Here is a 114,920-nt window from a genome sequence, read left to right as displayed (position 1 = left end):
AAAGGCCGTGGCGCAAAAATGCGTTGTGTGATTGCTACTCAGACCTTTGCTGACTTTGCAGCTCGAACAGGCAGTGAAGCTAAGGCTCGCCAGGTGTTAGGTAACATCAACAACTTGATAGCCCTTCGGGTGATGGACGCCGAAACGCAGCAGTATATTACTGACAATCTGCCTAAGACTCGGTTGCAGTACATCATGCAAACTCAAGGTATGTCGTCCAACTCGGACAGCCCCGCGTTGTTTACCGGCAATCATGGCGAACGCTTGATGGAGGAAGAAGGCGATATGTTTCCACCGCAGTTATTGGGCCAGCTCCCCAACCTAGAGTACATCGCCAAGCTTTCAGGTGGCCGCGTGATCAAAGGCCGCATTCCTATTTTAACCAGCTCTACACAGGTAGCATAAGGAATCTGTATGCATCATTCAGTCTGTCTGAAAATGACAACACTTACCAGTAAAGAAATGCTCGCTCAGTGGCAGCAACATAACCCCCAGTACAAGGAAACCTTAAGACTGCTTGAAACCGACTGGCCTCATGCTTTGGCCTCGGTGTATTGCTTGGCGGACTACTTAACGGATGCGTTCACGTTAGATGGCCATTCCATCTTTGATTTGTGTCTGTGTAATGGCTTGGGCAGTTATGAAGAAGTCAGTTGTGATGATGACAGTGTACGCCTTTGGCATTTCATTGAGGCACTGACCTGGACTGCCGCCAGTGCTTTAACGGGGATTCGCCTGCGTGATCCTGACCATTTCGAGTGGGCCGCCGTAGATGGTGTGTATTTCTACTCCTGGATTCGTAATCGTCCAAATCGGATGGCGTATTTGGCTGAAGGACGCATCGACGTGCGTTATGAAAGTGGTCACACGACGACAAAGCGGCTTCAACAAGTGATTAAAGCCCGGATTATGACGCCGACCGTTGCAGCCATGCTGGCCCGAGTAGAAGAGGATGTTTGGCATGAGCAAGCATAAGTCGGTTTGGCTACTGTGTCTGGCACTGATGCTGGAGATTATTGCCATTGGCGTGTTAGTACCCGGTGATTGGACTGGCCGGGTCATTAGTAAAGAGAAGCAGATGATCCAAAATCAATTGGGCGCTCAAACAAGCTATTGGATTGGTCAAACTAGCCATCGCTGGTATCAGTCATGGATTGTGGATACACAGATGGAGCAATCGGTGCGTGATTTTCTAATCCCCACTGAAGAGCAGCGACTGCGCTCTAAAGGGATGGAGAACATGGGAGGCTTTTGGTTTGTCTGGGTGGAAGACCGTATTCAGGCATTTTTTGATGTGTTGTACCAGGTGTTCACTCGATTTGCTTTGCTGATGGTCTGGTTGCCCTTTGCGTTTATTCTCATGTTACCGGCTTTGTGGGATGGCTTGATGACCTGGAAGATTAAGAAAACAACCTTTGATTTTTCGAGCCCAATCATTCACCGCTACAGCATGATCATCTTGGGCTCAGGCGTCATCTTGCTGTTTATGGGATTGTTCGCCCCGCTGGCTATTCCACCGGTGGTGTTACCGTCGCTGATCATCGGTTTAGCATTGATGGCGGGGTTGGCGTTAAGCCACTTGCAGAAGAAGATATGAGGCCTGTCAGGCCTCATCTTGTAGAGCTAAAACCTCACGCCTACGGTATTGCCGTTCTCGTCTTCAGCAGGCAAATGGTAAGTATCAATAAGGTGGCCTTGAAGCCAAATATATTGCGGCATCCAAAAAGAGTACTGTCGTATAAGAGCCAATACTTCTTTTAACGGTTTGTTTGCATGAGGCTCGGCAAGACGGAAGTACATGAATGAGCAATAATCTCGAAAATACTCCTGAAGCTCTGAATCCGATAGCGTTTCTTTTAGCGGCCTGTTTTGTTCGTCGTCCTCATCAGGGGAATTGGCATAAATTTCAAATAGCTGCTTTTCAGTGAGCATCTCCAAGAAGTGGTCTTCAATTAAAATTCCATCACTGGTATCGACATCCATACCATCTTTGACATCAAAAGCCATGACACATCCAGAAGATAACGCCACTTCTGATGGTTTCAGTAAGTCATTAGCTTGTACAACCTGATGCCAATGATTAAAACCAACAGAGATTGCAATTTCATCGAGTGCTTGAGTGTGTGGAATAGATTTTTCACGTTTAAGCTTTCGTGCTTTTTGCTTTAAACGTTCAACCGTGGCAGAGGAAATGATTTTAGTAATTTGCATTGAGTTTCTCCTATTAGCGAATACGGTGCCCACTGCCGAGGTCGCAGAAAAAACCTAAGCAAAAAATAAATTTGATATGCATGTCGTCCCGTCCGGGTTTGCTAAAGTGGGCAGCTGGTCTCGACACGACCAATATCCCCATCATATCAACCGCATCAAAAAGATCAATTGTTAGTATTGTCTGAGTAGAACCCTCAAAACCTTCAAGAATTCGGCATCTAGCTGACCACTGAACCTGCTAATCCCAAGGCATCCTTCACTTCTCAATTCAAACAACGAGGAGTGACTATGGAACCTGTGAGTATTCCGTCCTATATCGATGATCCGCCGCACTTCCTGCTTTGGAGTGCCGATGAGATGGCTCCCATTCTGTTGGGGCTAGTGATCGGCATTTTTACCGGTAATGCCTTGGTTTTATGCCTGTTGGGGTTGGTGACAACCAAGCTCTATCGGCGTTTTCGTGATGGTCGCCCAGATGGTTTTATTCTTCACGCCATCTACTGGGCTGGGCTGTTGCCAACCAAAGCCAAGACGATCCCTAACCCATTTATCAGGAGCTATCTGCCGTGAAGTTCGACGTGTTTTTAAAATCATGGCAAGGCACGCAATTAGAGAACCGATGGCAGCGGTTCCTGATTGCGGTGCTGGTGCTATCTAATTTGCTGCTTGCGATAGCGGCATTTTCTCGCAATACCGTGGTAGCTATTCAACCACCAACCTTGTCTGAAACGGCTGAAGTGTCACGAAACCAAGCCACTCAACCTTACCTTGAATCCTGGGGACTCTACCTGGCTGAGCTTATGGGCAACGTGACGCCGGGTAATGTGTCTTTCATCCGGGTTGCCATTGAGCCGCTACTTTCTCCAGCGGTGTACCAGCAAGTGGTCGATGCACTGGAGATTCAGGCAAGACAGATCCGTGAAGACCGAGTCACGCTCAAATTCCAACCCAGACAAGTGGAGTATGAGTATGAAACCGGCCATGTCTTTGTGACCGGTTATTCCTTGGTCTCTGGGCCATCTGGAGATGAACAGCGCCAAACTCGCACCTATGAGTTTGACATCGATATTGAGCAATACCGTCCAAAGCTCAGTTGGATGGATACGTATGAGGGGCAAGCTAGAACGAAGGGAGTTCGTGAAAAGTTGACCCAAGAGCAAAACCGGAGGGTGAATGATGCGAACCAAAATTAGTCGATGGATAACACCAAGCTTAATCGCAATGAGCTTGAGTGGCGTCCTGTTATCTCAAGCGTCGTATGCAGACGTGGAATTGCCGATTGTGCCAGCCAGTGTGATGAAGCAGTCTGCTACTGCAAATCCACCGGTTCAAAGCAATTCGGTTGCAGCGGATACGCCAACAACGCTACTGATGACACCGGGGGTTAATGAACTGATCCCTGTAGCACTTGGTCATCTGAATCGAATTGTGACGCCGTTTGAATCGCCTCAGGTGAGAACAACCAGTGATGCTCAGACGCAAATCAAGGGGAATGTTGTATATGTGGCCACGGACAAAGAATCACCGGTTTCACTTTACATCACTCCGCCTGGTCTGGAAGCACCCGCGTTATCTGTCACCTTAGTACCTCGTCGTATTCCACCGCGTGAAATCACCTTAGCTATTGATGGTCAGCAGTGGCCTATTAAGGGCGTCGTGAACCGCAAAGCCGCCACTTGGGAAACAGCTCAACCTTACGTCGATAACCTACGTGACTTACTCAGACGCCTTGCACTAAATGAGTTACCACAAGGCTATGACATCCGTTTAGCTGGCCAAACTGACACAAGCCCGAAATGTTTTCAGCCGGGCTTAAAGTTTGGTTTTAAGCAGGGGCAAATTGTGTCGGGACATTACTTCACCGTATATGTAGGACTGGTTGAAAGCTTTGCCGATGAGCCGATAGAAGCCAGTGAATTAGCCTGCCATACACCAGATATAGTGGCAAGCGCCTACTGGCCTCGCAATATCTTGTTACCGGGTGAAAAGACTGAGTTGTATGTGGTTGTTCGCAATCATCGTGAAGAAGCGGTGGAAAGTCAGCGACCTTCGCTTCTTGTGGGAGGTAAATAACGATGAAAGCACAATGGGAACAAATGAGCCCGAACATGAAGCGGGGTCTATCGGTTGCTGGTATTGCTGGTGGTCTCATCCTTATGGTGATGGTGTTTTCACCTAATCCTGACGATGGCTCAAGTAGTCGGAACCGACAGGAAACGATCCGGCACATTCTTACGGATACCAATACTCGTGATGTTGGGGTCGATAGTTTGGCTGCGAACGTAAAACTACTCAGTGAGCGCAATGAACAGTTACGTCGTGAAGTTGAGCGCTTGCGTCGTGACGTCGATTCAGGACGGCTAAGCCCAGGTTCGCCTTCTATACCAAGTGAGGTCAACGCGGAGTTGGCTCGCCTTCGAGCGGAACTTGATGATGTTCGCGCTGGAGGTGATGCAGCAGTTGAAGGCACAAATAGCCGTTTCGAAGTGCCTTTATCTGCCATGGAATTGCCTAAAGACGAAAAGCCACTGCCGTCTAACCCAGACGACTATTTTGCCAATGCGCCGCTGCCTGATCCGCTCTATCAGCAGCCAGTCAATGGTCAAGGTACACGAGCACGAGATGTTCCATTGCCGCCAATCACGATTCGTATGATTGAGCCTGAAGTGGTTGCTGAACCAGAGGTTGTTGTGCAAGAAGCGCCTCCTTTGTATCTACCGGCGGGCAGCATCATCTCGGGTACTTTGATCACGGGTTTGGATGCTCCTACTCACGAGTCCGCAAGACGAGAACCTTTTCCTGCATTGCTGAGGATTCAAAAGGAAGCCATTTTACCTAACCGATTTAGAGCGGATATCAAAGAGTGTTTCTTGATCGCCGCAGGTTACGGTGATTTGAGCTCTGAGCGTGCCTATTTGCGAGGCGAGACCATTTCATGTGTGAGAGAAGATGGTGGCGTCATTGAAACGCGACTGGATTCTTATGCCGTGGGTGAAGACGGCAAAGCCGGTATTCGTGGCCGATTAGTGTCGAAACAAGGCCAACTGGTGGCCAAATCAATGATGGCCGGATTCCTTCAGGGCTTGGCAGGCGCATTTAATGTAAATCCTGTTCCGACGATTCAGACGGGTAATGCTGGTGATACTCAGCTGTACCAGCAAGTCATGAGCCAAGAAGCATTACAAGGTGCTGCGATTAAAGGCACCGGTAAAGCATTGGATCGCGTGGCCAAGTTCTATTTGGACATGGCTGAAAATATGTTCCCAGTCATAGAGGTAGACGCTGCAAGGAAAATTGAAGTCATAGTCACTCGTGGGGCCTCGTTGTCGTTGGCCACTTCGCAAGGGGGAGGTGCAAGAAGATGAAAAAATCCTGCATGTTGCTAACCGATCGAAGTCCGTTTCAGACAATAAGATGTGTATCCAGAGGAGAGTTAACCATGACGACATCAATGCAGAACAACCCAAAGCACCAGTCAAAACAGTGGTCTAAAGCTGGATTACTTTTATTGGCAGTCGGCTCAACCTTATTGTCTGGCTGTAGTTCATTGGGTCTTGGGAGTAGTGAATATGGATGCCCAGGTATGCCTGACGGTGTGCGCTGTTTATCCGCTCGTGAAGTCTATGAGCTTACCAGTAATGGCGCTGCACCCAAGACGATTGATGCTGTGGCGACTCGAATGGGTGCTCCCTCTGGGTATTCACAATCTGATTTAGAGACAGGACTGCTGAGCCATCCAGCATTACCCGAGACGCAGCAATCTGCACCTATTCGCATTCCTTCAAGGGTAATGCGGATTTGGATTGCGCCTTGGGAGGATGACCGTGGGGATCTGAATTTATCCAGCTACGTGTTTACCGAAATTGAACCGCGCCGGTGGGATATTGGGGTGTCAGCACCTCGAACGGTTTCGCCAGTGCTACGTCCACTTCAGACTCAAAGCGATTCAGCCTCAGCGGGAGCTGATGGTAAGCGCGATAACTTGAGTATCTACGGAGAAACTAACGAATGACAAATGCAGTTCGCACCATTCAAACTCAGCGCCTAATGACCATTGGTGCGCTTGGTTTAATGGCGTTAATGATTTCGGAGCCCTCATTTGCGGGCACCGGTGGTGATGCTTTCACTGATGTGTGGGATACCCTAAAAGATTGGACCCAAGGTACTTTGGGACGGATCGTAGCAGGAGCCATGGTTCTGGTGGGTATTGTGGGCGGTATCGCTCGCCAAAGCTTGATGGCTTTTGCCTTGGGCATTGGTGGCGGTATGGGTCTCTACAATACGCCAACAGTCGTTGAAAGTGTTATGTCTGCAACTTTACCTGTCGTTGCCAGCACTCAAGAAGTCATTGGCACAACAGTTCCAGCAATCAGCGCCGTCTTACTGGGCACCTGAATGTGAACCACAGTAGGCAGTTCACTTAAGGCAATCAAACTTAGGTCTACACAACATCGGGTTATTGGTGATGTTGTGTAGACCTTTTCATTTCAGCGACGCCACATTAACGAACTTGGTTTACATTATTTGGTATATTAATACCTAAGGTGTTAAAATTCCTATCGTAATAAACTATATGGTTTATACTGTTCGTGATATTCATACTTTGGGTGTTAAAATGTCATCTAAAATAAACTGGCTTGTTGCTCATACTTCTCCTGGTGCGCTAGTACTTCAGCAATGGCTGACTGAAAACGGTGTGAGCTACTCCCTGGCTCAAAAGTACGCGCAGAATGGTTGGCTGAAGAAGCTTAGTTCTGGTGTGTACTATCGTCCAAATGCGCAGGGCGATATAAAGCCAACTTGGGTTGATGCCATTCAAGCATTGGATGTGCAATTGGGCGTTTCAGTTCATTTGGCTGGATTGAGCAGCTTAACTCACCAGGGACTGAGTCACTATTTACAGCTGAACAAAGAGCAAGTTTGGATTTGCGTTAAAAACAAGTCGTCCTTACCGAAATGGTTTCGTGAATTCCCTTATCAGAATTGGTTTTACTGTGGAAACCATAAGCTTGAAGTGAATCCCGAGAAAGATTTGAAAAGGATCACGGTCAAAGAGAAAGAACTCACTGTCAGCTGTGCAGAACTTGCTGCCTATGAAGTGGTAGACGCGATTGGAAAGCTGATTTCATTTGAGCATGTTGCAGAATTATTTCAGGGTTTAGTCAATCTTAGTCCTAGAAAAGTACAAGATATTCTTGAACGAAGCAGCTCTGTTCAGGCAAACCGAATATTTCTATTTCTGGGTCGATACTACGATCACCAGTGGGTCAATCGCGTAGATGAAACAAGAATTAAATTGGGTGCAGGAAAGCGGCAGGTTGTCGAAAAAGGACGTTTTGATGAGCGATATCAAATCACAGTGCCAGAGATATTAAGCGTCAAAAAAGGTGAACAACATAATGGATAAAGATAGCCCATATTACAAACAGGTTTCCTTGCTCATAAGAATGCTTCCTGTGGTAGCAACAGAGACGGTTTTTGCACTTAAAGGTGGCACCGCCATTAATTTATTTGTGAGAGATTTTCCTCGGTTATCTGTAGATATTGATCTTGCTTATCTTCCACTTGAACCAAGAGATGAGGCTTTGATTAATGTCAGGGCTGCATTGCAGCGCATTACAGACAGAATCAATACTCAACCAGATATCAGAGCGGCATTTCAGGATAATAAAGCTGATGAACTGAGAATAGTTGTATCAAGTCCGGTTGCGACGATCAAAATTGAAGTGTCGCCCGTCGCCAGAGGTACATTGCATAGTGCAGAAATAATGCCAGTTCAAGAGTCTGTTGAAGACGAGTTTGGTTATGCTGAGATTCAGGTAGTCAGTCTTCCCGATCTGTATGGTGGAAAATTGTGTGCTGCAATGGATCGCCAACATCCTCGCGACTTATTTGATGTGCGTATGTTACTTGGCAGTGAAGGGATTTCGAGAGAGATTTTGGTGGGTTTTTTAACCTATACATTAAGTCACCCTCGGCCTATTAATGAAGTCATGTCGCCAAACTGGCAGCCTCTAAATGAGAAATTTCAGGCAGAATTTGACGGAATGACTTTTGAAAAAGTTGAATGCGAAGACTTAGCCTCTGTTAGGCCCATGATGTTAATTGAACTGCAAAAACATTTCACAGAAAGGGATCATGCTTTCCTTATGTCATTCAAAAGAGGGCAACCTGACTGGGCATTGTTTGACTATCCTAATGCAGCAGACTTGCCAGCGATTCGTTGGAAGTTGCAGAACATTAACAAATTGGCAAAGAATCAAGCAAAACATCTAGAGCAATTAGATAAATTGAAGCAAGTGCTTGATGATTGGCTTGTTAACGCAAACGCCGAGTAATTCGTTTATAACAAACCTCAACGAGCTATAAGCCCCCTAGTTAGATTGCGATTTCTTCAATCTATCTAACCGAGTCCACATAGGACAACTGCATAGACTGGAGCCTCGATTTACATTAACGAGGACTCCTCATGCGAAAACTATCTCCAATTATTCTGGCGCTTGCGCTGTCTCCATTGGTTCAAGCTGAACCTGTGTCTGAAGTGTCGCCCGTTGGCAAAATTGACGGCATGGTTTCTTTGCCGGTCACGGGTATGAAAGCGGTCGAAAGCAATGGCCGTATTGTTTTCATGTCAGACAGTGGCCGGTTCGTCATTGATGGCACGCTCTATGATGCCTGGTCCAAAAAGCCGCTTACCAGCCTTGAAGAAATTCGAGAAGCGGGAAACACGCTGGACTTAAGTCGTCTTGGCTTAAAAATGGATGATTTGAACCCACTGACTTTAGGCGAAGGCAAAAAGAAAGTGGTGGTCTTTGTTGACCCACGATGCCCGCACTGCCATGAGCTTTTGAAACAAGCTTTACCGCTAACCAAAGAATACACCTTCCAAATACTCCCTGTGCCAGTGCTTGGTCCTGATTCAGAGCGTCAGGTTCGCCAGCTTGGCTGTGCGCGTGACAAGAAAGCGGCCACCGATGCATTGCTGAATGGCCGGATTGGTAACCTAGAACAGGATGATGCCTGCAACTTAGAACCAATGCAGCGTACCTTGGTGACGGCTCAAATCCTGGGCATTCAAGGTGTGCCTTTCATCGTCGCCAATGATGGTCGCATCAGCCGAGGCCGTCCTTATGATCTTTCTGCTTGGTTGGAGGGGCGTTAATGAAAGCCTCTCTGTATTCAGGGCAACGCGCTTCTGAGCTATTGCCAGTATTGGCCTATTCAGACGATGAGCAACTGTTTTTCATGGAAGACCAGAGTGTTGGCTTTGGTTTTCTATGTGACCCATTGCCGGGTGGTGATGAGTCTGTTGCAGACAGGGTTAATGTTCTTCTCAACAACGACTGGCCAAAAGACACTTTGCTGCAATTTGGCCTGTACGCCTCGCCTGATATTCAAACCGACCTTCAGCGCATGATGGGCTTACGGCATCGTCAATCCGATCCATTGCTTAGGGCGTCGATACGCAAACGTGCGGATTTTCTCGATGGGGGCACGGTTCAACCGATAGAAGAATCGACCCAGACTCAGGTACGCAACTTTCAACTGATCGTCACCTGCAAATTGCCTTTGGAAAGTCCTATACCGACGGAGCGTGAGTTGAGTCGAGCATCCGCGCTTCGGGCTTCTTTCTCTCAAGCGCTGGCAACGGTTGGTTTTCGCGTTACTGAGATGACTGACCGAAACTGGCTCGCGGCATTAAGTGCGCAGCTTAACTGGGGAAAAGATGCTTCCTGGCGCAATCCATCACCAATCCGCAGTGAGGCTGATAAACCACTTCGAGAGCAAGTGTTGGATTATGACCGAGCTATCAAGGTGGATAGCCAAGGTCTAATGTTGGGTGATTACCGAGTTAAAACCTTATCGTTTAAGCGCTTGCCTGAGCGGATCTGGTTTGGTCATGCCGCAAGTTTTGCGGGCGATATGATGACGGGCAGTCGCGGTTTACGCGGCAGCTTTTTGCTAAATGTCACCATTCACTTTCCCTCAGCTGAGGCGATGCGATCTCGTTTAGAGACGAAGCGTCAATGGGCGGTCAATCAGGCCTATGGCCCGATGCTCAAGTTTGTGCCGGTGCTTGCAGCCAAGAAAAAGGGGTTTGATGTTCTTTTTGAAGCTTTGCAAGAAGGTGATCGTCCTATTCGGGCAAATATGACCTTAACGCTGTTTTCCCCGACGGAAGAGGCGTCCATCAGCTCTGTTTCAAATGCTCGAACCTATTTCAAAGAGCTCGGATTTGAGCTGATGGAAGACAAGTACTTCTGTTTGCCCATTTTCCTGAATGCCTTGCCATTTGGTGCTGACCGCCAGGCGATGAACGACTTGTTTCGATTCAAGACCATGGCGACACGGCATGTCATCCCTCTGTTGCCTTTGTTTGCGGATTGGAAAGGCACGGGCACGCCAGTGATTAACTTTGTTTCCCGTAATGGCCAGATCATGAGTGTGTCCCTTTATGACTCGGGCAGTAATTACAACTGTTGCATCGCGGCGCAATCGGGATCGGGCAAGTCTTTCCTGGTGAACGAAATCATCTCCTCCTACCTATCAGAAGGCGGGCAATGCTGGGTGATTGATGTTGGCCGCTCTTATGAAAAGCTGTGTGAAGTCTATGACGGTGAGTTCTTACAGTTCGGGCGGGACAGTGGCATTTGCTTGAATCCGTTTGAAATCGTTGAGGACTATGACGAAGAAGCGGATGTGTTGGTTGGGTTATTGGCCGCAATGGCCGCACCTACGCAGTCATTAACCGATTTTCAGATGGCCAACCTAAAGCGTCAGACCCGTGAACTGTGGGAGAAAAAAGGTCGTGCCATGTTGGTTGATGATGTGGCAGAGGCCTTAAAAAATCATGAAGACCGTCGTGTGCAAGACGTGGGTGAGCAGCTCTATCCGTTTACGACACAGGGCGAATATGGCCGCTTCTTTAATGGCCACAACAATATTCGCTTCAAAAACCGATTCACCGTTCTGGAGTTAGAAGAGCTCAAGGGGCGTAAGCATCTACAACAAGTGGTGTTGCTTCAGCTTATCTACCAAATCCAACAAGAGATGTACTTAGGTGAGCGGGATCGTCGCAAGATTGTGTTCATTGACGAAGCCTGGGATCTGCTGACTCAAGGTGATGTCGGTAAGTTCATCGAGACGGGTTACCGTCGATTTCGAAAATATGGCGGCAGCGCTGTAACGGTAACGCAGTCGGTCAACGATTTGTATGACAGCCCTACAGGTAAAGCCATCGCTGAAAACTCGGCCAATATGTACCTGCTTGGTCAAAAAGCCGAAACCATCAACGCGCTCAAAAAAGAAGGCCGTTTGCCATTAGGTGAAGGCGGCTACGAATACCTAAAAACGGTTCATACCGTCACGGGTGTCTATTCCGAAATTTTCTTTATTACCGAGATGGGCACCGGGATTGGCCGCCTCATCGTCGATCCGTTTCACAAGCTGTTGTACTCGTCCCGTGCAGAAGATGTAAACGCGATTAAGCAGTTAACGCGCAAAGGCCTTTCTGTTGCTGATGCCATCTCTCAGTTGTTGAAGGAGCGAGGCTATGAATAAGTCCACGCTTTGGCCATTTATGGCCTCTATTACTTTGTCTATTGCAGGCAGCGGTTTAATGACCAGCTGGCTTTTAATGAAAACACTCGAACCCATCCACAGCCAGTTGGCGTTAAGTACGCCCATTGCAGTCGTGGATTTTGGGGAGGCGGTGTTGTCACTGGGCCCCAATGCCAGCGAACAAGACATCGAATCCAGGTTGCTTCAGACCAATCAGCAAATTGAAAAATTAAAAGCAGCCGGTTTTATCGTGCTGGATGCCCAAGCGGTGGTGGGTGCTGATGATTCCGTATTTGTGCCAGTAGGCTCAAAGGAGGTGTCTCATGCAGATACTCCGTAAAAGAATGCCTTGGCGGCCATACCTCATCCGGTTGACTGTTCTTGCGTTAATCATGGCCTTGGTAGGCACCTACGCCATGATGCGCTACCGAATAGGTATTGATACCCAGCAAGAGCGCTGCCTGCCTGATACCACGGTGTATCTGATTGACCTATGGAATAAAGAGCCCGTTAAGGATGGTTTGTATGCCTTCCACTCAAAAGGACTCGCTCCGTTATATAACGACGGTACTCGGATGCTGAAACGCCTAACAGGGATGCCTGGGGATGAAGTCAATGTGACGCCTGAGCATGTGCTGGTGAACGGTGCTGAAGTTTCTACCGGCATGGCATTAGCCCAGCGTCTTGGTGCGGCGGAATCACAATTTAGCCGCTCATTGACGCTGCAAGAAAACGAATATTGGTTTTCCGGCGAGGCTGCTACGAGTTTCGACTCCCGCTATTGGAATGCCGTTAAGCGCGAGCAGATTGTTGGTCGCGCTTGGCCGCTTTGGTAGGAGGTGGAAGATGAGAAGACTATGCCTCTTATTTTTGTTGGTTGCGCCATTGGCTTTTAGTCAAGTGTCCTGGGCACAAGAGCCTTATCCGTTGTCTGACGAGGACAAAAAGATCGTCGAAATGAGCCGCAGCATTTTACAAAGTGCTGTGGATGGTTCATCTGAATTTATCGAGCCTTTTTCACCGATTGAACAACCTAAGTCGCTCAAACACAACGATGAATGGTTGATATTTGCGTCGTCCTCACTGGGGGATTCCTCACTGATGCAGCTATTTAAAGAGGCCAGTGCTACCGGCGCTATTGTGTTGTTTCGGGGAATTCCTGAAGGAAAGACCTTGGGGGCGGCTATCCGTGATTGGCATACCCTGATGGCGGGACTTGATCCTGTTCCTCAGGTTCGAATCGATCCGAAAGCCTTTGTGCACTGGCGGGTGACTAGCGTGCCTGCCATTTTCCGCATAAAAGATGACAAGGTGACTGCAAGTGCACTAGGGGTTTACAGCAAGGACTGGTTGCAGCGTCAAATTGAAACAGGCAATACCGGTTCATTGGGTCAACGCGGTCCTATTCATTCGATTTTAGAACCGGATTTGATGCAAGTAGCGATGCACCGTTTACAGTCGATTGACTTGGGCGCGTTAAAGAAAAAAGCCATTGAGCGTTTCTGGTCTCGCCAAACATTTACTGAGTTACCCAAAGCCACGCAGTATCGGATAAGAATGGTTGATCCAACCATCGTCATGCAGCGGCCACTATTGGATGCCAATGGCCGAACATTGATCCCAGCAGGAACGCGTATTAACCCGCTAAATGCCTTGCCGTTCACTCAGCAGCTTGTGGTGTTTAATGCGTCGAACGCTGAAGAAGTGGACGCAGTAGCGCATTGGCTTGAGACGCAAGATAGGACACTGCGCCGCATTACGCTTATCACCACGCAGCTCGACCGTGCCCAAGGCTGGAATCGCCTCAATGCGCTCGAAAAGACATTGGATAGTCCGCTTTACCTTCTCAATGCCTCGCTAAAGCAGCGCTTTGATCTGCAAGTCACCCCATCGTTTGTTCAAGCAAAGGGGCTCGCGTTTGAAATAGAAGAAATTCCAGCAAAGGAGCTTGTTCATGAAAAAGCTCAATAATACGTATCGTCTGTTGCGGACTCTCGTTGTCATGTTTGTCCTTGGCGCATCTATTCCTGCAAAAGCCGAACTGACCTGCCCAGACGCGGGTTTATTGTCGGGTAAGTTGCTGACGGATGTTTGCTGGTCATGCATTTTTCCTATCCGAGTTGCGGGTCTTCCTCTTGGCTCTGGTAGTGTCCCAAGCGGCGCATCAAACAAGTCATTTTGCTTATGTGAAGATAACTTAGGCGTGCCAAGGCCAGGTATTGTTACCAGCATGTGGGAGCCAGCGCGTTTAATTGAACTGGTCAGAACGCCAGGTTGTTCGCCTTCCCTGGGAGGGATTCGTTTACCGTTAGGTGATAGGAGACTGCAAGGTGGTCATGGCGAAGGTGAATACGACACCGGTGATCTCGCTTTCTACCATTACCATTATTACGCCTTTCCGCTTTTGGTCATGCTCGATTTGTTCATGGATGGCAATTGCAATGCCGATGGTTACATGGACTTTGACTTGATGTATTTGTCGGAATTGGACCCAACATGGCTGAACGATGAACTGGCTTTTTTTACTCAGCCTGAAGCGGCTGCCGTTGCCAATCCATTGGCTATATCTGCTTGTACCGCTGACGCTGCCTCATCAACGCTTGGTAAACCCATCGACCAGTTGTTTTGGTGTGCTGGCAGTTGGGGGCATCTCTATCCGTTATCTGGCCATACCTTAGCCTTTGGCTCATTAGCAGAAAACACCAGCCATTTAGCGGCACGTGCAATCGCAGCTCAACACCGGCGTGGTCTTGCAAGGCGAACAATGGGAAATAGTGCGCTATGCCGACCTGTTATCGAACCCATGCTGCCGAAATCCCAATACAAGATGAGTATGTTCTTCCCTGTACCAGAAACTGAAAGTGCGCATGTCATCGGTGAAAGTACCATGAAATGGGGAGAGTGGCGAACGATCCCCGGTGCCGGAGAAGATGCGCTCTACATTTTGTGGCGCTGGCAAGACTGCTGTAACTCGGGAGGTTAACTATGAAACCAACATTTTTTACCCGAGTGTTAGCGGGTATTTTATCTATCACTATGGCGTGCTTGCCCTTACATGGTGTGGCCGCTGATGTGCAGCGCCAATCCGGCCTAAGCGGACAACAAGAAGGTAAGCAATTGCTGCAAAACTGGACGATGCCCGCACTCAATGGCAATACATTGTCGGTGCCGCATGGCAGTGGTAATGAGTCCATTAACTTGCAAGAGCTTTTCCCTGGTATGGATCAGGGCTCATTGGATGTCTTAACGGGCGTTTATGGCTCTGATGCCAGCATGAATCAATTGGGGACGCAGCGCCAAGAGAGCATGGCATCCGAAAGTGGCGCTACGGGTGAGGCATTTCGTTCGCTACAACAAATCAAAGACAGGTCTCGGCCAGATATGGTCAATGATCCCCTTTGGGCATTAACTGATGCGGTTCAAACTGACCCTAATCTATTGACGCAAAGCTTCCCAGGTTGTGAGTCTCAAGGTGAAGGAAGCCCAAACTACCAGCAATGTGACAGACTCAATACAGCGGTTAACAGCTGCACTATTACTCACGATTACACGGCAGGCATTATTGAGCATGTTTCAGGACCAATGAACCTTCGCTCTTGTGGTGAGGGATGTCTTGAAGTTTGGATTGGACGAATTGGCGACAACTACTGGAGTGGCCGTTGTAAAGTGTTTGAACAGGCCATCACACTCAAAGTCGTGAACCCCGATGCGATTACCTCAGCCGTTCTTGAGTACGCCAAATGGGATGACTACATGCAAGTTTGGCTTGGCGATCAGAAAGTCTGGTCTGGGCCGAACAATAACTTTCCACCAGAAACGGCTGGCCGCTGCGAGCTCAGTACCAGTTGGGAGCGCAATCCAAATACCGATCTCACTGCTAAGCTAAAAGCGGTAGAACCAGGTTTAGAAGTGCCGGTAAAAATTCGCGTATCGGTCACTGGTAGTGGTGAGGGGTATGCACGCATCAAGGTGCGCTTTGATCCAACCAAGGTGGTGATGAATGATAGTTGGTCGCCACAATCCTGTATCGAACAAGCAGCGGATATCCCGACGAAGTTTTCAGACTACAGCATTCAATGCACGGATCAGCCGTCTTCAACCAACGGATGTACGGTGGTCAATGGTGTTTCAGTTTGTGAATCCTACTTTGCCCCAAGCCCTGTGGCGGGCATATCGCCTTTGTGTCGGCGTATACAAGTCAGTGTGGATGACGAAAGCTATAAGGGGATTGAAAATCAGGCCTGCCAAGTGCTTGAAGCGAATCCTTCCTGTGGATTCATGTCGTCAGAATGTGCCGAAACCAATGATAAAGGTGAATGCATTCGTTTTACCGATACCTATGACTGTGGATTGCAAACCAGCGATCCAAAGTGTGTGGTATCCAACCTTATGCCAAGTAGTTTTGAGGCCTGTGAGCCTACTCAGACTATTACGCCATTTACTGAAACCAAGCATGTACCGGATTACCAGGTGTGCGAAAAGATCAGCACGCTTACTCAGTGTCAGTTAGAGCGACGTGTATCCGCCGAAACACATCAACAAAGCTTGTACATTGAGCGCGGTTGCTTTAGCTCTGAAACGCTCAGCTTTGTTCCACAGCACAGCAGTACTATGCAAACTGGAAACGCGACACTGAGGATTTTTGATAATCAAAATACTGAGATAAAAATCACCGAGTCGCCGTCAAAGGCAAATGGTTGGAAAACGACACTCTCACTGACGGGCAATAAAGAAGCGGTCACAGAGACGAAACCGTCCATTAAGTACCCTGAAATGACCTGTCCAAAAGGAACCTTGGTTGGCTCATTGTGCAAGGTCGTTAATGGGTCGATTATTTCGTGGCATGAACCTCAGGAAGTCACTCGTTCCAGATGCGAATCCGGCTGGTACAAAGTCGATTTCGACACTTGCAGCCGAGAAGTTCAGAAGTGTTTGGTTCCTGCGAAACTGAGCGCTTCATTGACCTTCTCTGGCAAGTACTTAGAGCAAGACATTGTTCATCAATCAAGTGATCCGGGCATAGAGCAATGCTTGATGCAAACGGATCAGTTTACTGCGGTGCAGTGGCAGTGTTTGGATACGGGCACAAAACGAATCGACGGGTTAACGGTTGGTAGTGGCGAGTTGGCTAATCTTGGAAGCCTTTATCCTGCGGTTGTTTCGTCTCCTGCTCATTTAACCAGTCGCGGCAGTTCTGATGGACTGGGACTCTCATGCTGGAGGGCAAGAGCGACCTACAATGCTTCGACTGCTCATCCTGAGTTCAACATGGGCAGCTCAGATAGCTGGGTAGATGCCAATGGTAATACTCAAACTATCGTCAATAACGGACAAAACACGACCACCAATACGTGTGCCGCGCTAGAGCAAAATCTGGCTTGCCAATATGTCAGAACCGAATGCACTGAAGGCGGGGCTGGTCATGAAGGCTTCTGCTATATCCAAAGTTTGGTGTATGACTGCGGACAAAGCGTAGAAGTGCAAAATGCACGAATGGAAACTCAATACAACTGTGAGGGGCCAGTTCGCTGTATGGGCACAGATTGTTTAGAGCCAGAGTCAATCAAGCAGGCTAACTTTGCAGAAGCCGCTGCGATGCTTAATGCGGCGCAGTTTATGACCAATGATATGTCATGTACGGGAGCTGATGGCCAAGATAACGTCGAGTGTACGGTTTTTAAAGGTAATGCTGGCCAGTGCAAAAAAGCCGTTGGCGGCATAGTGGATTGCTGTGAAAAGCCAAGCGGCGTGTCGTTATCGGACTACATCACGATGATAGTGGCGGTTAACAAGCTTGATACGGCAGTCATGGCCATGAATCCGTCTTCGGCAATCTATGGTTCTTGGAATACGCTCAGGGAGCCAATCACGAGCACTTGGAGTGCGGTCAAAGAGCCTTTTGTGTCAGCATGGGACTCTCTCATGGGAGCTGGGCCATCAACGGCTGCTGGCGCGGGAGCGGAGCAAGCTGCGACTGGCTTCATGCAGGTGTTGACCAATAAGACGGCTGAATGGGTAGGTACGACCTTTGGTTCGGGGGCGCAATCGGCACTGTTTAGTAACGTTGGTGGCGCGGTTGGAGCCGATGGTGTCGTTTCGGGTGGTAACTTTGCACTGGGAGGCGCAGCGGGCGCAGTTCTGAGTACGGTTATGACGGCCTACATGATTTATTCAGTCACCATGATCCTCATTCAGCTTATCTGGAAATGTGAGCAGAGTGAGTTTGAGATGAACGCCAAGCGGGTATTGAAGAGTTGCCATTACGTGGGCTCTTACTGCAAGTCCAAGTTCTTAGGTGCCTGTGTTGAAAAACGGCAGTCATATTGCTGCTTTACTTCGCCACTTTCACGGATCATTCAAGAACAAGTACGTCCGCAATTAGGCCTTGGCTGGGGCAGTGCGAAGTCACCAAACTGTGAAGGTTTGACCGCGAGTCAGTTAAACCAGGTAGATTGGAGCCAAGTCAATTTGGATGAATGGATAGGTATCTTGTCGATCACGGGCAACCTACCCGAAATACCGTCACTGGATCTGGAACGACTCACAGGCTCAGGAAGTACGCTAAACGTTGATGGGAACCGTCAAAGTGCCGCAGATAGAGCCATTGAACGGCTAAACGGAATGGATGCACAGAAACTGCGTCAGGAGGCGACGGAAGAAATTTCGGGGAATAATTGAGCTCGTCCTTCTAAAATAGCAGCGACAATAATGTTCCATTTTGGTTACTTTAATGCGATTTTACGCTTTAAAGTAACCATTTTTGCACTTTGTGATCACAGATCGAACAATTTCAGCTAACGCGCTTTTGCCCTTTTTTGTGTTAGCTACGGGGCAAAGTTAAGCCATTGATTAAGATTTTGACTCACTCAATCCTATCACTTTGTCATTCGTTCAATGAGCGCTGGTTTTAGATAGTAGATTAAGTACAGCAACACCACATACGATTAATCCAATTCCAATCCACCCCCATGTATCCATTTTCTGTCCATATACAAGCCAAGCAATGCCAGTAACAATGGCCACGCCCAAGCCCGCCCATACAGCATAAGCGATGCCAACTGGTATAGATTTAAGGGATAACGATAGAAAATAGAAAGAAATACCATAACCTAAGCAAACAACGAATGAAGGAATCAACTTTGTAAAACCATCGGTTGATTTCAATGTAGTGGTTGCAATCACTTCACCAAGTATTGCTATTGTCAAGAATAACCAGTGTTTCACAAATATACTCCTAGTAGGTTTAGCTGAGGGCTAAGTATATGGAGTTTATTGATTAAATATCAGTCTTGTTAAAAAACAGAATTTCTGAGCAATGATTGCTTTATCAACGTTTCAATGCGCTCTCGGCTGACTCAAAAATGTCCAAAACTGTTTTACAAAGTTCACAACTGCAATTTAGAAGAGCCCCTTCGAGAGGGGCTGGTTGATGGGAGCCTAGTTGGCTAGTTGGCGGGGTTATCTGTTTCCTCTTCAGTGATATCGTCATCGGTTGAAGGCACCGCTTGCTCAACTTCTGCTTCTTTACCCTTAGCTTGGGCTGATTTTCGTGCTCGAATTTCGATATCAATTATGCGTCGAGCCAGTTTGATGATGCGCTGTTGCCATGCGTAGTTGCCATCAACACGTTGCTTGTTGCTAAGCACGCTAGACAACCAGAGTGTGTCCATTGAGAGCATCAACGCATCGAGTTTGCGAACTAATCCGACAAACTGGCCAACCTGAGGCGAGCTGATTTTGGCGTTGAAGGTAATCGGGTCGGTGTAGTCAGGTACTTCATCGATACCGTTGGACTCCATCAGTTTGTCCAAACGAGCTTGTTCGTTGTCTACCGCTTTAGCGCAATCCTCGATCAATTGGCTAATGATCTGTTCCACTTCATCAATTTCGTTCTCATCGCCAATGATGCGCAGGATGACATCGATTCCGTAAAGCGCACTGACCGTCCGTCTAAAAACACGGTCAACGACACGTTGCGCCTGTAAGCTGTTAATTGTGAATGATTGTTCAAAGATGGGTTTTGAGTAATTGGGTTTTGCTTGGGCCATAAGTTTGCTCCTGATATGACAAAAATCAGTCCCTAGCCTAATCCTCTGTGCGGTAATGGCCTTTCAGCTAGGTGGAAGAATTGAGCATCTTTCTGACTATCCTGTCTGGATAAGACGGTTACACTGACTTTCAAATATTGCTGATCTGTTTCAGTGATATCTGCGCCTGAGAGCATGAGCTCAAAGGAAGCCCGCCGCTGAGTATTCTCAGTGGTACTAAGAGGTAGCTAGCCTCCCTAAACAAATAGCCTGCATGTTTTTACATGCTCAACCATGCGTTCCTTACGGTTCGCCTTTTCACCACCCAACTGGGGGAGTTTTCCCCAGTTGGGGGTGACTCCTTCACAACCAAATTAAGGAGTCACCAATGGAATATATCTTCGGATTTATTATCCAAATCGCAGGCATTATGTTGCTTGCAAAACTGAGCTGGTCGCTTTTGCGATTGCTTGCTCGTCAAAGCGTGCGCCCGTTTCGATTTGTACTTACTCAAATCAAGCGATTGCTCACACCAACACCAAAACGTCGTCCAATGGCAGTGCCTAAAGCTCCTGGTATGCCCCGTTTGACATCTGCGTTTTACAAAGAGCCACATCAGTACGACATGGCTTTACTCGACATACCAACCTATCTGCGCCGTCAGTCATCTTTGCCCAGCCGGGCAGAAACGACTGTGTGCACAGAGTTCAACTAAGACGAGGAGAACATTATGAAAAACCAAGTAACACTCATAGGCTACGTTGGCTCTGAGCCAGAGACACGAGCCTATCCATCAGGTGATTTAGTGACCAGCATTTCACTGGCCACTTCTGAGAAATGGCGCGACCGTCAATCCAATGAGCTCAAAGAGCATACGGAATGGCATCGGGTCGTTTTTCGAGACCGTGGTGGATTTAAGTTAGGGCTAAGAGCAAAAGATTTAATCCAAAAAGGAGCGAAGCTTTTTGTTCAAGGTCCTCAGCGCACGCGCTCATGGGAGAAAGATGGGATTAAGCATCGATTGACCGAAGTGGACGCGGACGAGTTTCTGCTTCTTGATAGTGTGAACAAAGCATCTGAGCCATCAGCGACGGATGATGCGGGCTCCCAAACTAATTGGGCACAAACTTATCCTGAACCATATTTTTAACCGAGCAAAAACGCTTTAACCCAGCCGGGAGTACTTTCCCGTCAGGGTCAGACTCCCACTTTGATTGTCGGAGTCCACAATGGAAAAACCAAAGCTAATCCAACGCTTTGCTGAGCGCTTTAGTGTCGATCCAAACAAACTGTTCGATACCCTAAAAGCAACAGCATTCAAGCAACGTGACGGTAGTGCACCGACCAATGAGCAGATGATGGCGCTCTTGGTGGTTGCAGATCAGTACGGCTTGAACCCTTTCACCAAAGAGATTTTTGCGTTCCCTGATAAGCAAGCTGGAATTATTCCAGTGGTAGGTGTCGATGGATGGTCTCGCATCATCAATCAACACGACCAGTTTGATGGCATGGAGTTTAAGACTTCAGAAAACAAAGTCTCACTGGATGGCGCGAAAGAATGCCCTGAATGGATGGAATGCATCATCTATCGGCGCGACCGTTCGCACCCAGTCAAAATCACTGAGTATCTGGATGAAGTCTATCGACCGCCTTTTGAAGGTAACGGCAAAAATGGCCCTTACCGTGTAGATGGTCCATGGCAGACGCACACTAAGCGAATGCTAAGACATAAATCCATGATCCAGTGTTCCCGCATTGCGTTTGGCTTTGTGGGAATTTTCGATCAAGACGAAGCGGAGCGAATTATCGAAGGCCAAGCAACACACGTTGTTGAGCCATCAGTGATTCCACCCGAGCAAGTTGATGATCGAACCCGAGGGCTTGTTTACAAGCTTATCGAGCGGGCGGAAGCTTCAAACGCTTGGAATAGTGCATTGGAATATGCCAATGAACATTTTCAGGGTGTTGAACTGACGTTTGCGAAACAAGAAATATTTAATGCACAACAACAAGCAGCCAAAGCGCTCACACAGCCTTTAGCTTCTTAGCGCCACGCATTCATTTTACTAACCCTGGCGGGATTATTCTCCCGTCAGGGGGAAGGTCTCGTCTTTTTTTTGGAGATCTTCCATGACTAAATCAGCCTCACTTTTTCGCTTGGTATTGGTTGTTGCCCTTGTCGTAGGTTCGATTCAAGCCGGTAAAGCGGCAATTGATTCGGTTCAAGCAAGTGTTGTTCAGCACCAAACAGCGTTAGCACAAGCTGCAAAGTAACCACTTAACCCTGAAGGGGAGTTCTCTCCTTCGGGGGAGTCTCCCCCTCAAAGGAGACAATATGAAGGTTATCGACCTATCACAACGTACTCCTGCATGGCACCAGTGGCGCATTGCAGGGGTTACGGCATCTGAAGCCCCAATTATTATGGGGCGTTCACCCTACAAAACACCTTGGCGATTATGGGCAGAAAAAACCGGATTCGTATTACCGGAAGACCTGTCGAATAATCCAAATGTGCTTCGCGGTATACGGTTGGAGCCTCAAGCAAGGCGAGCATTTGAGAATGCGCATAATGACTTTCTTCTGCCGTTATGTGCAGAAGCCGATCATAACGCAATCTTTCGAGCCAGCTTTGATGGCATCAACGATGCGGGCGAACCCGTTGAACTGAAATGTCCTTGCCAGTCAGTTTTTGAGGATGTGCAAGCTCACCGAGAACAAAGCGAGGCGTACCAGTTGTATTGGGTACAAGTACAGCATCAAATACTGGTCGCCAATAGTACGCGTGGTTGGTTGGTATTCTATTTTGAGGATCAACTGATTGAGTTTGAAATACAACGAGACGCGGCGTTCTTAACTGAGTTGCAAGAAACAGCGCTTCAGTTTTGGGAGTTAGTACAGACCAAAAAAGAACCGTCAAAATGCCCAGAGCAAGATTGTTTTGTTCCTAAGGGTGAAGCCCAATACCGTTGGACATCGCTGTCTCGACAGTATTGCTCAGCACATGCTGAAGTTGTCCGACTGGAAAATCACATTAAATCTTTGAAAGAGGAAATGCGAGACGCTCAGTCAAAATTGGTCGCCATGATGGGTAACTACGCTCATGCGGATTATGCAGGGGTCAAACTCAGCCGCTACATGATGGCGGGTACGGTGGACTATAAGCAATTGGCCGCCGATAAATTAGGCGAGCTGGACGAACAGGTTTTAGCCGCTTACCGAAAAGCGCCACAAGAGCGGTTGCGCATCAGCACCAATAAGCCAGATCAGCCCGTTGAAACACCAATCAAAATCAGCCTTGAGCAAGAGAACTTGGTTCTGCCAGGTGACTCGCCGAGCTCATTTTATTTTTAACGTTCACTTGGAGCCGATTTCGGCTCCTTTCTCATGCACTTACATCGAGTGCATCAGAAAGCAGTTTCACTCGTAGCCAATGCTGGATACGAATGATAGAGCGAGCTGAACTCTTACATACACAGCCATACCACAATCAACACACCACCCGACGGGGACTTCATTCCCTGTTGGGGCATGGGGCCTCGTCAAAACTGATGAGGTTTACCATGACTGAACAATCCCCATTTTTGGTTCAAGTGAATCAAGCGTTTAATGTCCCGGCTCCTGATGCTTTCGTTCTGGAAGGATTTAGTGCCGACACTACCCATCCAAACATTCCCGTTCGCAAGGACGAGTATGTTTTTAGAAAAGAAGACTTACGTGACGTATTGGCGTTTTTGTCTAACCCAGACGGTGACGGTTTGTATATTACAGGCCCCACTGGATGCGGTAAGACCTCGCTAATTTGCCAAGTTGCTTCTCGATTGAATTGGCCTGTTCAGCAAATTACTGCGCACGGTCGATTGGAGTTGTCCGATCTTATCGGTCACCACACGCTGGTTAATGGCAACATGACCTTTGTGTATGGACCGCTGGCACTGGCTGTAAAGCATGGCCATTTGCTGATCATTAATGAAATGGATCTTGCTGAGCCCGCTGAACTGGCTGGGCTCAATGACATTTTGGAAGGTGCCCCGTTGGTCATCGCACAAAATGGCGGTGAGATCATCATGCCACATAACAAGTTTCGTTTTATCGCAACCGGCAACAGTGCGGGCAGCGGTGACCAGACGGGCTTGTATCAAGGTGTGCTTCAACAGAATTTGGCTTTTCTTGATCGCTTTAGAATCATCGAAGCGGCCTATGCAGAGCCTTCTGTAGAGGAAGCCATTCTGGAGAACGTTGCGCCGGGCTTACCAGAAGTCTTCCGCCAAAAAATGGTGAAAGTGGCTGGTGACATTCGCCGTCTTTTTATTGGGGGCGCGGATGGCGGTGCTGAGCTTAGTATCACCATGTCCACTCGGACCTTGGTGCGCTGGGCAAAGCTAACACTTGCTTTTAAAGGCGCTCCTAACGCAGTGGAGTATGCACTGGTTCGGTCTTTGACGGCTCGTGCTGAGTTGGAGCAACGTGAAGCCATTCACCGTATTGCCGCTGATGTCTTCGGTGACCACTGGGAGGATTGATGATGGAAAAGTGCTTTGCTCTTTACCGTTACAGTCATTCTGATGGGACAGCCAAAGAATGGGCCATTTACGTTGGATCAGATAACCAGGAGGTTGAAGTTCGGTTTGGAAAAGCTGGTCAATTGTCGCAGCAGCGATTGATTGACTCGACTGATCCTAACGCAGAAGCAGACCGACGAATCAATGAGAAAATCAACAAGGGTTATCGATTTGTTGGACACGTCGGCATTGATCATCAAGGGCGGCCATTTGAACTCTCAAATGCGCTTGATAGTGTCGCGTGCGCCAATAACGTCAGTTGGGAGTTTCGTACTCGCAAGGACGTCAATGGCCAAATCTCGCTGGCGCAAAAAGCGTTGTTCGATATGGCAAAGCTGCTTGAGGCTTATGGCTTGGCTGTTATTGATGATAACCAGGTCAGGATTGGAGAATGGTCATTAGGGTTTTGCAAAAGCGCATTACCTAGTACCAATCAAATCAGCATGGTGTCAGGTGAAGGCGCTGGCATTGTTAACACTGATGATGGCCCGTGGCCATTGTTGCTGTTACTGGCCTTTAAGCGTCAATTACCACCACTGTGTTCGCTCACAGTAGCGAGTCCTGAAGGGATAGAAGTATCCGACCAACTGAAGTTGGAAAAAGATGTATTGCGGTTGCTAGGCAGTGATTTAGAGCGGGTTCGCCCGATTGCTGAAGCACTGGACTTAATGCCTGCGAAAATCGATCTCAACCAATCGTCGCCTGATTCGCAAAATTACTATTTTTGATAGTGATGTTGCCATTAGCGCGTCAACTACTACCACCCAAACGGGGGCCATTGCTCCTGTTGGGAGTGGTGCGTCCCCATCTCGCATGAGGATGCACTATGAGTATTCAAACCCTCGACAAACTCTTGATTTGTCACATCGACTGTTCCATCTGGAGCGGTAGAAAAAAACTAAGGCCTGAAGATTTCAGACTAGCCAATGGCAGCCAACTTCCACCGAAGGATGTTGCCAGCTTAGGGAGTAAAAAAATTTGCGACCCTGAGGCATTGGCGAACTTTGAAAGGCTTAAGAAAGAAGCGCAACGCTTGTGTGAGCAAGTCGGTGTGCGGTTTTTAGGTGGCTATGCCGTCCCTGAAGACCGAATTGATCAGATTGTTCCAGAGCTTGACCGGATCGGCCAGGAGTTTGCGCAGTGCAAGCAGTTGTTCTTGGACAACTATGATCAGGTGACGTTTGACTGGGTTGCAAAACACCCGGAATTTGCAGATGCAATCCGGCGTGCGCTGTCACCCATCGAAGACGTGGAACAACGGCTTCAGTTCGATTATGCCATCTATCGAATGCAACCGGCTGAACAAGCTGGTGGCTTAGATGACAAGGTCAATGGCATGGGACACACCCTCTTTAGGGAGGTGGCTCGTGATGCTAATGAACTGTTTGAGCGTTCCGTTGCAGGAAAGAATCAAATCAGTCAGCGTGCCCTTAATCCTCTGAAGCGGTTAAGAGACAAGTTGGATGGTTTGTCATTCTTGGATCATCGAGTTCAGCCGATGGTTGAAGCGATGGACAATTTATTTGTTCGTCTGCCGAAGACTGGCCCTGTGACAGACAATCTCTATCACGAACTGATGGCGACCATTTTAATTTTGTCTGATCCAGACAAGATGAGAATGCACGGTGAAGGTCAATTGGATATCAGACAACTGATGCCCAAACCTGAACCTAAACCCGCACAGCCAGTATCTGCTCAGGCAGATAACTTACGTGCAATACCACAACCAACCGTCAGACCAAACCTTGGTTCGACTGTACCAAACTCATTTTATTTCTAACGTCCTTGAGGGCATGTTGCCCTGAAGGGCGCATGTCCTCTGAACTATGTAAGAGGAAATTATGCAATCAACCATCCATAACCCCAGCCAACTGAACCAGTTTGAAGCACATTTTCGTGGTGTGACTGATGCTGTTGAAAGTGAATCGATACCAGAAGTGGCGTGTTGTCGAACTTTAGTACAACGGTCGTACTCAACACATAGTGTCGTGATCCCCAAGAACCCTGTGCTGATCGCAGATGCGGACGCACATGGAGCTTGGGTAACGGCCATGGTATTTGTTCCAAACATGGTATTGCAGCAAACCGCTTATGAGCGGGCCTGGCTGCAATATCAACACGAGGTGTCTACTCAGTTACAAGACCAGTACGGTCTGACATTGGATGACATCCTGAGTTTAGACCAGCTTAAAACGTCATTTGAGCAGCACGAGAGTCCAGCTCAATTGGTGGCTTGGTTAGGTCAAAAATACGACCTGGATAAGCTAAAAGCACAGGTTTAAACACTCACATTCCCAGCGGGGAAACGCTCCCGCTGAGGGAGTATTCCCCCTAATGATTAGGAGACTCCCATGAATCATCCATTAAAAAACGCACTGCCAATCGTAGCCGCAGCTTATGGCGAAAAGTTTGGTGTGAAGGTGCTTATTCAAGGACAAGATGCGTTTACCGATGGTGAGCGGATTGTGATCCCAACAGCAAACCCAGACGACCCACACTATCAACAGATAGCTTGGGGTTATCTGGCTCATGAAGCGGCGCATATTCGCCATACTAATTTTGACATGGTGCAGAAGGCGTCGTCCAAACCGATCCGTAAGGCACTTCTCAATATCATTGAGGACGTTCGCATTGAAAACGAATTGGCAAAGGATTATCCCGGAACCCGGCGCAGTATTTCGCAAGTGATTGAGTACATGGTGGACACACAGCAAATGTGTGTACCTGAACAGCTTGAGCCTGCATCTAACTTGCAAGCATGGTTGTTGTTCCGCTTGAGATGCCATTTTCTGGGCCAGAAAGCGCTGACGCCTTTGTATCAAGCAGTCGATGAAAGAGTGAGACAACTCTTTCCTGCCGCAGCGATGAGCCGGTTAAGCGCCATGCTGACAGCAGTGCCTAGCCTGGCATCTACAGGTGAAGTGCTAAAACTTGTCGATGCCATCGTTGCCATGTTGGAAGAAGAATCTCGTCCACCACAGGATGAGTCGGATGCTGATAGCGGTAATGACACTGGGCAAGATGCGAGTAATGACAGCAATAACAGTAGTGATAGTCAAACCCCAGAAACAGATTCGTCTGCAACGGGGGATTTTGCTGAAACGGGTGATTCAGATAACTCTGATCAAGCTGACAATTTGCGACAAGCCTTAGAGGCCAGTGCCGCTCAGTTTGAACCCGATACCTTTGCACAAGTGGCAGAAGTGTTGTCGGAACAAGCTGAAGGACATCAGGGCGTCACTCCACTCAGTTTGCCCCAAGCAGAGCAAGCTATGTTGGGTGATGAAGCCATCTTGACCTTATCGGCGTCTGAGTCGGCTCAAATTCGAGCCCGACTTAGAGGTATGGTTCAGTCCAGTCAGGACAATCGGAATCATGCCAAACGGCACGGTCTTCGAGTTGCAACCCATCGTCTTGCCGCTTCCCAAGCAGGTGAGTCGAGATTGTTTATTCAAAGACAGCCGCGCATTGCGCCCAATGCTGCTGTGCACTTGCTTGTCGATATATCGGGCTCAATGGGTAAACCCATTGGCGAAGGTAATCGCAAGTACTTTCATGTTGCCAATGAAGCTGCTTTGGCTTTGGCTATGGCATTGGAAGGTATACCGGGTGTTGTACCTGCGGTCAGTTATTTTCCTGGTATTCATAAGGAAGTATCTATCGCGTTATTGCCCAAGCAATCGGTTCGACATCGGGCCGCCTGTTTTGACCAAAAACCACGAGGTTGTACGCCTATGGCACAAGCTATGTGGTTTGCGGCAAACAGTTTGTTGGCACAAAAACAGAAGCGAAAGCTAATGATAGTGCTAACCGATGGTGACCCAGATGACTGGGCTGCTACGCATGACATTGTTGACCGTTGCAGACGAAGTGGCTTTGAGCTGCTGGGGATCGGGATTCAAACACGCAGTGTTGAGAAATTCTTTCCTCAAAGCATCGTGATTAACGACGTCAAAGATCTGAAGCGTGAGTTATTCGAAGTAACACAACAACTGTTAGTTCAGTAACCACATCAACTTTACCACCCTGCGGGGACGATTCCGTCCCCGTCAGGGCATGGGTTCGTCTCCGTTTTTTTTTGGAGACTCCTATGAAAAACAGAAAGTTCTTAGCTGGCGAAGAAGCCGGTACTTACATCGTTCCTGAGCAGGTGACTGAAGCGGATATATTAGATATGGCGCTCAAGCTTGCTCGTGGTCGATTGAGTAAAGGTCGTAAAATTGAACAGCCATCGTCGGCGTTCTCATACCTGCAAACACTGATGCACGAGTATGAGCACGAAGTCTTTGGCGTGCTGTTTCTTGATACAAAGCATCGCGTTATTCGATTTGAAGAGCTGTTCAAAGGCACTTTAGATGCGGCGAGCGTGTATCCAAGGGAAGTAACAAAGCGTGCGCTAGAGCTTAATGCGGCAGCAGTGATACTGGTTCATAACCATCCATCGGGTGATCCTGAGCCCAGTGAAGCTGATAAACGCATAACTCATCGACTTCGTGACGCCTTGTCACTTGTTGATATTCGAACGCTTGACCATGTCGTGGTCGCATCCGAGGGCTGCGTTTCGCTTGCCGAACGCGGTTATCTTTGATGAATGGGCGCATTGCCCATTCTCCTACATCACAAAAGCAGTCCCATCAGCACACATCAGCACAGCTCGAATTTCTATTTGAGTTTGATGATGCCCCTGTCACTTGGTCTGACACAGAAATCTGGCAGTTACGCGAAGGCATTCTTTTGGATGCGATCCGTGTGTTGCTGGACGGTCGTGTCAGTACTCGGTTGCGCAAGGATGTGTTGTCGTGGATTCAAAATGACGAAATAGCGCCATTTTGCTTTCGTGTTTGCGCGATGGCTGCGGTTGTCGATCCTGATGTGCTTCGTGATTCCATCATGTGGCTATTAAGACGACATGGTATCCAGCTTGACTAACGTTCCTGCATTAACCAAACGGCTAATGCAGGTCTTAAGCTGACTTTTACCACCTGTGGTAGGAGTCGGCATTTTACTTAAGGAGGTTATATGGCGTTACCTTTACAAATTGACACAGTAAGGCCATATCTCAATGGCCAATGGCTTCAAGTCTTGGCGGCATTGGTGCCAGAACTTGATGCCGCTATTGCTCGAAAAGGACGTCATGTGGCTTGTCCTGTTCATGGCGGTCGTGATGGCTTTAGGCTATTCAAAGATGCTGAATATACCGGAGGTGGCGTTTGTAACACCTGCGGTATCTTTCATGATGGCTTTGAACTGTTGTCTTGGATTAATGGATGGAACTTTGCTCAGTCTATTGAAGCAATCGGCCAAGTTCTGGGTATTCAACCCGGACAAGTACCAACTCGGGTAAGACCGAGTAACGCTGTTAACTGGAAGACTAGAAAGCAGGACGAGAATAAAGCGATTATCCATCGCTTGAATCAAACCTGGGGAGAAACCTTATCCCTTGCAGATACTCGTGCGCAACCGGTTTGGAACTACTTGCATCGTCGTGGCATTGTTACGCGGCTTCGTCCTGAATGGGATTCGGTGCTGAGGTTTCATCCAAACTTGCCTTACCATGATGAAGATGGTCTGTTTATCGATAGTTACCCAGCTCTGCTAGGTAAAATCGTTACTCAGCAAGGGCGTTCGGCTACGTTCCATCGGATCTACCTAAGTGAAGATGGATTCAAAGCACCGGTCGAAAAGCCTAAAAAGATGATGCCGATACCAAGTGACAGAACAATCACTGGTGGTGCCATTCCGATAGGTGAGCCTGGTGATGTACTAGGTGTTTCTGAAGGCATCGAAACAGCTTTAGCGGTTACCAGAGCTACGGGACAGACATGTTGGTCGGTTGTGAATGCAACGCTACTGGCTAGGTTTGAACCACCAAGTAATGTGAAAATGCTGTACATCTGGGCAGACCACGATATCTCTGAGACTGGCCTGAATGCAGCGAATGAACTCAAGAAAAAAGCCTGGCAGAAAGGCATTCTGACACAAGTGTTGATCCCCCCGATACCAACGTCACTTGGCGTGAAAAGTTGGGATTGGAATGATGTGCTGAATGTTTACGGTGCCATGGGCTTTCCGAAAGTTCATATCTGATCCAAGGGGCTTCGGCCCCTTTTTTTGCGCCTTGCATATTTGAAAAAACATGGAGAATGAAAAATAGATAACCAATAGGAGAAACAAACATGATGGTATTAACCCTGTTAACAAAGCAGATTGATGGTGAGTTTACGGTTTACTGGAAGACCGGTCTTCGAAGAGGAGGCGAACTAAGGGTCGATTTAGGTGAGCAATACGACAAGCTAGCTGAGCAGCAAAGGCCAATTGCAGCTGAGCTCTATGCAATTCACCACCTACTGTCAGTGAAAGAGGTTATGGGCAGTAACCGAAGCGGCAATGGCCTTCAAATCCGGGTCAGTAAAGGAGCCATCAAAAAGTTACAGAAACAACGCTCAACTCAGCATTCACTTTACAGCCTGACTAGGTTTTTGCTCACTCGATACCAGGAAGCACAGATCTCGGTAGAGAAGCGGGACGATTGGCTCTCACATTCCTTCGAAGAATACAGCGTCGATAATGCTACAGTGAGAGAAATCGATGAGGTCATCAACGTTCCGAACATTGGACCTGTCGTGGTGACTCGTCACGCACTGGAACGGTTTGTGGAAAGGCTTTCAGACGGTGTACCTAAGCATCCTTGGAAGGCTTTGTGTTCAAAGCTGCTATGCTCGGCGCTAACTAAAGCCCAGCTACCAGAAAGTGTCGCTATCCAAAAAGCAAAAAAATATGTACAAGAGGCCGAGTTATGGCAGCATGTGGGGAGCAAAATGTACTTTGTTATGGTTCCAGCTGGTTCAATTAAAACGTTGGTTACGGTTTTTGCAGAAAAGTAAGTTAATGTAGTATTCGGAATTTCTGAATATTACTTATGAGCAATTTTCATCCGTTTGGTTTTAACTTTTTTTACCACCAAATGGGTTACTGATCGAAGTCCCAACAAAGATCATCGAGTATATTTGAACAGGAAAATTAATGGGGGGGTAAAAGGCAATACCTGACCAACTAATTCATGCGCATTCATTAACAAAGGAGTTATGAATTGAAACCTTCTACTGATCAACAGCGCCAAAGATTTGTGAAAGAGCTACTTAAAGATCTAACTGAAGAAAATTTAGCTATTTTCGCTGGCGCGGGATTATCTGCTCCGGCTGGTTTTGTTAGTTGGTCCGAATTGCTCCGCCCAGTTGCTGAAGAACTTGAACTTGAAATCGAAAAAGAAAATGATTTAGTCGCTTTGGCCCAGTACCACTGTAATTCAAACTTAGCTAATCGTGGAAAACTGAATCAGTTACTAATTAATGAGCTGTCTGATAACGCAAACATCACTGAGAACCATCAGATTCTCGCAAGGCTTCCAATATCAACATATTGGACAACAAATTACGACAAGCTCATAGAAAATTCATTGACAGAAGCCGGAAAAATCCCTGATACAAAATATCGAATTAAACAGTTGAGCTTTACTAAACGAGGCCGAGACGCCGTAGTTTATAAAATGCATGGAGACATTGAACATCCCGACGAAGCTGTGCTAACAAAAGATGATTACGAGTCATATCACGTCAAAATGCAGCCATTCATAAATGCACTCAGCGGTGACCTTGTATCAAAAACATTTTTGTTCTTAGGTTTTAGTTTTACTGATCCAAATTTAGATTACATTTTAAGTCGTGTGCGTGTTTCTTATTCAACGGATCAACGTCAGCATTATTGCATTCAAAAAATTGTTGAACGGAAGGAAGGCGAACCTGAAGCTGATACAGAATATAGAAAAAGAAAACAAGAGCTATTTATACAGGACCTACTTAGGTTCGGAATAAAAACAATATTGGTAACTAGCTATGCAGAAATAACGGATATTCTACGACAGTTAGAGTGGGCCTTTAGGAGAAATACTATTTTCATTTCTGGATCAGCGTATGAATATGGTAGGTGGGAGTCATCCGATGCGGAGAAGTTTATTTATTCTTTAGCAAAAGAAATTTCAAGCTTAGGATTTAGAATTGTATCTGGTTTCGGTTTAGGTGTTGGTAGCTCTGTTATTACCGGAGTGTTAGAACATATTTACATGAGCGGGCGTCGTTTGGATTCTGACCAACTAATACTTAGACCATTCCCTCAGACTGAAGTCGGAGCTAGGCCAATTATGCAAGTTTGGCATGACTACCGAACAGACATGATTTCATATTCTGGCATAGCAATTTTTCTATTTGGTAATAAGTTTAAAGATGGAGAGGTAGTTATTGCCGATGGATTAATCAAGGAATTCGAAATAGCAAAATCAAATGGGGTTCTATTAATCCCAGTAGGAGCAACTGAATACGCTAGTAGACAAATTTATTGCCAGCTATTGAATGAAGGATATTTTGATGGCGGTGCTTTTAATGAAAATGAAATAAAATTCATAAATCAAATTTGTGATGGAAATTCTGACTTAGCCGCAATTCAGCGTGGAATAATTGACTTACTAAAATCATTGAAATAAGGATGCTAAACATGCCAAAACGTAACTGCTTTTACAGCTTTCACTACCTACCTGACAACTGGCGCGCTGGAACAGTACGAAATATCGGAACAATCGATGGAAATAAGCCTACATCAGATAATAATTGGGAAACCGTCAAAAAAGGTGGGGATGCTGCTATTAAGAAATGGATTGCAGCTGAAATGTCTGGAAAGTCTTGCGTCGTAGTTCTTGTCGGCAGCGATACCGCTGATAGAAAGTGGATTAATCATGAGATCATTAAAGGTTGGGATGATGGCAAAGGAGTTGTAGGGATTTATATCCATGGTCTAAAAGATAGTGGTGGCAACACCTCATCGAAAGGTGACAATCCGTTTGATTATATTGGCTATGGCAATACAGGGAAAAAACTTTCGTCGATCGTGAAGTGCTACAATCCTACCGGGTCAACTAGCCAAGAGAAATATGATTGGATCAGCAAACACTTAGCTAATGCAGTAGAAGAGGCAATTGAAATTAGGAAAAATAACTGATTTGGCTTTTTCTTTATAGCGCTTTACTTAGCGTTTGTCGGACAAATTTGCCTCCGCGATCCAAATTTGCTGTGTATCGCGGCCTTTATCCCATTGAAATATTTAGCAGAAATCAATTTGATACTGCGACGTTCTAACAACACCATTGTCCGAAAACGTGTTTGAGCGAACATCCGCTAATCGCTCACAGCTAAAAATCATATATTTGACTCATCAACGTTGTTGTTTTTACTGGTCACAACAGCTAGTCAGAAACACTCACAATTCCTTCATCTATCTGGCCAATCGGACTTACGGGGATCTTTAGCATGTTAGCTCTATGAAATTTTCTGGAGCTGACAATGAGAACGCCTTTTTTACCTTGGTTCATCCTATGGGTGACCATCCCAATCATTATTTTCTTTCTTTTCATCTTGCCCGCCCATGCCAGTGATGGGCCATTCTATCAGCGTGGTCAGGAAGGCTGGTTTTGGTATCAGGTCATTCCTGAGCCAGCGGAGGATGAAGAGCTTATAAAGCCGGAATTTGGTGCGGCAGAGTCGAGTCAGAGCGGGCTAAAGCCTTTCAGTGCTGCCTGGTTTCGTGAGCACATGCAGTCGTTCATGGACAAGGCAATTGATGAGCCGACGAATGAGAACGTCAGAGCCTATCTGTATCTCCAGCGCGTCATGATGGATAAGGGCTCACTATTTGCTGATGTTAGTCAGCAGGTGGTCATGGGCGATCCTGTTTTGGATGAAATCAGTCGCAGACCCTTGGCGACCTATGCTGCCAATCGGATGGATCGAGAAGCTGGCTCTCAACGAGATATTGCTTTAGGTGAAGTAGCAAAACGGGCTGGCTTGTTCTTCTTCTATCGTTCGGATTGCCCTTACTGCCATGCTCAAGCGCCTATCATCGAATCCATGGCTTTGAACTACGGTTTCGAGGTGTTTGCTATTGCTGTCGATGGCTTGCCTTTACCCGGTGGAGAGTTTCCCAATTACAAAGTCGATTCAGGGCAAGCACAATCGTTGTCCGTTACGACTGTTCCAGCGGTCTTCTTAGTAGACCCGCCTAATGTCATCACTCCGATTGGCCAGGGCGCAATGAGCCTTGATGAGCTCAATAATCGAATCATTCTTGCAGCCCATCAAGCCGGTTGGATTGACGATCAAACTTACTATGCCACCAGACCTGTTCAACCCGGCGTGTCACTCGCGATGTCAGCTCAAGAGCTTAACGAAAAGATATTACAGGACCCTGAGTTCCTTGTTCGCTATCTGCGTGCACAAGGAGGGTTGAAACGATGAAAAAAGTATTTCAAGTTTCGCTAATCGCCTGTGCGATTGGTTTTTCGTCTATGAGCCAAGCAAGTTTGCAACAGGAGATGAACCAGTTGTTTGGTTCAATGACCAACAGCACTGCGCCTGGTGTATTCGAGAGTCAACGACGTGGCGTTATATCTGGAGGAAGTGTTGTTGTTCGTAACAGGATCATGAATGAGAACCTCGTCTCTATGGTGCCACCGTCATTCCAAGCCGGTTGTGGCGGCATTGATATGTTCGCTGGAAGTTTGTCATTTGTTAATGCTGATCAGTTCGTTCAATTGCTTCGCTCTGTAGCGGCAAATGCCAAGGGGTACGCATTCCAATTAGCGCTTAGTGCTATGTGTGAGAAATGTTCCCAGCACATGGAGACTCTGCAAAAGAAAATCCAGCAGTTGAACGAGTATTTTGGCAATTCCTGTCAAATGGCTCAGGGAGTCGTGAACGATACCTTGGCTGCTTTTGGTAAAAAGGGGCAAACAGAAGCCAGCATGTTGAGCTCACTTAAAGGGGCTGGAGACGTTTTTACCAGTTGGAGTGAGTCCAATGGTAAGAACCCTTATGAGAACGCTTCAAGTGTCGCGGCATCTGATGTGAACAAAACGATTAAAGGCAACTTGGTTTGGCGAGCACTGAAACGTCACTCGGCATCAAGCTGGTTTGCATCGGGGGATGACCGTTTTCTTGAAGCGGTTATGTCAGTGACTGGCTCGATCATCGTTGGTGATTTAGCGAATGCCGCTGATGGCCAAGGTAAAGCCCCAAAACTGACCAGACTGAATGGCAATAAAGTGACTATTGAGCATCTAATTCATGGCGGTAACGTCGCTATGTACCGATGTGACACATTGATACAAGACGGCTGTCTGAATCCGACAATCACTAACGTGACCCTGACCGGGTTATCAACTCAGGTCGAAAATTTACTTCTTGGTACAGGTTCTAGTAACGGCATTATTTTTAAGTTTGCTCGAAATACAGGAGCTGCTAGCACCACCGAAAAGGCTTTTATGACCTCGGCTCCTGCGAGCATTGGGGGCATGATTCGAACACTTTCTGCATTAAATGAAGGGGCTGCTAGGTCGTTTGCTTCAAGAGCTGCGCCATTTATTGCTGTTGAGATGGCCCGAGCATTGGTTGAAGACATGCTCAATGCAGCTAGAAGTACCTCTGGTGTGGAAGATCATGCCTATGCGAAGTTATTAACGGAAGACCTTGAACGTGCACGTCGCCAAATCAATGAGGAGTACGCTGCGTTGCAGCGAAGATACGGCTCAGAGCAAGAATTGCTGGCGCATTTTAACCAAGTGATTCAGACCATTCGCAAACAGCGTTATTACACAGTTAAATCTACAGCGCTGGGGGAATAGAGAATGTGGGAAATCTATTCCATCGGGGATTCGGCATTTTTAGAGCAGGTCTTGAACGCTGTCGCGATGATCACTGGTACAGGCGATTTTACTTCAATGGTTCGCATTGGCTTGCTCATTGGGGTATTGATGGTCTCTGTTCAGGCCTTAATGCAAGGTGGTCGTGGGATTAACTTTCAACACGTTTTAGTCTCATGGCTAGTCTTTGCAACCATGTTTGGACCCAGTACCCGAGTGAGCATTGAGGATGCGTACACGGGGCAAGTTCGAGTGGTTGATAATGTGCCCATCGGTGTTGCTGCCGCAGGTAGTACGATTTCAACTGTTGGCTTTCAAATCACGCGATTGTTTGAAACGGCGTTCTCAACTCCCGCCATGACGGAATACGGCTTTGCATCCAGTTTACAGTCACTGATTAAAGTGAGAAAACAGGTGATGGATCGCTCTGGGTTGGGTGATGCAAATCGTGTCGGCGGTTCGGACATAGAGCAATCGTGGTTTAACTACATCAAAGAGTGCACCTTGATTGGTATCGACATTGGCCAAAAGAACCTCGATCAGGTGCTGAGTGATCCTAACCCGATGACTGCGCTTAGGTTTGATTCGCGCATTTATGGCACGCGCATCATGCTCAGTGGTAGCAGTAGCGATCTGGACTGCACCGATGCCTATAGCCAGCTGAAACTCATGACAGAATCAACCTTCATTCCAAGGCTTAAACAGGTTCTGTCAGCCTCATTGGGGACTTCGTCTGCAACGGACACTGATGACGTTATCCGAAATGCACTGAATAACCTTGGTTTGGCTTCAGTAAACACCCAAGAGTACATGACCGCGTCGGTGCTTTTGCCTATTTATGAGCAAAGCGTGACGGGCAAGTATATGGATGATCAAGCTTTCACCGCAGCCGTCATGGTTAACCAAGCGATTGAGCAGCGCAATACACAATGGGCGGCGGAGCAGACCCTGTTCCAAAGTATCGTTCGTCCGATGATGACGTTTTTTGAGGGTTTCATTTACGCCATCACCCCATTGATGGCCTTTGTGATTGCCCTTGGCCAAATCGGGATGCGAATGGCCGGGAAGTACTTGTTAATCCTGCTTTGGATTCAACTTTGGATGCCTGTCATGGCCATCATTAACCTATATATCCATTTAACCGTTGCTGGGAAAATGTCGGCTCTTGATGCCTTTGCAGGTACAGAAGTGCCATCTTTTGCTGGGATGATGCAGATGGATTCAGTGCTGCAAACCTGGATAGCTACTGGCGGCATGTTGGCGTCGAGTGTTCCGGCGATTTCGCTCATGCTCGTGTATGGCTCAGCAATAACCGCTACCCACTTGGCTGGACGTCTTCAAAACGGTGATGCCATTGATGAAAAGATGGCAAGTCCAGATGTCGCGAAAAATGCCCCGGTGATGCAATCACAGTCAATGTTCCAAAATTCAGCCCTCACAGGTTCTGCAATGACCGGTGCGTCAAACTTACTAAGCAGTTTCTCTGTCGGAAATGCGGTGGGTTCAATGGTCGGTTCTGCAAAAGAATCCATGACTCAGGCAACTCAAGCCTTTAGCCGTCAAGTTGGCAATACCATGAGTCGAACTTTTGGTGAAAAGCTAAGTTACGACAACCTTTCTTCGGTTGGACGTCAGATCGGTTCTTCTAATTCCGCATCTAGCGCCGTTGTTAATCAGGTTACTGATGACCTGCAAACACGGTATGGTTTCGGAGACGATAAAAAAGACGCTGTACGTGGCTTGGTATCGGGCGTGTTATCGGGAGGCCTTAGGGTCGGTGGAGATGGAACCATTACAAATACCGGTGATAAAGAAGTAGCAGATAAAGGGTTCTTGGGAAGATTACTTGGTACAGGAGGGAATGACTCCCCACAAGGCAACCTACCAGGAGTGGATAAGCCTGAATCATCAAGAGTGCCAAAAATATCACGGTTACGAGCAGGCTTGGATTTAGGTGGTAACTTTAGTGGCCAAGTTGAGTCATCAGAGGGCAGTTCTCGGTCAACGACCGCAAATACGCTCACTGGGGAGATGCAAAGCTTGGCATCAAGTGATTCACGACGTGCTGAGTATCGCGATGCAATGGTTAAGGACCTTTCAGATTCAAGACGCTCTGGCGTTGAGATGTCGTTGTCTAATCAAGACTATCAGTCACTTCAGAGTTCAGCACAAGACGTTATCACGGCATCAAACCGCTTTAGTGAGCTTGATCAGGCCAGCTACAGTCTATCAGGACAAAGGAACACGGATGGTGCGACGTTAACTCGATTAGCAGCGGATAATCCTGAAGTCATGGATTATTTAGGTCGCTATATGAACCAGCATGTTGAAGCAGGTAACCGATTACGTGAAAACCTTCCAATGTATCAGCGCTTGCTACCTGATGATAATCAGGCGTATGTGGCCGCAGCTATGGAGTCTTTAACCTATAGCAACTCCTCGACGTCCGCTGAACGAGACAATGACTATCAAGCAGCAATGACTGTTATGGCCATGGCTACCGGAGCCGATTTACGATCTATTCAGCCACGCTCTAATGAAGGCTTGTCATCAACTGCACCTACTTTTGGTGGCACTCAAAGCCAAGTGGAATCGGGTGTATTGGGCGGCTACGAGGATGCTGCAACTGTTCAAACTCAGTTCAACGCAGCTCAATCAGCTTACCAAACTAATTTGTCTGGTGTTGATGGACAACTAAATGCGCATCAACAACAAGCCCAACAGGCCGTAGTTTCTGACACAAGTACCTATCAATCTGGACTAAACCGTGAAGCTGGCTCTCAGTGGCGATCTCGCATTATGGCTGATGATAGCGGAGTTTCTGGTGCTGAAATGTTCTTCAACAGCGCCAGTGCTATTGGTGACTTCAGTGGCAAGCATACTGATGCAGCACTGCATACCTTGAATCACTTTGGCGAAGACTATGAGAGTTACAAGGAGCAAGCACTTGAAGACCCTAGCTCACGAGGTTTCTTGCACAATGCAACGGTGGCCAGTAAATCAACCTGGGATGGCTTAAAAGCAGCCGTTGACGCCGGAACCTCTTTGGAAAACCCATTGACGGCGTTTAATGATGCATACAGTGGATCGAGTTCGCAGTATGCCTCCGAAGTAAACTGGGGTACTAAGTCTGAAGCCATGTTGGCTGGGGCATTCGGTGCGGCAGTTAACAATCGATATGGTGAGTTCTTAGAACAGTATGCCGATGATTTTAAACAGGAAGCATACAGCGAAGGGCAGAGAATGGGATTGACCCCGATTCAAAGTCAAGTGTTCGCTCAAGCTTTCAATGAAGGTTTGGCGGGGCGCGTTTTCAACTCTGAAGACTCATCGAGTTGGTCGCCTGAAATGCTTGGTCTAAGGGAGCAAATGCTAAATGAGTATCGTCAAAAAGATGAGAGCGGTGCTTACATCCCCGACAGTGTGTCCGAAGAAGATAAAGCATTTGTGGATAAGCAGATTGCAGTGATCTCAAATGCATCCCTTGCTGGAGATTATGCTCAGAACAACTTGATCGATATTAGGGCCTATAACCAGGCTTCAGGAAGGAACTAAAAACAGAAGGTAGCCAGCTTGTGATGGGCTGGCTATTTTTTTGGCCTTTTGGGGAGGATAGATGAGCGACCGTCTGCAAATTCGTTTACCCAGTACCAATATTTTTTTTCGCTCAGGCTTAGTTCTCGACCGGTATCTTTCAGTTGTCTTTGAAATAAATGGATTAGTCCGCTTAAGCCTAAGAAAGCTAAACCGACACATAAAATTGCCCAACTCGCTTGCCAATATGCGATTGCTAAACACATAGTGGTGATGGTTATAAGGCCGATAGGACTAGCAGTTGCTTTGAATCCCAAGTAGCTGAAAAAAACGATGGTGCAAATCAGAAATGGCAAAGCCGCTAACTTGGCAGATGCCGTAAATATTTCTGATGGAAAAAAATGAGCCGCTGCCAAAGTCGCCAGAAAAAGCCCCAGTGATATAAACCAGCAGCGTGCTGGTAAAGATTTAAGTAAGTTTGTCATCTTCTTAGTACTCTCAAAGTGCACAGACGGTGCACAATCAAATCATGCATCAGCATGTTAGTTCTCAAAAAGTGCTCTAGTGGTTTGCTCGGCCATAATCTCACACACAGGGCATTTAAGCTGAATGCGCTGTTGTGATACCGTCAAATACAGACTGCCGCATCGACACCGGTGTAAGGATGCAAGCTGTGATCTTAAATCACGAGCTAGAACCCAACCTTCATTGATGGTCAGTTTTTTCCAGGGGATCTCAGCTGGAAGATCTGCTTCTTCTCTTGCAACCAAATACGCATCGTAAGCCTTCATCAAAGCATCGATATTTAATTGCTTGTAGACATTATCACCACCAATATTGACATAAAGCGCCATAAGCAGGGAGCCTTCAACTAATGCTCTTCTGCTTTTGACGATGGCATCAGATTCTGGCAATTGACCAGGACAAGGTGACTTGCCAGTCACTTCTTTATGGAGCCTTCTGATAATGTGGATTGGCAAACCTGTATCGAGCGCGATAATGGTTGTTCGAAATCCGTATTTAATAAGCAGCGAGGCTCGGGTAAATAGCTCACTTTTGGACAGGTTATCAATCATGCATCCCCCTTGTTGTTTAGGGTTGATAATAAATAAGCGATTCTTGGGATACCTGTGCCTTTGCTCTTCACCATCTCAATCAGTTGGCTTTGGTTACCCCTTGGTTGAAACAGCATGAATGATGAGGTCGCCACTCGTTGCAGGTCATCAACACCAGCATTAATCAAAGCATCAACCACGTCGCGTGTAAGTCCAAAGCGCAAGACGGCCTCTTGCGGATCAATTCGCGCTAATTCTCGTGCTGCGTGTAGGTACGCCAAATTTAATTGATAGAAGTCTTGTTGATTGGTTGTCATTGACGGACCTCCAGTTCATGTAAAATATTGCGATAGATAGAAAGCACTCTTTGCCCATACCAGCGTGCACGCTCTTCGTTCCAACTGTGATAGCGGCCTATGCCAAGCTCTAAATCATTTGGTGAAGACTTGATTGCTTCGGCCAAAATACTTGAGCCGACCGTAAGGTTGGTGATGGGGTCTAGCAGTTCCGCTGCTGAGCTCACCCGATGCCCATGCCAATGCAAATTGATTTGCATAAGGCCAATATCGAGCTGATATTTTTCAGTCTCTTGCAGTGCTTGGTTTAACAGTTTCTCTGCTTCTGTCTTAGATTTGGCGTAGGTTGCGTTTGAACCATTTCGAATTGCGTATGGCCATGGACTGGTCATGTTGAGACCACGATGTGAGGCCGACTCAGCCAAGGCAACGGCGTAGAGCATGACTGGATCAATACCAACGCTTTGTGCTGCTTTTTCCCACTGATAGCCCGGAAACGCATAGACTGAAGTGCTTGCGGACATGGCTATCACTAGGGCAATGGTTTTTGATTTAATCGTTTTCATTTTTGTCCTCTAATTGATTTCCGAGAAGCGCCTGAATGGCTTTCGGGCTTATTCTTTTCAAAGGCACTGCGCTAAAGTCGGTGATGCCTCTTGTATAAACTTGTGCTGCTTTTGACCAGTCGCCCACGGCAACCGGCGCTTGCATATCAAATCCTTTTTGCTGGTTCTGATGGTCTGCAATACCTTGTAATAGCCTTGGGTATTCACCCACTTCGTCCCGCAACAAGTAAGCCTGGTAGCGTGTTAAAAACTCTTTTTGTTTAAAGGGGTATTCCCTGTCATCTACCTTGCAGAGTTCAACCCATCCCCCCATGTCTGAAATAACGCGGTGAATAAGCGCATCGTCAAACATCACGGATGTCCAAGCGCCAACCTGACGAACAGCCTTGTCAACTTTGTTCCAAGCAACCATGGCTCTTGAACCCGAGTTGCCATCGATATGCTTGATGACGTCAGCGGGCTTTGGAAAAAATTGCCCAGTATCCGGTGATTGAATATGCCGAGTCAGACCGATTCGCACTTCTTCAATGCTATAAGCACGAAGGGCTTCAAATGCGATGGATAGCAATTGTGGTGATACGCTTTTGCCATACATGGCCCAAGCAGCTCCCCAAACTTCAGCAAACTCGCGTTTATCAACCTCCTGCACTTGAACGAACCTCCCGAATACCTGGTCCGGCCCAGCTTTCAGCAATGCGGCGATTGCTTTCTTCAATGTTCAACTGGTGATTGCTGCCCTTTAGGCTCGTCGATGATTGCTGTACTTCATCAATGCGAACGTACTCGTCTTCCCATTGCCGGTTTAAAAGCCAGTTATGTGGCATAGGGGTCTTAGTCCGATCTTGATACTGCAATCGGTTGTCTCGTTGCTCTTTCCAGCGTGTTAGCACTTCCAAGGCGAGTTCATGGTCTTCATTGAGGCCCATGCGTAGCCATTCTTCTTTGGCTTTCGCTTTTTTTTCTTTGCGTATTTGTACATCCCAGAAGTCTTCAAACTGTATGTGGTCAACAGTTTTAACTGTTGGTTTATTGCTTCTCTCAGAGTCATCCGACCGTTGAGAGTCCCTTACCGGGTTGCCATCAGGCATAAACAATGATGAAAATTCTTCTGGTAGCCGAGCTTGAAAAGCGGCAAGAGATTTCAAAAGCGATGCCATACCAATGAAGTCGGCAGGTACATCTTTAAGCAACCGAAAGGCTGCTTTACCTTGGTTCGGGTTTTCGATTGGGTTGTGCTTCAGAAAGCTCCGAATCAAAGTCCAACCGGATTCCTCGCAACGAATGAGGAACTGATCTTGTTCTAACTCCTTTAGAGCCTTGGCAACCTGTTGCTCATCCCAGTTCAAGTCAGAAGCAACGTAACCAATCGGCAGTCGAAAGCAGCCAAGCAAATTACAATGTGGGCATGTAAGCAAATACAGTCCTAGCAACTTCGCTGAGTCACTCCAGGACAAAACGTTTTGCTTTAGCCAAAAGCGGGTATAGACCTTGCCATAGTCACGCATGGAGGAACTCGCTTTTGTGTTTAAGTAAAATGCTGACCATTATTTGCCCTTAATCCTACTGGTTACTGGCTTTCAGCTCGCTTGGGCATTCGGGATAAATGTCCGGTCTTAACTGAGATCGGGTTACCTGTCCTTGCGTAGCTTGTTCGATGGGTAAAACGAATTCAGCGGGAACACGCCCTGATTTATTCAACCAAAACCAGACGTTTTGCTGTTTTGAGTTGATGGCTCGTGCTAATGCTGATTGCCCGCCGACCAAGTCAATGGCACGGCGGAGATGTTTTTGTGTCGTGTTGAACACTTCCATACCGTCTCCTGTTACAATAATAACTGTTACAAGATTGAATGTTACAGTTTAAACTGTAGATTAGTCAACAGTTAAAATTGTTGAAAGGCTACAGTTTTATTTGTAGAATACGGGCTTATGAAAACTTTATCCGAACGACTAAACCATGCCTTGCAGCTTACTGGGGTGACTCAGTCTGAGTTGGCTCGTCGCATTGGTATCAAACAGCAGTCGATCAGCCAGATTTGCTCTGGTAAATCGGCTAGGTCTCGTTACACCATGCAGATCGCGGAGGCGCTTCGCGTGAATGCTCATTGGCTCGCCACAGGTGATGGCGAGATTGGCTTGGGGGTCGGTAATGTAGAAGTCGGGCCTGACATTAAGGGAAGAATTCCTCTCATTAACTGGGTTCAGGCCGGTGATTGGACTGAAATAGCGGAGGGATTTGCCCATGAAGATGCTGAGGAGTGGCGTGAAGTCACTGGGAAAGCACATGAGGGTTGTTTCGCACTTCGCGTAAAAGGCGACAGTATGGAAAATCCAAGCGGAAAAAAATCCATACCTGAGGGGGCAGTGATCGTTGTTGATCCTGAGTTACCTTATTCTTCAGGTTCATTGGTTGTTGCGCGTTTGGATGATTCGAAAGAAGCAACCTTTAAGCAGTTAGTTATTGATGGTGAACAGAAGTACCTAAAACCTTTGAACCCGCAATACCCTGCAATACCGATCAACGGCAACTGCACCATCATCGGTGTAGTACGACAAGCTATCATCGATTTCTGGTAGCGAAGGAATTTGTGGTTTAGCCACAGTTGTTCATGAGCTGAAGAAGCAACGATTGCAAACAGCTACAACTGAGCATTGGCGCACGCTGAGAGTAAATGGTAACCGATTAGATAACCATTGATTGTTTATAAAGTCAAGATCAGCGAAAATAGCGGCCAATTACGATTAACACGACGGATTTGACAAGCGAAGAACTGAAAATAGAGTACTTCCAAAAGTGTGTACAAATCCGTGTACAAACTAAAAGAATTTATACATGGCAAACCAAGATTTTCTTAATGAAATCAATAAGCGAAGGACCTTTGCTATCATCTCGCACCCCGATGCCGGTAAAACGACGATCACTGAAAAAGTGTTGTTGTTCGGACACTTGATCCAAAAAGCCGGTACTGTTAAGGGTAAAAAATCGGGCCAGTTTGCTACTTCAGACTGGATGGAGATGGAAAAAGAGCGCGGTATTTCCGTGACAACTTCCGTCATGCAGTTTCCTTATCATGATTGTTTGGTCAACCTGCTAGACACGCCGGGTCACGAAGATTTCTCCGAAGATACCTATCGTACCTTAACCGCCGTCGATTCCTGTCTAATGGTCATTGATGGTGCTAAAGGGGTTGAAGATCGCACCATCAAACTGATGGAAGTGACACGCCTGCGTGATACGCCGATCGTCACTTTTATGAACAAAATGGATCGGGATATTCGCGATCCGATTGATTTATTGGATGAAGTTGAAAGCGTTTTAAAGATTGCTTGTGCACCTATCACTTGGCCGATTGCCTCAGGTAAAGAATTTAAAGGCGTGTATCACATCTTACGTGACGAGGTCATTTTCTATAAATCGGGCCTCGGGCACACTATTCAAGATGTTGACGTGATCAAAGGCCTCAACAATCCTGAACTGGATAAACGGCTTGGCTATTATGCACAGCAATTGCGCGATGAAATGGAGTTGGTGCAAGGCGCGAGTAACGAGTTTGATCAAGACTTGTTTTTGAAAGGCGAACTGACGCCGGTGTTCTTTGGTACGGCTCTAGGTAACTTCGGTGTGGATCATATGCTGGATGGCTTGACCGAGTGGGCGCCTACGCCGCAACCCCGAGCGACAGACACGCGTACAGTGCAAGCTACGGAAACCGGCTTTAGCGGCTTCGTCTTTAAAATTCAAGCTAACATGGATCCGAAGCATCGAGACCGTGTTGCGTTTATGCGTATCGTGTCAGGTAAGTATGAAAAAGGCATGAAAGTGCGTCATGTACGCATTGGTAAAGACGTTTTGATCCCGCAAGCGTTAACCTTTTTAGCCGGTGATCGCGAGCATTTAGAAGAAGCTTACCCAGGCGATATAATCGGTTTGCATAACCATGGCACCATCAAAATTGGTGACACTTTCACCACCGGTGAAAATATGCAATTTAGCGGTATTCCGAATTTTGCACCGGAGTTATTCCGTCGTATTCGCTTACGTGACCCACTGAAACAAAAGCAGTTGTTGAAAGGCTTAGTTCAGTTAGCGGAAGAGGGCGCTGTGCAAGTGTTTCGTCCGCTGGATAACAATGACCTGATTGTGGGTGCTGTCGGGGTGCTGCAGTTTGATGTGGTCGTGCATCGCTTAAAATCAGAGTACAACGTTGACGCGCTGTACGAGAGTGTGAATGTGAGTACCGCGCGCTGGGTTTACTGTGATGATGCTAAAACACTGCAAGAGTTCCAGAATAAAGCCAGTAATAACTTGGCCTTAGATGGCGGCGATAACCTGACTTATATCGCACCCACGATGGTTAACTTAAACCTCGCTATTGAACGTTATCCGAAAATTAAATTCCTTAAAACCCGCGAGCATTAACAGGTTGCCGTATGAATATTAAACACCTTTTAACTGAGAAAACCCTTGCCGCCTTTCAACAGCTTGGCTTAACCGATAACGTTAATGCGGCTGTTACGCAAAGCACGCGGCCAGAATTTGGTGATTATCAGATCAATGGCGCTATGGCGGCAGCCAAGTTATTAAAAACCAATCCGCGGCAGCTGGCGCAACAGTTACTAGAGCTGCTCGATCTTGCCGACATGGCCGAAAGCGTTGAAATAGCAGGGCCTGGTTTTATCAATGTGAAGTTGGATAAAAACTGGCTAGCATCGCAATTAACGATGGCAGCAACCGACAGCCGTTTGGGTGTTGCGGTGAATCCTACACCGCAAACGGTGGTGGTGGATTATTCTGCGCCTAACTTAGCCAAAGAAATGCACGTTGGCCATTTACGTTCAACCATTATTGGTGATGCGGTTGTGCGAACCCTTGAATTCTGGGGGGACACCGTGATCCGACAGAACCATATGGGCGATTGGGGCACGCAATTTGGTATGCTGATAGCGCATTTAGAAGACAAAATCGCCGCCGGTGTCGATTTAGAAACGGTCGCCTTAGCCGATCTTGAAGATTTCTATCGGGAAGCGAAAAAGCGTTTTGATGATGAAAGCGGTTTTGCGGATAAATCACGTGATTACGTGGTAAAACTACAAAGCGGTGATGCGCATTGCCAAAAACTGTGGCAGATGTTTATTGATACCTCGATTAAACACAGCAACGACGTTTATCAGAAACTGAATGTCACCCTGACGAATGCCGATATCAAACCTGAAAGCGCCTACAACGCCATGTTACAACCGATTGTTGCTGAGTTAGTCGCAAAAGATATCGCGGTTGAAAGCCAAGGTGCTTTGGTGGTGTTTTTGCAAGAATTAGCCGATAAAGAGGGTACCCCTTCACCTTTTATCATTCAAAAAACCGGTGGGGGTTTCTTATATTCGACCACCGATTTAGCCGCGTGTCAGTATCGCAGCCACGAATTAGCCGCCGATCGCATTATTATCTTCACGGATGCACGGCAAGCTCTGCACTTTAAACAAGTCGAATTAGTGGCACGCAAGGCCGGTTATTTAGCTGAGCGCACAGCCTACGATCACTGCCCGTTCGGCACCATGATGGGTGAAGATGGTAAACCCTTTAAAACGCGTACTGGCGGCACAGTAAAGCTGGCTGAACTCCTGGAAGAAGCGGTAGTTCGCGCCAATGCGGTATTGCAAGATAAAGTGACCGATTTATCAGCAACTGAGATGGCTGAGATCGCCCGTAAGGTTGGCATTGGGGCGGTAAAATATGCGGATTTATCGAAAAACCGTACCAGTGACTATATTTTTAGCTGGGATGCAATGCTCAGCTTTGAAGGCGCTACCGCACCTTACTTACAATATGCCTATACTCGGGTACGCAGTATTTTACGCAAAGCTGAGGTTGCGGCTGATTTTCATGCTGAAATTGTGATTGGCGCCGATCAGGAAAAATTGTTAGCTGTTAAATTATTGCGTTTTGAAGAAACCTTACAGCAAGTGATGAAGGAAGCTCAGCCGAATTTACTGTGTAATTACTTGTATGAACTGGCCAGTTTATACATGACGTTCTATGAAGCCTGTCCTATTCTAAAAGAAGGTGTTGAACCAGCAACGCGTGACAGCCGTTTAATGCTGAGTATTTTTAGCGCCAAGTTATTACACAAAGGCTTGGACCTTCTGGGTATTGAAGTAATGGAACGGATGTAACATGAAAATCGACGCGATTCGCCGTAGCTACACCAAAGATAAATTGGATCTCGACCAGCTCGATGCCGATCCCATTGTGCAATTTGAACAATGGTTAAAAGATGCGGTGGCGGCAGAATTGCCCGATCCGACCGCCATGTGTGTAGCGAGCGTCGACGCTGAGGGCCAGCCGTCACAGCGGCTGGTATTGTTAAAAGATCTGAACCCGAGCGGCTTTACCTTTTACACTAACCTTGGCAGCCGTAAGGCTACCGAGTTAGCAGCTAATCCGAAAGTTTGCTTACATTTTCCGTGGCATCCTCTCGAGCGCCAAGTGATCGTTTATGGCACGGCAGAACGCGTGCCTACCAGTCAGGTAATGAAGTATTTCTTATCACGACCCAAAGAAAGTCAGTTGGCCGCTTGGGCATCTGAGCAAAGTCGGCCGGTGTCAACGCGTTTGGCACTGATGCAGAAATTTGCGGAAATCAAAGAGAAATTTTCGCATGGTGATGTGTCGTTACCCGATTTTTGGGGCGGCTTTTTAGTCCGTCCTTATCAAATTGAATTTTGGCAAGGCGGTGAGCATCGCTTACATGATCGCTTTATGTATCGGCAAACGGATCTTGGCTGGCAAATTGAGCGGCTGTGCCCTTAACGCGGCAGTAAAAAAGGACTCGCGCGAGTGAATAATCCCCAAATAACAACTCGCTCGATGCATTACCCGCTATTCGACACCCATTGTCATCTTGACTTACCCGAGCTCTGGCATGCATGGCCAGAGCATTGGCGCCTAGCACAGCAAGCTGGGGTGCAAGCCTTGTTAATTCCAGCAGTGGCCAAAGAAAATTGGCCGCATTTACTGAAGCTGTGTCAAACCAACCCGCAATTTTATCTTGCTTTGGGTATCCATCCTTGGTGGGCCATTAAACATCACTTAGCGGATATTGATTTGTTGGCGTTGCAGTTGCAACAGCCAGAGGTATCGGTGCAGGCCATCGGTGAAATTGGCCTTGATTTCGCGTTAGATGCGGACAGTTTTGTCATACAGCAGCAATTGTTTGCAGCACAATTAGCGTTAGCCAAACGGCATAAATTACCGGTGATCTTGCACCATCGTAAAAGTCAGCCAGCGTTATTAGCGGAAATTAAACGTCAGCAGTTTAGTGAAGGCGGCATTTTGCATGCGTTTTCAGGAAGTCAGCAACAAGCGCACGCTTTTATCGATGTGGGGTTCAAATTAGGTATCGGTGGCACTATTACCTATAGCCGAGCGGAAAAAACACGGAATGCGGTCAGTAAATTACCGCTGTCGGCTTTAGTTTTAGAGACCGATGCACCCGCTATGCCGCTAAGCGGTTTTCAAGGGCAGGTCAATACGCCAGCGCAGTTAGCACAGGTGTTTGACGCTTTATGTCAATTAAGAGATGAATCCCCACCGCAGCTCGCTGCGGCGTTGTGGCAAAATAGTCGTCAGGTCTTGCGACTGAGTTAACCGGCGAAAAGGTTTAGGTAATGAGTATTAGGCTTGGGGAGTAGGTGGTTTGCGATAGCGCTGACTTAACTGACTAACGTTGCGTTTCAGTAACATGCCCACCGCGCCAGTAAGTAGCAGCAGACCTAAGATTTGTTGCATTAACTGCTGCCAAGAATGATAGCCCGGAAACAACTTTTCATCCTGCAATAAACTTAATTTGATATAGCCAAGCAATTCGTTGTTCACTCGAATTTCTTCTACCATCGGGATTAATGCTAAAGGCTGGTCGGGGCGATACAGTAAGCGTGCGGCAGAATTCGCTTCTGACCAACTGATCCTGACGCCATTCGCATCATAAACCACGACATCATGTAAGAACGGATTTTCAGCAATATGTTGAGTTAATTGCGACAAGCCTTCCAATTCGTCATTTTCTAATAAATAACCGGCGGTGTAAGACATGGCAATTAAGGTTTCACGCATCAGCAGTTTATTTTGTTGCATCAACAGTTGCTGACCTTCAGTGCGTGCTGCGCCCCAGCTATGCAAAATAAACCAAATACCTAATACGGCTAATGCCAGTTGTAATAAGGTAATAAAGCTTGAATATCGATGACCTGATAGGCTATGGTGCTGCATATTTTTAATCGCTAAATGACGTCGGCAGGTCGCTGCCTAAAGTGTTGTAGCATGCCATGGTCATTCAGTTAAGTATAGGGCAGAGCGTGTCGAATTTTTCTAAAGTATTAGCTCCGTTTAATCGTGAGCTAAAGTCGATGTTAACTGAAGCGCAGCAGCCGTTGTGTTTAGAATGGCGAGCAGGGCAAATTCAGAGTGTGGCAACGGCTGATAGCGCTGCCAGTGGCCCAGTATTAATTTACTTTGGTGGCGAGCAGAGTTTGAGTCAACTTGAGCAGATTTTAGCTGCGCTGGCATTACCTTCTATGTTACTAACCGTCAGTGTCAATCAACCGCTTGCTAGCTTACCGGCCGGCCTGTTGTTGCAAAGCCCCGCACTGGCGCAACCTGAACAAGCGCGATTAAACCAGATCGCAGCAGCGCTAGATTGCCAGCTGGTATTTTTAGCAACGCGTCCAGCGTTATCGCAGCCCGGTTTATTACTGATGGATATGGACTCGACGGCCATTGAAATTGAATGTATCGACGAGATTGCTAAGTTAGCCGGTGTAGGTGAACAGGTGGCCGCCGTTACTGCCAGAGCAATGAACGGTGAGCTGGATTTTGCTCAAAGCTTGCAACAACGGGTGGCGGCATTAGCCGGTGCGCCTGAATCAGTGCTGCAGCAAGTATTAGGTAAGTTGCCGTTAATGCCAGGGTTAACCGAGTTGGTGGCAACGTTACAGCGTCATCATTGGCAGGTGGCTATTGCCTCCGGCGGTTTTACCTATTTTACTGATGCCCTAAAGCAGCAACTGGGCTTAACGGCAACCTTTGCTAATCAATTAGAGATTGTTGAGGGTAAGTTAACGGGTAAGGTGTTAGGACCCATTGTTGATGCAGAGCGTAAAGCGGCTGTTGTCGGCGAGTTAGCTGCGCAGTATCGCATTCCACTGGCTCAAACCATCGCCATAGGAGATGGCGCTAATGACTTATTCATGTTGCAACAAGCTGGCTTAGGTGTAGCGTTTCATGCGAAACCCAAGGTGCAGGCGGCGGCCAAAGCGGCGATAACTTCCGGCAGCTTATTGCAGCTATTGTATTTGGTTGAACCCGCGTGAAGCATCAACAACATTCGTTGTTTGTTGATTTAAAAGACTATCATCTGCATGTTAGGCAATTAACACCGCTGCACGGTTCACTTGCGCCGGTGTTGTATTTGCACGGTGCAATTGAGAATGGGCGGATTTTTTACAGCCATTCAGGTAAAGGCCTTGCCAGCTTCTTAGCCGATCAGGGGTTTATTGGTTATGCCGTCGATTTTGCTGGTCGTGGTTTATCGCAACCCTCGCTGGCTGATGGTTTGCAGCAAAATCAGCAACAATTAATTTGTCATGATATTCCGCGCTTAATCGAGCATTTTTACGACTTACATCAACAGCCCTTAATCTTGATGTGTCATTCGTGGGGCGGCGTGTTGGCGGCGGCAAGTTTAGCACGTCATCCGCATTTACTGCAGAAAGTTAAAGCCAAGGTTTGTTTTGGCACCAAACGCGTGATCAGTGTGCGATCGTTAGCAAAATGGCTGAAAATCGATATGGTATGGAATAGTCTTGCCCCTTGGTTAAGTCGGCATCCTGGTTATTTACCTGCTAAACGCTGGCGTTTAGGGGCAGATGATGAGCCGCGACAATTTTTGTTGGATACCATTCGTTGGATCAAAGGTGCTCCGTTTAGAGATTGCACGGATGGTTTTGATTATCAGCAAGCTTGTCAGCAAGCGATGTGGCCAGCCATTTGGCATTTTGCCGCCGAGCATGATCGTGTGCTCGGTCACCCGAAGGATGTACAGGCTTTTATTGCAGAATGCGCTCAGCGTGAAGCGAAATTCAGTTTATTGGGGAAAACGCAGGGTTATTCGCAAAACTATGATCATATTTCTATGTTGACGCATCCCGCTGCAGCAACGGAGCATTTTCAAGAGCTCACGCTATGGCTAAAGAGCTTATAATGGCTATTTATCGCGCGCTAAGATAGCCATGCGTGCTTGCTGTTGAGCGGTGCAGGCAGCCGCATTATAACGAGCAACGATCTCTGCAGAGGTTTCTACACCATCAGCTACCCCTTCGACATGCCACAACTCTTCCTCTAACGTTTTTGCTTTGTGTATAGCATAAACACTGATATAGCCAATCTCCTTCGCGATATATTCTGAGTCAAGCTTACCGGTACGAGAAACATAGAGTTTAAAACTAAACAGTACATGATGTTCGATAGCATCTAAAATAAAGATTTGCAGATCTTCCGCTTGCTTAAACTCAAAATCATAATGGCTACTGAACTCCAGTTGACCATTGTCTAACGGGGTAACCCGAATATACAACTCAAATTGTTTTGACGGATCATGTCGCTTCATTTGCTTTAAAAAATGTGCGACTTCTTGCGTTAGCACGTGCTCTTTCGTCAATAAACTAAAGTCTAAGCTTTTGCTGCTCTGTTGCGACAGTTGCAGCAACTTATGAATTGCATTGGGCTGGGCGCCACGGCCTAACACATTTACGTCATGGCGTAGGCCTTTGCGATGAATAAAAACCGCAAAGTTATTCAGCGTTTTAACATACATATTGCGCAGTGCATCTGATAAGCCAGGGTACTTCGGTGTTTCTTCGGCCACAGTTAATTTGCTGCGGTTACTTTGAATTAACTGCTGAAAAAACGCCTTACCAACATGATAATCGGTTTGAGCAATTTTCAAATTCATAATGGTGCGGCTTTTACTTACTGCCATTACTTCGTAAGGTAAGCCCGATAATTGATGTTTGTTTGTGATTTTTTGTAGATCGGGTAATTCAAAGAGCAGTATATCGCCTTTTTGAAAATCGACAGGTTGGCTAAATTCAATTTGTAGGCCGCCAGTGGAAAAGTCTCGGCTAAAACTGCTGATGGGGGCTTGCTCTGGTTTGTTTCTTACCAGCACCGTGGTTTTATACAAATAACGCGACTCGGCACGTAAATTAATATAATGAATAGCTATCGCTTCACAGGGTTTGGCTTGCAGGGCTTTACTTAATCCAAATTTATTTAAGGCCGCTAATTTATCAGTTTGGTAAGTATAGGCCGAGTAATAACGCCGATGTTCAGCCGAACTGATTTCAGTGAGTGCGGCAATATAATGCATGTCTTTGAGCATACCCGCGATCAAGGGGAACGGTTTTTGCGTGTTGACCGCGCCGGGTATGGCAAATTCATTAATACTTTGGCTTACGTGAGTTTTTAATAAATTAAGATGGAATACACGCCAACTGGGCTTGCCAGCGCCAAACCCAAAAAACATCTCACGCAAAGCGGTTGATTCGGCAAGTTCAAGATCCGTCGCAGCATAAAAATACAATTTGCCTTTTGCTGCGTGAGTAAAGCAATACAAGATACTGGAGCGTTCGGTTGAGGTCTGGCTCAGCAACAGTTTTAGCCGCTTTGCAGATAGTACATGGCTTAATACTGAGAGTTGCTGTTCATCCAAAAAATAATGCCAAACACTTTTGTTGTAATCACTGGTGAGGCAAAAACGGCTACTGACTTGGCCATCAACAACAGATAAATAAACCGGTAAAGTATTAATTCGCGGCAAATAGTATTGTTCATAGCCCTTGGTAATGACGGCGTCGGTGGTGTTATCTAAATTCACCTTGTAGCGGCGTTTATTACCGTGAATAAAACTCTGTAAAAATTGATTAAACGAGCCTTCTTGTTCTGGATTCAAGCGCTTTAATCGCAAATAGTTATATTTATCCTGCACATCCACTTCTAAGACTTGATAAGTTAAACCCTTAGGCAAATTCAAGGTGAATTCTTTTTCTAAACCACGCAAAGCCAAATTGAGGGTGTCCCCCACAACAATTTGCCGCCCCGCTGGTATTTTTAATTTACAACCACCAACAGACAGATCTGTGGTCATGGCACTAAAACGCTGATCCGCATGGCGGACTTCTACTTCAATGCCATAATTCATGCGCTCTTCACAGCGGCTGATATAATAGCCAAACTGCACTAATTTATTCGGGTTGTTGGTTTCTTCTTCTGGCTCGGTATTTTCTTGCGTGTTTGTGGGGTCGGGCAGCTGCAAACCATTACGGCGTTGTGCTAATGCATTACGAACACGCTCTTCGGTTTCTTTACGATGACGAACCCGAAAGTTATTGTCAGCGTTCATGACTTCTTCGTAGACGCCAATAGTGTATTGGCCGTAATCGTTAACGCCGTTTTCAAAGATTTGCCGTGCGGTATCATCTAGGTGATGGGTTTTGCCTAAATAGACAAAAGGTTTAACATCACCATCAACATGGCCGCGTAAATCAATGTAATAGTTGCAAGGCTGAGCAAGACGCTTCAGTTCCATTTTTAATAAAAACTGTTTTGACTTAGGCAGGCTAGCAGACAGACTAGCGAAAGTCTGCTCAAACTCGGGTGAGTTGATCAGTCCTTTCATCCTTTCAATAATGCCAGATTGCTCTTTAAAGTCGGTTGCAGTCATAGTCAGCTGATTCAGTTGCCAAAATTTTGGCAGCTTAGGGTTATAATGAGATTAAGCTACGTTGTTCTATTTCGAAAAGCAATATCTGTGCCTTTTATTCAAATTAGGAAAGATCATGGCAAAAACAAAAACCGCCTACGTATGTAATGAATGTGGTGCCGATTTTATGCGCTGGCAAGGTCAGTGTTCTGAATGCTCGGCTTGGAACTGTATTACTGAAGTAAGACTAGGAGCCGTAAAAACGAAAAATACTCGGCTGGATGGTTATGCCGGTACCACAGTCGCTAAAGTGATGCGGCTTGATGAAGTCGATCTGCAAGAAGTACCACGCTTTAGTACTGGCTTTGTTGAGTTTGACCGCGTGTTAGGCGGCGGTATTGTGCCGGGCTCTGCTATTTTAATCGGTGGGCATCCAGGTGCTGGTAAAAGTACCTTATTACTACAAATGATGTGTGGCTTAGCTGAACAGGGTGGAGCCTTGTACGTCACGGGGGAAGAATCTTTACAGCAGGTGGCGATGCGCGCTCAGCGCTTAGGTTTACCAATGGGCACGTTAAAAATGCTGGCAGAGACCAATGTCGAAACGATTTGCCAATTAGCGCAGCAAGAAAAGCCCCGCATTATGGTTATCGACTCCATCCAAGTGATGCATTTAGCTGATGTGCAATCGGCCCCTGGAAGTGTGTCGCAGGTTCGAGAAAGTGCGGCCTTTTTAACACGCTTTGCCAAGCAGTATCACATCGCCATTATTATGGTGGGCCATGTCACAAAAGATGGCTCGCTGGCTGGCCCTAAGGTACTTGAGCATTGTATTGACTGCTCGGTGATGCTCGATGGCGATACCGATAGCCGCTATCGCACTATGCGTGGCCATAAAAATCGTTTTGGCCCGGTAAATGAGCTAGGCGTCTTTGCCATGACCGGTCAGGGCATGAAAGAAGTGAAAAATCCTTCGGCTATTTTTTTAACGCGCGGCAAAGAAGATCAATCTGGCAGTATTGTGATGGTGCTTTGGGAAGGAACGCGGCCATTATTAGTCGAGATCCAAGGGTTAGTCGATTATTCACCGCTGAATAATCCAAGACGCGTGACTTTGGGTATGGAGCAAAACCGTATTTCTATGTTATTGGCCGTTATGCATCGCCACGGTGGTTTGCAAATGGCCGATCAAGATGTGTTTGTCAATGTCGTCGGCGGCGTTAAGGTCAACGAAACGAGTGCTGATTTAGCGACTTTGCTGGCCTTGGTATCGAGTTTTCGTGATAAACCCTTGCCCAATGATTTGGTCGTATTCGGTGAAGTCGGCTTGGCGGGTGAAATTAGGCCGGTACCGAGTGGGCAAGAACGTTTACGTGAAGCGGCAAAACATGGTTTTCGTCGCGCTATTGTGCCGATAGCGAATGCGCCCAAAGAGCCGATTGAGGGTATGCAGGTCATCGGTGTGAGTAAGTTAGCAGAAGCGTTAGAAGCCATTTAACCCATCGGTAGGGGCATAAAAAACACCTCCGTCGTAGCGGAGGTGTTAATGTCTTGATATTTCAGTTATTTGATGCTGCTATTTTGCGGGAAGTTAAGGCGTAATACTTGTTCCGCATCTTGCTTTAACTTATCTAAACCCAAGCGGCCATAGCTTTCTACCATAATTTCGAGAGCTTGTTCTACTTGTGGTACATCACGGTAAAACTCTAGCACATATTTACCACGGTTCGCTGCAGCGAGATAAGCACCACGGCGCATGTAGTAATCGGCAACGATTAATTCATGCTGGGCCAATTTGTGTTTAATCACCAACATGCGATTACGCGCTTCATCGGCATATTTGCTGTTTGGAAAGCTATTTAATAAAATTTTAAAATCATCAAACGCTTGACGGGTGCTGCTTAAATCACGGTCGGCGCGCTCTATATCAAAAAACTCTTGAAACGCATTTTCATCGGCTTTTAAGTTGGTCAGGCCCCGCATGTAATAGACATAATCTAAATCAGGCTGGTTGGGGTTTAACCGAATAAAGCGGTCAATGCTGGCTAACGCTTGTGGAATATCGCCAGCTTGATGATGGGCATAAATTAAGTCGAGTTGTACTTGTTTAGCTAATGGGCCGAACGGATAGCGACTCTCTACCCCTTTGAGTAATTCAATGGCTCGGTTATAAAGGCCCGCATCCAAGACTTCTTTGGCTTGTTGATACATGCCTTGAGCCGTTTGTGTGGCAGTCATTTGCTGTGGTTTGGGTTTGCCAGCACAGGCCGTTAGGGCGATTGACATCAAAACTATCAGTATAAATTTCAATTTCATGTAAAAATCCGTTACTACTTAAGCTAAATGGCTGTCTAGTCCAGCGTAAAATCGTTAAAATAGGCGCTAATGCGATTCTACCCCAGATATCGAGGGGTTGCACACAGGATAACTGCTTCCGTCATGACAAAACAGATAAAACTTTCACAAATCGTTCCTGACCATCTTTTTGGTAAACGCTTAGATCAGGTTTTAGCCGAAATGTTCCCTGATTATTCACGTTCACGTATAAAAGAGTGGATTTTGGCTGATGCTGTGCAAGTTGAACAGCAAATTTGCAATACGCCAAGACAGAAGATGTTCGGAGGTGAGCAGATTGATATTACAGCCGATTTGCCTGAAGACGAACGCTTTTTGGCCGAGCCCATTGCTTTAGATGTGGTTTTTGAAGATGAACATATTTTAGTAATCAATAAACCTGCGGGTTTAGTGGTTCACCCTGGTGCTGGTAATGCGGATGGCACCTTATTAAATGCTTTATTGCATCATTGCCCAGGTATTGGTGAAGTGCCGCGCGCAGGCATTGTGCATCGCCTTGATAAAGACACCACTGGTTTAATGGTGGTTGCCAAGACCATTCCGGCACAAACGCATTTAGTTGAAGCCATGCAAGCCCGTGAAATTACCCGTGAATATGAAGCGGTTTGTTACGGTGCCATGACCGGAGGTGGCTCGGTTAATCGTCCTATTGGCCGGCATCCAACCAAAAGAACTTTGATGGCGGTGCTTGAAAGCGGTAAGCCTGCTGTCACGCATTACCGGGTAATGGAGAAGTATCGTGCTCATACTAGGTTACGTCTGCGCTTAGAAACTGGCAGAACGCATCAAATTCGTGTGCATATGACGTTTATCAGTCATCCTTTAGTGGGCGATCCGGTGTATGGGGGGCGGCCACGTCCCCCGCGTCAGGCAGCTGAAAGCTTATTGGTGTTTATGCGTAATTTCCGCCGCCAGGCGTTGCATGCGATCATGCTTAAACTGGCACATCCCATCACTGGCCAAATTTTGGAATGGCATGCGCCTTTACCGGATGACATGGTGCAACTGAATGCCGCTTTACGTGCTGATACCGCTCAGCATGGCTTGGATTTTGTGTAATGCGCAATGTAAGCATTAAATGCCAATGACGCCTTTGTTACTCAAACCAACATGGCCTGCACCTTCTAATGTGCAGGCGGTTAGCTCAACTCGCTTCGGTGGTTATTCGCAGGGGGTGTTTCAGGGGTTAAATTTAGGCTTACATGTTGGGGACGATGCGGCTACGGTTGCTCGAAACCGCTCGTTGTTTCAACAGCAAGCGGCTATGCCCGTAGAGCCTTGTTGGCTTGATCAAGTTCATAGCAATAAAGTATGGCACTTAACCGAGAGCACTGCCGTGCTAAATGCGGCATTGCCTCAAGCCGATGCAGCGTTTAGCCAGCAAGCTGGGCAAGTTTGTGTTGTCATGACAGCAGATTGCTTGCCGTTATTAGTATGCAATAACGCAGGCTCTGAGGTGGCCGCCATTCATGCGGGCTGGCGCGGTTTAGCATCGGGCGTGATTGAGCATACCTTACAACAGTTTCAGGCAAAGCCTAGTGAGCTACTGGTGTGGTTAGGCCCTGCCATTGGCCCCAAGCACTTTGAAGTGGGTGCTGAGGTGCGCCAAGCCTTTGTACAGCAAAATGTGCTGGCCGCTAGCGCTTTTAAACCCTTAGGCAAAGAAAAATATCTGGCTGACTTATATCTGCTGGCACGACTGCGGCTGCAGGCTTATGGTGTCTCTGCTATTTTTGGTGGCAACTATTGCACTTATCATGACACTGCGCAGTTCTATTCATACCGTCGTGATGGCCAAACGGGTCGGATGGCCAGTGCCATTTGGCTCAGTCGTTCATCATAAAACTGATCGAAGTCAATTTTTTGACGTTTATTGCTTGAAAATTCCACAATCTAGCCCAATCTTAATATGCAGCAACCCATACTTATGCCTGCAGGAGCTAGACCATGCGCTTAGATAAATTTACCAGTAAATTCCAAGAAGCTATCGCTGATGCCCAATCGTTAGCGGTCGGGCGCGATCAACAATTTATTGAACCCGTGCACATTATGTTTGCTCTTCTCAACCAAGAAGGCGGCACGGTGCGAGAGTTGTTGAATAAACTGGCGATTAACTTTAATGAACTCCGCTCAAAAGTAAGCCAAAGTATTGAGCGATTACCTCGTGTAGAAGGTGATGCCAGTAATTTGCAGTTGGCCAGTACCACCGCGCAGTTATTACAACAATGCGATAAATTGGCGCAGCAATGCAAAGATCAGTTTATTTCCAGTGAGTTATTTGTGTTAGCCGCCACCGAAGATAAGTCTGAGTTGGGGCGTATTTTAAAATTACTCGGTGTCACCAAAGACAACGTGGTATCGGCTATTGAACAAATCCGTGGTGGCCAAAAAGTTGAAGATGCTAACGCTGAAGATACTCGTCAAGCGTTAACTAAATATACGGTAGATTTAACAGCGCGAGCCGAAGCCGGCAAATTAGATCCGGTAATTGGCCGTGATGAAGAAATCCGTCGGTGTATTCAAGTATTACAGCGTCGCACCAAGAATAACCCTGTGTTAATTGGTGAGCCGGGCGTGGGTAAAACCGCCATTGTTGAAGGGCTGGCGCAGCGTATTATCAATAAAGAAGTACCGGAAGGGCTTAAAGATAAGCGCGTATTGTCTTTGGATATGGGCTCTTTATTAGCGGGTGCGAAATACCGTGGCGAATTTGAAGAGCGTTTAAAAGCCGTGTTGGCTGATGTGTCGAAAGAAGAAGGCCAGATCATATTATTTATTGATGAAATTCATACCATGGTTGGCGCCGGTAAAGCCGATGGTGCAATGGATGCGGGTAATATGTTAAAGCCTGCGTTAGCGCGTGGTGAATTACATTGTCTTGGCGCAACCACCTTAGATGAATACCGTAAATATATTGAGAAAGATGCCGCTTTAGAGCGTCGTTTCCAAAAGGTTCTGGTGGATGAGCCGTCAGTGGAAGATACCATCGCTATCTTACGTGGTTTAAAAGAGCGTTATGAATTGCACCATGCGGTAGAGATTACCGATCCAGCGATTGTCGCCGCGGCGACCTTATCACATCGTTATGTGAGTGATCGGCAACTTCCCGATAAAGCTATCGACTTGATCGATGAAGCCGCATCAAGCATCCGTATGCAGATGGACTCAAAGCCAGAAGAGTTAGATCGGTTAGAGCGGCGTATTATTCAATTAAAACTCGAAGATAATGCTTTAGCCAAAGAAACCGATGAGGCCAGTAAAAAACGTCGGGAATCTATTCAAGAGCAAATTCGAGAATTAGACATCAGCTACAAGGAGTTAGATGAGATCTGGGTGTCTGAAAAAGCCGCATTGCAAGGTACACAGCATATCAAATCAGAGTTGGAGCAGGCGCGCTTAGACCTGGAAGTTGCTCGTCGTGCCAGTGATTTGCAGCGGATGTCAGAGCTGCAATATGGTCGCATCCCTGAGCTTGAGAAAAAACTGGATCTCGCATCGCAAGCCGAAATGCAAGAAATGACCTTGTTGCGAAATCGGGTAACCGAGCATGAAATTGCCGATGTATTATCAAAAGCAACGGGGATCCCGGTAAGTAAAATGCTGGAAGGCGAGCGCGACAAACTGCTGCAAATGGAAAGCGCCTTACATCAAAGTGTTGTGGGGCAGCATGAAGCGATAGCGGCTGTCGCCAATGCTATTCGCCGTTCACGAGCCGGTTTGTCGGATCCGAATAAACCGATTGGCTCTTTCTTATTCTTAGGCCCGACAGGGGTCGGTAAAACGGAATTAACAAAATCTCTTGCACGTTTTTTATTCGACAGTCCCGATGCGATGGTACGTATCGACATGTCTGAATTTATGGAAAAACATGCGGTATCACGTTTAGTGGGTGCACCGCCAGGGTATGTCGGTTATGAAGAGGGCGGCTATTTAACCGAGGCAGTAAGGCGTAAACCCTATTCGGTTATTTTGCTTGATGAAGTTGAGAAAGCCCATCCCGATGTGTTTAATATTCTATTGCAGGTGTTAGATGACGGCCGTTTAACCGATGGGCAGGGCCGCACTGTCGACTTTAAAAATACGGTCATTATCATGACTTCAAACTTGGGTTCTGATCTTATTCAAGAACACCATAAAGAATACAGTTATGAACAGATGAAAGAAATGTTGATGGGCGTGTTGGCAAAACAATTTCGGCCAGAGTTTTTAAATCGACTGGATGAAGCTGTGGTGTTTCACCCTCTAGATAATAAACAAATTCAACAAATTGCTAAAATTCAGTTGGGTCGTTTGGCTGAACGTTTGCAGCAACGCGACTATCTGCTAGAGGTTAGCGAAGCTGCGTTACAAAAATTGGCTGAAGTGGGTTTTGATCCTCTGTTTGGTGCACGGCCATTGAAACGTGCTATTCAGCAACATTTGGAGAATCGTCTAGCTCAAGCGTTACTGCAAGGTGATTTTTTACCGGGTTGCACCGTGGTTATTGACCATAACGGGGAAACTTTTACCATGCATAGCCATCGCTAGAATGCAGCATAACCCCTGTATCATATCGAACAAGGGTTAATATGATTAAGGCGTTGGGGCACAACGCCTTTTTATTTCAAAATTGACGAGCATTGTTTGTTGCTCGCGCTCCATTTCTGTTAGTAAACGAAGTTCGTTTTTGTTTGCATCCTGAGTGAACAACTCTTGGCCACTGCGCAATAACAATAATTGTTCTTGTGCCTTTTGACAAAGCATAGGATCAAGTTCTGAACTCACTGGGTTACCCTGTGAGTCTCGCACCGACGATCGTGAGGCGGCATTAGTACGAACGGTGACCAACTGGTAATTGCCTTCACGTGGTGGTTGCTGACCAAAATGTGTTACACCTCGAGCATCTTGCCAGCTATAAACCGTTTGTGCCATTGCTGTATTACTAGTCAAACTGACCAGAAACATAAAAATAAGACTCGCTTTTGCCATGGTTCTATCCATGTTATGTTATGTCCCTTATAATCAGTATATTCTCTTTTTCAGAAGTTGCCCTATGACAGATCTAAAAAACAATGAACATGGCCCGCGCAAAGGGATCTATTTATTACCTAACCTGCTTACAACTGCAGGATTGTTCTCTGGTTTCTTTGCCATCGTATCATCAATGAATGGCAGATTTGAAGCGGCAGCGGTCGCTATTTTCATCGCTATGGTTTTTGATGGCTTAGATGGACGAGTTGCACGCTTAACCAATACTCAAAGTGAGTTCGGTGCGCAGTACGATAGTATGTCTGATTTACTGGCGTTTGGTGTCGCTCCAGCTTTAGTTGCCTACAACTGGGCGTTAGCTGATTTAGGTAAGTTTGGTTGGCTTGCGGCCTTTATTTACGTAGCTTGTGCTGCATTACGTTTAGCGCGATTTAATGCCAACTTAGGCGTGACCGATGGTCGTTTCTTCCAAGGTTTAGCCAGCCCCGCTGCTGCTGCGTTAGTAGCCGGCATGGTATGGAATGGTGCAACCTATGAAATTGATGGTGATAAATTTGGCTATGTTGTCGGCCTCATTACCATCGCTTGCGGTTTTCTTATGGTGAGTAATTTCCGCTTTAATTCGTTTAAAAACCTAAATTGGCGTGATCGCGTTTCGTTTTTAACCATATTGTTAGTGGTTGTCATCTTTGTCGTGATTGCGGCTAAACCAGCACAAATGTTGTTTTTGATTTTCTTGGTCTATGCCTGTTCAGGCCCTATAACCACCTTTAGAAGTGTACGCAAATTAAAATTAGAGCACGTAGTAGGTGACTCTGATGACGCTGACTTTTTAGATGAACAAAAAACCAACAGCGAACCAACCAGCACTGAGCAGAAAAAGCCAGAATAAGTATGTCGAGACATTTTAGGGCAATGATGAGTTTCGTTGTTCTTTATTTAGCAAGGCATGGTTGAGTTTTAATCCATATCCCCCAAAATCTGGGGGATATTTAGTTTATTAAGGATTTACTTTGGCTTCTAGTATTACACAACGCTTAAACGCACTTAAAGAAAACGGCCATTTGGCCTCTATTGTCGGTATCAAGCGTGGTATTGAACGTGAGTGTTTACGTGTTAATGAAGATGGCTCTCTATCACAAAGCCCACATCCTGCAGCCTTAGGTTCAGCCTTAACGCATCCTTGGATCACTACCGACTTCTCTGAGTCGTTGCTAGAGTTTATTACCCCAGCACAAGCCGATATCGATGTTACCTTGCAACAATTAGCGGATATTCATCGTTTTACCATGCGTCAATTAGGCTCCGAGCGGATTTGGCCAGCCAGTATGCCTTGCTATATCGCTGAACAAGATCAAATTCCTTTGGCCTATTATGGCGAATCTAATGTCGGTCGTATGAAAACCTTATATCGACAAGGTTTAAAAAATCGCTATGGCAGCATGATGCAAGCGATCAGCGGTGTGCATTTCAACTTCTCTTTACCACAGAGCTTTTGGCAAGCGTATCAAGCCTTAGAAGGTGATAACACGCCTAGTCAGGATTTTATCTCTGAACAATATCTCGCGTTAATACGCAACTACAAGCGTTATGCTTGGCTCATAGTGTATTTATTTGGCGCGTCTCCGGCACTGTGCAAATCGTTTTTAGAAGATCGGCAATCGCGTTATGCGTTTCAGCCTTTAGGTAAAGGCAGTTTGTACTTACCTTATGCGACTTCGTTGCGCATGAGTGATCTGGGGTATACCAATAGTGCACAATCGAGCTTAAATATTACTTATAACAATTTGCCTGAATACATTAGCGGTTTGCATGCCGCGGTAAGCCAACCTTCAACGGAATATCAAAATATTGGCGTGAAAGTGGCGGGCGAATATCAGCAATTAAATGCCAATGTGCTGCAAATCGAAAACGAGTTTTACTCGACAATCCGGCCAAAACGAACCACGGAGTCGGGTGAGCGACCTACCTGTGCACTCGCTAAACGCGGTGTTGAATATATTGAAGTGCGTGCGTTAGATGTTAACCCCTTCAGTGCGGTAGGTATTTCCGCTGAGCAAATGCATTTTCTCGATGTGTTCTTGGTGTATTGCTTGTTAGAAGATAGCCCAGCGCTATCGGCAGCAGAGCAAACGGTTACAGAGCAAAACTTGAAAAAAGTGGTCACGGACGGTCGTCGTATCAACTTAGAATTATTACAAGAGGGTCAACCTCGCTTAATGCAAGATTGGGCCGAGCAGCTTTTTGCAGATATGATGCCGATTGCCGCCTGGTTAGATGAAGCCTATCAGACCGAGCGTTATCAAGGAGCTTTGCGTCATTACTACCTGTCGTTATTGGATCCCGCACAAACCTTTTCTGGCAAAGTGCTGAATCATTTAATTAGTCAGCGCAAAGATAATGGCCGCTATATGTTGGAATTAGCCGAGCAATATCGCCAGCAACTCATCAGCGAGCCATATCAACAATACAGTGAGGCGCAGTTTACCGCCGCCAGCAGTGATTCATTGCAACGACAAGCTGATATTGAAGCCGCAGATGACATCAGTTTTGCTGAGTATATTCAGCAATATTTTGCAGAAGTACCGGCTTGTGAGCAAGACCATTAACAGTTTCGTTGTCGCGCTGAGTTTAATTGCAGGGCAAAAAAAACGGCTACCAAAAGTAGCCGTGAAGGAGAATCCAGGGAAAACAAAAACTTGGTTGAATCCATTCATACTGTTAGAATCAAACCGATGCCGATAGTTCAAAAATATTCAAAAAAAAATAAGCTGCTGATGTTACTCAGTTTAGCGATGATTATTTCGGGGTGCGCTACGCCGCCACCGCGCGATCAATCTAATATCTGTGAAATTTTTGGCGAACACCGTGACTGGTATCAGGCAACTGCCAAAGCCAGCGATAAGTGGGGCATGCCTATCGCAGTACCCATCAGTTTTATGTATCAAGAAAGCCGCTTTAAACACAATGCCAAGCCGCCAATGCGTTATTTCCTCGGCTTTATCCCTTATGGACGAGGCAGTTCAGCTTATGGTTATTCACAAGCCAAAAGCGATACTTGGGACGACTACTTAAAGGACACCGGCCGGTATTTTGCCAGTCGTAGTGATTTTGATGACGCTGTGGATTTTATTGGTTGGTATGTTGATAAAACGCATCGGGTTAACAAAGTATCGAAGCATGACGCCTATGCCTTGTATTTGAATTACCATGAAGGCTGGGGTGGGTATCGGCGCGGTACCTATCGCAGCAAAGCGTGGTTGCAAAATACAGCCCTCCAAGTCGAGCAGCGAGCTAATATCTATCATTTGCAGCTTCAAGGCTGTGAAAAGGATTTAAAGCGAGGCTGGCTTAGCCGTTGGCTATTTGGTTAAGCCATAATTGCAATATGGCTTGGTTTAACGCTGAAGCAGCAATCTGACTGTTTTAATCATATTGTCGTGCACATCAATAATCTCTATCGGATAACCCGCCAGTTTAACACTTAAACTGCCTTGCGGAATTTCCTCAAGGTACTCTAATAACAAGCCGTTTAAGGTTTTAGGGCCATCAGTGGGGAATTCTAACTGCATCTGTCTGTTCAGATCGCGTAAGTTTATAGTGCCGTCAATTAAATAAGAACCGTCAGGTTGTTTCACTATTTCTTCGTGGCTATCTTCAACCACATCGGTAGTAAATTCACCAACGACTTCTTCCAATATATCTTCAAGTGTCACTAATCCTTGGATGTCGCCATATTCATCAACCACTAATCCGATACGCTCTTTGGTACTTTGAAATTTTAGTAGCTGAGTATTCAGTGCTGTACCTTCCGGTATATAGTAAATTTCATGTACCGAGCGCAGTAAGGACGCTTTGTTTAATTGTTCTTTGAGTAGTAAGCGCACCAAATCGCGTGGGTGAATAAAACCTAGCGCATCATCAATGCTATCACGGTACAGCAGAAGGCGACTGTGTTGCGCATTTCCGAGCTGACGCATGATGTCTTTCCAGTCGTCATTAAAGTCGATACCCAGGATCTCATTACGCGGCACCATAATATCTTCAACGGTGACATTTTCTAGATCTAACACACCCACTAACATGCTTTGGTGCTGCTCAGGAATTAACGCCCCCGCTTCATGCACTACAGTTCGTAACTCTTCTGCGCTTAAGCTATTACCACGATGCTTTTCTGGGCTAACGCCCATTAAGCTTAATAAACCGTTGGTGACTTTATTTAGCAGGTAAACAAACGGATAAAAAATCTTCAACAGTACGTTTAAAATAATCGAGGCAGGAAAAGCTACGCGCTCAGGATATAAGGCTGCCAGCGTTTTCGGTGTGACTTCAGCAAAAATCAACACCACGAGTGTTAACGCGACAGGGGCAATGGCTAGACCCAAATCACCATAGAGTCGTTGACCTATGAGTGTGGTAACGGTGGCTGCGGCAATATTGACAAGGTTATTGCCAATCAGGATCAAACCGATTAACCGATCAGGGCGTTTTAGCAGTTTGCTGACGCGTTTTGCGCCACTGTTATTTTCATTTTCGAGGTGTTTAAGGCGATAGGGGTTTACTGACATCATTCCGGTTTCAGAACCAGAGAAGAAAGCAGAGAGAACAAGCAAGACACCCAAAATAATAAAGAGTGTGCTAGTCGAGATAGCGTCCAAGAATCAGTTACCTTTGTTGCCAAACATAATCAGGGTTTAACAGTTAACCTAACAAGACCTCTTTTACGAATCGGCTGCCAAAGTAAGCCAACGTTAGTAAAAAAATGCCCGTTAGTGTCAGCGATATCGCTGTTTTTCCGCGCCAGCCTAAGCGTGCATGGCCCCAGCACAATACCACAAAAACGCACAAGGCTAGCGAACTTAACAGAGTTTTGTGTTCAAGCCAATGTGTTGTAAACGGAATTCCGCTTATTAATGCTGCAGCCAACAATACTGTACCAGCAGCGAGCAGTCGAAATTGTAATTTTTCTGCTTGCATTAGAGGTGGAAGGTAGCGCGTTACACCGGAAAAATCTTTATGTTTTAACTTATGGCTAATATAAGACACCTGAATAGAATACAAAGAAGCCATCAATAAAGTAACATAGGCGATAAACGCCAATGCGATATGACTAATTAAACCAGGATTTAACTCATAATGTTGCAACTGCACGCTGGCCGGTAACAGCATGGTGACTAGTAACGTAATGGCCGTTAAGCCATAAACTAACGGCAGCAGTAAAATGGCGGGTGTGCGAAGTGAGGTTAGCGTAACGGACAGCGATATCAACCAGCACATTAACGAGCTCACATTTTGCAAACTGAAGTTTTGCCCCGCGCCAGTAAAAATGGCACCGGCTAGAGTGAGCATATGCAACACGATGGCCAGTGTTGCCGTGCTAAACACGAGCTTAAAGTTCGGGCCTGTTGGGTGGAACAAACGCGCCAGTATTGCAACGGTAGCAATCAGATATGCCAGCAGCGCCAGTCCAGGTAACATCATGGCCATTCAATTAACTCCTTTAAAGCATTATATGGGCTATTGTATGGGAAGTTTTTGCGAATGCCCAGCATCTCCCTTTGCTATGCGAACAAAAGATCTCAATGCTGACGTAGCCGTTGCTGTGCGCTATAATCGGCCCAATTCATGAATACGGGTAACTGTTATGTTCGAAAACCTGTCAGATCGTTTAAGTCGCACACTTAAAAATATCAGTGGCCGCGGCCGTCTTACTGAAGACAATATTAAAGAAACCTTGCGTGAAGTGCGGATGGCGCTGTTAGAGGCCGATGTGGCTTTGCCCGTGGTACGAGATTTTATTAATCAAATTAAAGAGCGTTCAGTTGGTTTAGAAGTCAGCAAAAGCCTGACACCGGGTCAAGAGTTCCTGAAGATTGTGCGCAAGGCGCTTGAAGAAGCGATGGGTGAGGCGAATCAAGAATTAGCCTTAAATACCCAACCGCCAGCGGTGATTTTAATGGCGGGCTTACAAGGTGCAGGTAAAACCACTTCCGTCGCCAAATTAGCCAAGTTTTTAACCGAGCGTAAAAAGAAAAAAGTTCTGGTGGTGTCGGCTGACGTGTATCGTCCTGCGGCAATCAAACAGTTAGAAACACTGGCAAAAGAGATTAACGTTGAGTTTTTCCCCAGTGACATTTCACAAGCGCCGGTCAGCATTGTTAATGCGGCCATCACCCATGCAAAAACGCGCATGTTCGATGTGTTGTTAGTGGATACCGCCGGTCGTTTGCACGTTGATAGTGAGATGATGGATGAGATCAAAGCGTTACACGCTGCGGTCAAACCGATCGAAACTTTGTTTGTAGTAGATGCGATGACAGGCCAAGATGCCGCAAACACTGCAAAAGCCTTTAATGAAGCCTTGCCACTCACTGGTGTGATCCTAACCAAAGCGGATGGTGATGCGCGCGGTGGTGCGGCTTTATCGATCCGTCATATTACCGGTAAGCCCATTAAGTTTATCGGTATGGGTGAAAAAACCGATGCCTTAGAGCCCTTTCATCCTGATCGTATCGCCTCGCGCATTTTGGGTATGGGCGATATGCTCGGTCTCATTGAAGAGCTAGAGCAAAAAGTCGATAAAGAAAAATCGGCAAAAATGGCGCAAAAAATGATGAAAGGCAAAGGCTTTTCATTAGAAGATTTCCGTGAACAGTTAGTCCAAATGCGAAGCATGGGTGGCATGATGTCGTTAATGGATAAACTCCCAGGTATGAAAAACTTACCAGCGGGTGCCGCAGGGCAGCTAGATGAAAAACAATTTGTGCGGATGGAAGCCATTATTAATTCCATGACGCCAAAAGAGCGCGAGTTTCCGGATTTATTAAAAGGCTCGCGTAAAAAGCGCATTGCCGCCGGCTCGGGCACTGAAGTACAGGACATTAATAAGCTACTGAAACAATTTACCCAAATGCAGAAGATGATGAAGCAAATGTCGGGTAAAGGCGGTTTAATGAAGATGATGCGTGGTATGGGGGGCAAATTACCTCCGGGTATGTTACCGCCACGCTAACTCTGGCGTTACGGAGCGCTTGGCCATGAAATGCCTTGCATTCAAGCCAGAAATCCGTACAATGCAGCAGCCCTCCAGCCTGTCTGGGGGTTTTGTTATTTTTTAAAACCTGAACGATTAAAATTAGAGGACGGTATGGTAACTATTCGTTTACAACGTGGTGGCGCGAAAAAGCGTCCATTTTACCAAGTTGTGGTAGCGGACAGCCGTTTTGCTCGTGACGGCCGCTTTATTGAGCGCGTGGGTTTCTTTAACCCAATCGCAAGCGGTACTGAAGAGAAACTGCGTCTGGACCTGGATCGCGTTGACCACTGGGTAGCACAAGGTGCTTCATTAAGTGATCGCGTAACCAATCTGGTAAAAACAGCTAAGAAAGCAGTAGCTTAATTAGCAAAGCGTGTGGAGTTGTCACTGTTGAGTGAAAAAGATTTTGTTGTGCTTGGCAAATTTGGCGCCGTTTACGGTATCAATGGCTGGCTGAAAATTAACTCTTACACGGATATCCCGGAAGGGATTTTTGATTACACACCCTGGCAAGTTAAATTTCAGGGTAGCTGGCAGCCTGTGCAGATCAGTAGCTGGAAACGGCACAGTAACGGTTTAATTACCAAACTGACTGATGTTAATGATCGAGATCAAGCGCAGTTATACGTTAATGCCGATATCGCGGTTCCTGTTAATGCCTTACCGGCACTGGCAGACGGCGATTATTACTGGAAAGACCTAATGGGGCTGACCGTAATGAATGTGCAAGGCTATAACTTGGGCGAAGTGACTGACTTAATGGAAACCGGATCTAACGATGTGTTAGTGGTGAAAGCCAATCGGACCGATGCATTTGGCAAGAGTGAACGGTTAATTCCTTATCTTAACGATACTGTTGTAAAACAGGTAGACTTAACTGCAAAGCAAATGTTAGTAGACTGGGACCCCGCGTTTTAATGCAGGAACAACAAAGGTGGGTGGGCGTTGTCTCACTTTTTCCAGAAATGTTTCAGGCAATTACGCAATATGGGGTAACCGGCCGTGCGGTAAAGCAAGGGTTAATCACTTTAGATTGCTGGAATCCGCGGGATTTTACTACGGACAAGCATCGAACAGTGGATGACCGGCCTTATGGCGGTGGTCCAGGTATGCTAATGATGGTTCAGCCTTTAACCGAAGCTATTCGCGCCGCTAAACTGGCTGCTGGTGGTGAGGTGCACACGGTTTATTTGTCACCGCAAGGTCGCAAGTTAGACCAACAAGGTGTGGCTGAATTAGCAAAACACTCGAAGTTACTATTAGTAGCTGGCCGCTACGAAGGAATTGACGAGCGCGTAATAGAAACCGAAATTGATGCTGAATGGTCAATTGGAGATTACGTATTAAGTGGGGGCGAGTTGCCTGCGATGGTGTTAATTGACGCCGTATCGCGTTTAGTACCTGGTGTACTAGGGCATGATTTATCGGCAGAGCAGGATTCGTTTGCAACTGGTCTGTTAGATTGTCCTCATTATACGCGCCCTGAGGTGTTAGCAGACAAACAGGTGCCGGCAGTTTTACTGAGCGGACACCACAATGAAATTAGACGCTGGCGTCTAAAGCAGGCTCTTGGTAGAACCTGGTTAAGACGGCCGGATATGTTAAATTCCCTGGCTCTGACTAAGGAGCAACGCAAGTTACTGGCTGAATTCCAACAGGAACACCAGGCGTTGCAGCTACAAGATAGTTAATTCCAGGTAAAGTGAGATTGTTATGAGCAAAATTAGCCAAAACATCATCAAACAACTTGAACAGGAACAGTTGAAACAAGACGTTCCAGCATTCGCTCCAGGTGACACTGTAGTGGTTCAAGTTAAAGTTAAAGAAGGCGACAAAAGCCGTCTGCAGGCTTACGAAGGCGTAGTTATCGCCAAGCGTAACCGTGGTCTGCATTCAGCCTTCACCGTCCGTAAAATTTCTAACGGCGAAGGTGTTGAGCGTGTATTCCAAACGCACAGCCCAATGATCGATAGCATCACCGTGAAACGTCGTGGTGCAGTTCGCCGTGCTAAGCTTTACTACTTACGCGATCGTTCAGGTAAATCAGCGCGTATCCGCGAAAAGCTTAACTAAGCAATTTGAGGCCGGCATTATGCCGGCTTTTTTTATGTCTATTACCCACACCGCGCAACCGCCGATTAGTCAGCAAGCCTTACAACAGTTAGAACAAGAACTGGAAACCCTGTTGTCTCGTCGTTATGGTGACATTACCGAGCAACAACTCTTAAGTCTGCTCAAGCTTAAATCTTTTAGCCAAGTTGCCGATAGCCAACTTGCGTTATTTCAAGTGCATTTTGTGTTATACCATTTACTTTATCGTATCGCTGCGCGTTGGGCTGCCAATGAAACAGCACATATTGAAATTGGTTTAGCGCGGATTAAAATTTTGCCATGGCAAGACGCCTTACCGGCAACGCCTGACACGAAAGCGGCCTATTATGCCGAGTGGCAAAATTATTGGCGGATGACACCAATGGGGCTGACGGAGCGCCTAAATCAGTTTTGGCAGTTTTATCAACAGCGTTATCTTAGCCCACCAGACGTAAAACTGTCCGATGATGAAGCCTTGCGTTTATTAGCCCTACAATGGCCTTGCTCTCAAGTAGAATTAAAAAAAGCCTTTCGCAAACAATCCTTAAAACATCATCCCGATCGCGGAGGTGATCAACAAGCCTTCGTCCGCATTACGCTTGCTTATAAAAAGCTGTTGACCCGCTTCTAACGCTAAATTGCTCTTTTAAAAGGGGTTGCAACACCGCGGCAAGTGTTGGTTTGCTGCAGTGTTGCTATGCTAAAGCCTGATTTTATGCTGCGATCTATTGCTGTGTATTTAAAAGTTTACAGTGTGTTTTTATGTTGCATTTCAGTCTAAGTGGCAATTTTATTGGTTTGCAAGCTTGACGCTGTAGCCGTCTATCCGTAAACTGCGAAATATGTAATTTAAAAAATACGATGTGTAAATTAATATTTACACCTAATTTTAGGTCAGCGGGCAACGATATTATTATCTATGCTAATTTACTGCCCGTGACTCATACCGCTACAGGAGCACCGTTAAATGAGTATGATTGTTGATGATTTGCGTATCGTCGCCCAGAAACCCCTGATCTCACCTGCTGTGTTAAAGAAAGTGTTGCCACTATCAGCTCAAGGTTTAGATTTTATTGCGAAAGCACGCACTGATATTGCTAACATTATTCATGGCCATGATAAACGTTTACTGGTGGTGACCGGGCCATGTTCTATCCATGATCCCGTTGCCGCGATGGAATATGCACATAAACTTAAAGCACTGCAGCTAGCTTACCAAGATAGTTTATATATTGTGATGCGCGTGTACTTTGAAAAACCACGTACCACAGTGGGCTGGAAAGGCTTTATTAACGATCCGCATCTTGATGACTCCTTTGATTTAGAAACCGGCTTAACTTGGGGCCGTGAATTGCTTCTAAAAATGGCCGATTTAGAATTGCCGGTTGCAACCGAAGCGCTCGATCCGATCAGCCCACAATATATGTCTGATTTAATTAGCTGGGCGGCGATTGGGGCCCGCACCGTGGAATCGCAAACGCACCGTGAAATGGCCAGTGGCTTGTCGATGCCTGTGGGTTTTAAAAATGGTACCGATGGCAGTTTAAATGTAGCGCTCAATGCGCTGCAATCTGCCGCTAGCGGCCACACATTCTTTGGTATTAACCAAAAAGGTGAAGTGAGCTTGGTGCAAACCGCCGGTAATCCGGATGGGCATATCATTTTACGTGGTGGCAGCGCGCCAAATTACGATGCAGCCAGCATTCAAGATGTCTTACAAAAAATTGATAAATTAAAATTACCACGCGGTATAGTGGTCGACTGCAGTCATGGCAATTCGCACAAAGACCATAATCGACAACCGCTCGTGGCCGCTGATGTCGTGGCGCAGCGTTTAGCTGGCAATGATGCCATTATTGGTTTAATGCTAGAAAGTCATTTATCAGCAGGGCGGCAAGATTTAATCGCCGGTAAAGCCGAGCATTACGGTGTGTCAGTCACCGATGCCTGTATTGATTGGGCAACAACAGAAACCTTGTTAGCAAGTTTGCATCAGCAAATGTTGCCGTTGCAAGCGGTGGCGTAGATCAGATGACGGCCGTTAATCATGCACAACAAGCACTGCAACCGTTGCGCGAGCAAATCGATACTATTGATGCTGAACTGGTCAGGCTATTAGCGGCACGCGCTAAAGTGACTGCGCAGGTCGGGCAGGTGAAGCAGCATTTCGCCTTACCGGTATACGTACCTGAGCGCGAGCATGAACTGTTAACGGCACGTCGCCAGCAAGCTATTGCCGAGCAGGTCTCGCCCGAACTGGTTGAAGATGTGCTGCGGCGCATCATGCGCGAATCTTATGCCACACAAGACATCAGCTTTGTTTGTTGTCGCCAAGGCGGTGGTAAAGTTGTAGTGGTCGGTGGTGCTGGGGCGCTCGGTGCGCGTTTTGTCAGTTTATTTGCGCGTTCTGGCTATCAAGTGGTCGTGTTAGAGCAACAGGATTGGCCAGAAGCCGCCAGCTTATGTGCTGATGCAGCCTTGGTGTTAATGGCGGTGCCCATCACCTTAACGGCGCAGTTGATTGCAAAATTACCGACTTTGCCAAGCGATTGTGTGCTAGCAGACTTAACCAGTATTAAAGACAAGCCCTTGCAAGCGATGTTGACGCAGCATGCCGGGCCTGTCGTGGGTTTACATCCGATGTTCGGCCCGGATATTACGAATTTAGTGAAGCAAGTGGTGGTGGTCTGTCACGGCCGTGCTGAACAGCAATATCAATGGTTACTACAACAATTAACGGTATGGGGTGCAGAACTCGCCGAGGAACAGGCCGCTGCGCATGACAGTGCTATGCAACTGATCCAAGCGATGCGTCACTTCTCATCTTTGGTTTATGGCGTACATCTAGCCGAAGAAAAAGCGGATTTGCAGCAGCTGCTGGCCATGAGCTCACCCATTTATCGGTTAGAGTTGGCAATGATTGGCCGTTTGTTTGCACAAAATGCCGAGTTATATGCCGATATTATGCTGTCATCTAGTGATGTTGCTAGCCTATTATCACGCTATCAGCAGCGTTTTGGTCAGTTATTAGCCTTGTTGCAAGCCAATGATAAAGCCGGTTTGATGGCCGAATTTGCCAAAGGGCAACAATTTTTTGGTGATTTAGCCGGGCAGTTTTTGCACGAAAGCAAGCAGCTGTTACAAAAAGCCGCGGATGGTCGCAGCTAAAGGTAACAGCAGTAAATTGCTAATGAACCCAGCGAGCAAGCGCTGGGTTTATGTTTCTGTGTTAGCCAGACCATAAAAATGATAGATAATTTCCCACGCCTGCTCGGGTGTATCTACAAACTGTATTAACTCGAGATCTTCTGGGCTAATTAAGCCTTCTTCTGCCAGCATGTCAAAATTGATTAAACGCTGCCAAAACGCTTTATCGTATAAAATTACCGGTACGCGTTTGGCTTTACGCGTTTGAATCAGTGTCAGGGTTTCAAACAGCTCATCCAAAGTGCCAAAGCCCCCCGGAAAGGCCACTAAAGCCTGCGCACGTTGTAAAAAGTGCATTTTGCGGATGGCAAAATAGTGAAACTGGAAACACAGCTCAGGCGTGATATAGGGGTTTGGATGTTGCTCTTTGGGTAAAACAATATTTAAACCAATGCTTTTACCATTTGCATCCATCGCCCCGCGATTGGCGGCTTCCATCACGCCTGGGCCGCCGCCGCTGATAATCATTAAGCCTGCTGCGGGATGCTTGCCATTGTGAGTGGTGACGATGCGAGCAAATGCTTGCGAGGCTGCATAGTACTGACTGTTTCTCACATCGCGTTGCGCTTGCTGCAGTGCACTCACAGCCTCAGCGGTATGTTCTTGCCCCGCATAGCGTTGTTGAACCTCTGCCAGTTGACTTGCTGCAACACTCGGTGACAGAAAACGGGCACTGCCAAATACGACGATAGTGGCATTAATGCCGTGCTGCTCAAGTACCATCTGTGGTTTTAAATATTCTAACTGCAGACGAACATGGCGCAGCTCGTCTTGCATTAAAAAACCATTGTCAGCGAAGGCGAGCTTAAAGGAATTATGATCTTGTAATTGCGTAATCGCATCTAATGATTCTTGAGCGCTTGCAAAATGGCGTTTATATAAGGTACTGTTTTCCGACATACTGAAAACCCCTGAGGAAAAATTATTTTCTGTTAAGAGTACACATAGTACCGCGCGAACAAGTTAAAGTGGTGTTATAACAAATAAAAAAATTAGGACAGTTATGTGGTCAGATATTTTAGTAACCTTTGGTGCGCTAGGGATCTTACTGTTAGGGATGGACTGGCTTAGTAAAGGTCTAAAAACGGCAGCTGGGCCAGCATTAATGCAGTTTTTACAACGTTGGACCACCAAACCTTGGCAAGGCTTAGTGTTTGGCACGGCGGCTACGGTTGCGGTGCAATCCTCAACGGTCATCACCATTACCACCATTGGTTTTGTTAATGCGGGTATTTTATCTTTGCAAAATGCTGCCTTTGTCATTTACGGCAGTAATGTGGGGACATCATTAACGGGCTGGTTTGTGGCGCTAATTGGTCTACAATTTAAGATAGAAGTGTTTGCGTTACCCTTGGTCGGCCTAGGCGCCATGCTTAAACTGTTTACGAAGACAGTAAAAAAGCAAGGCGTGGGTGAGGCGTTAGTCGGCTTCGGTTTTTTCTTTTTAGGGCTGGGTTTTTTAAAAGAAGGTTTTAATGCTGTTTTTCTCGATATTGAATTTTCAGCGTTAAGCCAATGGGGCTTATGGGGCATATTGTTAGGGGTGGCATTAGGCACGTTATTAAGTGTGTTAATGCAAGCGTCAATAGCGGTGATTGCCTTAGTGATTACCGCAGTTTCTGCGGGTGTTCTTCCGTTGTCGTTAGCGGCGGCTTTTGTTATTGGGGCTAACCTTGGCACCACTTCAACCGCCATCATGTCAACTTTAGCGGCCACGGCACAGGCTAAACGCTTAGCGCTATTGCATGTAATTTTTAATGTGATAACCGGTGTGGTTGCGGTATTGCTGATCAGCCCTTTGTTATGGCTTATTTTGCAACTGCAGCAGGCGTTATTTCACGACCCAAACCCCGCCATCAGCTTGGCCTTGTTTCATACGCTATTTAATGTGCTGGGTGTTCTGTTAATGTGGCCTTTAACCACTCGCTTGGTGCTTTTTTTAAATGGCCGTTTTCGACAGCACAGCCCCGGTCAATTACGCATGTTAGATGCGTCTAGTTTAAGTATTCCGTCGGTTGCGATTAAAAGTTTGATTATGGAAACACTGCATGTTGGCCAACTGATTAGTCAGCAAGCCTTGATGTTGCATGCTGATACACCTCAAACCAGCGCGGGCTTAAATAACATCAAGCAATTACAAACCGAGCTGAACGGTTATTTATTAAAATTGGGTAAAAGTAAATTGTCCGCCGCCGAGTCTAAAGCGTTAAATGAACTTATTAAAAATCAAATGCGCTTAGAAATGACGATTCAATTGCTACCGCAGCTTGCTAAGCAATTAACCAGCAATGCGACTGCGTTTATGCCGGAGCAAACGTTATGGCAACAATTACAACAGGCGCATTGGCCAGAAGATGCAGCCAAAGTGCGCAGTTGCTATCGGGATTTAATGAAACAACGCCATAAAATTAAAGAACAATTGTATCTATTGGTACTGACCGAACGCGTGAGTACCGACAATGGTGGCGATCAGCTGTTACGAATTGCGGAATTACGCCGCTTTAATCAACAACTGACCAAAGCCATGCTCTCGTTAGGTGCGCTACTTACCACAACAGAAGGGCCGACATCCCAACAAGAACAAGAGGAACACAGTCATGCCAGTTAATGCCAGTTTGACCTTCATCGGTGCTGCTCAACAAGTCACCGGCTCCTGTTATCTGATCAAGTTACCTCACCAGCAGCTATTACTCGAATGTGGCATGGTACAAGGCCATGATCAGGTTAAGGAATGGCACAAGTTTCGTTTTCCTTTTAATGCCAAAGACATTGATGCGGTGGTGTTATCTCACGCACACATCGATCACAGTGGTTTATTACCCTTGTTAATCTCTAAAGGGTTTCAAGGCAAAATTTACTGTACACCGGGCACGGCTGATATTTTACCGGTGCTACTGAAAGATTCGGTTAACTTATATTTAAAAGATTTGGAATGGCAAAATAAAAAAGCGGTGCGTGCGGGTAAAAAGCCACAATCGCCGGTGATGTCGGTAAAGGATGTCGAGCGTGTGGTGGACTTGATTGTGGAGTTACCCTACAGCAAACGCGGTTTCCCGCTCGATGGCGTAGAGCTGGAGTTTGCTGATGCGGGGCATATTTTAGGCTCTGCCATTGTGCAACTGTGGTTGAAGGGAAAGCAAGCCATGCGCAAGTTGGTGTTTTCTGGCGATCTTGGCAACCCTGCTACGGTGCTGTTACCGCCGGCTACGGATATTGGTCAAGCTGATATCGTGTTAATGGAAAGTACTTATGGAAATCGTGACCACCAACCGCTAGCCGATACCATTGAAGAACTTGCTGCAGCACTTGAACAAGCCTATAACGAAAATGGTAATGTATTTATCCCCGCGTTTGCTTTAGGGCGCTCGCAAGAGATTTTGTATTATCTCGCCTTGCTCTTTAAACAAGGCCGTTTAAAGCAACGTATGGTGTTTTTAGACAGCCCAATGGCCATTAGCATTACCAAGATCTATAACGAGTACTTGCATCGCCTTGATCAAGCCGATTTAGATAAAATTGGTTACAAACCGGGCATGACGCTACAACAATTACTGCCGATTTTGAAATTATCAGAAACCGTTGAAGATTCGATGGCAATTAATCGGATCAGCCAAGGAGCGATTATTATTGCGGGAAGCGGTATGTGTAATGGTGGTCGTATTGTGCACCACTTAAAACATAACCTCTGGAAAAATACCAATCACCTTATCTTTATCGGCTTTCAAGCCCGAGGTACTTTAGGTCGGCGACTGGTTGACGGCGAAAAACGTGTGAAAATGTTTGGGCAAGATATCGTGGTGAAAGCTAATGTACATACTATTGGCGGCTTTTCGGCTCATGCAGGGCAAAGCGAGTTATTAGCATGGGCTAAAGCCATTACGGGTCAACCCGACTTTTACTTAATCCATGGTGAGCCTGAGGCGCAATTGGTTTTACAAGAAAAGTTAGCCGAGCTCGGTATTGCTTCGCAAATTCCGGCGAAAGGCGATAGCTTCGATTTCTAACGGAGTTTACGACAAGCAGAGGCAGCCACTGTGCTAATGCCCGTCAGTTAATGCTGTTTAATAACACACTATACTGCTCGGTATTCGCTCAAGTGGCTGTTGTATCATTTAACTCTCAGGTTGCGTTGGCGTGATATCATCGCTTGGATAGCACCCCAGTACTTTGATAAATTTTGTCAGGTTATTTAACTCTTCTAGTGCGCGAGTCATGGCGTAGTCGTTCAGATTGGCAGAAACATCCACATAAAACATTTCTTCCCAAGGGTTGCCGTTGATCGGACGCGATTCTAATTTACTCATACTAATGCCATGTTGCTTTAACACTAACAAGGCTTCTACCAGTGCACCGGGTTGCTGCCCGGTATACATAATAAAAGTGGTTTTTGCTGGGATGGCTTTGGCAACATTAACCGATTTACGGGCGACCACGATAAAGCGACTGATATTGGCTTTTTGATTGGCTAATTGGCGTGTCAGTACTTCTAAACCATAGAGTTTGCCGCCTTCTTCGCCACCAATAGCAATAATACTGGGATCCTGTAACTCTTTTACTTTGGCAAACGCGGCGGAAGAGCTTTCACAGTAGTCTATTTTCACGTTCGTTAAACCGAGTAAAAACTGACTACACTGCGCAATCACTTGCGGATGAGAACACACTTGGCGAATTTTCGAGAGATCGGTGCCCGGTAAACCGAGTAAGCAATGTTCAATGGGGTGCGTTAATTCACCTACAATGGATAAACGGGTATGTTGTAAGATGTCATACACTTCGTTAATAGAACCTGACGAGGTATTCTCAATCGGTAATACCGCATAGTCGGCATGGCCGGTTTCTACCGCTTTGACAATTTCATTAAAGCTATCGCAGCCTAATTCGATAATACGCTCGGCGCGACGGGTAAAGTATTTTTGGGTTGCCCAGTAACTGTAAGAGCCTTGCCCGCCTAAAAACGCCACTCTCACTACTGGGGAATTATCACCGTTTAATTGGCCTTGCACTTTAGCTTGTTGCTGTAATACCGAGTCTTCAATGACAACTTGAAATAACCGCGTAACATAGTGTGCATCGAGTTCCAGCGATTTGCCTTTTTCAATCAGCGACAATAATAATTCTTGCTCGCGTTGTTGATCGCGAATGGGTTTATTTTGGGATAGCTTTGCTTCTGCCACGGCCAGTGCCAACTTGCGACGTTTAGACAGCAAGCTCAATAATTGCTGATCAGTTTCACTAATCGCAGTGCGGATCTCATTTAATTCCATATTTGGCCTCGTGCTACACCTATGTTTAAGGGTCAACTTGCAAAAAAAAACCTCCCGAGTGGGGAGGTTTTGGGCTTTTCGTGCGTGCACGCTCAGCTACCTCCCAATGCTAGGGGGTAAAGCTAAAAAAACCGAGCGAGCAAATCATCATCTTCATGTTGTACACCTTAATCCGTCTGGATGGCTAAAGTCAAGGGTTAGGTATTAACTGTTGTTGATATTTTTCTGGCCCAGGTAAAAAGGGCAAAGCAACTTCAGCAAGCCAATAAGGATGATCGCTACGATAAAAAGGGGAAAGGGGGTGACCGGATTGACCGCTGCTGATCACTAAGACGCCTAATTCTTCAAAACCAGGTGCAACCACCATTCTTTGCGATTGACCAAATGCCGGATGTTGCACCTTTGGCATATGACTATCACCCGATAGCGGGGTATCGGCCATATTGAGCCAGTGGCCAATCAGCGGAATAGCGCCAGACAAAGGATGTTTAATTTTACTGGTATTACGCGTGCCCCAGTTGGCTTGGGTTAAGCTACCGTATTGTGCTTGAATATTTTGCTCGGTTTGCTTGGCTGCGCTTAACAGTAAATCCTGCCAGCTTTGATAGTTGGCCGGTAAGGTGTCAGCGCGATTTGCCGCAAGCATTAACCAAAATGGCGTTTCCATTGAATATTTTAAATCACTGCTGCGACTACCCACTTGCTCTAATAACGCTGACAGGGGCGCAAAGGTCAGTTCTAGCGTAGTTAAACGAAATTGCCGAAGCAAAGTGTAACCGACATCATTTACATCTGCTTTTAAGCTAGACTGCGCGATCAGCTGGCGAAACTCGGTCAATTGATATTGCTCACTGCGCTCAGGTGAAAGGGTATCGAGTAATAATGCCTGCCACGGCTGCAATAAATGCGCTTGGGTATCCAGCTGTATTTGATGTAGCGCCAATTCATCCGCTTTGGGCAGCGCAGCTAACGCATCGGCTATTTGTTTACCCCTTGCGCCTAAATCATAGCCGCCATTTCCTAACAGCTTATAAAACTCGCCACCTACGGTGCGAGCATTCGCAGACCACAACCGACCTGACGTTGGGTTGAGGAGTTGCGGATAAGCGGCCGCCTCTAACTGTTCGCCCCAGTAGTTATCACCCTTGCTCCAATCCTGAGCGGTATCCCAATCGGCCACATGGCGCTGACGCATTGGACCAAATATAGACCAGCCAATATGACCTTGTTGGTCGGCAACTAACACGTTTTGTGCGGGAATACCCATAGTATTAGCAAAACGCAACACTTCGGCCGCAGACTCAGCCTTTTCTAAATAACGTAAGTTCAGGTTCACCGCTTGCGGATCATGGGCTATCCAACGCAGAGCATAAGGTTGGCCATCCGCAAAGGGGATAAGTGGGCCCCATTCGGTTTGTTTGATTAATAGTGAATGCGCTGGCGCGTCGCGAATGGTAATGCGCTCAGTGATGTACTCAAGAGGTTGCCAGCCGTTGGGGCTAAGATACTGCTGTTTATCATCAGACAGGGTTAGGCTGATTAAATCATGCCAATCGGCTGTACTATTGGTAAAACCCCATGCAATTTTGCCATTACTACCAACCACAATAGCCGGTGTACCGGGTAAACTTAAACCTGTGACTTGCTGCGCTAGCTGATCTTCAATCCAATTTAATTGCGTTTTGAACCAGACGCCTGGCACCCTTAGTGATAAATGCATATCATCAGCTAAGATGGCGGCGCCATGCGCGGTTAATTGGCCGGCAACCGCAAAATTATTACTGCCTAAATCGACTGCGTCAGCCGGTGTGCATTCATTACAACTTAATTGCTGTTGTAAAACACTGGGATACGGTGAGCTAGGTAGGGCAATGGCTTGCTGTTCGCTACCATCAATGGCCGCTTGCCACTGTGGGCTATGCTGTTGCAAAAACTGATACCAGTCTTGTGGTAACGCGGCTTTTAATTTGGTCATCGCATAATCATCACGCCCCATTTTACCCTGTAAATCTAGGTACATACTGTAAATGACTAACAGACTATCTTGCTCTAACCAAGGCTCGGGCGTCGTTTGTAATAACAGATATTCAAAAGGAGGTTGGCGTAAGCGGTTTAAGCCATCGTTAACACCTCGACTGTAAGCGGCTAACAACTCGAGATCTGGTGCCTTAAGCTGTGTCAGGATATGTTCGGCGCGTTGTCGAAACAGGTGGCGGCGATGGCTGATGTCGGTGTTCAGTGCTTGCTTCCCGAATAAAGCAGATAATTCACCGGCTGCACTGCGCCGTGATAAATCCATTTGAAAGAAACGTTCTTGAGCGTGCGCAAAGCCCAGTGCATAAGCGGTATCTGAACGGTCGGTGGCGTGGATGGTTAAGTAACCAAGTTGATCGCGCTTTAAACTAACCGGATGTGCTATGGGGGCCTGAAAGCGACCGTTATAATCGGGTAAACTGCCGTTAAGCCAATAATAAGCCACAGCCAATACAATTAATATCACGGCAACGACTAGCGACAACAGCCAGCTGATTATTTTCATTTTTAAGTCCTGCTGGTATAAGATCAAAAGGTTAGCACAACAAAAGGAAAGTTCAATGTTAAGAAAGATGCAAGTGTGGGATCTCGCCGTCAGGGTATTTCATTGGTCGCAAGTGTTGCTGCTGCTTGGGCTCTGGTATACCGGTACCGAAGGTTTGATGGCACAGCATCAATTGTTAGCTTACAGTTTAGCGGCATTGTTAATCGGGCGCCTGTACTGGGGCTTTTTTGGTAGTAGTACCGCGCGTTTTCGTCATTTTAGCTATTCACCCCGTGCGGCTTGGCATTTTTTACGCCAGCCAAAACCGATGCTCGGTCATAATCCGGCAGGTTCTTATATGATTTTTACGCTGTTAGGCTTATTAACGCTGCAAATTCTCAGTGGCCTAGCTACTTTTGATAACAGCTATATTAGTGACGGCCCTTTAGTTGCACATTTGCCTGAAAGTTGGGTGTCGCTGGCTTCTGATGTGCATAAAACCGTAATCGATCTGATTTTAATCGCGGTGTTTGTGCATGTGTTTGCTGCTATTTGGCATAGCTGGCGTTACGACAATGTCATATTGTCGATGTTCAATGGTAAAAACGATGTGCCTGCAAATGCCACCCCGCAGTTGAAATCAACATGGAGTTATTTTGTTATCGTGCTACTGGTGCTGCTCGGTTTTTATCTGTGGCAAGGTCGTATTCTGATCTTGTTTCTTTGAAAAAGTTTACTATTTGGCAAAAAGCCCGCTGGTATGCGGTTACCACATGCCAGCGGGCTTGAGATAATCAGCTTAACAAGCTGAGTTTATTAATCAGCTTTGTATTTATCATGACAAGCTTTACAGTTACGTGCATAGTCGCCAAACGCTTTGCGAATAGCGGCTTGCTCGCCGGCCTTTGCTGCAACTAATAAAGCGGCAGCATCTGCGGCCAGTTTTTCACCACGCTCTTGCACATCCACTAAGTTATCCCAAATAGCCGGTTTTACTTCACCGCCCGCGGCTTGAGTGCCTGGCACGGTAAACGTTTCCCATGGCAGTTGCGACAATAAGGCTAGCGCCTCAGCACGACGCTTCACGCGCTCAACGTCAAAAGCCACATTACCGCGGATCATATCTTGGATGTCGCCCATGTTATGGCGGATCATCTGAAAGTTAGCTTGACGGTATGACACCGCATCTTTACCGTCAGTAAATGCCGTAGCGGCGACGACCGGTAACGCGAAAGATAAACAAAGTAGGGAAGAAATTAGGGCTTTTTTCATATTATTACTCTCTTCTAGTCGATTGTCGTAAAATAATGGTAAAGTACAAGTAGTCTTTATTGTATACCTGACAGGGATACTATCAGGTCACTATAACAGCAGTGAGCCGAATTCGTGAAGGATCTTACCCACAATAATGCCAAAGGATTCAACTCACTGGGTTTGAAATTTTCAATCCTGGTGTTTTTGGCTATGCTGATTGCCGGTCTTACCGTGATGTTTACTTATGGCCTTTATCAACAGCAAACTGATGAGGCCATGCAGTTAAAAAAACAAGCACTATTGCAGCGCAATAGCGACTTATATCATCAACAATTAGACAAATACCTCGAAAAACAAGAAATCAAAGCACGGCGAGCTCACCAACTCATCAGTGAGCAATTAAACGAGCGCCCAGTTACCCGTTCTAATACAGCCTTATTAACTACCTTAGCCGATGGTTCACGTCGCCAACAAAATGACTCTTCTGGCCTGTATATTGCGCCGGACGCCCAGGTCGATGTGCAAAATAGTTTATTACAGCGCAGTACTGCGGTTTGGCACGATACTGTGCCCTTGTTGCAACATGATTTCTTTGCTGTGTTTTTTATTGCCAAAGATAACTATGTTCAGGTGACGCCAGCAGGGTGGGCAGCAGATCTTTCGGTCGATATTTCCTTATTAAATAACCCCTTATTTCAATTAGCGGCACCAGAGCAAAACCCTGAGCGCAGTTTGCGCTGGAGCCCGGTGTATTTTGACAGTATTTGGCAACAATGGATGCTAAGTATGTTGCTGCCGGTCTATCAGCAAGAACAGTTTCTAGGCGTAATGGGTTTTACGCTGCCTCTTTCAGAATTAACACAACATCGCAGTGCATCGCCTGAATACAAGCCAAATACCCATGCCTTGCTCCTAGATAGAATGGGGCAAGCCATCAGCGATAGCGTTTCGTCCTCAATGCGCAATTTGCCGATGTTTAGCCCTTATCAGGGGGCTAAAGTGAACGTCCCTGTATTAAGTGAATTACTGCAAACGCCCAACCAAAACTTGAGTAATAGCCGTTTTTTGATGGCGCTAAGTGCCTTTAATCGTTTAGATTGGCAGTTTGCGCTTTATCAAGAAAAACAAACTTTATTACAACAGCAAAAATTATTTGTTCCTCGTATGCTGTTTTTAACCTTGATAGTGGCGATTGCCGTGACGCTGTTACTGCATTTTTTCATTAACCAAATGCTGTTAAAACGGCTGAAAAAATTAGCCTCTGCGGTAAATCGGGTCGGACGTGGGGCGCATCCTGGCTTACAATTGGATACCAAACACGATGAACTGGGTATTTTAAACCGCGCCTTCACAGCAATGTTTGAAGAAATTAATCAATTAGTGACGGGTTTAGATACGCGGATTGCCGAAAAAGAACAAGCCGAAATGCTGGCGCGTAAACTCAGTAAAGCGGTCGCTTTTTCCAGTTCAGGAATTGTGATTACTAATAAGCATCTTGATATTGAATACGTAAACCCCTTTTTGACGACGTTGTTAAAGGTTCAAAGCGCCAGTATCTTGGGAAAACCCTTAAGTAGTTTGTTCGCCGAAGATATGCAAAAACTGACCAATGATATGATGCAGTCATTGGCAGAGCGGCAACACTGGCGCGGTGATGTGTTGTTATTGCAAGAAGATGCCACAGACGAAACAGAACAAGCCTGGGTCACTTTAGCTTTAGCGCCGATCCGAGACGAGCGTGGTGAGTTATCTCATTATGTTGCGGCGATGCAGGACATTTCTTTTATTAAGCGCAGCCAAAAGCAAATGGAGCAATTGGCTTACTTCGACTCACTCACTGGCTTGGCCAATCGCAGTTATTTCCGAAACCAATTACGCAAAGCCATTTCCATGTCGCAACGCGGTTATTACACCTTTGCTTTGTTGTACTTTGACTTAGACGAATTTAAATTAATTAATGATACTTTAGGCCACGACGCTGGCGATGAATTACTGATCGAAGTGGCTAAGCGTTTAACCTCACGTTTGCGTGAAGATGATACTATCGCCAGGCTCGGCGGCGATGAATTTGCCGTTATTTTAAGCGATATAAAAGACAAAATGCATGCAGGGCAAATTGCCGGCAATTTACAACAAGCCTTTACTCAGCCAGTGCAATTAGGAACACATACGGTCGCCATTAGTGCTTCTATTGGTATTACTGTGGCGCCTGATGACGGCGCGGAAGAAGAAGTCCTTATAAAACATGCTGATTTGGCCATGTATGAAGCAAAAGCGCGTGGCAAAAATACTTACCGGTTTTTCTCACGCGAGTTAAATGAAGCAGCGACCGATCGTTTATTGATTGAAAATCAGTTACGTGAAGCAATCCGCGAGCAGCAATTCCTGATGTATTACCAACCCAAAATTGATATTCAAGATGACACTCTAGTGGGTTATGAGGCCTTGATCCGCTGGCTGCGACCCGACAATACCCTAGTGCCTCCGGCGCGCTTTATTCCAGTGGCGGAAAGTACCGGCTTAATTGTTAAAATTGGTGAGTGGATTATTCTGGAGTCATGCCGTTTTCTGGCTCGACAACACAGCCGTGGCTATGCCGTTAGTCTGTCAATTAACTTATCGGCGCGCCAATTTAACGATAATCGTTTACCGACGATGATTGAACAAATTATCCAGCGGACCGGTGTCGATCCAAGCTATTTAGTGTTTGAAATTACCGAAAGTATGCTGATGGGCGACACTGATGCGGCTATTAAACAGTTAAATCAGTTAAAACGTCTCGGAGTCTCTTTATCTATTGATGACTTTGGTACAGGCTATTCATCGCTTAATTATTTGAAGCGATTCCCAGTAGACGAGCTGAAAATCGACCGCTCTTTTGTTAAAGATATTCCAGAAGATCGGAATGATATGGATATTGTCTCTGCCATTATTGCGATGGCGCAAAAGATGCAATTACGCGTTGTCGCTGAAGGGGTCGAGTCAGAAGCTCAAGTTGACTTCTTAAAGCAAAATGCTTGCTATGTTGTACAGGGTTATTACTACAGCATGCCGTTGGCAGAGCAAGAGTTAAGTCACCTGACATTTACAATAAAAACATAAGGTAAAGGATCATTCGGTCGTTCAGTGCGAGGTAATTGTTGTTTCGATTAACACCACTAACACGCCGGGGTTATTGAGAAAACAGTCTGCGCTAACCGCAATTAACGCTGTGATACCTTACATCCACTCAAAACCAGGAAAACGTTATGATATCAGCTCGCCTGTCACTTTTGACCTTGGCTTTGCTTAGCGCTACTAGCTATGCGGCTCAAACCACGCCAGAGTTAGGGATCCGGGATAAAACCCCGAATCTCATGGCTCTAACCAATGCCACTGTTCTGACTGAGCCTGGCAAAGAACTTACCGGTGCAACCATCTTAATTCGTGATGGTAAAATTGAAGCGGTTTCAACCAGCGCTAAGATCCCTGCCGGTTATCAAACTTTTGATTTACAAGGTTACTTTGTATATCCCGGTTTTATTGACCCTTATACTCAATACGGTGTTACTGCTGCTAGTCAGGCTGAGCGTGCGCGCTTTGGTGGTCGTAACCCAATTTATGAAAATGAACGAAGGGGGGGCAATGCGGCAAACGACGCCATTCATGCACAGCAGCGTTGGGCAACCCAATTTAAACCCGATAGTAAAGCAGCAACCGAGTTATTAAAAGCTGGTTTTACTACGGTACAAAGTGCCCGCCAAGACGGTATTTTTCGTGGAACCGCTTTTGTTGCTTCTTTAGGTGAAGGCTTGCCAAATGATTTAATTTTAAAAGCTGACGCTCAGCATTTTTTATCTTTTAGCAAAGGCAGTTCGCAGCAAACCTATCCTTCTTCGTTGATGGGATCTATTGCGCTAATCCGTCAAACCTTGTCCGACGCTAATTGGTATCAAGCGGCCACGGCTAGCCCGAATTTAAGCGTTCAGGGTAAGCCTGTTGAGTTTAACGCGGCTTTAGAAGCGCTTAGCAGTTTAAGCAGCCAGGGCATCTTGTTTGATACTACAGACGATCGTTCATTACTGCGCGCCAATCAATTACTCAGCGAATTTAATCTTAAAAATGCGCTGTTATTAGGCTCTGGCTATGAATACAGCCGCTTGTCACAAATTAAAGCGACCGGTAAACCTTTGTTGCTACCGCTGAATTTTCCCGCCGCACCGCAGGTTAACGCGGCTGAGCAGCGTTTAGACGTGAATCTTGCTGATTTACGGCACTGGGAGCGGGCACCGGCTAACCCGGCTGAAGTGGCTAAAGCTGGGGTAAACTTTGCCTTCACAACGCATGGTTTAACTAAAAAAGCCGAGTTTTTACCCAACTTACGCAAAGCTATTCAATACGGCTTAGACAAACAGCAAGCGCTCGCAGCCTTAACCACCACACCAGCCAGCTTACTGGGTTTAGACGATAGGTTAGGTAAAATTGCTGCCGGTTATCAGGCTGATCTTGTGATCAGCCGAGGTGATCTGTTCACTGACGGTGAAATTGTCGCAACCTGGTTACGTGGCCAAGAAAAACGCTTTACCAGTGTGCAACCCACCGCTTTTGCTGGTGAGTATCAACTCACTTATCAAGATCAAACGTTTAGCGTGACGCTAACGGGTACGGCGCCGAAAATAAGCGGTGAAGCGGTAATGGGCGATAAAAAAGTGAAATTGACTCACCTGATGGTGCAAGACCAGCGGTTACAATTTAGCTTGCCGTTACAAGAGCTCACCGAACAAGCTGCGGTGCTGCAATTTAATGGTGTTTGGTCTGAGCAACAACTTAAGGGTTATTGGTTAGATGCACAGGGTAATGAAGTGGCTGTCAGCGCCAAACAGCAAATTGCAGCCAGCAGTAAAGATGCCAAAACCGCTAAAGCCGCGCCAGCAATGTTGTCGAAACTGACTTATCCTAATCGTGCTTTTGGTTTAGATGCTTTACCGCAGCAACAAAACCTGCATATCAAAAATGCGACCGTGTGGACAGCAACAGCAGACGGTGTGTTGACTGAAAGTGATGTGCTAGTGCGCAATGGTAAGTTTGAGAAAATTGGCCAAAACCTGACTACGCCACGCGGTTATACAGTAATCGATGCCACAGGTTTACATTTAACGCCAGGTATTATTGACGAGCACTCACATATTGCCACCGAGCAAGGGGTGAACGAGGGTTCACATGCTAATACCGCCGAAGTGCACTTAGGTGATGTGATTAACTCAGATGATATCAATATCTATCGTGCTTTAGCCGGTGGTGTTACCGCAGTGCAGGTACTACATGGCAGTGCTAACCCGATTGGAGGTCGTGCGCAAATTATTAGCTTACGCTGGGGGCAAGATGCAGAAGGGCTGAAATTTAAAGGTGCGCCACCGAGTATCAAATTTGCGTTAGGTGAAAACGTGAAGCAATCTAATTGGGGCTCTGAGTTCAATACACGATACCCACAAACTCGTATTGGTGTTGAAACCTTTATTCGCGATCAATTCCAAGCAGCTAAAGAATACCGTGCGGCTTGGCAAGCGTTCAATAAACTGTCTAAGCGTGAGCAAGGCCGTGTTGCCCCCCCTCGCCGTGATTATCAGATGGATACCTTGGTCGAAATTCTAGAAGGTAAACGTCATATTCATACACACTCTTATGTGGCTTCTGAAATTTTAATGTTGATGAAAGTTGCTGATGAAATGGGTTTCAAAGTGAATACTTACACCCACATCTTAGAAGGCTACAAGGTAGCGAGTGAAATGAAAGCGCATGGTGCCAGTGCATCGACCTTTGCTGACTGGTGGGGCTTTAAGATGGAAGTCACGGATGCCATTCCAACTAACACCTGTTTGATGCATGAGCAGGGTATGTTAGTGAGCGTTAACTCTGATGATCCTGGTTTACTGCGTCGTTTGAATCAAGAGGCCTCAAAATCTACCATGTATTGTAATATGGATGAGCAAGAAGCCTTGAAGATGGTGACGTTAAACCCAGCAAAACAATTAAAAATTGACGATAAAGTCGGTTCAATTGCCGTCGGTAAACAAGCTGATTTCGTGTTATGGGATGCCCATCCATTATCCGTTTACAGTGTGGCACAACAAACGTGGATTGAAGGGGCACGTTACTTCGACCGTGCTGAAGACTTAGCAAAGCGGCAACAGCTTGAGCAAGAGCGGCAACAGTTGATCCAAAAGGTCTTAACCGCGGGTGATTCTGCTCGTAACGGTAGTCGCAACGCTTATAAACAAGATGATCCGATTTGGCATTGTGAAGATAACGATGACTGGTTGAAATTACGCTTTGGTTTTGGCTCTGCCACAGAAAGTCATGCTCATGCCCATGGGGAGCAACATTAATGAAAAAATTAACCACTATTTTTGCCGCAGCACTTACACTGGCAACGAGCAGCGTACTCGCGGTAAACCCCGTACCTGCACCGAAACAAAGCGTGCCAGTATTATTGAAAAATGCGACGGTGCACGCTGTTGTAACCGAGCCGGCCATTCAAGATGTCTTACTAGTCGATGGCAAAATTGCCGCGATGGGTACGAACTTAACGGCACCTGCCGGGGCGCAAATAGAAGATTTAACCGGTAAGCATGTGTATCCGGGGCTTATTGCTTTGATTAACCAACTAGGCTTAATTGAAGTTGAAGCCGTGCGTGCCACGCGTGATGATCGTGAAACCTCAGCCACGAACCCAGATTTGCAAGTGCAAGTGGCCTTTAATGCTGATTCTGCGGTGATCCCAACTATTCGCAGCAACGGTTTTAGCCATAGCTTAATTTATCCTGATGGTAGCTTGATCACCGGTCGCTCAGCATTGATGCAGTTAGACGGTTGGAATTGGCAAGATGCCCTAGTGCAAGCCGATGTGGGCTTACACGTGAATTGGCCGCGCATGGGCTTACAAACCGGTTGGTGGGTTCGTGATAGTGCGGAAAAGCAGCAAGAGCGGCAACGTGAGCAACTGGAGCAGTTACAAAGTTACTTTAGCCAAGCACAAGCCTATTATTTAGCTGAGCAAGCCGGCTTAAATCGTGGCCGTGATTCACGCTGGCATGCCATGTTGGCGTTGTTTGAAGGTAAATTACCCTTATTTGTTCATGCCGATGATCCAAGACAAATGCGTCAAGCCATCAGCTTAGCTAAACAATACAAGGTCCGTTTAGTGATTGTGGGGGGACGCGATAGCTGGCGCATGGCAGATGAACTGGCGGCGAATAACGTGGATGTGATTTATACCGCGCCTTATGGCTTACCTACGCGTACCGATGAAGCCTATGATCAAGCCTTTAGCGTGCCAGGTGTGCTGCAAAAAGCCGGTGTGCGTTTCGCGTTATCGCTGGATGGTTTCTGGGATACCCGCAACCTGGTGTTTGCTGCGGGCCATGTCACGCGTTACGGTTTAGAACCTGCGCAAGCGCTACGATCCTTAACCTTAGATGCGGCACAAATTGCCGGTGTGGCCGATCGTTTAGGCTCGATTGAGGTGGGTAAGAGCGCGAGTTTAGTCGTGTCTGAAGGCGATATTTTTGATTATCGTGGGCATAACATCATGCAATTATGGATTGACGGTCGCAATGTTGATCTGAATAACAAACATAAACAGCTACACCAGCGTTATCAGCAACGCTATCAAGCGGCTAACTAAGCTTTAGTTTTATTACCATCTACAGTGCCAGTGAATACTGGCACTTTTTTATTGAGATAGTCCATGAAAAAGATTTTTTTACTTTGTACGGCCGCGTTAATGACTATTGCCGGTTGTAGCAGTACTCCTGCCAGCAAAGCCCCGCGCGCTAGCGCTTTGGTGATTGAAAGTCATCTGACGTTTTTAGCGGATGATTTGTTAGAAGGCCGTGACACGGGGAGTCGAGGCCATGAATTAGCCTCACGTTATATTGCTCAGCAATTTCAAGCTTTAGGTTTAGTGCCGGCTGCGGCTGATGGCAGCTACTTTCAGCGTGTTCCTATGCGCAAAGCGCAAATTGTGCCGGGAAGTGCCAAACTTACTTTTAGTTTACCCGAGCAACAACTGACATTAGATTACCCGCAGCAATTTACAACCGGGCCCAATTTGCAAACCGAAGCCGTTAAGTTGCAAGGTGAAATGGTGTTTGTTGGTTATGGTTTAGTGTCGGAGGTGTTTGATTTAAACGATTATGCGAATTTAGACGTTAAAGGTAAAGTCGTGGTCATGCTGTCAGGTTTACCCGCTTTTTTACCTAGCGAAGAGCGGGCTTATCTGGGCAGTATGAAAACCGAATTTGCGGTTGAGCGGGGCGCTATCGGTGTTATTTCGGTGCATACGCCACAGCAAGAAAAAACTCGGCCCTATGCCGATAGCCTCATGTATTTAAATAGTCCGAGCATGAGCTGGTTAGATGACGAAGGTAACCCCGGTCGGGGCTTTGCTCAGTTACAAGGTGGCGCAACTTTGCATCCTGATGCGGCCAGTCTGTTATTCGCTGCCGCTGGTTATAACCTGAGTGATATTTTTGCTTTATTAGAAAAAGATGAGGTCCCCAAAGGTTTTGCGTTAAAAGGCGAAGTTAACTTAAGCAGCCAAAGTACTCACCAGCAAGTGACAAGCCCGAATGTGTTAGCTACCTTACCCGGTTCCGATCCGCTGTTAAAAGAGGAATATGTAGTATTAACTGCACATTCTGATCATATCGGTTTTTCTAACGATTTACGCAGCGAAGATAAAATTAATAACGGGGCAATGGATAACGCTGCAGGTATCGCGATCTTACTTGAAACCGCACGTTTATTTGCGCAACTGCCGACATCGCCAAAGCGCTCTATTTTGTTTGCTGCGGTTACCGGTGAAGAAAAAGGCTTATTAGGGGCAGATTATCTAGCGAAACAACCGCCAATGCCTATTTCGCAGATGGTGGCTAACGTTAATTTAGATATGCCGGTATTACTGTATTCTTTTGCCGATTTAATTGCTTTTGGTGCAAATCACTCGACCCTAGGTGATGTGGTTGCCCGTGCTGCGGCAAAAGAGGGCAGAACCTTAAGTGAAGATCCGATGCCCGAGCAAGCTATCTTCACGCGCTCAGATCATTATCGCTTAGTGCAACAAGGTGTGCCTGCGGTGTTTTTAATGACCGGTTTTACTTCAACCGATCCAAAGGTATCGGGAGGCAAAGTGTGGGCCAGTTTCTTTGCCAAGCATTATCATCGCCCTTCTGATGATATTGCCAGCTTAACCAAAGAGTATGGGGCTATTCGTTATGATGCTGGCGCCGTATTTGCCGATATTAATTTTAATATTGCGCTGGATGTAGCGAATGCTAAAACGCGGCCATTGTGGCGCAAAGACAGTTTTTTCAGAAAGGTATTTGGCCGTATAGAGAACTCTGAACCCAATACGCCGTAATCGTTCGATACCGAGTGGTTAATATCGCTTGAGATAAACAAGCCGGCCTATCCGCCGGCTTGTTTCACTTTAAACCCTTTTTGTTGTAATAAGGTAGTGACTAATTCGCGTTTATCACCTTGTATCTCAATAATGCCGTCTTTGACCGAACCACCACAAGCACATTTCTTTTTTAATTCTGTACATAGTTGGCTTAATTCACTGGTGCTACCGGTTAAGCCTAAAATGGTTAATACCGTCTTACCGCCCCGACCTTTCGTTTCCCGACGGATGCGTAAGGCACCATCAGCAAATCCTTCAGCCGCTGAGACAGCCGGACTGCTCGCGTCAATTCGGCCTGTCGCCGTGGAATAGACCAAACCAGCCTGATTCGCCGGATTCGTGCTCTCTGGAGTAGCGCCAGTCAGTTGTTGTTGCCAATCGGCTAAGGAAATTTTTTTGCTCATCATAAAATGTCCTGAAAAGTTGGCCGTAGCTTACTCAGCACAAGCGTTGCTCGCAAGTTTTTCTGTGTCTCGCTTGGTTTTTTAATGTTATCTGGTAGAATATTGTCTTGATTTTAGAAATCTGGATGGCTAGAAATTGAGTATTCCAACCCAAATTAACCACTATTTACAGCTTAGTGGCCTTAAAGAGCAATTTTCTTTTTTTGATCAAGCCTTTACTGAAAAAACTACCGCCTATTATCAAGCGTTACAGCAACAGATTGCCGATAGCAGCAATGCCAAAGTGCAATGGCAATACCTAGTGCCTGAGTTAGGCGAGGGAGGGGCATGTTCGTTATTTGGTGTGCTGGACAGTGAGCCATATGATTTAACTGCGATTTTGGGCGGTCAAACCAGCGCTAATCACCAAGCCTTAGCACGTTTAACGAAAATAACTGAATTTTATCAACAGCAGTCGGGTTTAGCATGGTTTGGTATTTATCAAGCGCGTGCTAATCTGAAGCAAGAGTTGGTGCTAGTTAAATTAAGCTATTTTGGCGCCGCCTCTCGGGCTGAGTTTCCGTTAAATACTGAGTTTGCCAAGATCAGTAATAACAGTACGGTGGGTTTAACTGGCCAAGCCCGTGTGATTAACGATGTCGCGGCCTATTTGCAACAAGGCGGTGAATATTATACCTGCGATCCTAAAGTTAAAGCCGAGGCCTGTTTGCCACTGTTTACACAATCGGGCAAAATAGTTGGCATTATTGACGCTGAAGATTTGAAGCAGCAGGTGTTTACCGCAGAGGCATTGGCCCTGTTAGTGGCTGTGTGTCTGAGCATCCCCGAGTGTTTACCGGCAATCGCTTAGTGTTGCCTCCTTATAATCATAAACCAGGTAGAACAATATGTTTTCTCAGTTAAAGCCTGTCGCTATCGACCCCATATTAGGGCTAATGGCGGCTTATCGTGAAGATCCTAACCCTCTTAAAGTTGACCTTGGCGTAGGTGTTTATAAAGATGAACAAGGCCACACCGCGGTTTTAAAATGCGTAAAAGAAGCCGAAGCGCTACGTTTAAAGCATGAAGACAGCAAAACCTATGTGGGTATGGCCGGTGATCCGTCTTTTAATACGCACATTGAAAAGTTAGCCTTTGGTGCGACTCATACAGTGTTGCTTGCAAATCGCGTTGTTACGGCGCATACACCTGGCGGCACAGGGGCACTGCGTGTGGCGGCGGAGTTTATCAAGAGAGCGAATCCGGATGCGACGATTTGGGTGACCACCCCGACGTGGGCAAACCATATCTCGTTATTCCAAGCTGCGGGTTTAAAAGTCAAAGAATACGCTTATTACGATTACGACACCAAAGGTTTGCAGGTAGAGAAGATGTTTGCTGATTTAGAGCAAATTCCTGCGGGTGACGTTGTTTTAGTGCATGCCTGTTGTCATAACCCAAGTGGTATGGATCTGAATTTCGAACAATGGCAACGCTTTACCGCGATCGCGAAAGAGCGAGGTTTCACTCCTTTAGTTGATATGGCTTACCAAGGTTTTGGCGCCGGTTTAGATGAAGATGCCGCAGGCTTGCGCTATTTAGCTGAGCAAGTGCCAGAAATGATCTTGTGTAGCTCTTGCTCGAAAAACTTTGGTTTATATCGCGAGCGAATTGGTGCTGTCAGTGTTGTTGGAAGCAACAGCAAAGAAACCGACGTTGTCCGCGCAAACTTACTCAGCGTCGTGCGCGGTATTTACTCAATGCCACCTACGCACGGTGCTATTATTGTTAGCCATATTTTAGATAGCGCCGAATTAACGGCACTGTGGCACGACGAATTAGCAGAAATGCGTAATCGCATTAATAGCTATCGCCAGCTGATCATCGACAAGTTTACTGCTGAAGGCATTACCCAAGATTTCAGCTTTATTGCTCGTCAGCATGGTATGTTCAGCTTTTTAGGCATTAACAAAGCGCAAATTGAACGGCTACGCAGCGAGTTCAGTATCTATATGGTCGGTTCTAGCCGCGTCAGTATTTCGGGTTTGAATCATGCCAATATCGACTATTTCGCCAAAGCCGTCGCAACGGTATTAAAAGGCTAAATACGCCAAGAAGGTATCCAGGCATCGAGTCTGGATACCTTTTTATGCTGCGCTGTGCGCTACTTTTTCTCTTTCTCTTTCTCTTTCCTTAACCTTGCCTTTAGTTATCACACACTCAGCGATCAGGCGATAAGTATTCATTATCATAAAAGGTTCTGAGCCATTCTGGCCGATACACTGCCATTAGCGTAATGGCCATGCCATTGAGTAATGCTTCGCCAAACCAAATGAGCAAGGCTAATTGCGTATAGTTGTGATAAATCGTATGCCAGTCATGTTGTTGCTGCAGATACAGCCAGCCAGAGGTGAGTACAATTTTTAGCACTATGCTCAGGGCGGCATTCAAAAAGCCTGCAATAAAGATATACACAAATAAATGGCGAGTCAGATAATGATATGACCAGCTAAATACCGCATAACTAAATAATGCAGGCAAAATAAAGGTAGTTAATGCAAAGGCGCCCCCCTCAGCCAAGCTGACACTGTTAAACAGCATTAATAAAGCTAAGGGCAGACAACTGATCCAAATGGCGATACGCCAGCCATGACACAATACCAGTGTGGTTATACCTAGAAAAAACAACTCTAAACCCGGTACTATGCCGGCTTTTACAGACCATAGTAGAGTTAAGGCCACTGCTGAGGCAAACACAAAATGCTGATAACCCGGTAATTGTAATAAGCGTGGCCACAACTCTTTTGGATAACTTAGTGCGATGCAAAGGATAGCCAAACACCAGGCACTTATTTGCCAATAATTTATGATCATGATCATAGACCCAAAGCTGTGGATGCGGCTAATTATACTGTGTTCTAGCACAGCATAAAAAGCTTCGCGTTAGTAACAAGGTGCATGTTCAAGCGGCTAAGAGCCCTAATAAGGGCTTGAGTAAAGCCTTAGCTATTTTTCAATTGCCTTTTGATTAATGGGTTAGGCCGCATTGTTATACTGCGGTGTACTGTCCTGGCGTTTTTTTATTCTGTCAGCGATTTTGCCAGTTGCAGGTAAGTAACTCCGTTTTTTTTAACACGCTCATAATCCATGTATTCAGAGCCTAAATGCACTTCTTCTAATGCTGCTTTAATTTGTTCATTAGCATTCGGTATTAGGGCTAGTGCATTTTCCAAAGTGTAGGTTAACTGATGGATCGCCGTTACGCTGGTTGGATTTAACTCACCGGCTAACAAGTTAGCTAACTCGGTATTTTTCTCTAACAACACCTTGCTAGCTTGCTGCACATCACTGATCGCTTTACCGCTGAAATGGGCAGGGCGATCTGAGGCTTGCACGAGTGTTGCGGGGAAGTAGCACAATGCAATGAAGCTAGAAATAACGAGGATTTTCATAATAAAGCCTTAGTTAATAATGATTCTCATTAAGCTATCAGATCAATGAAACAATGCAAGTCACTTTTGCTGATAACATAAAACGTTTTCTTATACGTTGCTCTGGTTAAAACGTATCAACAAAAACGCCTGCACAAGGCAGGCGTTTTAATAAGATTAACCTTTAATAGCGGTTAGATCCGCTTGTATTTAATTCGATGTGGCTCCAGTGCTGCCGCGCCATAAGTTTGTTTTAACCAGGCCTCGTAATCAGAGTAGTTACCTTCAAAGAAATTCACTTTACCTTCATCACGATAATCGAGGATATGCGTGGCAATACGGTCGAGGAACCAGCGGTCGTGCGAGATCACCATGGCACAACCAGGGAAATCTAAAATGGCGTTCTCGAGTGCGCGCAGTGTTTCAACATCTAAGTCGTTGGTGGGTTCATCGAGTAACAACATATTGCCGCCGGCTTTTAATAGCGCCGCCAGATGCACGCGGTTACGCTCACCCCCTGATAACTCGCCAATAAACTTCTGCTGGTCGTTACCTTTAAAGTTAAAACGGCCAACATAAGCGCGGCTTGGGATCTGGAAATTGCCAATTTGCAGCATATCTTGGCCATTTGAGATTTCCTGCCACACCGTGTTTTTTGGGTTCATGCTATCGCGGAACTGATCAACACTTGCTACTTGCACCGTTTCACCAAGTTCAATGCTGCCGTTATCGGCTTTCTCTGCGCCGGTAATCATCTTAAACAGTGTTGATTTACCTGCACCATTCGGGCCGATAATACCGACAATCGCCCCCTTAGGAATACTAAAGCTTAGATCATCGATTAACACACGATCGCCGAAGGTTTTACGTAGGTGTCCCACTTCAAGTACCTTATCGCCTAAACGTGGCCCAGGTGGAATAAACAGCTCATTAGTTTCATTACGCTTTTGAAAATCTTGGCTTTGCAATTCTTCAAAACGTGCCATCCGCGCTTTACTTTTTGCATGGCGGCCTTTCGGGTTAGTTCGAACCCATTCTAATTCTTGCTTAATTGAACGCTGGCGAGCACTTTCTGTTTTATCTTCTTGTGCTAGTCGGGCTTCTTTTTGTTCTAGCCAGCTAGAGTAATTTCCTTGCCACGGAATACCTTCACCTCGGTCTAGCTCTAAGATCCAACCGGCTACATTGTCTAGGAAATAACGGTCGTGGGTAATGGCCACCACGGTACCAGGATAATCGTGTAAAAAGCGTTCTAACCAAGCCACCGATTCAGCATCCAAGTGGTTAGTAGGTTCATCTAATAACAGCATATCTGGGCGTTCTAATACCAAGCGGCAGATCGCCACCCGGCGACGCTCTCCGCCCGACAGATGTTCAATTTTGGCATCCCAAGGCGGTAAGCGTAATGAATCTGCCGCACGTTCTAGCGTGTTATCTAAGTTATGACCATCTTTTGCTTGTATTAATGCTTCTAATTCGCCTTGCTCGCGTGCTAAGGCATCAAAATCGGCGTTTTCATCGGCATAAGCGGCATACACTTCATCTAGCCGAGTAAACGCTTCTTTTACATCACTAACGGCTTCTTCAACAATCTGCCGTACTGTTTTGTTGTTATCTAATACCGGCTCTTGCGGTAAGTAACCGATTTTTGTGCCAGTTAATGCTCGAGCTTCGCCTTCAAACTCTTTGTCGATACCGGCCATAATGCGTAATAACGTCGATTTACCCGAGCCGTTTAAGCCAAGTACCCCAATCTTGGCGCCGGGGAAAAAAGATAAAGAGATGTCTTTTAAGATGGTGCGTTTCGGGGGAACCACTTTCGAAACCCGATACATTGAATAGATAAATTGTGCCATTACTAAGTTTCCGTCCGTTAAGGGCTGTCACAGTGAAGCAAATTGTACGTTATTTTCACCAGTGGTGGAAAGTGAATGGCGATGCTTTAGAATAATGTTGGCTTTTGCATGCAGATCTCTGTTTTAATATGCATCATTAGAGAATTATTAGTAGGTTAATTATGTCTGAATTTGCACACGATCCAAGCTTCCAACGTTTTATCGAAGAAGCTAAAACCCATGGCGTAGTCTGGACTCTCGCTGATGGTGAAGACTTATTAGTAGTTGAATCGGTAGAATTTGAAGAAACAGATGTAATGCCCTTTTGGTCAAGCAAAGCGGATGCCCAAGCGCACTGCTCAGAAGAATGGTCAAGCTATAAACCTGAGCCAATCCCACTCGATGTGTTTTGTGATGGCTGGTTAAAAGAGATGTACGATGACGGCGTCTTAATCGGCACTAATTGGGATGAATCACTCAATGGCCCTGAAGTAGAGCCGCGTGAACTGCTAGAAGCACTGGCGCTTGTACAGTAATTAAACACCGTGCCACACCCTAAGCCCAGCCTTTGCTGGGCTTTCGTCGTTTAAGGGTGTAAAATAATAATATTATGATCTGGTCGCTAAACTGCTTTTCTTTGCAGTGCGTATAACAGATATTGCAAATCAGTATTTGGAAAAACTATGTTATCAGAAGCAGCAATGTTAGTCCGTAGTGCACTTGAGACGCGTGGTCTTGAGACTCCTATGCGTGATAACGGCTTGTCCCGCGATGAAAAATACGAAAAGATTAATCAGTTACTCACTGAGGTTGTCAGCACTTTGGGGCTTGATCTCACCGATGACAGTTTAAGAGAAACGCCACATCGCATTGCTAAAATGTATGTTGATGAGGTTTTTGGTGGTTTGGATTATCAAAACTTTCCGAAGATGGCGCTGATAGAAAACAAAATGCAAGTAAACGAGATGGTCAAAGTGAAAGACATCAGCTTTACCAGTACTTGCGAGCATCACTTCGTCACCATCGATGGCAGCGCTACGGTGGCTTACATTCCTAAAGATAATATCATTGGCTTATCTAAGATTAATCGCATAGTGCGTTTCTTTGCACAACGTCCTCAGGTGCAAGAACGCTTAACCCAGCAAATCTTAGTGGCGTTACAAGCCTTACTTGAAACAGACAACGTTGCAGTGACCATGGATGCGGTACATTACTGCGTGAAATCGCGTGGTGTAATGGATGTTAACTCCAAAACGCAAACTACAGCACTGGGCGGTATTTTCAAAGATGACGCTCGCACTCGTGCTGAGTTTCTAGCGCGCTAACCGCAGTTGTCGCCGGTGTAGGGGACTCATTGCTTATCAATTAAACAGTGTGTCCCATGTAATTTCAAAAAGGCCGTTGCATCTTCAGCACTCAAAGGCTTGCTATAGTAATAGCCTTGTATCTCATAGCAATGCATTGTTTCTAGAATCTTAAGTTGCTCTAACGTTTCAACGCCCTCAGCAATAGTAATTAAATCCATGCTTTTAGCGATTTTAATGATTGCACTCTCAATCGCTTTATCGTTTTTATCATTTTGAATATCTTGAATAAAATATTGGTCTATTTTTAATTTTGTTAGGGCGAATCGCTTCAAATAACGCAAAGATGAATAACCCGAACCAAAATTATCGACTGCAATTTTAAAACCGAGCTCATTAAACTGTTTAATTAAAATAGCGTTTTGCTCTGGGTTATCCATCATGGCACTTTCGGTTATTTCTAGCTAAAGCCTATTGGCTGAAATATTATGCTGCTTAAGTAACTGCTTGATTAAGATTAGTAAATTGGGTTGCTGAAATTGAATCGTTGATAAGTTGATGGCCAAAGTGAAACCCTGATAGCCGTTACTTTGCCACACCGCAAATTGCCTAAAAGCCTCGGATAATACCCAGGTACTTATCGGTGCGATAATGCCAGAGCGCTCCGCTAGCGGAATAAGCTCGGCGGAAGACACGAAACCTAGCTCACTGTTATACCAGCGAAGTATTGCATCAAAGCCAATGATTTTTTGCGTTGGGTAATATCTAAATGAATACCAACAGTGAGTTTATGTTCTGAGCTGACAATGGTTCGGCCACGCGCAAGGATCCATACCCAATGACCATCTTTATGGCGCATCCTAAATTGATTTTTGTATAGTTTATTGTCTGTTTTATTAATGTAATCGTCGAAATAGTCCGTAACACAGGCCATATCATGTGGATGTAAGGCGTTAACCCATAGATCATCTATCGTGCCCTTTTGAGCGCGAGCAATACTGTTGTTAACCCTGCATAGCAACGTGTAAGGCTCACCGTAGCTTCAAAGAAAAAATCTTAATTAGAGCAATAAGTTGTAGTGCTGTTAAGGTTGATATTTTTTATGAGCACACAACGTTAGTGTGTTTAATTTGTAGTATTAATGCATTCAACCATAACTTGCTGCCTATGAAACTAGCATTAAACAAAATAAACTGTCTTTCGTCTGGTGGCGTATAGTCACTACCTAAGATCGTTCTTAGCGGTAAATACTTGGAGAAAGCGAAATGAAAAAAACACTTAACCTCGCGGCCGTGCTAGCACTGACCTTTTCGGCACAGAGCTTAGCCGCACAGTGCGGTAATATTCTCGGCCATTCAGTGCAGCAACTCAAAACCCGTGAAAGTGTCGATTTATGTGATGAATTCAAGGGTAAAACATTAATTGTGGTGAATACTGCCAGTAAGTGTGGCTTTACTCCGCAGTTTGAAGCCTTAGAAACGCTTTATCAAAACTACAAAGATCAAGGTTTAGTGGTATTAGGTTTCCCATCAAATGATTTTCGGCAAGAACACAGCGATGAAGAAAAAACAGCTGAGGTATGTTATTTAACTTACGGTGTTGAGTTTCCAATGTTTTCAACCAGCAGTGTGCGCGGGGATAACGCTAACCCGGTATTTAAAGCGTTAATTGCAAAAACCGGTGAAAGCCCGTCTTGGAATTTCAATAAATATATTGTCAGTAAAGACGAGCAACAAGTAGTGCATTTTGGTAGCCGAACCAGCCCTGATGATCCAAAGTTTATTGCTGAGCTTGAAAAACTGCTAGCGGCAAAATAATTACTGACTTTGCTCAAAAGCGCTATCTATCGCGGTGGCATTGTCGGTGGCTGCCGTTCTTGCTAGCTCATCACAGCGTTCATTTTCAGGGTGACCGCTGTGGCCTTTTACCCAATGCCAAGCAATTTGATGTTTGCTGCAAGCGGCATCTAAACGTTGCCATAAATCCTGATTTTTAACCGGCTGTTTTTGACTGGTTTTCCAGTTATTGCGTTTCCAGCCTGCTAACCACTGCATGATCCCCAAGCGCACGTATTGGCTGTCGGTGGTCAAATCAACCAGGCAGGGGCTGGTGAGTGATTCTAAACTGACAATAGCCGCGAGCAATTCCATTCGATTATTGGTGGTTAACCGAAAGCCGCCACTCAATTCCTTACGATGTTGCTTGTAAAGCAAGACACTGCCATAGCCGCCAGGACCAGGGTTACCCAAGCAAGATCCATCGGTATAGATCGTAACAGTTTTCTGCATAAAGTCTTTCCTCAAAGCAAAACGGCGTATAATCTACCCTAATAGTAGGCAACAGCGAAAGCAGCAATGTTAAAACGTCAAATTATCTTAGATACCGAAACCACCGGCATTAACCCAAAAGATGGCCATCGTATTATCGAAATTGGCTGTGTTGAGCTGATAAATCGGCGTTTTACCGGTAACAATTATCATGTTTATATTAATCCAGAGCGGGAAATTGAAGCTGAAGCCATTGCCGTGCACGGAATTACTAACCAACGTTTGCAACATGAACCCAAGTTTCGAGATATTGCACATAGCTTTTTCGAGTACATTAAGGGGGCCGAATTAGTCATTCATAACGCCGCTTTCGACGTCGGTTTCATAGATCATGAATTTGCCATGTTGCAGCCAAAAATCCCTCCAGTGGCGGAGTATTGTGGCATTGTTGATACGCTTAAATTAGCGCGAGACTTGCATCCGGGCCAAAAAAACAACCTCGATGCACTGTGCCGCCGTTATGATATCAATAATAGCCATCGTACTTTGCACGGCGCCTTATTAGATGCCGAAATTTTGGCTGATGTTTATTTGTTAATGACCGGCGGGCAGGTCAGTTTAAACTTAGCGGCGGAAGACGCGAACAATCAACAAGATCAGGAAGGGCCCTTGGTTATCCAGCGCAGTGGTAAGTTAAAAGTGATTAAAGCCAACAGCCAAGAATTAACTGCCCATCAAAGTCGTTTAGATTTAGTGCAAAAGAAAGGGGGCAGCTGTTTATGGCGAGATTAATGCTACTGTGTTTTATGCTGTGTAATATGTTTGTACTGACCGTTGCTGCACAACAAGACTCGACATTACCTGTTGCAACGCCAGAGTCGGCCCCAGCGCAAACACCAGAGCCATTAATGCGCATGTTGGCAGACTTGCCATTACGTAATCAAATTCCCTTGTTAGATAATCGGTTTCGCATCGATGACGGTATTGAATCTATCACCTTGGTTTTTTTTCGCCGACCGGGTTCGGCTTCTATCGTATTAGTGCGTCCCGATGGCAGTAAGGTGTTTTATAACACGGCCAAGCAAAACAACATTCGTTGGTTTGATGGCCCTTCCTACGATTTAATTGAAATTACTCAGCCGATGCCAGGGCCTTGGCAGGCCGTCGGTCGAGTTTTACCCGAAAGTAAGATTTTGGTGCTGACCGATGTGGCATTAGATGTTGATCCTTTACCTAAACCGATGGTGGTAGGGGAAACGTTTAAATTAACGGCGCGGATGCTGCAAGATGGCAAAGCGATTAATGCGCGAGAATTTAAAGACATACTGTCGTTACAAGTGGTTTTTACCAGTACCAATGATAAACGTTACGAAAACTTCGGCCGAGGTATGGTGGAAGTGGCCAACTTTCGTGATGATGGCCGTGGTTATGACATCAGTGCGCGTGACGGTATTTTTACCGGTGAGATAAATTTGGTATTTGGCCAAGGCGAGTGGATCCCGCGCTTTATTGTGCGTACGCCTTTGTACACTCGCGAAGTGGAACAAAGCGCCGTTATTATTGAACCTTCGCCTATTACGCTTAACGTACAGATGGCAACTACAGCTGAGCAAAGCCATATTATTATGTTGGATGCGAATAGTGATCTGGTAGACGTCGACTCTTTGCTGTTCCAGGGGCAAATTCAATACCCAGATGGCGATATGCAATCATTTTCTTTAGTCGAGCCTACCACAACAAAGCAACTACAGGTCGATAACCGCGGGCATGGTAGTTATATTTTGAATATGGCCGTTTTTGGCCAAATGCGCGATGGTCGAGAGTTTGTATTAAATTTACCTGAAGAGCGTTTTTTAGTGGCCATGCTGGCGCAGGAAGCGCCTGACTTAGGGCCCGCCGACACTGTAACCGAAGCCGCTGTTGAGGTGGCAGAGCCGGTTGCCACAGAAGTACCTTGGCTTTGGATCATCCTGATTAATTTGTTTATTTTAGTGTTAGGCGCAGTAGCCATTTGGTTTGTGTTATCTGGCAAGCAGTTCAGTCGTTTAATGTTTTGGCGTAAAAAGACCGAGCTTGCTGCTACCGCCGCGGTAAATAAGACGGCTACAGCGGCGAAAGGGGACAGCACAGCGAATAATAAACCAGCAAAAAAGAAAGATGGTGAAGATATATTGGATCTTTCTATGCCAGATGGCTAAGGAATAGGCAAAAGCGGCAAAAAAGAAGTTGACTGGGTTTGGGGTAATCCGTATCATTCCCGCCGCACCAGACGATACCCAAATGAAATCGTTTGATGCTGGCGCGGAGCGGTAGTTCAGTCGGTTAGAATACCGGCCTGTCACGCCGGGGGTCGCGGGTTCGAGTCCCGTCCGCTCCGCCAACATTTTGATGCTTTCCGGAGCGGTAGTTCAGTCGGTTAGAATACCGGCCTGTCACGCCGGGGGTCGCGGGTTCGAGTCCCGTCCGCTCCGCCACTAGCATCAAAAAAGCTTCCTGATCCGGAGCGGTAGTTCAGTCGGTTAGAATACCGGCCTGTCACGCCGGGGGTCGCGGGTTCGAGTCCCGTCCGCTCCGCCATTTCAGTTAGTGTGTCATCGAGCGTAAGCTCACTCCAGCGCGGAGCGGTAGTTCAGTCGGTTAGAATACCGGCCTGTCACGCCGGGGGTCGCGGGTTCGAGTCCCGTCCGCTCCGCCATTTTCATCTAAATCAGCCAGCTAACGCTGGTTTTTTTGTGCCTACAAATAAGTGAGCGGTAGTTCAGTCGGTTAGAATACCGGCCTGTCACGCCGGGGGTCGCGGGTTCGAGTCCCGTCCGCTCCGCCATTTTCATCTAAATCAGCCAGCTAACGCTGGTTTTTTTGTGCCTACAAATAAGTGAACGGTAGTTCAGTCGGTTGCTGTTATAAAAATCTAGCCGGCCTGTCACGCCGGGGGTCGCGGGTTCGAGTCCCGTCCGCTCCGCCATTTTCATCTAAATCAGCCAGCTAAAGCTGGTTTTTTTGTGCCTACAAATAAGTGAACGGTAGTTCAGTCGGTTGCTGTTATAAAAATCTAGCCGGCCTGTCACGCCGGGGGTCGCGGGTTCGAGTCCCGTCCGCTCCGCCATTTTCATGTAAATCAGCCAGCTAATGCTGGTTTTTTTGTGCCTGCAAATAAGTGAGCGGTAGTTCAGTCGGTTGCTGTTATAAAAATCTAGCCGGCCTGTCACGCCGGGGGGCGCGGGTTCGAGTCCCGTCCGCTCCGCCATTTTCATGTAAATCAGCCAGCTAATGCTGGTTTTTTTGTGCCTGCAAATAAGTGAGCGGTAGTTCAGTCGGTTGCTGTTATAAAAGCAAGCTTCGGGGTCATATACTAATACCCCTAACGTTTTCGCCGTGGGCGAGATACTTTCTTTTGTGTCGCCAAAAGAAAGTATCCAAAGAAAATGCGACCCCACTTCCGCTCGAAAGCCCGACTGCTCATGCGTTGTCCAAGGCGAAAACGTAACTCGCGCGGCGCTACCGTCGCCGCACTCAAACACCCGTTTTCTTAAAACCTTGGCCAACGATGATCAGTCGGCTCGCTCTAAGGGGACTAAAATCCAGAGTAAGCTTTGGGGCAGATATTAAGACTCTATTGATCAGTTAATAGCGAAGTAAACGTTGGCTTAAGACGTCTTTTTCAGGGATGAAAAAGAGGAGCGTACACGGATTTATTTACAGCGTGCTCCAGTCGAAGCTTTACGGAGCGTTTAACCTTTTCGCCGTTGGCGAGATACTTTCTTTTGCGTCGCCAAAAGAAAGTATCCAAAGAAAATGCGACCCCACTTCCGCTCGAAAGCCCGACTGCTCATGCGTTGTCCAAGGCGAAAACGTAACTCGCGCGGCGCTACCGTCGCCGCACTCAAACACCCGTTTTCTTAAAACCTTGGCCAACGATGATCAGTCGGCTCGCTCTAAGGGGACTAAAATCCAGAGTAAGCTTTGGGGCAGATATTAAGACTCTATTGATCAGTTAATAGCGAAGTAAACGTTGGCTTAAGACGTCTTTTTCAGGGATGAAAAAGAGGAGCGTACACGGATTTATTTACAGCGTGCTCCAGTCGAAGCTTTACGGAGCGTTTAACCTTTTCGCCGTTGGCGAGATACTTTCTTTTGCGTCGCCAAAAGAAAGTATCCAAAGATAATTCCCCACTTCCGCTCGAAAGCCCGGCTGCTCATGCGTTGTCCAAGGCGAAAACGAAACTCGTGCTATGCTTCGTCGCCGCACTCAAACACCCGTTTTCTTAAAACCTTGGCCAACGATGATCAGTCGGCTCGCTCTAAGGGGACTAAAATCCAGAGCAAGCTCCAAGCTTCGGGGGCAGATACCAAGACTCTGTTGATGAGTTAATAGCGAAGCAAGCTTTGGCAGGATACGTCTTTTTCAGGGATGAAAAAGAGGAGCGTGCACAGCTGTGTTGAAATTGAGCCTTGTCGCAATGACAGTGCGGTGTTCGGTTTTGCAGGGGGGTTATGTAGAATGTTGCCAGATAACCGGCTCTTGCGCGTTATGGGCGGCTTGGAGAAGCTCTAACAGTGGAAAGGCGCGAGTTGATGCGCTAGGCAAGGGTTCTTCTTGAAGTTCAGCGGGTAATTCAGCTAATTCATGCTGCATGTCATCTTGCTGTTGTTGGACTTCATCAGCAAGGCGGCTACGTTGTTGCAAAAGCGTAATGGCCGTTGCCACGTCTTCAGCAGGGATAATACCGGTCGATTTCTTAATAGTCTGCGCTGAATCGGCCATATAGGTTTGCATGTTACAATTCATCATTTGCAACATCTGTTCACCGGACTGTTGTAAATAAGATAGTGCACTCCAACTGGGGGTTGTGAGTAAGCGTAACGCCAACCACACATTCCTATCCTAACTGATCAACATTACCCTGTCTGCCACTTTAAATTATCAGGGTAATCATCATGAAACGCACTAAAGAACAATGGCTGGCCTTATTCGCCGAGCAAGCCCAAAGTGGCCTCACTCAAACGGCATTTGCTAAACGACAAGGGATTATCCCGACCTATTTCAATCTGCGTAAACGCCAGTTGTTGGCTCATCAGAATGATGACACCGGTTTCATTGAATTAGCACCACAAAGCTCGCCACTGGCCCGGCATATCCTGCTACGCAAGCGTGATATGGAATTGCAACTTCCAGCAGGGACGGATGCACTCTGGTTAGCCGCCTTGCTCAGGGCACTTTGACCATGAAAATGTTCCTCGATGTGCTTAAGGTCTATTTGCATAAACAGCCGGTCGATTTTCGCAAATCCATTAATGGCTTATCGTTGCTGGTCGAGCAAGAGATGCAGCTCTCGCCATTTAGCGGCGCGTTGTTTGTGTTCTGCAATCGGCAGCGTACTCGGTTAAAAGTGCTGTACTGGGATAGCACTGGGTTTTGTCTGTGGTACAAGCGACTTGAAAAAGACACGTTTCGCTGGCCAAGGCAGATGCCAGGTAAAGTGTTGTCTATTAGCGAGCAGCAATGGCATTGGCTGTTGCAAGGTGTCGATATTCAAAAAATCACCGCGCACCAGCCGCTGCATTACCAGAGTGTGGGTTGATATGCCGATCGGCTATAAATCTTGTAGATCGCATCCAAAACAATCTAAATCTTACCAAGCACTTAGCCAAATTGGCCGTTACAATAACGGCCATGAAAAAGATACCTCAATCCTTACCTGATGATGTTGAACTGCTCAAGAAAATGCTGCTTGAGCAGACGCAAAAGCTTGAGCGCAAACTGGCGCAAAAAGATAAGCGCATCGCTAAACTAGAGCGGGTTAACCAGCAGCTCTCGGATAAGCTGCAGCAATTGCTGGAGCGCTATAACCTGAAGAAGTACCAGAAATTTAGCCCCAGCAGCGAGACCTACGAAGGTGAAGGCGAAGTCTTAAATGAGGCCGAACAGCTTATTGAAGACGAGTCCGTAGCGACAGAGCCAGACACTCAGACGACCGAGAGCGCTGAGAAAGCCGCCAAGCCACGCCGACCGCGTATTACTCCTGAATTGCCCCGCGTTGACGTTATCCATGACATTGACGATAAAACCTGTGTCTGCTGTGGCCATGCCCTGCATCAAATGGGTGAAGAGGTTAGTGAGCAAATTGAGTTCGTGCCCGCGCAAATCCGTGTGCTGAGAAATGTCCGGTTGAAATACAGCTGCCGGCAGTGTGAAACCAATGGCACTAAGGTCGACATTAAGATTGCCGATGTACCGCCTGCGGTTATCCCTAAGAGTATGGCCACGCCAAGTTTACTGGCGCAAATCATCAGCAGCAAAATGCACTATGGGATGCCACTTTACCGACAAGAAAAACTGTTTAATGAAGCCGGCATTGAGCTTAGTCGTCAAACGATGAGTCGTTGGCTGATAACCTGCGCACAGAAACTGAAACCGCTACTGGCGTTAATGAAAGCTGAGCTTCTGAAACAGCCGGTGCTGTGGGCAGATGAAACCACCGTCAATGTGCTGGATGTTGAGAAAAGCACCTGTTACATGTGGGTATATGGCTGTGGCTTAGAAAAAAGTACCGGCCCTAAACTGGTGCTGTTTGATTATCAGGATAGTCGCAGCAGTAAACATCCCTGTGACTTCTTATTCGGCTTTAACGGTTATCTGCAGGTCGATGGTTATGCCGGATATGAGAAAACCGACGCAACCTTAGTCGGTTGCTGGGCACATGCCCGACGCAAGTTCGTCGAAGCCCAAAAAGCACAGGGCAAAGGCAAAACGGGTAAAGCGGATGTGGCCCTTAACCATATCCAGAAACTCTATGCACTGGAGAGTAAATTAAAAACCGTACCGCCTGACAAGAAGTATGACGCCAGACAAGCACTAGCTAAACCACTGCTAGAACAATTTAAAAGCTGGCTGGATAAATCAAGCGAGAGTGTCACGAAAGAAAGTTTACTGGGAGTCGCTATCACGTATAGCCTGAATCAGTGGCCCAAGCTCATCCGCTATCTGGACGATGGTAGACTTAATATCGACAACAACCGTGCTGAGCGCGCCGTCAAACCGTTCGTGATTGGACGCAAGGCGTGGTTGTTTGCCAATACTGAAACGGGCGCAGAAGCCAGTGCTGCAATGTATAGCCTAGTCGAAACGGCTAAAATCAATGGCCTAGAGCCGTATGATTATCTATGCCGCTTGCTCACTGAGCTGCCCAAAGCCAATACCCACGAGCGACTGCAACAACTCCTGCCATATTGATCAGCAGCCACACCGCAAGGTGTGGTTGTTGTTACGCTTACGGTTGTGAAAGTAATCATGTTTAAATCCTCTATTTTAATCTGTGGAGTGGTCGTGCTATCGGCCAGTGCTCACTGTATTGTGATTAACGCAAGATGGAGCGCATAGGGTAAGATTCGCATTTAAGTATGGTTCAGATAAGCATCAATAGCGAATTAACGAATTGTAGGTTATTAGCCTTTGCGAATACGAATCCGCCGTGAGTGATGCACGAGTGGTACTGAACCGATAGCCTGCTATTAAGCAATCTAACGCGACTTGGTTTGTCTTTACTCGTGCAGGGACAATTTGTGACTGGCTTTTTGTTGATACATGGCTACGTCGGCTTGGTGAAGCAATGATTCAAGATCCTGTGCGTCGCTGGGGAAAAAGGCGGTGCCGAGGCTTAGCTCAAATGCAACTGACTGACCATTGGCGAAAAAAGTCGCGCGTTTAAAGCTGGTCATGATTTTTTGCAGGATAGGCTGAATATCTTGCTGCTTGCTAATGCGTGGCATAATCACTAAAAATTCATCGCCTGATAAGCGGCAAGCAACATCAGAACTGCGTAAATTAATTTGGAGTAGCCTGGCAACTTCTTGTAAAAACTGATCGCCAATCGCATGCCCAAAGCGATCATTGATCAGTTTGAATTTATCTAAGTCTAAGCTAATGATACAAAATTCAGCTCGGGAGTTAATGAGCGTCTCTAACCATTTCATCGCGAAACGCCTGTTGGGTAATAAGGTTAAAGGATCTTGCAGTGAGTTAATTCGTGCTAAATGGTAACTATAAAATAAGCTAATAAAAACCAGCAGTAATAACAAACTAAAACCGTACCCAATCACACGAATATATGACGACGCTAATGCAGGGCCGTTGTAAGATGTTCCGGGTAATTCGGCAATCGCTATCAACCAGCTGCCGTTGATCAACCGGATCGTTTCGCTGCTAAAAGCCTCTGCAAACACGCTTTCATCACCGAAAAACACCTCGCCATTCGCACCTAAACCATCTTTACCACGGATTGCCAGTCGAGATTGTGCAGCAAGTTCATTCACACCGGCTAACTTGAACAGTTTGTCTAGTTCGATGACCGCGCTACAGGTCCCCCAATACCGCTGATTGAACGGTGGATCGGTGAAGATAGGCATCCGCGCAATAATGGCTTGGTTGCCTTGGATTAATGTTAGCGGCCCGGCAATAAAAACCTCTTGTCGCTGCTTAGCTAATTCGACAGTGTGTAATTGTTCCGGTGACTGGCGGTAATCAAAGCCTATAACACTTTCATTACCTGTTAAGGGATAGACAAAACGGATCACGTTATCGGGAGCTAAAGCGATATTGCGCAAACTACTGGACTTTAAATATAAGGCTTCAGCCATACGCGTCAATTGTTCGTTATCAGATTGCGGATTAACCGAAATCAGCGTGGCTAAACTATCGGCTAAAAAAATATTGGAATTTAATTCAGACTCAATATTGGCTCGAACCGAGGATAACTGCTGACTCAGGCGTTCATGCTGATGAATTTGCATCAGTTCTGCGTAATTACGATGATAATACTCGACTAGCATTACCACACTGGCCATAAACGCGGCTAATGCGAAAAATAATAGCGATTTTTTATGACCATTCGCCTTGCCAAACACTTGTTTCATATAGGCAATTTTAAGATATCAAACAGCGACATACAAATCCTAGCTAGCGGCGTGATCAATAGCTGGCCTTACGCGCAAAACGCCCGAGTTGTTGCTCTGTCGTGGCAGTACCCTCTAACAAATTTTTAGCGGCATCGTCAATTGAAGCCATTTGTTGATAAGCTTGATTGGTGATCTGCTGGATCGCACTTAAATGTTCATGGGTTTGTTGATATTTTTCTTCAAGGTTAGATACGCTGCTGGTGATGGTTTTCATACCACCCTGAGCCGTTAGCAACTCTTGCTGTAATAAAGCAAATTCTTGATTCGTTTCATTAATTTGATTTTGAGCATCTTTTGCTTGTTGATTTAAGCTAGTGGATTCTTCTTTTGTTTCTTTTACCAAGCGCTCCATATCATTCAAAAAACCTGAAATTTGCTTCGTTGCTTCATTCACTTTGGCTGCCAGTGTTCGCACTTCGTCGGCAACAACGGCAAAACCACGACCGGCATCGCCCGCTCGAGCTGCTTCGATGGCGGCGTTTAAAGCCAGTAAATTGGTTTGATCCGAGAACCCTTCAACCATAACTAAAATCTGTCGGACATTTTCTGAGTTTTTTTGTAAACCGTTAATAGTGGCAGCAAAAGAGTCAAGCAATCGAGCAATCGCCGCGAGTTGTTGATTAAGTTGCTGCATTTGTGTGCTGGCAACTTGAGCTTTACTTACTGCAAGTTGTGTTACCTCGCCCATTTGATCGCTGCTTTGGACGATGTTCGTTAAATAGTTGATAACTTGTTCACTTTCTCGGCGAATTAAAGTATTACGTTGCTCAGTTTCTTGTAAGTTTTTGCGAGTACTTTTTACTGCGATAGATACCTGCTCATTGATCTGATGCGTATTGCGCGCTTGTTGATGCACATTGCCAAGTACGTCACTAAGTTGGCTAACGAATTGGTTAAATTCGTCAGATAATGTTCGGAACTCATCAAAGGTGAAGGCGGGTAAACGTTGGCTAAGATCAGCCCCAGAGCGATTACTGTCGTGTAAATTTTTGACTAAAGCCTGCACCGGGCGAACAATTAAATGCCACATATAGAAGATAGTAAAACTATAAGCAGCGCTGCCAACAACGAGCAACAACCACCAAAGTTGTTTGTTATCAGTGGTAGGGTAAGCAAGATACATCGCCAGCGCAAAGAACAGGGTAATAAACAGTACATTACCCACTATCTTTCGGGTTAAGGTAAAAAAGAATCGCTGCTCGATCAGATGGTAAAGTGTCATAACCCGCTCCAGTAAAGATGCTGGTTTAGCCCAGCATGGGTATTTTTAACAGTGCAGAACGTGCAAGGCAAAGGCGGTAGGTTTGCACTGTTATCAATATAAAACAATAAACTAGTTTATGGTATGTGCCAATCTTTAAGCATACCACTGACCTTATCTCTTACCCCTGCTAGTCAGATAACCGGAAGTATCAGTCTTTTGCCCTACTGTACCTTTGTGAATGCTGCAGCATACCAATCATGCATAGCATTTAAGCGGTAATATCATGCTAAGGAATTAAGGCTTTAGCAAAAAACGCGCTTAAGACCATTGCGCCGTAAAACGTTATGCAATTTGCATAGCTTATGATTTAGGGTATGAAATATTTTTAATAATAAGGAAGTTTACTCTTTTCATGTTGTGTCGCGGGGTATTTATTTACAGGTTTTTTGCGCTAGATCTTAACCATGAGCAAAAAAATCGTGGTTAAGATCGGCGTTAAAGAGGAGATAGATTTAGTTAAATTTAATTTTTCGAGTGAGCCACCATCCGAACACCATGCTGAGCACAAAACCGATGGTACCGGTGCTACCTGAGGTTAGAGCGGCAATAGCAGGGCCAGGGCAATAACCTAATAAGCCCCAACCGACACCGAAAATTAAAGCCCCTAACAATAATTGGCGATCTACTTTGGTGCTCTTTGGAAGATAAAAAGCCTTTTCTAGAAAAGGGGCTGCTCGTTTTTGGCTAAAGTAAAAACCAGTAGAGTAAACCACTAAAGCCGCGCCCATGACTAACGCTAAGCTTGGGTCCCAGTTATCAAGTACATTCAGAAAACCAATTACTTTTGCGGGGTCGATCATCATTGAAATAGTGATACCCGCAGATAACAATAAGCCGGATAAAAATGCCACTAATGCTTTCATATTTTCTCCTGCTTAAAATAAGCTTGCAACCAGCACGCCTGCTGCCATAAAGACTAAGGTAGCACTAATCGAGCGTGGAGATAGTCTACCGATACCACAAACACCATGACCTGAGGTACAGCCGCTGCCCCAGCCTGTGCCTAAACCCACCAATAAACCGGCAATTAAGGTTTTAGTGTTTAAGTCAGGCGTAGTAAAGGTGAGATCTTGCATAAAAAAGCTTACCAGTAGTGGTGCAACTAAAAGGCCAGCCACAAACGCAAATCGCCAGCCTCGTCCATCACGTTCAAAAATAAGCTGGCTGGCTATGCCAGAGATTCCTGCAATACGTCCTAACATGGTCATCATTAGCAATGCACCAAAGCCAATTAAACTGCCGCCAATTAGCGCAGATATCGGGGTGAAATTCTCCATTACGACTCCTTATTGCGTGACGGGTAAGCCTGCTTCTTGCCAGGCTGCCATGCCACCCGCGACCGAATAGACATCAGTAAAGCCCATGTTCTGTAACGATTCCGCGGCTAAAGCCGAGCGAGCACCTGAACGGCAAATCAAATACAACGGCTCCTGTGCTAATTGCGCTAAGGCTAACTCTGCGGCACAACCTGACGCCGCGACGGCGGGGTGGTTAGCCAATTGCATTTCTAATACACCGCGTGGGTAGTTAACGACACTGCTGATGTGTGCTTGAGCAAATTCGGCAGGCTCACGTACATCAATAATACGAGTTGATGGCTGTTTTTCTAGCTGCGCCGCGAGTTGCTGAATATCGACTTCTTTGATACGTTCTTTTGCTTCGGCCACTAATTGTTGTGCTGTTTTCATTATAAATCCTCCAAAAAACAGTTTATAAAACAGATTGATAAATCACGACACCCGCCATGATCGCCAAGAATACGGCAAAGCCCTTTTGTAAGATCGCTTTCGGTAATCTGCGATTGAGCCAACCGCCAACATAACTTCCCAAAATACCGGCCACAACCATGATAGTGATGGCGTGCCAATCAAATACCAAGCCTTGTGCATGAAACACACTGTAGTATTTTGCAAAACCGACAAACGATTTTAACGCAATGATCATTAAGCTGGTTGCTACGCCGATATGAAGGGGTAACCCGGCCAATAATACTAATGCGGGAACGATTAAGAAGCCCCCTCCAACCCCCACAAAACCAGTAATAGCACCGACAACTAAGCCATCGGCAATGACTTTAATATGATGAAACGTTTTGGGTTGATCAATCATCGTGACTTTGCTGCGCCACATCATTATTGCCGCAACCACCATTAAGGACGCGAAGACTAATAACTGCCAGCGGCTATCTACTAAGGTGCCTAGCCAAGCGCCACCATAAGTGCCTAACATTCCGGGTACACCAAACCATAAAACATGGCGCCAACTGATTAAACGGCGAAACATATTGTGGATTGAACCAAACAAGCTGATCAGCGCTACTATTAATAACGAAGACGCGATGGCCAATGATGCGGGCATGCCAACCAAATACAACAACACCGGTACGGTCAGGATCGAACCACCTGACCCGAATAACCCTAAGCTAAGCCCGATGATTAAAGCACCTATTAATACCAACATGGCCACTCCTATATTCTTTTATGGAATATGCATATAACGGAATTGCATTCTATGGGCTTTTTCGTTAAGCTGCAATCAAAATTTAGCATTAACTAAAGTAAGGGCTGAAAAAATGAGTAACCTAGATAATCTGCATATTGAAATGTTCTTTGATAATGATAGCGCAACTTGCAGTTATGTGGTTGTTGATAAAGCAACGGCTAAAGCGGCAGTGATTGATCCAGTACTTGATTACGATGCCGCCGCAGGGCAGGTTAGCACAGAGGCCGCAGATAAGATTTTAGCGTACTTAGCTGAGCAAGGCTGGCAATTACAGTGGATTTTAGAAACCCACGCTCATGCTGATCATCTTTCTGCCGCGCATTACCTAAAGCAAAAGACAGCAGCACCCATTGCGATTGGTGAGGGGATCCGGAAGGTTCAGCAAACGTTTAAAATGGTTTTCAATATCGCTGATGCAGAATTAATTGGCACGGGTGATTATTTTGATAAATTATTTGCGGATGGTGAAACGTTTAACATCGGCTCGGTTACCGCGACGGTGATTAATACACCTGGTCATACTAACGACAGTGTCA

111 protein-coding genes, 4 tRNA genes and 1 pseudogene (2 of these 116 only partly in view) are annotated in these 114,920 nt (G+C 46.3%); 81 read left to right on the top strand and 35 right to left on the bottom strand.

All coding sequences use genetic code 11. The features are described 5' to 3' along the window. The 3 genes in view from traD to ACUJFK_RS14285 are tightly spaced (at most 9 nt apart) and all read left to right on the top strand, a layout consistent with a single transcriptional unit that may run on beyond the window. Positions 1-405, top strand: partial view of a conjugative transfer system coupling protein TraD gene (gene traD / locus ACUJFK_RS14295; RefSeq protein WP_445425276.1) — the 3' portion only. 1,416 nt of this gene lie to the left of the window's left edge; only the last 405 of its 1,821 coding nucleotides appear in the window; its start codon lies beyond the left edge, outside the window; its stop codon occupies positions 403-405. A gap of 9 nt (positions 406-414) precedes the next feature. Then, positions 415-975: a conjugative transfer protein gene (locus tag ACUJFK_RS14290; RefSeq protein WP_248530615.1), complete on the top strand. Its 561-nt coding sequence runs from the start codon at positions 415-417 to the stop codon at positions 973-975. Further along, positions 962-1,597 (top strand): DUF4400 domain-containing protein, encoded by a 636-nt coding sequence (locus ACUJFK_RS14285; RefSeq protein WP_445425275.1) that lies wholly within the window; start codon positions 962-964, stop codon positions 1,595-1,597. The genes ACUJFK_RS14290 and ACUJFK_RS14285 overlap by 14 nt, the downstream gene beginning before the upstream one ends. 26 nt (positions 1,598-1,623) lie before the next feature. Here ACUJFK_RS14285 and ACUJFK_RS14280 read toward each other — a convergent pair whose 3' ends face one another. Beyond that, a complete protein-coding gene (locus ACUJFK_RS14280) occupies positions 1,624-2,211 on the bottom strand; it encodes a plasmid-related protein (protein ID WP_445425274.1) in 588 nt (195 codons plus the stop codon). 288 nt (positions 2,212-2,499) lie between these two features. On the opposite strand from ACUJFK_RS14280, the gene traL reads away from it, so the two are divergent. From traL to traN, 15 genes are all read left to right on the top strand, one after another. After that, positions 2,500-2,781 carry a type IV conjugative transfer system protein TraL gene (gene traL, locus ACUJFK_RS14275; protein ID WP_000433891.1) on the top strand — a complete coding sequence of 94 codons (282 nt, stop codon included), beginning with the start codon at positions 2,500-2,502 and terminating at the stop codon, positions 2,779-2,781. Continuing rightward, positions 2,778-3,404, top strand: a complete 627-nt coding sequence (locus ACUJFK_RS14270) for a type IV conjugative transfer system protein TraE (protein WP_218529103.1) — start codon at positions 2,778-2,780, stop codon at positions 3,402-3,404. Before traL ends, ACUJFK_RS14270 begins: the two co-directional genes overlap by 4 nt. Next, the gene (locus ACUJFK_RS14265) at positions 3,388-4,284 is read left to right on the top strand and encodes a hypothetical protein (RefSeq protein WP_445426791.1); all 897 of its coding nucleotides are present in this window, start codon (positions 3,388-3,390) and stop codon (positions 4,282-4,284) included. Before ACUJFK_RS14270 ends, ACUJFK_RS14265 begins: the two co-directional genes overlap by 17 nt. A 2-nt stretch (positions 4,285-4,286) precedes the next feature. Next, positions 4,287-5,576 (top strand): TraB/VirB10 family protein, encoded by a 1,290-nt coding sequence (locus ACUJFK_RS14260; protein WP_353303777.1) that lies wholly within the window; start codon positions 4,287-4,289, stop codon positions 5,574-5,576. Positions 5,577-5,650: 74 nt separating this feature from the next. Next, positions 5,651-6,223, top strand: coding sequence for a type IV conjugative transfer system lipoprotein TraV (traV, locus tag ACUJFK_RS14255; protein ID WP_156520091.1), 573 nt, complete (start codon positions 5,651-5,653; stop codon positions 6,221-6,223). Next, the gene (traA, locus tag ACUJFK_RS14250) at positions 6,220-6,606 is read left to right on the top strand and encodes a TraA family conjugative transfer protein (RefSeq protein ID WP_000180225.1); all 387 of its coding nucleotides are present in this window, start codon (positions 6,220-6,222) and stop codon (positions 6,604-6,606) included. Before traV ends, traA begins: the two co-directional genes overlap by 4 nt. Before the next feature lie 220 nt (positions 6,607-6,826). Beyond that, positions 6,827-7,618 carry a type IV toxin-antitoxin system AbiEi family antitoxin gene (locus tag ACUJFK_RS14245; protein ID WP_028870246.1) on the top strand — a complete coding sequence of 264 codons (792 nt, stop codon included), beginning with the start codon at positions 6,827-6,829 and terminating at the stop codon, positions 7,616-7,618. After that, a complete protein-coding gene (locus ACUJFK_RS14240) occupies positions 7,611-8,549 on the top strand; it encodes a nucleotidyl transferase AbiEii/AbiGii toxin family protein (RefSeq protein ID WP_445425273.1) in 939 nt (312 codons plus the stop codon). The genes ACUJFK_RS14245 and ACUJFK_RS14240 overlap by 8 nt, the downstream gene beginning before the upstream one ends. A 131-nt stretch (positions 8,550-8,680) precedes the next feature. Then, positions 8,681-9,373 (top strand): DsbC family protein, encoded by a 693-nt coding sequence (locus tag ACUJFK_RS14235; RefSeq protein ID WP_001228924.1) that lies wholly within the window; start codon positions 8,681-8,683, stop codon positions 9,371-9,373. After that, complete coding sequence (gene traC / locus ACUJFK_RS14230; protein ID WP_024008831.1) at positions 9,373-11,772, top strand: type IV secretion system protein TraC; 2,400 nt, start codon at positions 9,373-9,375, stop codon at positions 11,770-11,772. Before ACUJFK_RS14235 ends, traC begins: the two co-directional genes overlap by 1 nt. Next, positions 11,765-12,112: a hypothetical protein gene (locus ACUJFK_RS14225; RefSeq protein WP_004249366.1), complete on the top strand. Its 348-nt coding sequence runs from the start codon at positions 11,765-11,767 to the stop codon at positions 12,110-12,112. Before traC ends, ACUJFK_RS14225 begins: the two co-directional genes overlap by 8 nt. After that, a complete protein-coding gene (locus ACUJFK_RS14220) occupies positions 12,096-12,608 on the top strand; it encodes a S26 family signal peptidase (protein ID WP_004249367.1) in 513 nt (170 codons plus the stop codon). Before ACUJFK_RS14225 ends, ACUJFK_RS14220 begins: the two co-directional genes overlap by 17 nt. Positions 12,609-12,618: 10 nt before the next feature. Then, positions 12,619-13,743 (top strand): TrbC family F-type conjugative pilus assembly protein, encoded by a 1,125-nt coding sequence (locus tag ACUJFK_RS14215; RefSeq protein ID WP_445425272.1) that lies wholly within the window; start codon positions 12,619-12,621, stop codon positions 13,741-13,743. Positions 13,744-13,774: 31 nt separating this feature from the next. Continuing rightward, positions 13,775-14,755 carry a TraU family protein gene (locus ACUJFK_RS14210; RefSeq protein WP_001944093.1) on the top strand — a complete coding sequence of 327 codons (981 nt, stop codon included), beginning with the start codon at positions 13,775-13,777 and terminating at the stop codon, positions 14,753-14,755. 2 nt (positions 14,756-14,757) lie between these two features. Then, entirely contained in the window at positions 14,758-18,450 is a 3,693-nt protein-coding gene (gene traN / locus ACUJFK_RS14205) for a conjugal transfer protein TraN (protein WP_445425271.1), read from the top strand. 213 nt (positions 18,451-18,663) lie between these two features. Here the strand turns inward: traN and ACUJFK_RS14200 are convergent, their stop codons facing one another. Then, positions 18,664-18,996: a DMT family transporter gene (locus ACUJFK_RS14200; RefSeq protein WP_008305497.1), complete on the bottom strand. Its 333-nt coding sequence runs from the start codon at positions 18,994-18,996 to the stop codon at positions 18,664-18,666. A gap of 221 nt (positions 18,997-19,217) precedes the next feature. Further along, positions 19,218-19,820, bottom strand: a complete 603-nt coding sequence (locus tag ACUJFK_RS14195) for a hypothetical protein (RefSeq protein WP_008305494.1) — start codon at positions 19,818-19,820, stop codon at positions 19,218-19,220. Positions 19,821-20,187: 367 nt separating this feature from the next. Between ACUJFK_RS14195 and ACUJFK_RS14190 the strand changes: the two genes are divergently transcribed. The 19 genes from ACUJFK_RS14190 (at position 20,188) to ACUJFK_RS14100 (ending at position 39,657) form a co-directional block, all read left to right on the top strand. Next, entirely contained in the window at positions 20,188-20,514 is a 327-nt protein-coding gene (locus ACUJFK_RS14190; RefSeq protein ID WP_008305491.1) for a hypothetical protein, read from the top strand. A 15-nt stretch (positions 20,515-20,529) separates the two neighbouring features. Then, positions 20,530-20,949, top strand: a complete 420-nt coding sequence (locus ACUJFK_RS14185) for a single-stranded DNA-binding protein (protein WP_171345814.1) — start codon at positions 20,530-20,532, stop codon at positions 20,947-20,949. 79 nt (positions 20,950-21,028) lie between these two features. Continuing rightward, positions 21,029-21,847 (top strand): phage recombination protein Bet, encoded by an 819-nt coding sequence (bet, locus tag ACUJFK_RS14180; RefSeq protein WP_000414662.1) that lies wholly within the window; start codon positions 21,029-21,031, stop codon positions 21,845-21,847. Between the two features lie 82 nt (positions 21,848-21,929). Next, entirely contained in the window at positions 21,930-22,073 is a 144-nt protein-coding gene (locus tag ACUJFK_RS14175; protein WP_000167275.1) for a hypothetical protein, read from the top strand. 61 nt (positions 22,074-22,134) lie between these two features. Beyond that, complete coding sequence (locus tag ACUJFK_RS14170) at positions 22,135-23,151, top strand: YqaJ viral recombinase family nuclease (RefSeq protein WP_269123563.1); 1,017 nt, start codon at positions 22,135-22,137, stop codon at positions 23,149-23,151. A gap of 209 nt (positions 23,152-23,360) precedes the next feature. Continuing rightward, a complete protein-coding gene (locus ACUJFK_RS14165; protein WP_445425270.1) occupies positions 23,361-24,320 on the top strand; it encodes an AAA family ATPase in 960 nt (319 codons plus the stop codon). A gap of 2 nt (positions 24,321-24,322) precedes the next feature. Next, complete coding sequence (locus tag ACUJFK_RS14160; protein WP_445426790.1) at positions 24,323-25,087, top strand: hypothetical protein; 765 nt, start codon at positions 24,323-24,325, stop codon at positions 25,085-25,087. A 98-nt stretch (positions 25,088-25,185) separates the two neighbouring features. Then, positions 25,186-26,139, top strand: coding sequence for a DUF3150 domain-containing protein (locus ACUJFK_RS14155; protein ID WP_000027441.1), 954 nt, complete (start codon positions 25,186-25,188; stop codon positions 26,137-26,139). Between the two features lie 61 nt (positions 26,140-26,200). Further along, entirely contained in the window at positions 26,201-26,641 is a 441-nt protein-coding gene (locus ACUJFK_RS14150; protein WP_193280741.1) for a hypothetical protein, read from the top strand. A 69-nt stretch (positions 26,642-26,710) separates the two neighbouring features. Beyond that, positions 26,711-28,366 carry a VWA domain-containing protein gene (locus ACUJFK_RS14145; protein ID WP_434566189.1) on the top strand — a complete coding sequence of 552 codons (1,656 nt, stop codon included), beginning with the start codon at positions 26,711-26,713 and terminating at the stop codon, positions 28,364-28,366. An 83-nt stretch (positions 28,367-28,449) separates the two neighbouring features. Further along, positions 28,450-28,947, top strand: a complete 498-nt coding sequence (gene radC, locus ACUJFK_RS14140) for a RadC family protein (RefSeq protein WP_000797298.1) — start codon at positions 28,450-28,452, stop codon at positions 28,945-28,947. After that, the gene (locus ACUJFK_RS14135) at positions 28,947-29,288 is read left to right on the top strand and encodes a hypothetical protein (RefSeq protein WP_048608506.1); all 342 of its coding nucleotides are present in this window, start codon (positions 28,947-28,949) and stop codon (positions 29,286-29,288) included. Before radC ends, ACUJFK_RS14135 begins: the two co-directional genes overlap by 1 nt. A gap of 90 nt (positions 29,289-29,378) precedes the next feature. Continuing rightward, positions 29,379-30,446, top strand: coding sequence for a DUF7146 domain-containing protein (locus tag ACUJFK_RS14130; RefSeq protein ID WP_445425269.1), 1,068 nt, complete (start codon positions 29,379-29,381; stop codon positions 30,444-30,446). An 89-nt stretch (positions 30,447-30,535) separates the two neighbouring features. Further along, positions 30,536-31,243, top strand: a complete 708-nt coding sequence (locus ACUJFK_RS14125) for a hypothetical protein (RefSeq protein WP_434566187.1) — start codon at positions 30,536-30,538, stop codon at positions 31,241-31,243. A 206-nt stretch (positions 31,244-31,449) separates the two neighbouring features. Next, positions 31,450-32,895: an SIR2 family protein gene (locus tag ACUJFK_RS14120; protein WP_445425268.1), complete on the top strand. Its 1,446-nt coding sequence runs from the start codon at positions 31,450-31,452 to the stop codon at positions 32,893-32,895. An 11-nt stretch (positions 32,896-32,906) separates the two neighbouring features. After that, positions 32,907-33,407 carry a TIR domain-containing protein gene (locus tag ACUJFK_RS14115; protein ID WP_419422186.1) on the top strand — a complete coding sequence of 167 codons (501 nt, stop codon included), beginning with the start codon at positions 32,907-32,909 and terminating at the stop codon, positions 33,405-33,407. A 341-nt stretch (positions 33,408-33,748) separates the two neighbouring features. After that, the gene (locus tag ACUJFK_RS14110; protein ID WP_445425267.1) at positions 33,749-34,699 is read left to right on the top strand and encodes a thioredoxin family protein; all 951 of its coding nucleotides are present in this window, start codon (positions 33,749-33,751) and stop codon (positions 34,697-34,699) included. Further along, positions 34,696-36,084, top strand: coding sequence for a conjugal transfer protein TraH (locus ACUJFK_RS14105; RefSeq protein WP_445425266.1), 1,389 nt, complete (start codon positions 34,696-34,698; stop codon positions 36,082-36,084). The genes ACUJFK_RS14110 and ACUJFK_RS14105 overlap by 4 nt, the downstream gene beginning before the upstream one ends. 3 nt (positions 36,085-36,087) lie before the next feature. Next, complete coding sequence (locus tag ACUJFK_RS14100; RefSeq protein ID WP_445425265.1) at positions 36,088-39,657, top strand: conjugal transfer protein TraG N-terminal domain-containing protein; 3,570 nt, start codon at positions 36,088-36,090, stop codon at positions 39,655-39,657. 32 nt (positions 39,658-39,689) lie between these two features. Here the strand turns inward: ACUJFK_RS14100 and eexR are convergent, their stop codons facing one another. The 7 genes from eexR to ACUJFK_RS14065 are packed head-to-tail and all read right to left on the bottom strand — an operon-like array spanning position 39,690 to position 43,365. Then, complete coding sequence (gene eexR / locus ACUJFK_RS14095) at positions 39,690-40,121, bottom strand: entry exclusion protein EexR (RefSeq protein WP_000183214.1); 432 nt, start codon at positions 40,119-40,121, stop codon at positions 39,690-39,692. A gap of 57 nt (positions 40,122-40,178) precedes the next feature. Continuing rightward, positions 40,179-40,712, bottom strand: a complete 534-nt coding sequence (locus tag ACUJFK_RS14090) for a FlhC family transcriptional regulator (RefSeq protein WP_000566753.1) — start codon at positions 40,710-40,712, stop codon at positions 40,179-40,181. Beyond that, on the bottom strand, positions 40,709-41,008 hold the full coding sequence (locus tag ACUJFK_RS14085; RefSeq protein ID WP_000210563.1) for a flagellar transcriptional regulator FlhD: 300 nt from the start codon (positions 41,006-41,008) through the stop codon (positions 40,709-40,711). The genes ACUJFK_RS14090 and ACUJFK_RS14085 overlap by 4 nt, the downstream gene beginning before the upstream one ends. After that, the gene (locus ACUJFK_RS14080; RefSeq protein ID WP_004249402.1) at positions 41,005-41,553 is read right to left on the bottom strand and encodes a lytic transglycosylase domain-containing protein; all 549 of its coding nucleotides are present in this window, start codon (positions 41,551-41,553) and stop codon (positions 41,005-41,007) included. Before ACUJFK_RS14080 ends, ACUJFK_RS14085 begins: the two co-directional genes overlap by 4 nt. Further along, complete coding sequence (locus tag ACUJFK_RS14075; protein ID WP_032081042.1) at positions 41,540-42,202, bottom strand: DUF6475 domain-containing protein; 663 nt, start codon at positions 42,200-42,202, stop codon at positions 41,540-41,542. Before ACUJFK_RS14075 ends, ACUJFK_RS14080 begins: the two co-directional genes overlap by 14 nt. Beyond that, positions 42,189-43,058 (bottom strand): hypothetical protein, encoded by an 870-nt coding sequence (locus ACUJFK_RS14070; RefSeq protein WP_025515463.1) that lies wholly within the window; start codon positions 43,056-43,058, stop codon positions 42,189-42,191. Before ACUJFK_RS14070 ends, ACUJFK_RS14075 begins: the two co-directional genes overlap by 14 nt. A 55-nt stretch (positions 43,059-43,113) precedes the next feature. Continuing rightward, a complete protein-coding gene (locus ACUJFK_RS14065) occupies positions 43,114-43,365 on the bottom strand; it encodes a helix-turn-helix domain-containing protein (RefSeq protein ID WP_000451746.1) in 252 nt (83 codons plus the stop codon). A gap of 117 nt (positions 43,366-43,482) precedes the next feature. On the opposite strand from ACUJFK_RS14065, the gene ACUJFK_RS14060 reads away from it, so the two are divergent. The 5 genes from ACUJFK_RS14060 (at position 43,483) to ACUJFK_RS14040 (ending at position 49,198) form a co-directional block, all read left to right on the top strand. Then, positions 43,483-44,130, top strand: coding sequence for a LexA family protein (locus ACUJFK_RS14060; RefSeq protein WP_000854920.1), 648 nt, complete (start codon positions 43,483-43,485; stop codon positions 44,128-44,130). Between the two features lie 256 nt (positions 44,131-44,386). Beyond that, entirely contained in the window at positions 44,387-45,973 is a 1,587-nt protein-coding gene (prfC, locus tag ACUJFK_RS14055) for a peptide chain release factor 3 (protein WP_445425264.1), read from the top strand. Between the two features lie 11 nt (positions 45,974-45,984). Then, on the top strand, positions 45,985-47,724 hold the full coding sequence (gene argS / locus ACUJFK_RS14050) for an arginine--tRNA ligase (RefSeq protein ID WP_445425263.1): 1,740 nt from the start codon (positions 45,985-45,987) through the stop codon (positions 47,722-47,724). A gap of 1 nt (position 47,725) precedes the next feature. Next, entirely contained in the window at positions 47,726-48,361 is a 636-nt protein-coding gene (pdxH, locus tag ACUJFK_RS14045; RefSeq protein WP_226751999.1) for a pyridoxamine 5'-phosphate oxidase, read from the top strand. Positions 48,362-48,388: 27 nt separating this feature from the next. Continuing rightward, positions 48,389-49,198, top strand: a complete 810-nt coding sequence (locus tag ACUJFK_RS14040) for a TatD family hydrolase (protein WP_445425262.1) — start codon at positions 48,389-48,391, stop codon at positions 49,196-49,198. Between the two features lie 27 nt (positions 49,199-49,225). On the opposite strand, the gene ACUJFK_RS14035 is transcribed toward ACUJFK_RS14040, so the two are convergent. Then, the gene (locus tag ACUJFK_RS14035; RefSeq protein WP_306178850.1) at positions 49,226-49,819 is read right to left on the bottom strand and encodes an AhpA/YtjB family protein; all 594 of its coding nucleotides are present in this window, start codon (positions 49,817-49,819) and stop codon (positions 49,226-49,228) included. Between the two features lie 86 nt (positions 49,820-49,905). On the opposite strand from ACUJFK_RS14035, the gene serB reads away from it, so the two are divergent. Beyond that, complete coding sequence (gene serB / locus ACUJFK_RS14030) at positions 49,906-50,919, top strand: phosphoserine phosphatase SerB (protein ID WP_445425261.1); 1,014 nt, start codon at positions 49,906-49,908, stop codon at positions 50,917-50,919. Then, positions 50,916-51,809 carry an alpha/beta fold hydrolase gene (locus ACUJFK_RS14025; RefSeq protein ID WP_445425260.1) on the top strand — a complete coding sequence of 298 codons (894 nt, stop codon included), beginning with the start codon at positions 50,916-50,918 and terminating at the stop codon, positions 51,807-51,809. Before serB ends, ACUJFK_RS14025 begins: the two co-directional genes overlap by 4 nt. A 3-nt stretch (positions 51,810-51,812) precedes the next feature. Here ACUJFK_RS14025 and ACUJFK_RS14020 read toward each other — a convergent pair whose 3' ends face one another. Then, positions 51,813-54,329 (bottom strand): PilZ domain-containing protein, encoded by a 2,517-nt coding sequence (locus tag ACUJFK_RS14020; RefSeq protein ID WP_445425259.1) that lies wholly within the window; start codon positions 54,327-54,329, stop codon positions 51,813-51,815. A 115-nt stretch (positions 54,330-54,444) separates the two neighbouring features. Here ACUJFK_RS14020 and radA point away from each other — a divergent pair, with 115 nt between their 5' ends. Continuing rightward, the gene (radA, locus tag ACUJFK_RS14015) at positions 54,445-55,806 is read left to right on the top strand and encodes a DNA repair protein RadA (RefSeq protein WP_306178846.1); all 1,362 of its coding nucleotides are present in this window, start codon (positions 54,445-54,447) and stop codon (positions 55,804-55,806) included. Between the two features lie 65 nt (positions 55,807-55,871). Here the strand turns inward: radA and ACUJFK_RS14010 are convergent, their stop codons facing one another. After that, positions 55,872-56,624 (bottom strand): outer membrane protein assembly factor BamD, encoded by a 753-nt coding sequence (locus ACUJFK_RS14010; RefSeq protein ID WP_445425258.1) that lies wholly within the window; start codon positions 56,622-56,624, stop codon positions 55,872-55,874. 123 nt (positions 56,625-56,747) lie between these two features. On the opposite strand from ACUJFK_RS14010, the gene rluD reads away from it, so the two are divergent. The 3 genes from rluD to clpB all read left to right on the top strand — a co-directional run bounded on the left by rluD (position 56,748) and on the right by clpB (position 61,190). Continuing rightward, a complete protein-coding gene (rluD, locus tag ACUJFK_RS14005) occupies positions 56,748-57,722 on the top strand; it encodes a 23S rRNA pseudouridine(1911/1915/1917) synthase RluD (protein WP_306178845.1) in 975 nt (324 codons plus the stop codon). Positions 57,723-57,747: 25 nt separating this feature from the next. Beyond that, on the top strand, positions 57,748-58,506 hold the full coding sequence (gene pgeF, locus ACUJFK_RS14000) for a peptidoglycan editing factor PgeF (protein WP_445426789.1): 759 nt from the start codon (positions 57,748-57,750) through the stop codon (positions 58,504-58,506). Between the two features lie 104 nt (positions 58,507-58,610). Then, positions 58,611-61,190: an ATP-dependent chaperone ClpB gene (gene clpB / locus ACUJFK_RS13995; protein ID WP_445425257.1), complete on the top strand. Its 2,580-nt coding sequence runs from the start codon at positions 58,611-58,613 to the stop codon at positions 61,188-61,190. Positions 61,191-61,235: 45 nt separating this feature from the next. Here the strand turns inward: clpB and ACUJFK_RS13990 are convergent, their stop codons facing one another. Beyond that, complete coding sequence (locus ACUJFK_RS13990) at positions 61,236-61,631, bottom strand: DUF4124 domain-containing protein (RefSeq protein WP_226752009.1); 396 nt, start codon at positions 61,629-61,631, stop codon at positions 61,236-61,238. Positions 61,632-61,695: 64 nt separating this feature from the next. On the opposite strand from ACUJFK_RS13990, the gene pssA reads away from it, so the two are divergent. The 3 genes from pssA to ACUJFK_RS13975 all read left to right on the top strand — a co-directional run bounded on the left by pssA (position 61,696) and on the right by ACUJFK_RS13975 (position 65,005). Next, the gene (gene pssA, locus ACUJFK_RS13985; protein ID WP_229587928.1) at positions 61,696-62,523 is read left to right on the top strand and encodes a CDP-diacylglycerol--serine O-phosphatidyltransferase; all 828 of its coding nucleotides are present in this window, start codon (positions 61,696-61,698) and stop codon (positions 62,521-62,523) included. 121 nt (positions 62,524-62,644) lie between these two features. Further along, positions 62,645-64,240 carry a glutamate--cysteine ligase gene (gene gshA / locus ACUJFK_RS13980; RefSeq protein ID WP_306178843.1) on the top strand — a complete coding sequence of 532 codons (1,596 nt, stop codon included), beginning with the start codon at positions 62,645-62,647 and terminating at the stop codon, positions 64,238-64,240. 168 nt (positions 64,241-64,408) lie between these two features. After that, the gene (locus ACUJFK_RS13975) at positions 64,409-65,005 is read left to right on the top strand and encodes a transglycosylase SLT domain-containing protein (RefSeq protein WP_445425256.1); all 597 of its coding nucleotides are present in this window, start codon (positions 64,409-64,411) and stop codon (positions 65,003-65,005) included. Positions 65,006-65,029: 24 nt separating this feature from the next. Here ACUJFK_RS13975 and ACUJFK_RS13970 read toward each other — a convergent pair whose 3' ends face one another. Both ACUJFK_RS13970 and ACUJFK_RS13965 read right to left on the bottom strand, forming a co-directional pair. Further along, complete coding sequence (locus ACUJFK_RS13970; RefSeq protein WP_445425255.1) at positions 65,030-66,289, bottom strand: HlyC/CorC family transporter; 1,260 nt, start codon at positions 66,287-66,289, stop codon at positions 65,030-65,032. Between the two features lie 43 nt (positions 66,290-66,332). After that, complete coding sequence (locus ACUJFK_RS13965) at positions 66,333-67,118, bottom strand: cytochrome C assembly family protein (protein WP_445425254.1); 786 nt, start codon at positions 67,116-67,118, stop codon at positions 66,333-66,335. 157 nt (positions 67,119-67,275) lie between these two features. On the opposite strand from ACUJFK_RS13965, the gene ffh reads away from it, so the two are divergent. The 8 genes from ffh to tyrA all read left to right on the top strand — a co-directional run bounded on the left by ffh (position 67,276) and on the right by tyrA (position 73,926). Further along, the gene (ffh, locus tag ACUJFK_RS13960; RefSeq protein ID WP_229587918.1) at positions 67,276-68,643 is read left to right on the top strand and encodes a signal recognition particle protein; all 1,368 of its coding nucleotides are present in this window, start codon (positions 67,276-67,278) and stop codon (positions 68,641-68,643) included. 135 nt (positions 68,644-68,778) lie between these two features. Beyond that, complete coding sequence (rpsP, locus tag ACUJFK_RS13955) at positions 68,779-69,030, top strand: 30S ribosomal protein S16 (RefSeq protein WP_226752016.1); 252 nt, start codon at positions 68,779-68,781, stop codon at positions 69,028-69,030. 18 nt (positions 69,031-69,048) lie between these two features. After that, positions 69,049-69,585 (top strand): ribosome maturation factor RimM, encoded by a 537-nt coding sequence (gene rimM / locus ACUJFK_RS13950; protein ID WP_226752075.1) that lies wholly within the window; start codon positions 69,049-69,051, stop codon positions 69,583-69,585. Then, entirely contained in the window at positions 69,585-70,358 is a 774-nt protein-coding gene (trmD, locus tag ACUJFK_RS13945) for a tRNA (guanosine(37)-N1)-methyltransferase TrmD (RefSeq protein ID WP_226752017.1), read from the top strand. The genes rimM and trmD overlap by 1 nt, the downstream gene beginning before the upstream one ends. Before the next feature lie 22 nt (positions 70,359-70,380). Then, positions 70,381-70,740 carry a 50S ribosomal protein L19 gene (gene rplS, locus ACUJFK_RS13940; RefSeq protein WP_226752018.1) on the top strand — a complete coding sequence of 120 codons (360 nt, stop codon included), beginning with the start codon at positions 70,381-70,383 and terminating at the stop codon, positions 70,738-70,740. Positions 70,741-70,774: 34 nt separating this feature from the next. Then, positions 70,775-71,389, top strand: a complete 615-nt coding sequence (locus tag ACUJFK_RS13935; protein ID WP_306178838.1) for a DNA-J related domain-containing protein — start codon at positions 70,775-70,777, stop codon at positions 71,387-71,389. 342 nt (positions 71,390-71,731) lie between these two features. Beyond that, positions 71,732-72,784 carry a 3-deoxy-7-phosphoheptulonate synthase gene (locus ACUJFK_RS13930; RefSeq protein WP_306178869.1) on the top strand — a complete coding sequence of 351 codons (1,053 nt, stop codon included), beginning with the start codon at positions 71,732-71,734 and terminating at the stop codon, positions 72,782-72,784. A gap of 5 nt (positions 72,785-72,789) precedes the next feature. Continuing rightward, complete coding sequence (gene tyrA / locus ACUJFK_RS13925; RefSeq protein WP_306178837.1) at positions 72,790-73,926, top strand: bifunctional chorismate mutase/prephenate dehydrogenase; 1,137 nt, start codon at positions 72,790-72,792, stop codon at positions 73,924-73,926. A 48-nt stretch (positions 73,927-73,974) separates the two neighbouring features. On the opposite strand, the gene ACUJFK_RS13920 is transcribed toward tyrA, so the two are convergent. Beyond that, positions 73,975-74,865 (bottom strand): LOG family protein, encoded by an 891-nt coding sequence (locus ACUJFK_RS13920; protein WP_445425253.1) that lies wholly within the window; start codon positions 74,863-74,865, stop codon positions 73,975-73,977. A gap of 103 nt (positions 74,866-74,968) precedes the next feature. Here ACUJFK_RS13920 and ACUJFK_RS13915 point away from each other — a divergent pair, with 103 nt between their 5' ends. Continuing rightward, complete coding sequence (locus tag ACUJFK_RS13915; protein WP_445425252.1) at positions 74,969-76,573, top strand: Na/Pi symporter; 1,605 nt, start codon at positions 74,969-74,971, stop codon at positions 76,571-76,573. Continuing rightward, positions 76,563-77,969, top strand: a complete 1,407-nt coding sequence (locus ACUJFK_RS13910) for an MBL fold metallo-hydrolase RNA specificity domain-containing protein (RefSeq protein WP_306178835.1) — start codon at positions 76,563-76,565, stop codon at positions 77,967-77,969. The genes ACUJFK_RS13915 and ACUJFK_RS13910 overlap by 11 nt, the downstream gene beginning before the upstream one ends. Positions 77,970-78,077: 108 nt before the next feature. Here the strand turns inward: ACUJFK_RS13910 and ACUJFK_RS13905 are convergent, their stop codons facing one another. Together ACUJFK_RS13905 and ACUJFK_RS13900 are read right to left on the bottom strand one after the other, a co-directional pair. Continuing rightward, positions 78,078-79,229, bottom strand: a complete 1,152-nt coding sequence (locus ACUJFK_RS13905; RefSeq protein ID WP_306178834.1) for a chorismate mutase — start codon at positions 79,227-79,229, stop codon at positions 78,078-78,080. A 190-nt stretch (positions 79,230-79,419) separates the two neighbouring features. Continuing rightward, entirely contained in the window at positions 79,420-81,768 is a 2,349-nt protein-coding gene (locus ACUJFK_RS13900; protein ID WP_445425251.1) for a penicillin acylase family protein, read from the bottom strand. Positions 81,769-81,823: 55 nt separating this feature from the next. On the opposite strand from ACUJFK_RS13900, the gene ACUJFK_RS13895 reads away from it, so the two are divergent. Then, positions 81,824-82,474, top strand: a complete 651-nt coding sequence (locus ACUJFK_RS13895; protein ID WP_445425250.1) for a cytochrome b/b6 domain-containing protein — start codon at positions 81,824-81,826, stop codon at positions 82,472-82,474. A gap of 89 nt (positions 82,475-82,563) precedes the next feature. Here the strand turns inward: ACUJFK_RS13895 and ACUJFK_RS13890 are convergent, their stop codons facing one another. Then, the gene (locus ACUJFK_RS13890) at positions 82,564-83,019 is read right to left on the bottom strand and encodes a c-type cytochrome (RefSeq protein ID WP_445425249.1); all 456 of its coding nucleotides are present in this window, start codon (positions 83,017-83,019) and stop codon (positions 82,564-82,566) included. Positions 83,020-83,181: 162 nt separating this feature from the next. Between ACUJFK_RS13890 and ACUJFK_RS13885 the strand changes: the two genes are divergently transcribed. From ACUJFK_RS13885 to ACUJFK_RS13870, 4 genes are all read left to right on the top strand, one after another. Beyond that, complete coding sequence (locus ACUJFK_RS13885; protein WP_445425248.1) at positions 83,182-86,103, top strand: bifunctional diguanylate cyclase/phosphodiesterase; 2,922 nt, start codon at positions 83,182-83,184, stop codon at positions 86,101-86,103. 146 nt (positions 86,104-86,249) lie between these two features. Then, positions 86,250-89,366 (top strand): amidohydrolase family protein, encoded by a 3,117-nt coding sequence (locus tag ACUJFK_RS13880; RefSeq protein WP_445425247.1) that lies wholly within the window; start codon positions 86,250-86,252, stop codon positions 89,364-89,366. Then, the gene (locus ACUJFK_RS13875) at positions 89,366-90,664 is read left to right on the top strand and encodes an amidohydrolase family protein (protein ID WP_306178826.1); all 1,299 of its coding nucleotides are present in this window, start codon (positions 89,366-89,368) and stop codon (positions 90,662-90,664) included. Before ACUJFK_RS13880 ends, ACUJFK_RS13875 begins: the two co-directional genes overlap by 1 nt. A 63-nt stretch (positions 90,665-90,727) precedes the next feature. After that, a complete protein-coding gene (locus ACUJFK_RS13870; RefSeq protein ID WP_445425246.1) occupies positions 90,728-92,401 on the top strand; it encodes a M28 family metallopeptidase in 1,674 nt (557 codons plus the stop codon). A 47-nt stretch (positions 92,402-92,448) separates the two neighbouring features. Here the strand turns inward: ACUJFK_RS13870 and ACUJFK_RS13865 are convergent, their stop codons facing one another. Next, positions 92,449-92,847 (bottom strand): translation initiation factor, encoded by a 399-nt coding sequence (locus ACUJFK_RS13865; RefSeq protein WP_445426788.1) that lies wholly within the window; start codon positions 92,845-92,847, stop codon positions 92,449-92,451. A 136-nt stretch (positions 92,848-92,983) separates the two neighbouring features. Between ACUJFK_RS13865 and ACUJFK_RS13860 the strand changes: the two genes are divergently transcribed. Further along, positions 92,984-93,697, top strand: coding sequence for a GAF domain-containing protein (locus ACUJFK_RS13860; protein ID WP_445425245.1), 714 nt, complete (start codon positions 92,984-92,986; stop codon positions 93,695-93,697). Positions 93,698-93,734: 37 nt separating this feature from the next. Beyond that, positions 93,735-94,931, top strand: coding sequence for an amino acid aminotransferase (locus ACUJFK_RS13855; protein WP_445425244.1), 1,197 nt, complete (start codon positions 93,735-93,737; stop codon positions 94,929-94,931). A 115-nt stretch (positions 94,932-95,046) separates the two neighbouring features. Here the strand turns inward: ACUJFK_RS13855 and ACUJFK_RS13850 are convergent, their stop codons facing one another. From ACUJFK_RS13850 to ettA, 3 genes are all read right to left on the bottom strand, one after another. After that, on the bottom strand, positions 95,047-95,700 hold the full coding sequence (locus tag ACUJFK_RS13850; RefSeq protein WP_229587880.1) for an energy-coupling factor ABC transporter permease: 654 nt from the start codon (positions 95,698-95,700) through the stop codon (positions 95,047-95,049). Positions 95,701-95,906: 206 nt separating this feature from the next. After that, positions 95,907-96,278 (bottom strand): DUF6746 family protein, encoded by a 372-nt coding sequence (locus tag ACUJFK_RS13845; protein ID WP_226752036.1) that lies wholly within the window; start codon positions 96,276-96,278, stop codon positions 95,907-95,909. A gap of 173 nt (positions 96,279-96,451) precedes the next feature. Further along, the gene (gene ettA / locus ACUJFK_RS13840) at positions 96,452-98,113 is read right to left on the bottom strand and encodes an energy-dependent translational throttle protein EttA (protein WP_226752037.1); all 1,662 of its coding nucleotides are present in this window, start codon (positions 98,111-98,113) and stop codon (positions 96,452-96,454) included. Between the two features lie 161 nt (positions 98,114-98,274). On the opposite strand from ettA, the gene ACUJFK_RS13835 reads away from it, so the two are divergent. Both ACUJFK_RS13835 and folE read left to right on the top strand, forming a co-directional pair. Then, entirely contained in the window at positions 98,275-98,628 is a 354-nt protein-coding gene (locus ACUJFK_RS13835; RefSeq protein ID WP_226752038.1) for a DUF2750 domain-containing protein, read from the top strand. A gap of 147 nt (positions 98,629-98,775) precedes the next feature. Beyond that, positions 98,776-99,417 carry a GTP cyclohydrolase I FolE gene (folE, locus tag ACUJFK_RS13830; protein WP_229587876.1) on the top strand — a complete coding sequence of 214 codons (642 nt, stop codon included), beginning with the start codon at positions 98,776-98,778 and terminating at the stop codon, positions 99,415-99,417. A gap of 26 nt (positions 99,418-99,443) precedes the next feature. Here folE and ACUJFK_RS13825 read toward each other — a convergent pair. Continuing rightward, a pseudogene (locus tag ACUJFK_RS13825) lies at positions 99,444-100,139 on the bottom strand (EAL domain-containing protein). Next, positions 100,097-100,417: a PAS domain-containing protein gene (locus ACUJFK_RS13820; RefSeq protein ID WP_445425243.1), complete on the bottom strand. Its 321-nt coding sequence runs from the start codon at positions 100,415-100,417 to the stop codon at positions 100,097-100,099. Before ACUJFK_RS13820 ends, ACUJFK_RS13825 begins: the two are co-directional and overlap by 43 nt. A 244-nt stretch (positions 100,418-100,661) precedes the next feature. On the opposite strand from ACUJFK_RS13820, the gene ACUJFK_RS13815 reads away from it, so the two are divergent. Beyond that, the gene (locus ACUJFK_RS13815) at positions 100,662-101,213 is read left to right on the top strand and encodes a glutathione peroxidase (protein ID WP_445425242.1); all 552 of its coding nucleotides are present in this window, start codon (positions 100,662-100,664) and stop codon (positions 101,211-101,213) included. Here the strand turns inward: ACUJFK_RS13815 and rnhA are convergent, their stop codons facing one another. Next, positions 101,214-101,684, bottom strand: coding sequence for a ribonuclease HI (rnhA, locus tag ACUJFK_RS13810; protein WP_306178820.1), 471 nt, complete (start codon positions 101,682-101,684; stop codon positions 101,214-101,216). A 66-nt stretch (positions 101,685-101,750) separates the two neighbouring features. Between rnhA and dnaQ the strand changes: the two genes are divergently transcribed. The 6 genes from dnaQ to ACUJFK_RS13780 all read left to right on the top strand — a co-directional run bounded on the left by dnaQ (position 101,751) and on the right by ACUJFK_RS13780 (position 104,358). After that, on the top strand, positions 101,751-102,455 hold the full coding sequence (gene dnaQ / locus ACUJFK_RS13805) for a DNA polymerase III subunit epsilon (RefSeq protein ID WP_445425241.1): 705 nt from the start codon (positions 101,751-101,753) through the stop codon (positions 102,453-102,455). After that, positions 102,443-103,861 (top strand): TIGR03503 family protein, encoded by a 1,419-nt coding sequence (locus ACUJFK_RS13800; protein ID WP_445425240.1) that lies wholly within the window; start codon positions 102,443-102,445, stop codon positions 103,859-103,861. Before dnaQ ends, ACUJFK_RS13800 begins: the two co-directional genes overlap by 13 nt. Positions 103,862-103,966: 105 nt before the next feature. Then, positions 103,967-104,043: transfer RNA gene (locus ACUJFK_RS13795), tRNA-Asp, on the top strand. Positions 104,044-104,060: 17 nt separating this feature from the next. After that, positions 104,061-104,137 (top strand) — tRNA-Asp (locus ACUJFK_RS13790). Between the two features lie 26 nt (positions 104,138-104,163). Then, positions 104,164-104,240 (top strand) — tRNA-Asp (locus ACUJFK_RS13785). Between the two features lie 41 nt (positions 104,241-104,281). Continuing rightward, positions 104,282-104,358: transfer RNA gene (locus tag ACUJFK_RS13780), tRNA-Asp, on the top strand. 277 nt (positions 104,359-104,635) lie between these two features. On the opposite strand, the gene ACUJFK_RS13775 is transcribed toward ACUJFK_RS13780, so the two are convergent. After that, a complete protein-coding gene (locus tag ACUJFK_RS13775) occupies positions 104,636-105,208 on the bottom strand; it encodes a hypothetical protein (protein ID WP_445425239.1) in 573 nt (190 codons plus the stop codon). A gap of 947 nt (positions 105,209-106,155) precedes the next feature. After that, positions 106,156-106,539, bottom strand: coding sequence for a DUF1840 family protein (locus tag ACUJFK_RS13770; protein ID WP_445425238.1), 384 nt, complete (start codon positions 106,537-106,539; stop codon positions 106,156-106,158). Between the two features lie 62 nt (positions 106,540-106,601). Between ACUJFK_RS13770 and tnpA the strand changes: the two genes are divergently transcribed. The 3 genes from tnpA to tnpC all read left to right on the top strand — a co-directional run bounded on the left by tnpA (position 106,602) and on the right by tnpC (position 108,897). Next, a complete protein-coding gene (gene tnpA, locus ACUJFK_RS13765) occupies positions 106,602-106,886 on the top strand; it encodes an IS66 family insertion sequence element accessory protein TnpA (protein WP_226752469.1) in 285 nt (94 codons plus the stop codon). Between the two features lie 2 nt (positions 106,887-106,888). After that, complete coding sequence (gene tnpB / locus ACUJFK_RS13760; protein WP_445425237.1) at positions 106,889-107,245, top strand: IS66 family insertion sequence element accessory protein TnpB; 357 nt, start codon at positions 106,889-106,891, stop codon at positions 107,243-107,245. A gap of 92 nt (positions 107,246-107,337) precedes the next feature. Then, a complete protein-coding gene (gene tnpC / locus ACUJFK_RS13755; protein ID WP_445425236.1) occupies positions 107,338-108,897 on the top strand; it encodes an IS66 family transposase in 1,560 nt (519 codons plus the stop codon). Positions 108,898-109,205: 308 nt separating this feature from the next. Here tnpC and ACUJFK_RS13750 read toward each other — a convergent pair whose 3' ends face one another. The 6 genes from ACUJFK_RS13750 to ACUJFK_RS13725 form a co-directional block, all read right to left on the bottom strand. Continuing rightward, positions 109,206-110,576 carry a diguanylate cyclase domain-containing protein gene (locus ACUJFK_RS13750; RefSeq protein WP_445425235.1) on the bottom strand — a complete coding sequence of 457 codons (1,371 nt, stop codon included), beginning with the start codon at positions 110,574-110,576 and terminating at the stop codon, positions 109,206-109,208. 55 nt (positions 110,577-110,631) lie between these two features. Further along, the gene (locus tag ACUJFK_RS13745; RefSeq protein ID WP_445425234.1) at positions 110,632-111,840 is read right to left on the bottom strand and encodes a methyl-accepting chemotaxis protein; all 1,209 of its coding nucleotides are present in this window, start codon (positions 111,838-111,840) and stop codon (positions 110,632-110,634) included. A gap of 494 nt (positions 111,841-112,334) precedes the next feature. Then, positions 112,335-112,745: a DUF6691 family protein gene (locus tag ACUJFK_RS13740; RefSeq protein ID WP_226752047.1), complete on the bottom strand. Its 411-nt coding sequence runs from the start codon at positions 112,743-112,745 to the stop codon at positions 112,335-112,337. 12 nt (positions 112,746-112,757) lie between these two features. After that, positions 112,758-113,159, bottom strand: coding sequence for a YeeE/YedE family protein (locus tag ACUJFK_RS13735; protein WP_226752048.1), 402 nt, complete (start codon positions 113,157-113,159; stop codon positions 112,758-112,760). Positions 113,160-113,168: 9 nt separating this feature from the next. Beyond that, the gene (locus ACUJFK_RS13730; protein ID WP_226752049.1) at positions 113,169-113,570 is read right to left on the bottom strand and encodes a rhodanese-like domain-containing protein; all 402 of its coding nucleotides are present in this window, start codon (positions 113,568-113,570) and stop codon (positions 113,169-113,171) included. 22 nt (positions 113,571-113,592) lie between these two features. Continuing rightward, the gene (locus ACUJFK_RS13725) at positions 113,593-114,342 is read right to left on the bottom strand and encodes a sulfite exporter TauE/SafE family protein (protein WP_226752050.1); all 750 of its coding nucleotides are present in this window, start codon (positions 114,340-114,342) and stop codon (positions 113,593-113,595) included. 112 nt (positions 114,343-114,454) lie between these two features. Here ACUJFK_RS13725 and ACUJFK_RS13720 point away from each other — a divergent pair, with 112 nt between their 5' ends. After that, positions 114,455-114,920, top strand: partial view of an MBL fold metallo-hydrolase gene (locus tag ACUJFK_RS13720; protein ID WP_445425233.1) — the 5' portion only. The gene runs 410 nt beyond the window's last position; 466 of the gene's 876 nt are visible here — the first part of the coding sequence; it begins with the start codon at positions 114,455-114,457; the stop codon falls past the right edge of the window.

Source organism: Alishewanella sp. HL-SH06, from assembly GCF_052656265.1.
The sequence above is the reverse complement of the archived record's forward strand: the minus strand, read 5'-3'. Positions and strand labels throughout refer to the sequence as shown.

Excerpts from the sequence above, each read along its gene's own strand:
- radC (WP_000797298.1), top strand. The coding sequence starts at position 28,450 with ATGAAAAACAGAAAGTTCTTAGCTGGCGAAGAAGCCGGTACTTACATC.
- radA (WP_306178846.1), top strand. The coding sequence starts at position 54,445 with ATGGCAAAAACAAAAACCGCCTACGTATGTAATGAATGTGGTGCCGAT.
- ACUJFK_RS14145 (WP_434566189.1), top strand. The coding sequence starts at position 26,711 with ATGAATCATCCATTAAAAAACGCACTGCCAATCGTAGCCGCAGCTTAT.
- ACUJFK_RS14065 (WP_000451746.1), bottom strand. The coding sequence starts at position 43,365 with ATGGAAGTGTTCAACACGACACAAAAACATCTCCGCCGTGCCATTGAC.
- ACUJFK_RS13850 (WP_229587880.1), bottom strand. The coding sequence starts at position 95,700 with ATGATCATAAATTATTGGCAAATAAGTGCCTGGTGTTTGGCTATCCTT.
- dnaQ (WP_445425241.1), top strand. The coding sequence starts at position 101,751 with ATGTTAAAACGTCAAATTATCTTAGATACCGAAACCACCGGCATTAAC.
- ACUJFK_RS14035 (WP_306178850.1), bottom strand. The coding sequence starts at position 49,819 with ATGCAGCACCATAGCCTATCAGGTCATCGATATTCAAGCTTTATTACC.
- ACUJFK_RS13900 (WP_445425251.1), bottom strand. The coding sequence starts at position 81,768 with ATGAAAATAATCAGCTGGCTGTTGTCGCTAGTCGTTGCCGTGATATTA.
- ACUJFK_RS14260 (WP_353303777.1), top strand. The coding sequence starts at position 4,287 with ATGAAAGCACAATGGGAACAAATGAGCCCGAACATGAAGCGGGGTCTA.
- ACUJFK_RS13855 (WP_445425244.1), top strand. The coding sequence starts at position 93,735 with ATGTTTTCTCAGTTAAAGCCTGTCGCTATCGACCCCATATTAGGGCTA.
- ACUJFK_RS14185 (WP_171345814.1), top strand. The coding sequence starts at position 20,530 with ATGAAAAACCAAGTAACACTCATAGGCTACGTTGGCTCTGAGCCAGAG.
- ACUJFK_RS14155 (WP_000027441.1), top strand. The coding sequence starts at position 25,186 with ATGAGTATTCAAACCCTCGACAAACTCTTGATTTGTCACATCGACTGT.
- ACUJFK_RS14115 (WP_419422186.1), top strand. The coding sequence starts at position 32,907 with ATGCCAAAACGTAACTGCTTTTACAGCTTTCACTACCTACCTGACAAC.
- ACUJFK_RS14265 (WP_445426791.1), top strand. The coding sequence starts at position 3,388 with ATGCGAACCAAAATTAGTCGATGGATAACACCAAGCTTAATCGCAATG.
- tnpA (WP_226752469.1), top strand. The coding sequence starts at position 106,602 with ATGAAACGCACTAAAGAACAATGGCTGGCCTTATTCGCCGAGCAAGCC.
- ACUJFK_RS14245 (WP_028870246.1), top strand. The coding sequence starts at position 6,827 with ATGTCATCTAAAATAAACTGGCTTGTTGCTCATACTTCTCCTGGTGCG.
- ACUJFK_RS14105 (WP_445425266.1), top strand. The coding sequence starts at position 34,696 with ATGAAAAAAGTATTTCAAGTTTCGCTAATCGCCTGTGCGATTGGTTTT.
- ACUJFK_RS13890 (WP_445425249.1), bottom strand. The coding sequence starts at position 83,019 with ATGAAAAAAGCCCTAATTTCTTCCCTACTTTGTTTATCTTTCGCGTTA.
- ffh (WP_229587918.1), top strand. The coding sequence starts at position 67,276 with ATGTTCGAAAACCTGTCAGATCGTTTAAGTCGCACACTTAAAAATATC.
- ACUJFK_RS13875 (WP_306178826.1), top strand. The coding sequence starts at position 89,366 with ATGAAAAAATTAACCACTATTTTTGCCGCAGCACTTACACTGGCAACG.
- ACUJFK_RS14090 (WP_000566753.1), bottom strand. The coding sequence starts at position 40,712 with ATGATTGATAACCTGTCCAAAAGTGAGCTATTTACCCGAGCCTCGCTG.
- ACUJFK_RS14195 (WP_008305494.1), bottom strand. The coding sequence starts at position 19,820 with ATGGCCCAAGCAAAACCCAATTACTCAAAACCCATCTTTGAACAATCA.
- ACUJFK_RS13935 (WP_306178838.1), top strand. The coding sequence starts at position 70,775 with ATGTCTATTACCCACACCGCGCAACCGCCGATTAGTCAGCAAGCCTTA.
- ACUJFK_RS14060 (WP_000854920.1), top strand. The coding sequence starts at position 43,483 with ATGAAAACTTTATCCGAACGACTAAACCATGCCTTGCAGCTTACTGGG.
- rpsP (WP_226752016.1), top strand. The coding sequence starts at position 68,779 with ATGGTAACTATTCGTTTACAACGTGGTGGCGCGAAAAAGCGTCCATTT.
- traV (WP_156520091.1), top strand. The coding sequence starts at position 5,651 with ATGACGACATCAATGCAGAACAACCCAAAGCACCAGTCAAAACAGTGG.
- rluD (WP_306178845.1), top strand. The coding sequence starts at position 56,748 with ATGACAAAACAGATAAAACTTTCACAAATCGTTCCTGACCATCTTTTT.
- pssA (WP_229587928.1), top strand. The coding sequence starts at position 61,696 with ATGACAGATCTAAAAAACAATGAACATGGCCCGCGCAAAGGGATCTAT.
- eexR (WP_000183214.1), bottom strand. The coding sequence starts at position 40,121 with ATGACAAACTTACTTAAATCTTTACCAGCACGCTGCTGGTTTATATCA.
- ACUJFK_RS14220 (WP_004249367.1), top strand. The coding sequence starts at position 12,096 with ATGCAGATACTCCGTAAAAGAATGCCTTGGCGGCCATACCTCATCCGG.
- ACUJFK_RS14290 (WP_248530615.1), top strand. The coding sequence starts at position 415 with ATGCATCATTCAGTCTGTCTGAAAATGACAACACTTACCAGTAAAGAA.
- ACUJFK_RS14125 (WP_434566187.1), top strand. The coding sequence starts at position 30,536 with ATGATGGTATTAACCCTGTTAACAAAGCAGATTGATGGTGAGTTTACG.
- traL (WP_000433891.1), top strand. The coding sequence starts at position 2,500 with ATGGAACCTGTGAGTATTCCGTCCTATATCGATGATCCGCCGCACTTC.
- ACUJFK_RS13870 (WP_445425246.1), top strand. The coding sequence starts at position 90,728 with ATGAAAAAGATTTTTTTACTTTGTACGGCCGCGTTAATGACTATTGCC.
- ettA (WP_226752037.1), bottom strand. The coding sequence starts at position 98,113 with ATGGCACAATTTATCTATTCAATGTATCGGGTTTCGAAAGTGGTTCCC.
- ACUJFK_RS14240 (WP_445425273.1), top strand. The coding sequence starts at position 7,611 with ATGGATAAAGATAGCCCATATTACAAACAGGTTTCCTTGCTCATAAGA.
- ACUJFK_RS13735 (WP_226752048.1), bottom strand. The coding sequence starts at position 113,159 with ATGGAGAATTTCACCCCGATATCTGCGCTAATTGGCGGCAGTTTAATT.
- ACUJFK_RS13800 (WP_445425240.1), top strand. The coding sequence starts at position 102,443 with ATGGCGAGATTAATGCTACTGTGTTTTATGCTGTGTAATATGTTTGTA.
- rnhA (WP_306178820.1), bottom strand. The coding sequence starts at position 101,684 with ATGCAGAAAACTGTTACGATCTATACCGATGGATCTTGCTTGGGTAAC.
- tnpB (WP_445425237.1), top strand. The coding sequence starts at position 106,889 with ATGAAAATGTTCCTCGATGTGCTTAAGGTCTATTTGCATAAACAGCCG.
- ACUJFK_RS14215 (WP_445425272.1), top strand. The coding sequence starts at position 12,619 with ATGAGAAGACTATGCCTCTTATTTTTGTTGGTTGCGCCATTGGCTTTT.
- ACUJFK_RS13990 (WP_226752009.1), bottom strand. The coding sequence starts at position 61,631 with ATGGCAAAAGCGAGTCTTATTTTTATGTTTCTGGTCAGTTTGACTAGT.
- ACUJFK_RS14165 (WP_445425270.1), top strand. The coding sequence starts at position 23,361 with ATGACTGAACAATCCCCATTTTTGGTTCAAGTGAATCAAGCGTTTAAT.
- ACUJFK_RS14020 (WP_445425259.1), bottom strand. The coding sequence starts at position 54,329 with ATGACTGCAACCGACTTTAAAGAGCAATCTGGCATTATTGAAAGGATG.
- ACUJFK_RS14170 (WP_269123563.1), top strand. The coding sequence starts at position 22,135 with ATGAAGGTTATCGACCTATCACAACGTACTCCTGCATGGCACCAGTGG.
- ACUJFK_RS14100 (WP_445425265.1), top strand. The coding sequence starts at position 36,088 with ATGTGGGAAATCTATTCCATCGGGGATTCGGCATTTTTAGAGCAGGTC.
- ACUJFK_RS14280 (WP_445425274.1), bottom strand. The coding sequence starts at position 2,211 with ATGCAAATTACTAAAATCATTTCCTCTGCCACGGTTGAACGTTTAAAG.
- ACUJFK_RS13895 (WP_445425250.1), top strand. The coding sequence starts at position 81,824 with ATGTTAAGAAAGATGCAAGTGTGGGATCTCGCCGTCAGGGTATTTCAT.
- ACUJFK_RS13750 (WP_445425235.1), bottom strand. The coding sequence starts at position 110,576 with ATGAAACAAGTGTTTGGCAAGGCGAATGGTCATAAAAAATCGCTATTA.
- ACUJFK_RS14175 (WP_000167275.1), top strand. The coding sequence starts at position 21,930 with ATGACTAAATCAGCCTCACTTTTTCGCTTGGTATTGGTTGTTGCCCTT.
- traN (WP_445425271.1), top strand. The coding sequence starts at position 14,758 with ATGAAACCAACATTTTTTACCCGAGTGTTAGCGGGTATTTTATCTATC.
- ACUJFK_RS13725 (WP_226752050.1), bottom strand. The coding sequence starts at position 114,342 with ATGTTGGTATTAATAGGTGCTTTAATCATCGGGCTTAGCTTAGGGTTA.
- ACUJFK_RS14160 (WP_445426790.1), top strand. The coding sequence starts at position 24,323 with ATGGAAAAGTGCTTTGCTCTTTACCGTTACAGTCATTCTGATGGGACA.
- ACUJFK_RS14010 (WP_445425258.1), bottom strand. The coding sequence starts at position 56,624 with ATGAAATTGAAATTTATACTGATAGTTTTGATGTCAATCGCCCTAACG.
- ACUJFK_RS14135 (WP_048608506.1), top strand. The coding sequence starts at position 28,947 with ATGAATGGGCGCATTGCCCATTCTCCTACATCACAAAAGCAGTCCCAT.
- folE (WP_229587876.1), top strand. The coding sequence starts at position 98,776 with ATGTTATCAGAAGCAGCAATGTTAGTCCGTAGTGCACTTGAGACGCGT.
- pgeF (WP_445426789.1), top strand. The coding sequence starts at position 57,748 with ATGACGCCTTTGTTACTCAAACCAACATGGCCTGCACCTTCTAATGTG.
- ACUJFK_RS13865 (WP_445426788.1), bottom strand. The coding sequence starts at position 92,847 with ATGAGCAAAAAAATTTCCTTAGCCGATTGGCAACAACAACTGACTGGC.
- ACUJFK_RS14070 (WP_025515463.1), bottom strand. The coding sequence starts at position 43,058 with ATGCGTGACTATGGCAAGGTCTATACCCGCTTTTGGCTAAAGCAAAAC.
- ACUJFK_RS14210 (WP_001944093.1), top strand. The coding sequence starts at position 13,775 with ATGTTTGTCCTTGGCGCATCTATTCCTGCAAAAGCCGAACTGACCTGC.
- prfC (WP_445425264.1), top strand. The coding sequence starts at position 44,387 with ATGGCAAACCAAGATTTTCTTAATGAAATCAATAAGCGAAGGACCTTT.
- bet (WP_000414662.1), top strand. The coding sequence starts at position 21,029 with ATGGAAAAACCAAAGCTAATCCAACGCTTTGCTGAGCGCTTTAGTGTC.
- ACUJFK_RS13910 (WP_306178835.1), top strand. The coding sequence starts at position 76,563 with ATGCCAGTTAATGCCAGTTTGACCTTCATCGGTGCTGCTCAACAAGTC.
- ACUJFK_RS13915 (WP_445425252.1), top strand. The coding sequence starts at position 74,969 with ATGTGGTCAGATATTTTAGTAACCTTTGGTGCGCTAGGGATCTTACTG.
- ACUJFK_RS13730 (WP_226752049.1), bottom strand. The coding sequence starts at position 113,570 with ATGAAAACAGCACAACAATTAGTGGCCGAAGCAAAAGAACGTATCAAA.
- traA (WP_000180225.1), top strand. The coding sequence starts at position 6,220 with ATGACAAATGCAGTTCGCACCATTCAAACTCAGCGCCTAATGACCATT.
- ACUJFK_RS14110 (WP_445425267.1), top strand. The coding sequence starts at position 33,749 with ATGAGAACGCCTTTTTTACCTTGGTTCATCCTATGGGTGACCATCCCA.
- ACUJFK_RS13740 (WP_226752047.1), bottom strand. The coding sequence starts at position 112,745 with ATGAAAGCATTAGTGGCATTTTTATCCGGCTTATTGTTATCTGCGGGT.
- tnpC (WP_445425236.1), top strand. The coding sequence starts at position 107,338 with ATGAAAAAGATACCTCAATCCTTACCTGATGATGTTGAACTGCTCAAG.
- ACUJFK_RS14150 (WP_193280741.1), top strand. The coding sequence starts at position 26,201 with ATGCAATCAACCATCCATAACCCCAGCCAACTGAACCAGTTTGAAGCA.
- ACUJFK_RS13920 (WP_445425253.1), bottom strand. The coding sequence starts at position 74,865 with ATGTCGGAAAACAGTACCTTATATAAACGCCATTTTGCAAGCGCTCAA.
- clpB (WP_445425257.1), top strand. The coding sequence starts at position 58,611 with ATGCGCTTAGATAAATTTACCAGTAAATTCCAAGAAGCTATCGCTGAT.
- ACUJFK_RS14080 (WP_004249402.1), bottom strand. The coding sequence starts at position 41,553 with ATGAAAACGATTAAATCAAAAACCATTGCCCTAGTGATAGCCATGTCC.
- ACUJFK_RS13880 (WP_445425247.1), top strand. The coding sequence starts at position 86,250 with ATGATATCAGCTCGCCTGTCACTTTTGACCTTGGCTTTGCTTAGCGCT.
- traC (WP_024008831.1), top strand. The coding sequence starts at position 9,373 with ATGAAAGCCTCTCTGTATTCAGGGCAACGCGCTTCTGAGCTATTGCCA.
- ACUJFK_RS13930 (WP_306178869.1), top strand. The coding sequence starts at position 71,732 with ATGATTGTTGATGATTTGCGTATCGTCGCCCAGAAACCCCTGATCTCA.
- ACUJFK_RS14285 (WP_445425275.1), top strand. The coding sequence starts at position 962 with ATGAGCAAGCATAAGTCGGTTTGGCTACTGTGTCTGGCACTGATGCTG.
- rplS (WP_226752018.1), top strand. The coding sequence starts at position 70,381 with ATGAGCAAAATTAGCCAAAACATCATCAAACAACTTGAACAGGAACAG.
- ACUJFK_RS13965 (WP_445425254.1), bottom strand. The coding sequence starts at position 67,118 with ATGGCCATGATGTTACCTGGACTGGCGCTGCTGGCATATCTGATTGCT.
- ACUJFK_RS13845 (WP_226752036.1), bottom strand. The coding sequence starts at position 96,278 with ATGAAAATCCTCGTTATTTCTAGCTTCATTGCATTGTGCTACTTCCCC.
- pdxH (WP_226751999.1), top strand. The coding sequence starts at position 47,726 with ATGAAAATCGACGCGATTCGCCGTAGCTACACCAAAGATAAATTGGAT.
- ACUJFK_RS13745 (WP_445425234.1), bottom strand. The coding sequence starts at position 111,840 with ATGACACTTTACCATCTGATCGAGCAGCGATTCTTTTTTACCTTAACC.
- trmD (WP_226752017.1), top strand. The coding sequence starts at position 69,585 with ATGCAGGAACAACAAAGGTGGGTGGGCGTTGTCTCACTTTTTCCAGAA.
- argS (WP_445425263.1), top strand. The coding sequence starts at position 45,985 with ATGAATATTAAACACCTTTTAACTGAGAAAACCCTTGCCGCCTTTCAA.
- ACUJFK_RS14085 (WP_000210563.1), bottom strand. The coding sequence starts at position 41,008 with ATGACAACCAATCAACAAGACTTCTATCAATTAAATTTGGCGTACCTA.
- tyrA (WP_306178837.1), top strand. The coding sequence starts at position 72,790 with ATGACGGCCGTTAATCATGCACAACAAGCACTGCAACCGTTGCGCGAG.
- ACUJFK_RS14235 (WP_001228924.1), top strand. The coding sequence starts at position 8,681 with ATGCGAAAACTATCTCCAATTATTCTGGCGCTTGCGCTGTCTCCATTG.
- ACUJFK_RS13835 (WP_226752038.1), top strand. The coding sequence starts at position 98,275 with ATGTCTGAATTTGCACACGATCCAAGCTTCCAACGTTTTATCGAAGAA.
- ACUJFK_RS14190 (WP_008305491.1), top strand. The coding sequence starts at position 20,188 with ATGGAATATATCTTCGGATTTATTATCCAAATCGCAGGCATTATGTTG.
- ACUJFK_RS14130 (WP_445425269.1), top strand. The coding sequence starts at position 29,379 with ATGGCGTTACCTTTACAAATTGACACAGTAAGGCCATATCTCAATGGC.
- ACUJFK_RS14225 (WP_004249366.1), top strand. The coding sequence starts at position 11,765 with ATGAATAAGTCCACGCTTTGGCCATTTATGGCCTCTATTACTTTGTCT.
- ACUJFK_RS13975 (WP_445425256.1), top strand. The coding sequence starts at position 64,409 with ATGTTACTCAGTTTAGCGATGATTATTTCGGGGTGCGCTACGCCGCCA.
- ACUJFK_RS13905 (WP_306178834.1), bottom strand. The coding sequence starts at position 79,229 with ATGGAATTAAATGAGATCCGCACTGCGATTAGTGAAACTGATCAGCAA.
- ACUJFK_RS13815 (WP_445425242.1), top strand. The coding sequence starts at position 100,662 with ATGAAAAAAACACTTAACCTCGCGGCCGTGCTAGCACTGACCTTTTCG.